This is a genomic window from Streptomyces sp. A3M-1-3 (genome assembly GCF_024213665.1).
Classification (GTDB): domain Bacteria; phylum Actinomycetota; class Actinomycetes; order Streptomycetales; family Streptomycetaceae; genus Streptomyces.
In genome coordinates this window covers 1-105,830 of record NZ_JANAVP010000015.1, presented here as the reverse complement: position 1 = coordinate 105,830, position 105,830 = coordinate 1, and the positions used below count along the sequence as shown (strand labels likewise).

Sequence of the window (105,830 nt, the reverse complement as noted above, 5' to 3'; positions counted from 1 at the left end):
CCCCGGTGTCTGCGCCTACGCCCGCATCGACGAAGCGAAGGTCGGCTCCACCGGCCAGGGCGCCGCATGGCTGGCCGAAGAGACCCAGTGGTTCCACCGCGCCGGGATGCTCACCGTCGTCGGCGAGTGCATCGTCGGGGGCACCGTCTACCTCCACTGCCACAAAGTCGAACGCGCGCAGGAACTGGTCGACCTTGCGGTACGGCACGGCGTCCCGGCGAACTGCGTCCGCGCGGTGACACGGCTCGACAAGTCCAAGGCAGGTGCCGCATGAGCGCCGCCGCCGCATGCGCGGCCTGGGTCGGCGGCATCTGGCTGGCCATCGCCATCGTCGCCTGGAACATCCACCGCCGCGGCCGCCGCCCCGCGCCCACCCGCCGCACCCCCGCCGACGTCGCACGCGACGCCGCAGCCCACCGCGCAGCCCGCACTGGCCACTGGCAGATCAACGACGCCGAACTCGCCGACCAGGTCGCCATCTGGGCCGACGACTTCAACCGCGGATGCGACCGACTCCGCGACGCCATCCGCAACACCGACGACCACGAGGGGGACCAGCTGTGAGCCGCGCCGCACTCGCCACCTGGGCCAAGCCGGCCCCCGCTCCGCTCCCGTTCCCCACCGACCGGACGTACACCGGCGACATCGACTGGATCGCCATCGAACGCGCAATCACCCACGACCACCCCCGCGTCCAGCTCACCCGCGACGAACAACTCACCGCCACCCTCCTCCTCATCCGAGCCGGCTGGACCGAGAAGGACACCGCCGAAGCCGTCGGCGTCGACAAGCGCCAGATCGCCCGCTGGAAGTACGAGAACGGCCTCGGCGCCGCACGCACCTGCACCCTCGACGACTGCGGCGACCAGATCAAAGCCCGCGGCCTCTGCTACCGGCACTACCGCCAACACGAACGCAAGCGGAAAGCCGCAGCCCGGCCGACCAAGGGAGCACGCCGCCGCGAACCCGCCGCATGCGGAACCCGCCCCGGATACAAGCGCCACCACCGCGAAGGCACCCCCGTCTGCGAACCCTGCCAAACCGCCAACGCCAACTACGGCACCGACCGCTACCACGCCACGAAGGAGGCGGCGTGATGGGCGTCATCCACCCCCGCCGCGACGAGATGCGCAAGCTCCTCGAGGCCGGCGGAATCTCCGACATCGACATCGCCCGCCAGGTCGGCGCCGACCGCAGGACCGTGTACCGGCTCCGCCGCAAGGTCGGCATCCCCGGATACCGGGAGCTCGCCGACACCTGCCTCCACGGCCACCCGTACCCCGAGAACCTCGGCCACCGGCCCAACGGCTGGCGCTACTGCAAGGGCTGCCACCGCGACCACAAGAAGCGCTACAAGGCCGCCGCAGCCTTCGACGAAGCCGCCGTCGAGCGCGCCGCGGCAGGTGACCCGCCGGAGCGGCTCAGCCCCCGCGAACGCGAAGCCGCCGTCCTCCGCCTGGGGTCGCACCTCAGCCCCGAGGACATTGCCGAACGCGTCCGCTGCACCACGCGGACCGTGTGGCGGATCCGCGCGCGCAACCGCGACCAGCTGGCCACCGCCGCCTGACCGCACGAGAACGCCCCGCGGTGATGCCGCGGGGCGTGAGGAGAGGAGGGGACGTGTCAGGACTCGGAGTCGGAGCGCAGCCGGCGCTTGTGCGCGGCGATCTCACGCTTGATGTAGACGCGCAGGTCGGCGGCGCGCGACAGGCCCTTGGCCTCGCACACCTCGCCGTACTCGGCCCACGTCTCGGCGTCCACACGGATCACGCGGCCGGGCGTTCCCTTCACAGTCATGCAACCAATGTAGCTGACCGTGCACGGGCGGGGCACCCCGACTACCTAAAGTGCCCATCAAAAGCCCCTCGGGTGCACGGGCACCCTGGGGTAGGATCGAAGTGCGCCAAAGGGGCGGCTGAGCAATTGAGGCAACCGCCGTAAGGGCCTGGTTCCGCATGCCTCCAGCCCCTATTCGCAACGCCAGGAAGAAGAACCCGTGAGCACCGAAGCCATGAACTGGGCCATGGACGACGCGCCCATGCTCCGCACCGAGAAGGGCAAGCCGGACACCACGGCGCGACACGTCCTTCAGGTGCTCGGTGAGCACGCACGACCGGACGGCACGAACGCCCACCCCTCGATCCTCCGCATCCAGTTCCGTACCGGCTACGACAGGACGACCGTGCAGCGGGCGCTCCGCCGGCTCGAGAAGGCGGAGCTGATCCGGAAGGACGGATCGGTCGACGGGCGGACTCGCTGGCAGCTGGCCATGAAGCTGATCCGACCCAAGACGGATTGGTCCGACCTGGAGCGCGAGGAGGACAGCTTCCGGGCAGCAGCGGCAGAGCGGAAGAGGCGATCCCGCTCGAAGGGTGTCACGCACTCAACGCCTGTGACCGTCACGGATTCAAAGGGCGTGACTGTCACGGACGCAAAGTCTGTGACAGGCGATGTCACGGACTCAACGCCTAGCCGTCACGCACTTAAAGTCCGTCCGTCACGGACGGAACGCCGCCCTAACCACCAACAACCGTCAGACAACCAACTACAAGAAGACTCTTCTCTCGCCGCCGCCGTTTCGGCAGTCAAGGGGAGCCAGCAGAAGGACCACCACCTCGAGTCCTTCGGCGCCTTCTGGGTGAGCTACCCGAAGAAGAAGGCCCGCGAGGAAGCGAAGAAAGCGTGGATCGCCGCAATGGACCGCGGCGCCGACCCCACACACGTCGTCAAGGCCGCCGAGGCCTACGCCCGCGAGCGCCACGGCGAAGACCCCAAGTACACGAAGTACCCCGCCACCTGGCTCAACAAGGGCTGCTACGACGACGAGCCCGACACCCCCGGCAAGTCCCAGCTGCGCGCCGTAGCAGGCGGCCACCAGCCGTGGCGCAACCCCGAAGACCAGTCCGCCTATTACGAGGAGCTGTAGACCATGCAGTGGACCCCGCCCTACGACCCGAAGCAGTACGACCTCGAGCCGCTGCTCACCCGCCAGGGCCTCACCGCCGACTGGTTCACCACCGACGACGGCGACCCCTACGGCCCGACCAACGTCGCCCGCTGGAGCAGCCACCAGGTCACCAAGCTCGTCCCGTTCCGCTACCGGACCGCCGTCGGCCAGCGACCCGAGCTCCACCAGTGGATCGCCGCCCTCGCCGCCGAAGCCCGCACCGAACAGGGACGCCGCGGCGCCCCCGTCGCCTCCGTCAACCGCGGCCCGTCGCTGCTGCTCCTCGGACCCACCGGCGTCGGCAAAACCTACGAGGCCTACGGTGCGCTGCGTGAGCTGGGCGTGACCGGGATCGTCGCCCGGTGGACCATCGTCACCGCCGCCGACCTGTACGCCCAGCTACGGCCCCGCCACGGCATCGACTCCGAGACCGAGTTCCAGCGGTACGCGAAGGCCAGCATCCTCCTCGTCGACGACCTCGGCGCCGGCGGAAAGATCAGCGAGTTCACTGAGGACATCAACTTCCGGCTGGTCAACCACCGGTACGAGAACGAGCTGCCGACGCTGATCACGTCGAACGTGGTGCCGCAGGAACTGTCCGCCCGGCTCGGCGACCGGGTCGCGTCGCGGCTGACGGAGATGTGCCAGCGGATCGTCATCACCGGCCAGGACCGCCGCCGGCAGGTCGCCGCGTGACCACCGACATCGACCCCGAGCTGTGGGTCGACGCCCCCGTCGACCCGATGCCCGCCTTCGACCGCAAGCTCCCCCAGGACACCGACGCAGAACAGTCCGTCCTCGGCGGCATGATGCTTCACCCCAACGCCATCCTCGAAGTCCTCGACATCCTCGACAGCGAAGCCTTCTACCAGCCCGCCCACGAACTCGTCTTCAACGCCATCACCGCCCTGTACGCCAAGGGCCTGCCCGTCGACCCGATCACCGTCACCAACCGGCTCCGGGAGACCGGCGACCTCGAGCGGGCCGGCGGCATCAACGCCGCGTTCAACCTCGTCAACGCCACCCCCACCGCGGCGAACGCCAGCTACTACGCCGACATCGTCCGGGAGAAGGCGCTCCTCCGCGGACTCGTCCGAGCCGGTACGAGCATCGCCCAGCTCGGCTACGCAGGCGGCGACGCCAACGAGTCCGCAGACGCCGCCCAAACCACACTCAACACCGCCGTGCAGGTTCGGGACGACTCCGACTCTGCGCTGATCGGCGACGACTTCGAAGACGTGGTCGGCGAGCTCGAGGAACTCCAGCGCAACGGCCAGGCCATGGGAGTCCCGACCGGGTTCACCGACATCGACTCGCTCACCCACGGACTCCACCCCGGCCAGGTGATCATCATCGCCGGGCGGCCCGCCATGGGAAAGTCGACCCTCGCCGTAGACATGATCCGCGCCTGCTCCATCAGGCACGGTCGGCCCAGCGTGCTGTTCAGCCTCGAAATGTCCCGCCGCGAAGTGCAGCACCGCATCATGTCCGCCGAAGCGCGCATCGGCCTGCACCACATCCGCGGCGGCACCATGACCGACTCGGACTGGACCCGCCTCGCCCAGAGGCTGCCCGACGTCACGGCCGCGCCGCTCACGATCGACGCCACGTCCGGCCAGACCGTCATGCAGATCAAATCCCGCTGCCGGAAGCTCAAGCAGCGCGGCGGCCTCGACCTCGTCGTCATCGACTACCTCCAGCTGATGACCTCCGGCTCCTCCCGCCGCCAAGAGAACCGGCAGCAAGAGGTCTCCGACATGAGCCGCAACGTCAAGTTGATGGCCAAGGAGCTCGAGGTTCCCGTTGTGATCCTCGCCCAGCTCAACCGCGGACCCGAGCAGCGGCAGGACAAGAAGCCGATGGTGTCCGACCTTCGCGAGTCCGGATCCCTCGAGCAGGACGCCGACCTTGTGATCCTCGTCCACCGCGAAGACGCCTACGACAAAGAGTCGCCCCGCGCCGGCGAGGTCGACCTGATCGTCGGCAAGCACCGCAACGGGCCCACCGCGACCATCACCGTCGCCAACCAGCTGCACTACAGCCGCTTCGTCGACATGGCGCTGACATGACCCGCCCCGCCTGGCCGTGCGGCACCGCCGCCACCGGCCCGACACCCCCGCCCTGCCCCGACTGCCAGCCGAACGGAGAAGCCATATGAGCCGCACCAAGCGAAACCGGAGCCGTGACGAGATCTTCCAGTCGATTCAGAGGAACACGGTCCGGTCGTACTCAATCACCGCCACCTGGCCCAACGGCCGAATCAACCAGATGCACCGCAAAGACAAAGCGCACGTGCGTGAGATGGCGGAAGACCTGGAAATGAAGGGCGTGCACGTCAAGGTCGTCGAGTGGACCGGCTCGCAGTTCAGGCAGCTGGCCGATCTGCACGCCTTCGCTAAGCGCACAGCACTCCCCGCGGCTGCGACCTACGCGGACAAGGTCGCAGCGGTCAAGGCGGACCTTGAAGTACTGGCTCGGCAGGCGGCCGGAAGGCGGGCTCTGCGATGACCACAAGCATCCGCCCCACCGACCTGCCTGAGCTGAGGGCCGAGCTCATGGAGCACTACCAGAAGCCGAACATTGTTGACTCGTGGGCCCGGCGCCGGGCTCCGGCAGCCCTGGAGTTCCGCGACGCCAACGGCATGCTGATGGCCAAGGTCAATCCGACCGGAGATACCCGGCGCCTGCTGGAGATCGGCCGCCTCGAGAAGGCCGAACTGTTCTTCGTTTCAGCAGCCATGACGGACGTGGCCGTCGCGGCGGCCGCCACCCTGCCCTCGTTCGCGGTAGAGGAATTCGACCTTCCCTCGAGTGCCGGGCTCATGATTTTCGAGAAGCCGATAGCCGCGGACGCGAACACGGAAGGCGGCTACGGCGAGACGGTCTACATCGCCGGCGCCTCCTGGAACATCATCCGCAACCAGAAGGCCGGAACGCTGCTCTGGCTCAGCTTCTACATCGACCTGCACCAAACCCTGGACGGGGAGGTAGCTGCCGGAGGGATTACCGAGGCCCAGGCCGCCCGTGAAAAGTCTTGCCAGCCCCGCTACAGCTACACGACCGACGGCGCCAAGCTCCTCAGCGTCAAATCCGAACTCAACGGCAACAGCGTCCTGAATCTGTGGGGTCGGACGATTGTTGCGGCGTGGCTCCTGTCCCAGCAGCCGCTCGCCGACGTTTCCGAGGTTGAGGCCGACCGAGCCGCCGCGAAGCGCCTCAAGAGGGCCCGGCATGAAGCGCGGCCCGTGCGTGTGGTGGAGCTCCGCCGGCCGAGCAGCGGCGGTGGACAGGGCGAGCCGGTCAGCAACTACCAGCACCAGTGGATCGTGCGCGGTCACTGGCGAAACCAGTGGCATCCCAAGCGTGAAGTCCATCGCCCCGTCTGGATCGCACCCCACGTCAAAGGCCCTGAAGGCGCACCGCTCTTGGGCGGCGAAAAGGTCTACGCGTGGAAGAGGTGAACGCGATGACCCCCGATTGCCCGACGCCTGGCAAGCACCGGTACGCGACCCGTGAGGCCGCGGCCCTGGTCGCCGAGCGGACCCAAGTCCCCTTCGGCCGCGTACTCAACCCCTACGCCTGCCGCTGCGGATGGGTGCACCTCACGAAGCTCGCGCCCGCCGAGCGGTACACCCTCCCCGCCGCCTAGCCCCTGCACCCCGAAGGAGACACCCGTGAGCTCTCGTAACGGCCGCCGTCGGGCGCCGGGCGACATGTTCCCCGGCATGCCGGACGCGCTCGCGAAGCGCCCGCCGAAGGCCGAGGACGGCGAGCACGAGATCCGCACCCTCGACGAGGCGATCGCCCGGTCGCTGGAGATCCTCGACGAGGCGCTCGCCACCTACCCGATCGTCGGCACCTACTGGCTGTCGTCCGGCGGCAACGACTCCGCGATCGTCGGCCATCTGCTGCGCAGCCGGTACGACGCGGTGCTGCACGTGAACACCGGCACCGGCATCCCGGAGACCACGCAGTACGTGCACGACGTCGCCATAGCGTGGGGCGACACCCTCCACGAGCTGCACCCACGCAACGCGTACCGGGACCTGGTGCTCGGCCAAGTGCTCGCCAGCCGCGGCCCGAACGCCGGGAAGCGCGCGGTCTGGCAGGGCTTCCCCGGGCCAGCTGGCCACAAGGTCATGTACCGGCACCTGAAGGACGAGCCGCTGATGCGGTTCCGCCGCGGCGTCGTCGGCGACGAGGGCCGCACCAGGAAGGTCATCTACCTGGGTGGCATGCGCTGGGCTGAGACCGAGCGCCGGTTCCGCAACGCTGAGGCGATCGACCAGGACGGCGCGATCGTCTGGGTGTCGCCGCTCGTCCACTGGACCGACGCGCACATGCGCGAGTACCGGGCCCGGTACCGCTGCCAGCAGGACCACGAACACGCCCAGCACCGGCTGTGCTTCGACGGGGCGCTGCCGCTGAACGAAGTCACCGAGCACATCCACATGTCCGGCGAGTGCCTGTGCGGCGCCTACGCCAAGCCCGGGGAGCTGGACGAGGTGGAGTTCTTCTACCCGGAGACCGCGGCCCGGCTGAAGGCGCTGGAGCGGGAAGCAGTGGCCGCCGGGATTCCTGCCTGCCGCTGGGGCCAGAAGCCGCCCGGCGATGAGGACGCCAGCCCGGCCGGGCGCCTGTGCTCCTCCTGCACCACCATCCCCGGCCAGGACGACCTGATCGACCAGTGGCGCGACATCGGCCTCATCACGCCCGAGCAGCACGCCGCGTTCACCACCCCCGCCGCCTAGTCCGCCCCGCCCACCCCGACCCGAGGAGACACCTGATGTTGGACCCCGACCAGTGGAAGACGATCACCGGCCTTGTCGGCTGGCTGGATCGTGAGAACGGCCGCGACAGGCAGGAGATCACCCTGCGCCTGTTGAAGTTGACCGAGGAATCCGGCGAGGTCGCCCAGGCGTGGATCGGAGCCGTCGGCCAGAACCCCCGCAAGGGCACCACCCACAGCCCGGACGATGTTGCCGCCGAACTGTGCGACGTGATCGTCACCGCCGCGGTGGCGCTCGTCAGCATCGTCGACGCCGACGCCGACGCCGAGCCCGTGTTCGCCGCGAAACTGCAGCGCATCGCCGATCGCGTGGCCGCGCTCGCCGCCACCCCTGCCCCGTGACGCAAGCCGGCCCGCCCTCCTCGTCCGAAGCGAGGAGGGCGGGCCTGGCCCCGACCCTACGCACCGAGGAGAACCCGATGACCCACACACCCGCAGAGCCCGTGCCCGTCGAGTTCCTGTACGGCGTCGATAGCAGCGTGAATGACGACGCCCGGTTCTACCAGCCGCCCCGCGTCGTCCGATTCCTGATCACGAAGAAGACCCCCAAGCGGATCTACTACGTCGCCAGCCAGGACTGGGAGCCGCGCGCCCGGATCGGGTTCGTCGACCGGCAGCGCATCGAGGCCGACGGCGAGGTCTACTCCCGCAACCGGCACTGGTCCGCCCCGGACTTCCACCTGTACCTGGCTCCGCCCGTCGTCGAGCAGGCGGCGAAGCCGGACCTCGCCGGGCTCAAGCAGGCGATGGCCGCCGCGCACCCCGACCGGGGCGGCAGCGACGCGGAGTTCATCGCGGCCCGCCAGCGGTACGAGCGGGCGCGCAGCGTGGGCGGAGCCCAGCAGTGACCGCCCCGAGCCCGGCGCCCCGCCCGCAGCGCCGCAGCATCGTCTTCTCGCCGGAGTCGCTCGCGTTCCTCGCCCGGTTCCGGCAGAACGGCGAGACCGCCGAACAGGCCATTGCTGCCGCGCTCAAGCTGCGTGCCATCGCCGACGGGCACTGCGACGCCCGCGGCCGGCTCAAGAACCAGGCCCAGCGGTGAGCCGGCCGGGAGCGGCGCCGACCGTGATGCAGATGCTCAACCTGACCGACCGGGCCGAGTTCAACGGCGGCCTCACCCCGGCCGAAGCCGCCCGGCTCCGTGCCGGGATCCGGGCCATGGACTCGTCCCGCCGGTCGACGCAGGCCCGGTTGAACGCGGCTGTCCGGGGCGGGGAGGCCGTCCAGTTGGCCGCGGTCCGCCGCCTCGTGTACCGGGCCCGGTACCGGGGCGCGTCGGCCGTGACCGTCCGCGCCCTCGACATCGCCCTTGCCGCCGCTGTCGACACCGCGAAGGAGTCCGCGTGATGGCGGGCCGCTGCGTTCCGGGCTGTCCGCTCAGGCCGCGGCAGCCCCGAGGAAGCCGCTGAAGGCCCCTAGGAGCGCCGAACTCCCGTCCGGCGGACTCCGCGACGCCGGGCCGCCAGAGCGCCAGCGAGGCGCACAAGCTTGCGACGCGACTCAACTAGACCGATAGGAACCGAAATGACCGATCCGCTACACGCTCTTCGCGATCAACTGGCCCGCGAGCACCGGCAGTCCACCCGGAACGCTGGTGCCGCGCACCGCGTCCCCGAAGCGCAATACGTCCACGACGGCATCACCACCGGCCTGAAGATCGCACTCGGCTGGGTCGACCACCAGATCGCAGCAGCAGACGAGACCACCCCCGCCCCCGCGCCGAGCCCGCTACGGGAGCAGGTCGCGGCGGCCATCCGCCCCAACATGCTCTTCGGACTGCAGGACGCCGAACTCGACGGACCCGGCGGTACCCAGCGGATCAACGAATGGGTCGACTGGATCGCCACCGCCGTGCTCGCCGTCCCCGCGATCCAGCACATGCAGGCGACCAGCAACCGGATGGTCGACGTCCAAGGCCGCTGCCCCGCCTGCGGATGGGAGTCGCTATTCCTCGGAGACGGCGGCTACGTCACCTGCTTCCGCCTCGAATGCCCCGAGCCCGACGCCGCCAGCACCGTCCTGGAACGCCGCCCCGCCCCAGTCCCGGCCGACGTCCGCGAGCAGATCGCGGCGGCCATCTGGGAGCGGCAGAACCCCGGCCGCCGCTACGCCGACTGCGAGCACCCGTGGATGGCCGACGCCGAAGAGGACGCCGACACGGTGTTGCGGGTGCCCGCCATCGCCGAAGCGCTCGCCGTCGAAGACCAGCTCGCCGAGACGCGGATCGCGCTCGCCATGCAGAAGGGCGTGAGCGCAGACCTCCGCGTCGAAAGCAAGGCACGCGGCGACAAGCTCACAGCGCTGAAGCGAGCCCACGTAGCCCTCGCCAGCCAGGCCGGAAAGGACCAAGCCGCCCTCGAGCGGGTGCGAGCCGAGTGCGACGCCATCGAGGCCGATCGCGCCAGGCTCGATGCCAACTGCGAATCGTTCGGCGACGGGTACGCCGACGCCGCAGCCCGCATCCGCCTCGCCCTCGACCCGCAGGAGCAGCCGTGACCGACACCGACGCCACCCACCTGAACGCCGACGTCGTCGTCGAACGCATCCGGTCCATCGCCGCCGGGTGGGAACGCGACGCACACCTCTACCCCGACGCTCGCATCGGCCTCGCCGAGATCGCCTTCATCCTCCGTACCGCCCTTGAACCGGTCGACGGCCCGCCGTCCGCCCAGCCGCCGTCCGCCTGACCGCACCCGCACCGCCCGAACGGAGACCGCCGTGACCGAGACGCCCGCCTGCGTAATCTGCCGCCGCACCCTGTGGGACGACGAACTCGACCGCTACACCTGCCGGATCTGCACCAGCCGCATCGACCGCGACCTCGCCGCCATCGCCGGAACCGACGGCCTGTACGCACAGCTCGACGACGTCCTCGCCTCCGGCAGCGGCAACGGCGGGCTGGCCGTCTCCGGATCCCGCACCGCCCCCCTCCCGCTCCGCCTCGACATCCTCAACGCCATGACCGAAGCCGGGCCCATCCTCGCGCCCCTCGAAACGTGGGTGCGCGACTGGGAGTCCTACGGGCACGCCGACCTGTGCGAAGCCGGCACCCTGCAGAAGCGTGCCGACCATGCTGTCGGCACGCTCCGGTTCAACCTCGAATGGGCTGTTCGGCAGCATGCTGCCATCGACGAATTCGCCCGCGAGATAAGCCACATCGTCCGCACCTGCCGTGCTCAGATCGGCGGCGAGAAGGGGCCCCGCCGCATCCCCGTCACCTGCGCCTGCGGCAGCGTCATCCTCACCACCATCGACACTCGCGGCGAGACCTGCCCCGGCTGCTCCGCCCAGTACGGGCACACCGAAGCACTGTCGCTGCCGCTCGCGGAGAGGCGGATAGCGGCATGACGAAGCCCCCGCCTTCGGGCGGGGGCTTTCGCTGTACGAGCTAGACCGAAGTCCTGGACCGTCGCGTTTTGCGCCTCGTCGGCTCATCCTTCAGCAGTTGTGAGACACGCTGGAAGGAGAGTCCCAGAATGCGGCCGGCATCCCGCTGGCTGAGGTTCCGTGTCAGGGTTGAGGCCGCATGCTGCATCACACGTCGTTCCCTCTCCTCCACCTCCGCTCGCGCCTTCCTAACCTCGGCCGCTTCTCGAAGGACGGCGCGTTCCTCTTCGGTCAGCACCGGTTCGACGGAAACGCTGACCGCATCGGGCTCTACGTCGAGCATGACCGCGATCGATTCGCGAGCAGCCTCGTCGGCCTGCTCCAGGCGCTTGGCCTGACTGAAGACGCCCGGCAGGTCGGGAACCTCGAGGGCCCACCAGTCGCCGGTTCGCCGCGCAATAACGCGGTAGGCGCTCATCGCCACCACCCCTCTCCAAGTTCAGGTTCGAGCGTTTTGTAGATGTTTTCAGCGGTGATCTCGTTGACCTCGCTGTGCTTAGGGATGACCACGCGGATCGAGCCGCAGACCCACATCTGGTGGCTGCCCTTCTGGCGCAGCATTTCGAAGGGGATGCCCTTGGCTTTGGCCGCGTCTCTGATCTTCTTGATCAGGTCCCTGTGCTTCATGAGTGTAAGTCTAGTGCCGCTAGAGCAGTCAAGTCAAGTGGCGCTAGACTTACGCACCCCCATGGCCGGGGCCTCTTCGTCGCGACGGGCTACTCGGGGCTTGAGTCCCTCTTCGGTCGCTTCGACCCGCGCAGCCCCTTCGCGATCTGCTGGGCGCGGGTGAAGTGGATGCCCAGTAGGTCTCCGATCTCCTGCCAGGTCTTGCCTTGTTCGCGGAGCTTGAGGACCCTCTCTTGCCTGATCTCGCGTAGTCGGGCGTGACTGTCGGGCCAGTCCTTCAGGACATCAGTGATCGCCTTTGCGCAGGCTGCGTCGTCCTCGATCTGTTCCAGCGCGCTGACGGCGTCCAAGAACCTCTGCACCTCCTTGGGGTGGTCCGACATCCCCGCCCTCCCTTCCGTTGCGAGAGAGCGCCTGCACTGATGTTAGACCCAGGGTCTTGCATCGCCTAGACCCAGGGTCTAACTTGGTCGTGCGAGGCCGCTCCCGGTCTCGTGTTGCAACAGCAAGAACCCCGGCCCGGCGCTGCGAACGCCATATGGGCCGGGGCCAGACCAACCCGCAACCGCTAAGCCCACGGGAGATCCGCATGAAGAGTACCGCCGTACCCCCGGCCACGTCCGACCGTGCCGCACTGGCCGCCTGGCACGCCCAGCAGGCCGCCGCCCTCTACGACCAGGCCGCCGACGACGCCCGCAAGAACGGCGACGAGACCGAGGCCAACACCTGCGAGGCATACGCCACCGGGGCCCGCGCCCAGTCGCGCCGCATGGTCGCTTCTGGCACCATCCGCGCCGGCCACCGCCGCACCCTTGTCGCACCCGAGCTCGTCGACCTGCCGCCGCTCCCCACCCAGGCCGCCGCCCGCCGCCGCATCATCCGCCAGCGGGGGTGGTGACCGTCATGGACGCCGCCGTCGCCGAGCTGGGCCGCGCCGCCGCGCAGCTCGCCGAGCAGACCCGCCAGCACATGGAAGCCGCCAAGGCCGCCGCAGCCGCCGCTGCTGAGGCCGCACGCCGGGCCGCAGCACAAGCCCGCTAGACCGCCGCGCCCCGGTACCACCCCCAGCCGGGGCGCGGCCCCACCCCCGGATTGACCACCCGAAGGAGCACAGCCATGGGTCTCTTCACCCCCAAGTACCCCGAGGGCGCCGAGCCCCCGAAGAAGCAGTCCCGCGCCGAACGGAAGAGCGAGCAGCGGCGGATTGCCCGCGACGTCGACCTTCAGAACCGGTTCGACGAGCTGGACACCCAGTCCCGCCAGCGGTCCCAGGCATTCATGGACGACTTCTACCGCCGCAACCCCGGCACCCGCCCCAAGTAGCCCCCCCACCCGGATTGACCACCCGAAAGGCCATCCCATGTCCGAGCAGACCCGCATCGCCTACCTCGCCGAGTACCGCGCGGCCCGCGCCGACGGTGACTACGACGCGGCGATCACGATCGTGTTCGCCGCCCTGGACCACGACGCCCAGCACCCCGACCAGCCGCGGCTCATGGACGAACTCCGCGGCCTCCACCAGCCCGCCGCCGCCTGACCGCCCGGAAGGACACGCCATGAAGAAGATGACCTCCCCGCTGATCTACCCGGCGGTCGCCCTGTCCGTGGCGTCCCTGGCGTGGACGACATGGAGCCTCGTCGACCTCCTCGGCACCGGCCTGATCGGCATCACCGTCGCCGCCGGAGCCGACGTCATCTGGGGCTCCGTGATCCTCGCCGAAGCCCGGCGGCTGCGCGTCGCCGGCAAAGCGTGGGTCGTGCCCCTGGTCGGCTGGGCCGCTCTCCTCGCCGTGGCCGGGCTGCTCGTCTGGCACGGCCTCGACAAGGACGTCCTCGCGATGGCTGCCGCAGGGCCGCTGCTGCCCCTTGGCGCCAAGGCCGTCTGGGCCCTCGCTCTGGCGGACATGCGCGACCCCGCGGCGCTGACCGACGACGAGCTGCACCAGCTCGCCCGAATGGAGCGCGGCATGGCCTTCGAGGAGGCGAAGCACCGCATCGAGATGCGGCGCCGCGAGATGGGCGCCGAACTCCAGATGGGCGAAGTCTCCATGGACTTCGACATCGAGCTGATGCGCCAGGACAAGGCCCGCGAACTCAACCGCCGCCGGCCGCTGGAGCTGCCCGCGTCCCAGGCCGGTACCGAACCGGGCGCAACGGTCGAGCGGGTACCGGTACCGCCCCCCTCCGGCCAGCCGGTACCGGAGGCGGTACCGGCACGCCCGGAACTCACAGCCGTACCGGAACCAGAGAGCACCCCGGTACCGGTACGGCAGGCACGTCTCAGTACCGCCAAACGCCAGACCAAGCCCGGTACCGCGAAGAAGGCGAGTACCGCCTCGTTCGACGACCACGTCCGCACCGCCACCGGGTGGCTCACGGCCGAACCCGACCTGTCCGGTACCGCCATCGGGACCCGGCTCGGTACCGGCGACTCATACGGACGGCGCGTCCGCCGCGCCGCCCTCAGTACCACCCAGCCTGGCCCCGCGCCCCGACCCGGTACCGACACCGTCGGCAAAGGCGGAGAGGGATACAACTGATGACCACCACCGACCCCGCCGTCGACGACCGCCTGCACGTCGCGAAGGACATCGACGCCGGCATCCCTGTCACGTTCCTGTCCCGCCTCGCACTGCGCCGCCGCGTCACCGACGCCAACACCCAGTTCCGCCGCGCGTTCCCCGCCATCGCCGGCACCGCCCGCTACACCTGGTGGGGCCTGGTCGGATCCGCGAAGTGCGTGCGCGGTGTGTGGCGGTGGCTCACCGCAGCCGAGTACGAGATCCACCGCGAAGCCAAGCCCGAGCTGGTCGAACGCACCCGAGCCCGACGCCGGAAGACCATTGCCTGGACGCTCACCCCCACCAGCCTCGCCTACGGAACCGTCGCCTGGATCTACCACCCCTGGCCCCTCGCCGGCCTTGCCGCACTCGGCCTCAGCGGATTCGCCGCAGCCGCCATTTCGGAGAAACGAGCACGTCAGGCCACCCTCGACGTCGCCCGGAAGAAGACAGGAAAGCTCCCCGGCAGCAAGGTCGTGCGTCAGGCGTTCGCCGACTCCAAGCTCGGAGAAGTCCGCATCGTCGGCGTCATCGCCCGCACCGACACCGACGACGCCTGGGTCGCGCTCATAGAACTCGCCGCCGGCATGCCCGCATCCAAGGTCATGACCAAGCGGGAAGAGCTCGCCTCAGCTCTTGGCGTCGGCGTTGAGCTCCTCGACTGCACTCCAGTCGTCGGCCACGCTGGCCGGATCAAGGTCACCTGCTTCGACAAGGACCCCATGCAGGGCCCGCCCATCCCCACCCCGCTCCTGCAGAAGCCGCAGGTCAACCTGTGGACCGACCGCATCCCCGTCGGTATCAACCTGCGCGGCCGCATCGTCGACGTGGCGCTGCCGGAGCGGTCCGTCCTCATCGGCGGCGAGCCCGGCGCGGGCAAGTCCGTCGCCGCCATGAACCTGCTGCTCGCCGTCGCCCTCGACCCCGAAGCGCAACTGTGGCTCGGGGACGGCAAGGGCGTCGACACGCTCGACCTGGAGCCCCTCGCCAAGAAGGTCGCCCCCTCGGCGTCGCCCGCGGGCCTCCTCGACATGCTGCAGGAGCTGCGCGTCCACATGGACGAGCGATTCAAAGTCCTGCGGAAGCTCGGCAAGAAGAAGGTCGAAGAGGGCCTTGACCTGCCGCTTATCGTCCTGTGGATCGACGAGCTCGCCCGCTACACCACCGACCCCAAGTTCAAGAAGGAGATCATCGAGGCACTGCGGGACGTCATCCAGCGCGGCCGGGCCTCCGGCATCGTCACCGTCTGCGCCACCCAGCGCCCCTCCGGGGACGTGGTGCCGACCTCAATCCGCGACCTGCTGTCCATCCGCCTCGCCCTGCGGTCCACCACCAACGCCGCATCCGACACCATCCTCGGCCAGGGCCGGGCCGCCGCCGGCTACTCCGCTGCCGCCATCACCGCAGCTCAGCGCGGTGTCGGCTACCTCCTGGACGAGGGCACCGACCCGGTCATCCTGCGGAACTTCTTCGTCAACCCCGCCCAGGAGCGGCAGATCATCGAGCGCGGCTACAGCCTGCGTGAGACCGCCGGCACGCTGGCGCTTGCGGCGGACCATCCGCGGCGGAAGATGCTCACCCTCGTGGTGGAGGCGTTCGGCGAGCAGGACAGGCTGTCCACCGAAGTGCTGTTGGAGCGGCTCGGTGGCGACTGGGACCCGGCCAGCCTCGCCCGCGGCCTGGCGCTCGACGGCTACCCGAAAGCGCTGTGGATCGACGGGGCGACGAAGCAGGGCTACGCCCGTTCCGCGGTCGTCGAGGCTCTCGACGGCCTCTGAACCGGCCCAATATCCCGCCCAAGCCAGACCCAAGAACTTGGACATTTCCCCCAAGATTCTTGGGACTTCACCCCCCAATGCTTGACCCCGCCTGACCTGCACTCTTGCGGCTCTTGGCCCCCTTGTGGCGGCCCTTGGGCCCATCCAGCCCCCCCTCTGAGACCACCAGGAGACCCGTCATGCCCCGCTCCTACACGCCGGCCGAGCGCCGGACCCGCGCCTGGCTCGTGGTCTGCGGCGCCAAGCAGGCGTTCGCCGACTGCGTTGACCCGCTCATCGAGCAGCGGATCGACCGCATCGACGAGCGCGCCGAAGACCGCGGCTACCGCGAGGCCGCCGCGCTCCACCGGCTGCACGAGCAGGCGAAGGACGAGGTAGCCGCCGCCAAAGCCGCGGAGCGGGCCGCCAGCCGCGAGGACCGCCGAGCAGCCCGCACCGCGCGGGAGAAAGCCGAACGGCGCCTCCGTGACACCGAACGCGCGGTGCGCCGCCACGGCTGACAGCTGCCTGTGGCCCCGGACATGCGCCGGGGCCGCGGGGAGCTGGACAGTCCAGCCCCACTACGGAAGGAGCCCGCTATGGGCCTGTTCAGCCGCAAGACCGCCGACAGCAGCCCGGAGGCGCAGGAGTACCGCGCCGCGAAGAAGGCGCTCGCCGACGACCCGCTCAACTCCGGCCGCCTCGGCTACCAGTCCGCCGACAGTCCCGCCGGACGCGTCAACGCCGCCGCCCAGCAGCGAGTGAACGACGCCGAGAAGAACCTCCGCCGCCGCGGCTGACCGGCTAACCCACCACCCTGAGAGGACGCCATGACCACGCCGCTGCCCGAGCCGCTGCCCGAGGTCCACCCGGCCGGGCAGTGGCCCGTACCCGCCCACCACCGGCCGCCCGCCGTCGAATACCGCGACGGGATCCCCTACCACTACACGATCGGCCAGCCCCCCGCCCCGCAGCAGATCGTCGTACAACTCCCCGAAGCGCAGGGCATGAGCCCGCAGCAGCGCGAATTCATGATGTACGTCGTCATGTGGCTCGCCGTCGCCGTCGTCCTCGTCGGCTGCATCTGCGCCGTCACTGTCATCATGGGCGGCACCCTGATGGGCATCATCGGCGTGGTGGGCGCCAACGCGATCCCTATCGGCATGACCGCCGTCGGCGTCATCATCGCCCTCGGCTGGGCCGCCAACAGGATCAAGGGACTCGTCAAGAACGAGAAGGGATGATGAAAGGATGAAGCTGCCGCACCTATTCCACCGCGACCCAAACTGGCAGATCAGCGGGATCTTCGCCTACCACCAGTGCCGTTGCGGGGCCCGCCGCACCGTCCACGTCGCCCGGAACTACTACGGGCCCACAGAGCCCGGCTGGCCAGAGCCGAAGGACAAGCACGGCCGCCTCCTCGTCAAGTCCGGCTGGCGGTCGTAGCCCCGTCTCACCCCTCGCGGCCCCGGTCCTCCCGGACCGGGGCCGCAGGCGTAGGTACCGCGCGGGCGATCCAGCGCTCACCCGCCAGCTGCGCAGGCTGCTGCACCACCCGCGCGCCCAGCGTCGCGCACAGCAACGCCAGCGCCTCCGCGCACTCCTGCTCCGTCGCGGCCATGACTCCGAAGCGAACCGCCATGAGCGCAGTGTGGCGGACCGAGGCCAGCCGAAGAGGCCGAATCCTGACCTTGCTTGACCAGATCATCCGGCATATGTCACAGTGCGTTCGTCGGAGCACACGTGTGTCCGCAGACCTCAAAGCCCCCAGCTTCCGCAGGGGGCTTTCTGCATTCCTGGGGAGGCGCGATGCACCCGGCCGAGCTGTACCCCGACGACCTCGTCTTCGAGCACGAAGCGACCGAGGCGACCGGCGTCCCCGGCCCGACCATCCGCAAGTGGGCCTCGCGCGGGAAGATCCGCCGCTACGAAGGCGACCCCCGGCAGTACTCCGGGCAAGGGCACGAGTACAAGACCATGTACGCCCTACCCGAAGTCCGCGAGCAAGCCCGGCAGTACAAGCCGACACCGCAGCGCGCGCCCAAGGCCGCCTGACAACGCCGGGGCAGAGGCCGAACACTGAGTCACAGAACGGCCACTTCCGCTTCACGCCAGCCGTACAGCGGCGCATCATGGCCCCTCACGTCACGCAACGTCCTGGGGGGACGGCAATGGCCACCAGTAACTACAGCGACATCCAGAAGGCTGTGCGAGTCGAGAAGTTCAGGATCTGGTTCGCATGGGTGTCCGGCGGGATCATCATGCTGATCATCGCCAACGCGACCAGGAACGTTGCGATCGTCAGCGTCATCACGCAGACGCTGCTCGTCGTCCTCGGCACCCTGTCCACCATCGCCGCAGTGACCATGACGAACAGGCTCAACCGCAAGGCTACGGAAGCCCGCAAGGAGATCCTGGGCGACCGATAGCCGGGAGGTAGCGCCCGTGGCTGGTAACCCGCGCAACGGGCGCCCCTACCGCAGGCTGTGCGCTCAGCAGCGTGCCCAGCGGTATCCGTGCTGGATCTGCGGCAAGGACATCGCCTACGAGATCACAGGGCCTGAGGCGAGCAAGCATCCATGGGCGTTCACCCTCGACCACCTGCTGCCCATATCCAAGCGGCCTGACCTTCTCCTCGACCCGGCCAACGCCCGGTCAGCACACAGGCGGTGCAACAGTGCCCGCGGTAACCGCATGAGCATCAAGCAGGAGCGTGCATCACGGAGGTGGTGATCGTGAAGGAGGTTGATATGCCAGCAGAGCGGAGCCAACCGGACGCAATCATTGAGGTGGACCGGCGCCTCAGCGACGAAGAAGCCGACGCGCTGCGAGAGCACGTGGAACTGCATGGACTCGTCGATCTCCCCTTTGGCGCGCAGGTTCGGGCAATCCCGGAGTAGCACCGTGCTGATCGTCGTCACAGGACCACCCGCGGCCGGGAAGAGCAGCTACATCAAGGCCCGCGCCAAGGCGAACGACATCGTCATCGACCTGGACCTCATGGCCCTCGCCATGGCCGGCCCCGGAGCCGACCACCACAAGCACAGCGAGACGCTGCTACGCATCGTGCACCGCGCCAGGCAGGCAGCCATCCATGAGGCGGAGAGGCACCTCGATACCACCGACGTGTACCTGATCCACACTCAGCCCAGCCCGAAGGCGCGCGCCCGGTACAAGCGGCTCGGCGCGCGCATCGTGGTTGTGGACCCCGGTGAGCAGGTGGTCCGGCAGCGGGTCAGGGACATGCGGCAAGGGGAGATGGAAGGCGTGGTCACGCGCTGGTATCGGGACCACCGCAAGGGCGGCTCACGCCCCGTCACTGCCCAGGCTTCCCGGCTCTGGTGAACGCGACGAACGATTTCGATCAACACGAAGAGCAGTCGCGGCAAGGGCATCGGCCCTGGTCGGGGGAGAGAGTGGATCAAAAGTTCAGGGCAGGAGCGGGCGACCCAAACGCCCTTCGCTCCCTGTTTTTTGCGCGGCCTAATTCAAAGATCGCAAGGCCAGCGAATTAGTGACTCTCCGTAGTCACTCGCTAATCACCCTGATCTTGGTTTGAGTGAATTAGTGAGTGTCACAGTCCGTGACGGGGGTGCTGATCATGGGCGCGGTCGAGGAAGCCACCCGCACTGAGCTGGACAATCTTCGAGTCGAGCCAGTCAGCCCCGGCCTTGCCGCGGTCGCGGTCCGCCTCGCCAAAGCTCTCGACGCGATCCCCGCCGACGATGCCCCGACGTCACAGGCCGTCGTCGCGGACAAGCTGACCGCCGTCATGACCAAGCTTCGCGCCCTGGCCCCCATCGGGGAGGAAGGGGATGCGGTCGATGAGCTCACTGCTCAGCGAGCCAAGCGCCGTGCCGAAGCGCAGCAACGCCAAGGCTGACGATCCGATCTACGGGGCGCAGCGCCCCCGCATCCTCACGGTGCCCGACACTGGGCTGTCCAGTGCTGGGCAGGAAGCCGTCGACCTGGCGAGGCGGGCAGGGCTGCACCTCGATCCGTGGCAGCAGTTTGTCCTGGACCAGGGCATGCGAGAGGACGAGGCCGGTAACTGGGCTGCGTTCGAGGTGTGCGTCAACGTCCCGAGGCAGAACGGCAAGGGCGGGATCATTGAGGCCCGCGAGTTGTGGGGCCTGTTCCTCGGCGGCGAGCAGCTGATCCTGCACAGCGCCCACGAGTTCAAGACGGCGAAGCAGGCGTTCAAGCGCATCGAGCGCCTGATTCGTGGGTGCCCTGACCTGCACAAACGCGTCAAGGCTTACCGGTACACGGTCGGTGAGGAAGCGATCGAGCTGCACACGGGGCAGACGCTGCGGTTCATCGCGCGCTCCGGCAGCTCCGGTCGGGGCTTCACTGGCGACTGCAACATGCTGGACGAGGACATGATCCTCGGCGACGACGCGATGAGTGCGCTCATGCCCACGATGGCCGCCGTCGCCAACCCGCAGATCTGGTATCTCGGCAGCGCCGGAATCGGTTCCCCTTCGGTCCACCTGGCCCGGCTCCGCCGACGCGCTTTGGCGGCACGGGAGACGGGCGTGCCCGATCCGTCGCTCGCCTACTTCGAGTGGTCGATCAACGCCCATGCCACAGAGTGCGGGCCTGGCTGCACGGACCATGACGCCGCCGATGCCACGGAGTCCGTGCTCAAGGCGAACCCCGCAGTCGGCTACCGGCTGACGCTGGAGAAGACGGAGCGGGAGAGGCTGTCGATGAGCGCGGACGGGTATGCCCGGGAGAGGCTCGGCGTGGGCAACTACCCGAGTGATGCGGCGGACACGTGGTCGGTCATCGGTGAGGACGCTTGGCGGGCGCTGGGCGACGGAACGTCATCGATGGCGGATCCGGTCGCCTTTGCTGTCGACACCACACCGGAGCGAAGCCACACGGCGATCTGCGCGGCGGGAGCGAACGGCACCGCGACGCATGTCGAGGTAATTGACCACCGGCCCGGTACGGGCTGGGCGGTAGACCGGCTGATCGAGCTGGTGGAGAAGTGGAAGCCGTGCGCCGTCGTCATAGACACCGGCGGGCCGGCCGCCTCACTGATCCCCGCGGCGAAGAAGGCGCTGGAGAAGATCGGCAAGGGAGATGTGCTGATCGAGATGAAGACCCGTGAAGCCGCTGCCGCCTGCGGCCAGTTCTACGACGGGGTCAGCGAGCAGCGCATCGTGCACCTCGACCAGGCGCCGCTGGCCACGGCGCTGGCGGGCGCGGACAAACGGCCGGTGGGCGACGGCTGGGCATGGGCCCGGCGCGGCGTGAGCGTCGACATCAGCCCGCTGGTGGGCGTGACGCACGCGGCATGGGGTCATGCGGAGCGGGCGGACGTGGAGCCGGAAGGGGCACCGAATCTGTGGTGAAGCTCCTGGTCCTGGAGGTGCTGTTCACGGCCGCGCTGCTGGCCGGTGTGGCTCTGGTGCATGTGCCTGCGGCGCTGGTGCTGGGCGGGGTTTTGGGTGTGGTGGCGTGCGAGCGCGCGTCATCGAGGCGTGCCGTCGAGGGCCGGCGCGGTGGGGAGGGGGGTGAGCGGTGAGTCTGTTCGGGCTGTTCGGGCAGCGTGCTGTGGAGAACCCGGCGGTGCCGCTCACCTCCTCGAGCCTGCTCCAGTACCTGGGTGGCGCGGAGTTGGATGCGGGGATCTCGGTTTCGGAGCGTTCCAGCTTGCACATGCCTGCTGTGTGGCGGGCTGTGAGCATCATTGCTGGGGTGTCGTCGGCGTTGCCGCTGCATACGTACAAGGCGGGTACGAAGGAGCGGGTGCCGTCGCAGTTGTTGGCGGATCCGCATCCGGAGCTGACGCCGGTTGAGCTGTGGCGGTTGTGCTACGCGCATCGGGTGCTGTGGGGGAATGGCTACCTGCAGAAGGTGCGCAATGGCGCTGGTGTGGTGAAGGAGTTGTGGCCGGTCACCCCGGACCGGGTTCGTGTCGACCGGGAGAAGCCGACGGCGGAGGAGCCGACGGGTAAAGTTTTCTGGATCACGGACGACTGGGGGGCCGTTCACCGGAAGACGCCGCGGGAGATCCTGCACATCCCTGGCTTGGGCTATGACGGGGTGACGGGCTGCTCGCCGGTGAGGCTGGCGGCGCAGGGCATTGGGCTGGCGCAGGCGGCGGAGAAGTCTGCGGCCCGTCTGTTCGGGTCGGGCAACATGCTCGGCGGGATCCTGCAGACCGAGCAGCGCCTGGACGCGGAGCAGGCCGACGCGCTGAAGGCCCGGTGGCGGGCGAAGATGTCGGGTGTTCAGAACTCTCACGAGGTCGCGGTTCTGGACTCTGGTGCGTCCTTTGAGCCGGTGACGATGCCGAACAGGGACGCCCAGTTCCTGGAGTCGCGGGAGTTCCAGGTTGTTGAGATTGCCCGCATGTTCGGGGTGCCGCTGTTCCTGCTGATGGAGACGGCGAAGTCGACGTCGTGGGGTACGGGGCTTGAGCAGCAGGCGCAGGGCTGGGTGACGTTCGATCTGGCACCGACGTGGCTGACGCCGACGGAGCAGCGGGTCACGAAGGAACTGCTGCCGCCCGGCAAGGAGTACGCGAAGTACGCCCTGGCTGGCTTGCTGCGCGGCGACTCTGCGGGCAGGGCGACGTTCTATCGGGCGATGCGCGACGTTGGCGCCTTCTCTGCGAACGACATTCGCGCCTTGGAGGACCTGACGCCGATCGGCGCGGAGGGTGACTTGTATCTGCAGCCGATGTACATGGCGCCGCTCGGATCGGATCCGCTCGCGGACAAGGCTGCGCCCCCCGAGGAGTCCAATGCGGCGCGGGCCGCGGCGTTGATGGCCGAGGCGCACAGGCTGCTCTTGGCCCCCGAGGAGAGCGAGGAAGGCAGCACATGAGGACCCTGACGAGGACGACGACTGAGGAGCGCCGCCGTCTGCCGTTGTCCACGGCAGAGGTCGCCATCCGGGCGGGCGAGGGCGAGGAGGGCGCTGAGCGTTTCTTCGGCTACGCCGCGATGTTCAACTCCCGCACGAGCATTGGTAACCCGCTGCGGTGGGGCTTCTATGAGGAAGTCGCGCCGGGTGCGTTCACGAAGACAGTCAGCGAGGGCGATGCCCGCATGCTGATTGACCATGACAGCTACTACGTGGTGTCACGGGTGTCGGCCGGGACCCTGTCTCTGGCGCAGGATGCGAAGGGCCTGTCGGCCGACTCGGCCCTCGACTCGGGTCTGTCGTATGTGTCGGACCTGAAGTCCAACATCCGGAACAAGAACATCACCGGCATGTCGTTCGGTTTCCAGGTCGTCAAGGACGACTGGGAAATGGTCGACGTGGAGACCACCGACGGGCAGATCGTGCAGGCGGAGCTGCGCATCCTGCGCGAGGTGAAGCTGTTCGAGGTGTCCGCGGTGACGTTCCCCGCGTACACCGACACTGAGGCGTCGCTGCGGAATGTCGTAGCGGCTCTCGCCCACCGGGGCGACATGGACGCGATCGAGAAGCGCGCCCAGTACCGCCCCGAACTGCTGGATCTGCTGACGATCGACCGCGAGCCGGGTGAGTCCACTCGCGGCACCGAAGCTGCCCCCGAGCCGGCTGAGGCCACTCGACGGGAGCGCGATTCGGTCGACCGCAAGATGCGGGCGCTGGCCGCACGCTACCGGCTTCCCGCGAACTGACACTCACCCCTTGCCGACCCGGCCGCGTGCCGGGCGTTCGGCATGCCCTGAAGGAGGGGCCCACTTATGAGCGCACAGCTCACCCGGCTCGTCGATGAGCAGAACACGACGTGGAAGCGGATGCAGGACATCCAGTCCGCGGCCGACGCGGAGAACCGTGACCTGACCGCCGAGGAGCGCAGCAACTGGGACGCCGCCGAGGCGCGCCTGACTGTGGTGTCCGGCGACATTGAGCGTCTGAACCGCATGGCCGCACTCGAATCCATCGACCGCTCCCAGATCGTCACCACGAGCGGCGGCGAAGAGGCGCGCGAGATCGGCGAGGACCGGGCCAAGCAGTACCGGGACGCGTTCGGCATGTACCTGCGTGGCGGCATGGAGAAGTTGTCTACCGAGCAGCGGATGCTGCTCATGGACCACCAGGTCGACGTGCGCGCGCAGAGCACCGGCGTCGACACCGCGGGCGGCTTCCTGGTTCCGGAGGGATTCCGGGACAGCATCACCGAGACGATGAAGGCATACGGCGGCATTCTCAGCCTGGCCACCGTCATCAACACGTCGACCGGTAACGACCTGCCGTGGCCGACGAACGACGACACCAGCAACGAGGGCGAGATCCTCGGCGAGAACACCGCGGCCGGCGAGCAGGACGTCACGCTCGGCCAGCGGAAGCTGAAGGCGTACACGTTCAGCTCGAAGCAGGTGAAGGTCGCGCTGCAGCTGCTTCAGGACTCGGCGTTCAACCTGGACCAGTGGCTTCCGGGGAAGCTCGGCGAGCGCATCGGCCGCCGTGTGGCCGGCGCCCTGGCGACCGGTACTGGCGTGGACCAGCCGGAGGGCATCACCACGAACACCACGGTCGGCAAGCAGGGCACCACGGGTCAGACGACCAGCATCATCTACGACGACCTGGTTGACCTGGAGCACTCGGTCGACATGGCGTACCGGGCCAACGCCAGGTACGTGATGAACGACGCGATGCTGAAGGTGATTCGGAAGCTGAAGGACACCCAGGGCCGTCCGCTGTGGGTGCCGATTCCGGCGCCCGGGTTCCCGGCGACGATCAACGGTTTCCAGTACACGATCGACAACAAGATGCCGGTTCCGGCCGCGTCGGCGAAGACGATCGTGTTCGGCGATATCGCCAAGGGCTACCTGGTCCGGCAGGTCCAGGACGTGCAGATGATGCGGCTGACCGAGCGGTACGCCGAGTACCTGCAGGTTGCCTTCCTCGGCTTCTCCCGTCTGGACGGGATGGTCGACGACTCCGCCGCAATCCGGCTGTACCAGCACTCGGCTTCCTGACCCTGATCTCCTTCCCGGGCGGCGCGCTGCTGCCGCCCGGGGCCAGTCCCGGAAGGACTCGCCTGCCATGTCCAACCCGTACAACAACCTGCTGACCAAGCACTCTCTGACGCCGGCGGCGCGTACCGCGTCGGCGAACGGGACGGGCGTGGACCGCGCTGTCTCCGGCAGCCTGTTCCAGGACGCCCTGATCGTCATCTCGACGGGCACCGTGACCGACGGCACCCACACCTTCGAGGTGCAGGACTCGGCCGACAACTCGACGTTCGCAGCGGTCGCTGACGCGTACCTGCAGGGTGCCGAGCCTGCTGTCACCTCGTCCAATGACGAGACCGTGTACGAGATCGGCTACCTCGGCGACAAGCGGTACGTGCGGGTCATCACTACCGTCGCGTCCGCCACGACTGGGGGGCTGTACAGCGCGGCGGTCGTTCTGGCCAACCCGCGCGTGGCTCCGGTGGTGCGTAGCTGATGGCCCGCATCCGCATCCTGGAGGCTGTGGCAGGCTCCGACTTCTCCTGGGCTCCGGGCGATGTCGTCGACCTTGGAGACGAGGAGGCGGCGAAGTGGGCCGACGGCTATCGCGCCGAATACGTGACGCCGCCGGCCGAGGAGTCTGCACCGGAGCCGGAAGCCCCAGCGCACGAGCCGGTCGAGGAAGCCGCGGAGGACGAAGGCCCGAAGGCCGCAGAGAAGGCCGCCGTGCGTTCGCGTGGCGGTGGCCGAGGCCGTCGTACTACGACCCGCGGAGAGTAGGGCGGTGACCTGTGCCCGGCTTCGCGACGCTCACGGACAACTTCGACGACAACAGCCGTGACCTGGTGAAGTGGTCCGGCTCCTATGGGGATGTCGTGGAGTCCGGGGGTCGGGCGCGGGTCCCGTGTACGACGGCGTTCTCGGCGTACCAGTCGGCGTCCGCCTACACGTTGGATGAGTCGCAGGTCGGGTGCCAGGTGTTCGCGCCCGCTATGGGCGGGGCGACCGTTGAGGCGCTCGCCGAGGTGCTGGTCATCACCAGCGTCGGCGGGACGGACGGCGGGTTCAGCATCAACACGGTGACCGGCCAGATCTCGTGTGTGTCGCGCACCGGGTACTTCGACGGTTCCGCGGTGGTACTGGCCTACTCGGCGACGACGCACGCCTGGCTGCGGTTGCGCGAGTCGGCGGGGGTCCTGCACTGGGACACGTCGCCGGACGGGGCGGCGTGGACGACGCGCCGCTCCAGCGTCTCACCGGCGTGGGTGAACCACGTGAATCTGAGCGTCGTCATGGCGGGTCACCGCAATAACGGCACGGCCGACTTCGCGGAGTTCGACAACTTCAACATCGCCCGCGCCGGTGGCCTCTCGGTGTCCGTTCGGTCTGCGGCCGGCCTGAGTCCCTATGCCCGCACGGGCCCGACCCTGAGCGGGGGTTGATATGGCGTTCGATCTCGGGGCGGTTGTGCCGCTCGGAACGACCGTGAAGGACTCTGCCGGGGTACTCGCGAACGCGGGCTCGATGGCGTTGACCATCACTCTGCCGGATGCGACGACCGTCGCCGTCTCGCCGGTCACGCCGACGTCGACAGGCGTGTACGCCTACGACTACGCGACGGTGCAGGCTGGGCGTCACACTGTCCGCTGGGTGGCGACCGGCATCAACGCCGGCGCCTACACCGACAGCTTCGACGTCTCGCCGGCCGCGACCTCCGCCCTGCTGTCGCTGGCGGATGCCAAGAAGCACCTGAACATCCCGGCCTCCTCGACGAGCGACGATGATGATGAGATCAGGGGCTGGCTCGAGGCGACAACCCGCGTTGTCGAGCATTTCGTGGGGCCGATTGCCCGCCGCACGGTTGTCGAGACGCATCGGGTGGGCTGGGTGCGTGCGCTGGTGCTGCGGCAGACGCCGGTCATTGCGCTGACAGCGGTGGCGCCTGTGCTGACCGGCGGCACTACCTATGCGGTCGCCGATCTCGACCTTGACGGGGAGACCGGCGTCATCGTCCGCAAGGACGGTGGGGCGCTCCGTGGCCCGCTGCGCGTCACCTACACCGCAGGCCGCTTGGTCGTCGCGGCGAACATCAGCCACGCGGCGCGGATCATCCTTCAGCATCTGTGGCGCACGCAGCGCGGAAGCGCCCGTGGGCCGGCGCTCGCGGGCGGCGATGACTATGCGGTCACCGAGCCGATTCCCGGCCTGGGCTATGCGGTGCCTAACCGTGCGCTGGAGCTGCTTCAGCCGGACCGACTTCCTCCGGGGGTGGCGTAGATGTCCCGCGTACCCGACCTGATCGATGCCCTGGTGGCGCGCTTCCGTACCGAAGAGGGCCTGGCTGCGGCACGCGTCACCGACGGCCCGGAGGTCACAGCGCAGGACGCGGATGACTGGGTGCTGGTCGGCTACGACGGCGACCCGGGCGGCGAGTTCCAGGCCGCGGTGACCGAGGAGGAGTGGGCGGGACTGGGCGCCTCCCGCGAGGAGACGGTTCAGCTTCCGGTCACGCTGCTGGCCCGCCGCGGGGACACGGACGTGAAGGCGGCCCGCGCCCGTGTCTACGAGTTGGGCGCCGCCGTGAAGGCGGTGCTGCGTGCCGATCCTGCTGTGGGCCTGCCCGGCGTCCAGTTCGCCGTCGGTGCTACTGCCCTGTTTCAGGCGCAGACCGATCAGGGCATCCAGGCCCGCCTGGTGCTCACCCTCGCCTGCCGGACCATCTAAGGAGAGAAATGGCCGCGCTCACTACGAACGTGGTCCCGCTTACGGGGCTGCGCTTCGACGATCTGCTCGCCGCCTCACCCGCCAACGCGGGCGGCGACGACTGTGCGACCGGCGCCGGTGTGCTGCTGGTCGTCAAGAACACCGACACCACCGCGAAGACCGTCACGCTGGTCACCCCGGAGACCGTCGATGGCGATCTCGCCGTGGCCGACCGGGCTGTGACGGTGGTGGCTACGACGGGCCTGTCGCTGATCCCGGTCACCGACCGGTACCGCAACCCGTCCACCGGCCGCTGCTCGATCACCTACAGCGCGGTGACCGGCGTGACCGTGTGCGTCGTCAGGACGGCCACGTCATGACCGTGCACATGCGGCACCCGGACCTGCCGGAGACGCAGCAGATCGAGGTGGGCGAGGCGGCCGTGCCGCTTCACCGGGCTGCGGGCTGGGTGGCTGTCGAGCAGCCTCGCCCCGTCGAGCCCGCACCCGCTTCCGAGCCGTCGGCCGACGCCGAGACCGCGCCATCCGAGCCCGCCCGCAAGAGCCGGCGCGGCATCGCTGATAAGGAGAATGACTGATGCCCGCAACTCCGATCGCGTCGGCGGTGCGCTACTACCGGCGTGGCCTGACCAAGGTGTCCTGGGTGCCGACGATCGCCAACAAGGCCGCGCCGTCACGTGCCGAGCTGAACGCCGGCACGGAACTGTCGGTGGAGGTGGGTGCGGTCGAGGGCTGGCAGATCGTGTCTGCTGTCGTCGAGACCCCCGCCCTGGGCTCCAAGTTCAACTCGAAGATCGACGGCGCGATCAGCGCCGACGACTCGTCTCTGACGCTGTACGCGTCGCAGACCGGCACCGACGTCCGGGATCTGCTGGCCCGCGGCGCCAACGGCTTCGTCGTGTGGATGGACGAGGGCGACACCGCGGGCCGGAAGATGGACGTCTTCCCGGTGCGCGTGCTGTCTCAGGGCAAGCTGCGGCAGATGGAGGAAGCGGCCCAGGTGCAGGTCCAGTTCGCGGTCACTTCTGAGCCTGCCGAGAACGTCACCATCCCGGCCTGATGAGCAGCGTCCGCATCCTCAACACGGGCCAGTTGCTGGAGTTGTCCCGGAGGCTGAAGGCTGCGGGCGGTCCGCGGCTCAAGGCCAACATGACGCGCCGGATCCGGCGTACCGCGGAGCCGCTGAAGAGCGACCTGCAGCAGACCATCCGCGGCCTGCCGATCAGGGCCGAGCCTCGCAAGGCTGGCAGTCGGGGCGGTCCGTCTCCGACGTCCCGGCCGCTGCGGGCCACGATCGCCGGGGCGGTTCGGATCTCTGTCCGCACGACCGGGAACCCAGGGGCCCGGGTCTGGGTGGACCGGTCTGCTCTCCCGCCGGATCTGCGGAAGATGCCTTCGGTCATGAACTCGGCGAACGGCCGGATCCGGCATCCGGTGTTCGGCAACAAGCGTCGCTGGGTGAACCAGTGGACCACCCCGCTGTGGTGGGAGAAGACCACCCGCAGGCATATCCCGCGCATGACGGCTGACGTCGCGCGGGTCCTGGATGACGTCCGTAACCAGATCACCTAGGAGACCCGTTGATCATCGTGTATGCGCCCAGGGACGGGGAGCGGGAGCACTTCGATGCCCGGTCGCTGCGGGTCTCCGAGGCGTCGATCGTGTCGCGGACCACCGACATGAAGTGGGCCGAAGTCCAGCAGAGTCTGCAGGCGGATGACCTCGAGGCGATGCGCGGCGTGGCATGGGTCATCAAGAAGCGCGGCAACCCGTCTCTCCGCTGGGATGACTTCGATCCGGGCGTTGAGGAGCTGTATACGCGCCTCGACAAGGACGAGGTCGTGGGGTGGGTGAATGCGGGGATCGCCGTCGCCACCCAGAATCCGGATGCCATGCCGGCTGACATCCGGGCGGCCCTGTCGGATCTGCCGAGTCTCGCCTTCGACCGCGAGCACGCCGAGCGGGTTATCGAGGAAATGGTCGCGGACCCAAAAGACGAGACCGACCCAGGCCCGACGACGGAGAAGTTGAGCGAGCCCCCGAGCGGGACCCCGACATCGACGTTGTCCGAGTCCAGTACCTCGCCCTCTTCGCCCACGTCCTCCACATCCCACCCCGAGACGTCGACGACCTGACAGTGGAGGACTTCGACGTCCTCACCTACTGGATCGACAGGCATCTCGCCGACACTGCAGCCGCTGGGGGTGAGTGATGGCCGAGCGCCTGACATTCGTCCTCGACGGCCGCGACGATCTCTCGCGCGTGCTTGGTCACGCCGGGGACTCCGCCATCCGTCTCCGCGACACGATGACGGACGCGGCCGACGGGTCGAACCAGGCGCTGCTGACGCTGACGCGGGACGCGGACGGCAGGCTCCGCGACCTCCGCGGCCAATTCGTGTCGACGGCGGACGCGGCCCGGCTCATGGGGTCGCAGCTCACCAGGACTAGCGCGCCGATCGCGGACTGGTCCTCGGCCGCCGACCAGGGCCGGAAGGTCGGCGAGCGCCTGAAGGCGATGCTGATCTCGCTCGCCCCTGCCGCGCTTCCGGTGGCTGCGGCGATGGCTCCGCTTGTCGCTTCGACGGCGGCCGCTGGTGTGGCCGTAGGCGTGTACGCGGCCGCGCTCGGCCCGCAGATTGCGGCCATGACGGAGGCGGCGGAGGCGGAGAAGAAGTACCGAGACGCTGTCGAGAAGTCTGGGAAGACTTCGAAGGAAGCGGTCGCGGCGCAGCAGGAGTATGTGCGGGCGATGGAGAAGCTGCCGCCCGCGACTCGCACCGCTGCTGCGGCCCTGTCGGTCTTGAAGGACGAGTACAAGGACTGGTCCGACAGTCTCGCCAAAGACACGATGGGGCCCTTCACTAAGGGCCTTGCGGTCGTCGGCGGGCTGCTGCCGAAGCTGACGCCGCTGGTGCGTGGCACCTCGGTCGAACTCGACCGGATGATGACGATCCTGGCCGGTGGCATGGAGTCGCCCGGCTTCGACCGGACGATTGAGAGGTTCACCGACTTCTCGACTGGTGTCCTGCAGCGGATGAACGACGGCATTGTGAGCCTGACCCGCAATTTGGACACCGGCAAGGTCGGCGGCGGGATCAGCGAATTCATGGACTATGCCCGCGCTCAGGGCCCGGTCGTCGGGGACACCCTGAAGAATATCGGGGAGGCGTTGGTCAACGTCCTGAAGGCTGGCGGGGATGTGGGCGTCGGCATGCTTCAGGTGGTGAACGTGCTGAGCAAGCTGGTTGCGGCTGTCCCCGCCGGCGCTCTCACAACGCTGTTCCAGCTGGTCATCGCCTTGAAGCTGACGAAGCTTGCCGCCGTAGGGCTGGGCGCGGCCCGTGCCGCTGTGGCTGCGTTCGGTGTGTCGCTGGCGGCGATGCAAACGGCGGCGGCGGGTGCGACCGGCCGCATGGCGGCTCTCACGGCCGCGTTCGGCACCCTGTCCCGCGGGGCCAGGCTTGCGGTCGCGGCAACCGGCATAGGCCTGCTGGTGATCGCCATCAGCGAGCTGATGAGCATCGGCCAGAAGGCGCCGGCCGACCTCGACAAAATGACTTCGTCGATCGCCCAGTTCGCGCGGTCGGGGAAGGTCAGCGGCGAGGCGGCACGGGTACTCGGCGCAGATCTCGGTGAGCTGGAGAAGAGTCTCCGGACCCTGGCTCGGCCGTCGAACAGCCAGGGTGTCCAGCAGTGGATGACTCAGCTGATCGGCATGGACTCCACCCCGGTGAAGGAAGCCAAGGAGAACCTGGGTGCTTTCGATGGAGCCTTGGCCAACCTCGTCAAGAACGGCAACCCGCAGCTGGCCGAGGCGGCGTTCCGACGCGCCGCAGCCGGAATGGGCGAGCTCGGCAAGAGCGAATTGCGCGGCCAGCTGACCCAGTACAGGGAGGCGCTGGCGGACGCTAAGTTCGAAGCGCAGCTCGCCGCTGAGGGCATGGGCCTGTTCGGTCAGCAGGCGCTGGCAGTATCAGGGAAGCTGGCTGCACAGAAGGCCAGCGCTGACGGACTGCGCCAGTCGATCAACGCCCTCGCTCAGGCCCAGCTCATCGCCCGTGGCGGCATCCGCGGCATGGAAGCAGCGATCGATGCTGCGGACGCGGCGTTCAAGGAGAACGGCAAGACCCTCGACGAGAACACGGCGAAGGGCCGCGCGAACAACCAGGCCCTCGATGATCTGGCTGGTGCCACAATGAGGGCCGCGGAGGGCGCCCGTGAGAACGGTGCGTCGTGGGAGACCGTCAACGGTATCTACGATCGTGGCCGAGGGAAGCTTGTCTCGGTGGCCCGGCAGATGGGCCTGAACGAGGGCCAGGCGAAGCGGCTGGCGGATCAGATCCTGAAGACCCCGGACAAGACTGCCCGGCTCAAGGGCAACATGGAGGATTTGCAGCGGAAGCTGGACAACGCGAAAGCCCAACTGAAGAGGGTGCCGGACTCCCGCAAGGCGAAGGTTCGGGCGACGATCGCCGACCTCGAAGCGAAGATCCGCAGTGCACGCCGTCAGCTGGATGCGCTGGACGGGAAGACGGCTAAGACGCACATCGTCACGTACTTCTCCAGCGTGGGCCAGCCCGGTTCGAAGGTGCCGGTAGCGCGACGGCCCGACCTGGCGTCGGGCGGCATGGTCGGGTTCCCTGGCGGCGGCCCGGTCCGCGGCCCCGGTACGGGAACGTCGGACAGCATCCTTGCCAACCTCAGCAACGGCGAGTTCGTCATCAAGGCCGCGGCCGTAAATAGGTACGGCGTGAAGGTCTTCGACGACCTCAACGCGATGCGGGTACAGATGGCGACCTCAACCCGGGCCACGGCCATCGCTGCGCCAGTCGTATCACGGCGCGTACCAGCGACGCAGGCCGCTGACGTCGGCGGATTCGCCGCCGGGGCCGCGATGTCCGAGGCCCAGATGGTGGCCATGGTGCGGTCTGTCGTTGCCGAGCTCACCGCCGCGCAAGCGCCTTGCGAGGTGCGGGTGTTCGTCGGCGACCGCGAGATCACCGACATTGTGCGGACCGAAGTCGACCGGTCGAACGGCGAAATCGTGACCGCTCTCTACGCCGGTCGGAGGGGGTGACCTGTGGCGATCCCCGGAAACATGCTGTCGGCCACGACCGAGTCGGTGGACCCGAACACCAGCGGCTGGGTCAGCAAGCTCAACTGCACGATCTCGAAGGGCACGGGCGGCCGGAACGGCGATGGTCTGCTCAAGCTCACCAGCGTCGCGTCGGGTGAGATGCAGGCCCGCACCGTGTCCTCGTACACGGTCACCCAGTGGCAGGAGTATCAGACCTTCGCCGATGCCTCCGGGGCTACGGTGCCCGAGCGGATCGGTATCCGGTGGCTGAACTCGGCCAACGCTGAGATCTCCATCTCCTGGTCGTTGACGACCGCGACAGCGTCGGCAACCCTGCACCGGATCTCTGTGGCCGACTGGGCGCCAGCCGGAGCCGTGAAGGCCCAGGTTGTGGTGTCGTCGACGCCCGCAGCCGCCGGAGTGATCTCCAACTTCGAGAACGTGTACCTCGGCGTCCCGCAGCGCACGACCGGCAACCTGCTGGCGGCGAACACCGAGAACCAGGAGCGCGCGGCGTTCTGGGAGTGGACCAACGAGAACAACTGCACCATCGCCAGGGCTGTGCCGATGTTCCAGTGGCCGGTGGACTACTACCTCGCCGGCGGTCACATGCTGGCGATGACGGTGACCGCGAACGGCGACGCGTGGACCCGCAGCACGGACTGGCCTGAGGCGACACCCGGTGTCGAGTACATGGGCTACTGCTACCTCAACCCGCCCACCAGCGGGTCGACGGTGTGGGTGGAGCTGCGGTTCCACGATGCGGGCGGGGCGCAGCTGGCGGCCACTCGGTCGATTCTGGCGGCGCCGGGTACGGGTGTGTACCGGCAGGTCGTCAGCGCTGTGGCCCCGGCCGGTACGGCGACGACGACGCTGGCTGCGGGCATCACGGGCGGTACGGCCGGTCAGGTCCTGCGGATCGACGGCGCGGTCATCACGGTAGCCCCGGTGCTGCGCGCCGGTTCGGTGGTGCCGTATGCGGACGCGAGCTTCGAGCAGGGAATTGCCGGGTGGACGGTCGTATCCGGTGTCGCGACGCTGGCACGGTCGTCGCCGTGGGGCGCCTACGCGGTTGAGAGGCACTATGCGCTGACGATCACCTCGGCAACCGCCACCACCTCGGTGATCCGGTCGGCGAAGTTTCCCGTCGGCGCCGCTGCCGCGGGCAAGACGTTCAGATCCGAACTGTCCGCCAACCAGACGGCGGGCGGCTGGACGCTGACCCGCGCGATCCGCTGGTACGACGCGGCCAACACCGACCTCGGCACCACCGCATCGTCGGCGGCCGCCGTGCCGACGCCGAACTGGTGGATCCTCAGCAACGATTTCGTCGCCCCGGCGGGCGCGACGCAGGGCGCCTTCGAGTGGACGCTGACCGCGACCGCCGCATCGTCGGTGCTGCGCGTCGACCGGCCAGCCCTGTTCGAGTCCCTGCCACTGACGCAGGTCGTGGCCCACAACGACACCGCCAACATCACCGTCACGTACCGGGAACTCGACCTCGGCGAACTGCTCACCGTTTGGCGGGTGGCTCCGGACGGAACCCGCACCCTGGTCCGCGGCACCAGCGGCCTGATCAGCGGGCAGGTCATCACCTCCGACCTCATGGTCATCGAGGACTACGAGGCCCCTCTCGGCGTCGTCGTCTCCTACTACATGGAGTCGGTGGTCGTCGGCAGCCAGACCCCCGAGTTCCGCGCCACGAATACGGTCACCATCGCCTCGGGGGACTCGAACTACTGCTGGCTGAAGGACCCAGGCCGACCCCAGCGCAACATGCGTGTGCAGGCGGTCGTCGCGCCCGACTGGCGCAGGCCCGTCCAGCAGGCCGAGCATCAGGTGCGCGGGCGCCGGAACGCTGTCGTGCTGTCCGACGTGCGCGGCGGTCTGGCAGGCGACCTGACGGTGCGCACGCAGGACGATAACGAACGCGTCCTCCTGCACAGTCTTCTCGACAGTGGCAGCGTCCTCCTGGTTCAGTTCGTGCCCGGACTCGGTCTCGAGGACCGGTACGCCGCTGTCGGGGAAACGGTGGAGGCCCGCATCACCGCTTACGGCCTTGAGCCGCGCCGCCTGTGGACGTTGCCGCTGCGGCAGTCCGACATGCCCTCCACGGTCGGTGTCGCCGGATCCGCGGGCCGCACCTGGCAGGACATCTCGGCGGAGAACACGACGTGGAACGACCTGCTCGCGAAGTACGCGACGTGGGAGGGCGTGTTCCTCGACAAGCGGATCGGGGGCTGAGGTGTATCCCGTCTCTGCGCGGTTCCTCGCGGCGCTCGCCGAATCGCACACGGTGGTGACCGAGGTGGTGCTGTTCAAGACCGATGGCGGAGTCGAGCGGCTGGACCACACGGGCGGCAGCGTGACCGTGGACCGCGGGTCGGCCGTGCGGCGGACCTGCACGGTGACGCTGCCCGACCCAGCACTGATCCCCAGGACGCCGACGGACAAGCTCGCCACCTACGGCGCGAAGCTGCGGATCAGCCGCGGCATCCAGTTCAACGACGGCGCCATCGAACTGGTCCCGCTCGGAGTGTTCCGGCTGGACGACGCGGGCGGGGACGTCGACGAAGGCCCAGTCACCCTGTCCGGCAAGAGCCTCGAAATCATCGTGGCCGACGACAAGTTCACCACCCCCTACCGTGTGTCGGGCACGGCCGTCACCGCGATCACGGCGCTCATCCTGCGGTCGATACCCGACGCCGAGATCGTCAGCACCGCCACTGACGCGGCGATCGGAGCCAAGACCTACGACGTCGAAGCTGACCCATGGGTGGCCGTCCTTGAGCTCGCCGCGACGATCGGAGCCGAGGTGTACGCCGACCCGGACGGGGTCTTCGTCATCGAAGAGCTGCCCGACCCGCTGACCGCCCCGGTCGCCTGGACCGTTGCAGCAGGCGAGGGCGGTGTGCTCATAAAGGCCGACCGCCGCATGAGCAGCGACGGAGTGTTCAACGGGGTCTTGGCCAGAGGCGAGAACACCGAGTCCAACACAGCGCCCGTCAGCTCCCTGGTCGTCGACACTGATCCGAACTCCCCGACCTACTGGTCCGGTCCGTTCGGGCGCCGGCCCGCGTTCTACAACTCATCGACGCTGATCACGACTGGGCAGTGCACCGCGGCGGCCTCGCTGAAGCTGCGGTCCGCGAAGGCGCCCAACGCGTCGGCGGACATCACGTCGCTGCCGAACCCCGCTCTTGCCCCGGGCGACGTGCTGCGCGCCGTCTACGACGACGGCACCAAGGAGCTGCACCAAGCGCACTCCTTCACCGTGCCGCTCGAGGTGGGCGGCGACTTCCCGATCCGCACGATCTCGGCGAAGGAGGACGCATGACGCCCCCATCGCGGCGGCGCACCGCGGACATTGCCGACGCGATCCGAGCCCAGGCGGTGGCGGCGGGCATGGACACTCCGGCGGTGCGGGGCGCGGACTGGCGGCAGGCCATCGTCCAGACCGTCGGCTCCGACGGCACGGTGACGACAACCGACGGCGTCATCGCCCGCCGCCTGGAGACCTACCAGAACGCCGCTGTCAACGACCGGATCGTCATCACCCTGTCCGGGTCGGGGAACTGGCTGGCCGTCGGCCGGATGCTCACCACGGGGGATCCTGCGTGGGCGACGTACACGCCGTCGTGGTTGGGATCGACGACAAACCCGTCGATCGGCAACGGCACCTTGACGGGGCGCTACACGCTGATCGGCAAAACATGTCATGCAGCCGTGATCGTCATTCCTGGTTCTACGACTGCGTTCGGGTCGGGCACGTACACGTTCGGAGTGCCATTCATGTCGGCTGATGATGCCGTCGCATATCTGGGCGTCGCCCGCCTGACGTCGGGCTCGACGTACATCGGGCAGGTGAACCTGGGCGCGGGCGGCACGGTGGCGAACGCCACGTTCCCCGCTTCGACGACGGACACCCGCGGCGCCAACATGTCGCAGATCGCCCCCGCGACGTTCGCCAACGGCAACATCCTGCGGATGAGCCTCACCTACCAGATCGCCTAGGAGGGGCCGTATGGCCACCACTGATGACTACGGGCAGGGCGTCTCTGTCGCCACCCTGACCGACCCGCCCAACGCCGAGACGTTGGCGAAGAACTTGGCGTCGGGGATTGTGCCGCGCACCGTGATGCGGTTCGCCTCGGCGTCGTCCCGCTCCGCCACCGTCACCAGCCCCGTCGAGGGGATGGTGACCTGGCTACAGGACCTCAACCGGCTCTACGTGTACGACGGATCGGCGTGGGTGCCCGTGGGCCCGATCATCCAGTCGGGCACTGTGGCGATGTCGTGGACGAACGTTGACCAGGCGACGGCCAGCGTGACGTTCCCGGTCGCGTTCCCTGCGACCCCGCGCGTCTTCATCAACATCAACAACGGTACTGGCGTGGTCGCCCGCTGGATCTCCCGCGCGACCAACGTCAGCACGAGCGGTTTCACGGCGTTTCTGTTCGCCGCCGAAGCCGGGGGAACCACAACCGGCTCAAACGTCGACGTCCACTGGTTCGCGACCAGCCCCTGACGAAAGCGGAGAAGATGACGATCCTGACCACCACCGAACTCGCCCCGACCGGCCTCTACTCGACCGACGAGGTGGTGGCCACAACCCTGCCGGTTGACCTGCCGGTCGACACGTGGCGGACGATGCTGCGGGTCGTCGTCCCCGCCGCGGCCGGGGATCTCCTGGACGTGGACGCGCGCGCCCGCGTGACGAACGACGTCGGCTACAACGTCGGCGTGGGCTGGCATCTGTGGGCCTACGACACCGACTCAGGGCAGGGAACCGCCGGACCGTGGTGGAAGCTCGCGCCGTCGTCCGGCGACAACGTCGACCCGGCGCGGCATCACATGCCGCTCCACATCACCGCCGTGCATCAGGTGCCCGCGGACTGGCCTGCCGGGCATCGCATCACCGTCGTCCTCCGGGCGGATGCGCACTCGACCGCGTGGCAGTCGGGCGACACGCTGACCGTCGACCCGCTCGGCGTCCTGACCGTCCGCCGCTGGACCACCTCGCCGCCCGCGCCGGGCGTCTGCTGCCCGCCCGCCGCCTGACCCTGTTCGTTCACTGACGCCCCGAGCCAGCCGGCCGGGGCGTTTCTCATGCCCTCAACGAGGAGCGCGGAGAGGACCATGCACGCGAAGGATGCCCAGAGGTTCTGGGCCAAGGTCAGAGTTCCGACCGAGCCCAACGGCTGTATGGAATGGACTGCTTACCAGGACCGGCACGGCTACGGAAAGATCAACATGGGCGGCCGTCAGGGGACTGTGGCGTTCGCTCATCGGGTTGCCTACATGGAACTCGTGGGCGAGATACCCACTCACCTCGTGCTCGACCACCTCTGCAGGAACCCGAGCTGTGTCCGACCTGACCACCTTGAGCCGGTGACACAGGCCGAGAACGTGTCTCGCGGTAACGCCGGTTCCCATCACTCCGACAAGACACACTGCCCCGCTGGCCACCCGTATGCAGGCGCCAACCTCTACAGCCGGACCCATCCCGATGGCCACAAGAACCGGATCTGTCGGACCTGCAAGAACGCCAGGGCGCGAGCGGCGCGAGCGACAAGGAGAGAGGGTTCGACATGAAGACCGGCCCGCAGAAGATCCCGGGCGCATCGCAGACCTACTTCTACGGCACGGGCCGGTACAGCGGCTCCGACATGGAAGTGAACTGCGGCGCCGTCCACACCACCGAAGGCCGAACCCTGGTCACCTACAGCAACGGGGCATCCGCCCCGAACGTGACCGGCGTCCCCGACTTCGCCGCCAAGAAGATCCGCTGGTATCAGCACTTCGACGTTGACGAGTCCGCCCGCGCCCTCGTCAACAAGCCTGGCGGCGTCCAGACCAACACGGCAAACGCCTTCCAGATCGAACTCGTCGGCACCTGCGACGACAAGAAGAAGACCAGCTGGGGCGACAAGAAGGCGGGCGTCGACTACATCTACTGGCCGGCCGCCCCCGAGTGGGCGCTCGCGGAGGTGGCGTGGCTGGTGCGCTGGCTGCACGACTATCACGGTGTGCCGCTCACCTGCGTCACGGACTGGATCGCCTACGGCCTGGACTCGCGCCGGCCGGGCGTGACTCCGGCCTCGTATGGTGCGAACCCGGCGCGCATGTCGTTCGCCGAGTGGGCGAAGTTCACTGGCTGGTGCGGTCACCAGCACGTGCCCGAGAACGACCATGGCGACCCGGGGGCGATGGACTTTCCGCGCGTCATCGCCCTCGCCAAGGGACTCGGGGCTGGCAGCGGCACGACTTCACCTGCCCCGGCCCCCGCCCCCGCGAAGCCGACGGTCGACCTGTCCCGCCTCGTTGCCGCGGCCCGCACCGACCCGCCGAAGTCCGGCACCCCGGTCTCGTACCCCGGGGTGAAGGTCGTCGAGCAGGCGCTCGTGAAGGAAGGCCTCCTCAACGCATCTCTCACCGACGGGCACTACGGCACTGCGACAAAGACGGCCTACGCAAAGTGGCAGCAGCGGTGCGGCTACTCCGGTGCGGACGCCGACGGTATCCCCGGCCGGACCACTCTCGTCGCGCTCGGCAAGAAGCGCGGCTTCAACGTGGTCGCCTGACCACCTCGAGAAACGGAACTCCCGTGAAGTCCATCTTCGGGCGCGAGCCCGCGCTCGTCATCGCGGCCATCTCCGCCGCCCTGTCTCTGCTCGTCACGTTCAACGTCGGCCTGTCCGGTGAGCAGGCCGGCGCGATCGTCGCCGTCATATCCGCCGTACTCGCTGCGGCAACTGCGGCCGTGACCCGGCCAATCGCCCCGTCGGCGTTCACCGGCCTCGTCGCCGCATCCGTCGCCCTGCTCGCGGCCTACGGCTTCAACGTCGCACCGGAAACGGTCGGCGCCCTGAACGCGGTCGTCCTCGCGGTCCTCGGTCTCCTGACCCGCGGGCAGGTGTCACCGGCCCCGGCTGTTCCCACCAAGCCGACGGCTGTCTGATCGGAGTAGCACAGTGCCCGAAGAGCTGAGCGTCGGCGAACTCGGGCGCACGGTGAACGCCCTCCGCGCTGAGGTCCAGGCCCTCGGCCGTGGCATCAACGAGCGCCTGGACCGTGTGGTGTCGACCGAGGTGTATTCGCTCCAGTCGGCGTATACGGACCAGCGGATCACAGCCCTGTCGCAGGACGTGCAGAAGGTCCGTGATGAGCGGGACGCGTTGGAGACAGCGTTCGAGCAGTACCAGTTGTCGGAGCGGGACAAGCGGGAGCGTGACCGGCAGGCCCGGCTGTATCAGCTGATCGTGCCGGTGCTGCTGGGTCTGCTGTCTGTGGCGGTCGCGATCTGGGCGGTGGTGTCGAAATGAGCGACGCCCGCAGGAAGCGCAGTCCGTTGCGGATGCCGCGGGCTGAGTGGCTCGGTGCGTTCACGGTCGTGCTGGTGGTGCTGTTCCTTGGCTGGCTGGCGATTCAGGTAGTGGGCCTGACGCATGACCTGCGTACTGCGAATGAGGCGCGCGACGCGTTGTCGGCGCAGGTGCAGCGTCTGGGCGAGAAGCCCATCGCCGGCCCGCCTGGGTCGCGTGGTGAGCCTGGCCGAGGCGAGCCCGGCCCGCAGGGTCCCCGAGGCTACCTCGGTCCGATCGGCCCGACGGGTCCTGTCGGCCCGTCGGGTTCGCCGGGCGGTGACGGTGAGGACGGTGTCGGCGAACCGGGTTCGCCGGGCCCGTCGGGTGTGCCGGGCGCGGACGGCGATACGGTCGTCGGCCCGCGCGGTCCGCAGGGTGAGCCCGGCGCGGCTGGTCCTGCCGGGGAGCCGGGGCCGCGCGGCGAGCAGGGTCCGCCGGGGGAGCGCGGGCCGGCTGGCGCTTCTTGCCCGGAGGGCTACAGCTGGCAGGCGCCACGGGATGATCCGGACGCGCTGGTGTGCCGCCGCGATGGCGCGCCGCCGCCGGAGGGCGGTCTGCTGGGTGTCGGGTTGATGGCGATGTCCGCCGCGTACAGGAGGTTGTGATGGTCGGCGTCCTGCTTGCTCACCTGGTGGGCGACTACCTGTTGCAATCGGACTGGATGGCGAACGAGAAGACGAAGCGCTGGTGGCCCGCCTGGGCACACGCGTTGACGTATGGGTTGCCGTTCCTGTTCGTCACCCAGTCCCCGGCGGCGCTGGCCGTCATCGTCGTCACGCATGCGGTCATCGACCACTACCGGCTTGCGAGGCATGTGGTGTGGGCGAAGAACTTCCTGGCCCCGCGCTCCTACTGGCATCCATGGTCGGAGTGTTCGGCGACTGGCTACCACCAGGACCGGCCCACCTGGCTCACCGTCTGGCTCATGATCATCGCGGACAACACGATGCACCTCATCATCAACGTGGCAGCTGTCCGCTACCTGTAAGGAGGCGAGATGCCTGAGCAGCATCCGCCGCGTCCGGTGGCCCGCAGGATCGATCCGGCGGCCGGGGACACGGCGTCGATGGTGGAACTCGGCCTGATCGAAGCCGAGTACGAGGGCCTGTTCGTCGAACCTGACTGGCCGCCGGACGAACCCGAGTAGCCCCCGCGCTTGCCCCGCTGTTCGCCCTCACGGGCGGGCGGCGGGGCTTTCTGCTGTGCTGGTGCTGCCATCAGGGGAGTCTCATGGGAGTCACAGGAGAGCCTGACGCCCCTGACCGCCTGCCACACTGGAGCCATCCCTAAGGAGGGGACGCCGTGAGCAAGTACCAACTTCCGGACCGCACAGGCCTCGTGGGCAAAGAGGTCAAGGTCAAGCTGCACCGGTGGGCGCTGAGGGGACCACGCCGGGGTGTCTTCCTCGGCCAGGGTGAGCGCGGCCTGTCGATCCGAGTCTCTGGCGGCGGCCGCCACATCTACTACCACAGCGAGGTCAGGTCGGTTCGCCCCGCCTGACCGCCTGCCCGCTGTCAGCCCTCCGTGCCACACTGGCGGCCCACCCTCCCCGTCGCCTTGCGCCCGCCCCTCACCGGGGGCGGGCGTTCGTGCGTGCAGGTCCTGCGCACGCCCTTGACGCCCGCGCTACGGCGCCTCGGGCTGCTCCTGCTCGGCGGCTTCCCTCTTGGCGGGCGTGGCGGCGTAGCGGTGGAGTGCGGTGACGACGACGTCGGTGATGGTCCGGCCTTCCGTCGCGGCTTTGGCTTTGACGGCGTTCCATACGCCGTCGGGTACGCGGACGTTGCGGATCGGCGTCTCGCCGGTCTTCGGTCTGGCCACTTGCGGCCACCCCCTTCAGTCTGTGGGTACAGAAACTAGCATCCATCTGCCGCGACCGCTTGACAAGGGACTACCTTAGGCGCATTCTGTAGGTACAGAAACGGCGAGTGAGCGGGAGTGATCGAAATGACCAAGGGACAGCAGTTCGCCCAGGAGATGCGCCACTTCCTCTCCATCGGCACCCGCACCCGCCGCGACCGCAAAGGCCTCGACCTCCACCGCGAGATCGCCGAATGGGTCGTCACCGCCGCCATGCAGCGCGGCACTCTCCACCCCGACCAGGAAGCAGCCTTCATCCCCGCCTTCGACGCCGCCTGCGCCTGGGTCAAGGACATCAAGAACGGGCGCGGATCCTGGATGGTCATCGAGTACATCGACCAGCTCAGCCCCTGGCAGTTCTGCAAGCTCCTCGGCGACATGATCGACGCCGGAGTCAACACCAGCAGCGCAGGCGCCCAGTACTTCGCCCAGATGCGCACCCAACTCCTCGCCCAGGCCGCCTGAACGGAGAGCACGTGACCGACCTCATCCCGCGCCAGCCGACCTCTGACGCCCCCCGCTGTCAGCGCCCGCCCGTAGACTGCTGGCATCCCATCCGCGCTGGCATGGCTGCCTGGCGCTACCCGCCCCGCCCCGCCCGGTCAGCACCCGGCGGGGCGGTCGCACGTCTACGCCGCGAGTCGCTGCTCGCCCTGCACGGCCGCGGCCCACTCCACCACCAGCCGCTGATACCGGCCGCCATCGATCGGCCGACGGGTACGCACAGCCTCATCCACCAGAGCACGAAGGCTACGGGGCGCCACTGTCAGCCGGCCGGGATGTTGCCTGCTCGCGGCGCTTCTTCCTGACCCAGTCGTGCACGGCCTCGATGAGCACGTCGGACCGGTCGCGCCCCTCCGCCGTGGCGAGCTCGTCGAGCTCCTCCCGTAGCGGCGTCGGCGGCCGGAACGAGATCACCGGCGTCCGTCCTGTTGCGGGTCGTCCTGCCATCACCCCTCCTAGGTTTCTGTATTACAGAAACTACCATCCATCTGGCGCGACGGGTTGACAAGGCTGCCCGGCGGGCGCATTCTTGTAATACAGAAACGAGCGGCGAACAGGGGAGACGGAAATGAACACCACACAGTCCATCACCAACGAGGCCATCGACGCGATTGAGAACCTCACCAACGCCGCCGACGCGTTCGTCGCAGCCCTCCAGGCCGCAGCCGTACAGGACACCAACAACCGCGGCTACTGGGCCGGGTACATCGCCCAGATCAAGCACGTCACCGAACAGGGATCGGAAGCCCTCCTGGCCCCCTGGGCCCTACTGGTACCCGCCCCTGACGGAAGCGCAGCACGGGTACGACTGGACGCCCTATTCGACGCGAGGCAAGCCCTGGAGGAGGCCTACAAGGTCACCTTCCGGGCCTCCGTGCTGTTCGGCAGGAACGACGACCGCGTGACCGCCTGAAGCTAGACCGCCCCGCCCAACCGGCGGGGCGCTGGCATGTCAACCCTGGGGCCGGTACGACAAGAGGCAGCCCCCAACGAGAACGCCCCCCGGCCGTCAGGTCGAGGGGCGCCTTCGTCATCTCCCCATCACCTCAGGGGAGTAGCGTTCTGAATGACTAGGTCAGAACGGAGTCCAGTATGCCCCAGCAGCCCGACCCCGCACCCCTCACCTTCAGCCAGCGCGCCCGAATCGCACGCGACCGCGCCGGCCTCACCCGGCCCGTCGTCGCCGGCCTGATGGGCCGCTCCAGCGACTGGGTCAAAGCCCTCGAGAACGGCACGATCGGAATGCCCCGACTCCCCATGCTGCTCCACCTCGCACACGTCCTCGGCTGCGACGTCACCGACCTGACCGGGGACGAGCGCATCGCTGCAGCCACGTACACGAAGGCCCTGCACGGCGACCTGCCCGTCATCAAACGGGCGCTGACCACGTACCGGCTTCAGCCCGCCGACGCCGAGCCTGAACCGGCGCAGGTACTGGCTGCCCGCGTTCGGCAGGCGTGGCAGCTGTGGCATGGCCGCGGCGACCACCGGTCCCGTATCGCCGCACTCGTGCCCGACCTGCTCGCCGACACCCAGCACGCAGCCCGCACCCTCGAGGGCGCCGACCGCAGGCGGGCCCTCGTCGCACAAGCGGAGACGTACCACCTCGCCCAACTCTTCCTGTCCTTCCAGCCCGCACCCGAGCTGGTCATGCTCACGGGCGACCGGTCGATGACCGCAGCCCAGGACGCCGACAGTCCGCGCGCGATCGCCGCCGCAGCCTGGTACATGAACCACGTCTACCGCGACGCCAACGAGGCGGCAGAGGCCCGCGTCGACCTCGCCGAACAGGCTGCCGGGCTGCTGCGCGAGGACGACCCCGAGGACCTCGCCCGCTGGGGGCTGTTGCAGCTCGCCGTCGCCCTGTCGTTCGCCAAAGTGGGGCGGGCCGGTGACGCGTGGCGGTACTGGGACAGGGCCGACGACGCGGCCCGCCGCCTCGGTGACGGATACGCCCACCCGTGGCTCATCTTCGGACAGGGAGTCGTCGACGCCTACGCCCTCACCATGCACAACGATCTGCTCCAGCCCGGCAAGGCCCTCGAGGTCGCTGCCGCTTTGGACTTGGACCGCGTGCCGTCGGCAACCCGCCGCTCCTACCACCTGATCGAAACCGCCCGCGCCTACGGCATGCAGGACGAAGGCGTCGCCGCGGTGTCACTGCTGCAGAAGGCGTTCCGCGAGTCGCCGGAAACGATCCAGTACAACCTGCACACGCGCAGCGTGCTGCCCGGCCTGGTGAAGTCCGGGCCGCGGATGGTGCAGGACGATGCGCGTCGCCTCGCGCTGGACCTCGGCGTGCCGGTGTAGGGCAGGGGGAGGAACCCTCCCCCTCGGCATGGGGGGAGGAACCCTCCCCCTCGCCACCGCCCCACCGCCTTACCGTCAGTGACACAGTGATCACCGACGATCCGGGGAGCGGAGCCGTGCCCGACCTGCAGCAACTCCCAGCCGTAGCAGAATTATCCGAACGCCAAATCCGCGGCACCGCCTGCGTCTACTGCGCGGTCGCCCTCGACAACGCCACCGCGGTAGACCTCACCCCGCGCTGGTTCCGCCGCGCCGGCCAGCGCGTCCGCTGGTTCCCCCGCGCCTGCCCCGCACACAAGGACGGCCAGTCATGATCTGCGGGAAGTGCGACCAGCCGATCAAGCAGGGCGAGGCGTACCGGTCGTATGACGTCGACCGGGCATCCGGCCCCGGCAGCACCGTGCACCAGCACACCGCATGCCCGAAGCGGGAGCCGCGGCCGTGAACTGCGGGCACTGCGGCGGCCCTGTCCACCAGGACAACCTCGGCCGCTGGTTCTGCTCCAACCAATGCGGCTGGTCCACCGGCTTCATCCTTCGACTGATCGGGAGGCAGTAGTGAACTGTCCGATTTGCGGCGCCCAGACGGCGCAGAACCCGACCGGCGGCTGGTACTGCCTGAGCTGCGGCTGGCAGTCCGGGGTTGCCCCGCAGCCCTCGCCGGTAGCCTGCGGGCATGAGCCGAACCGAGCCCGAACCGCTGCCGGCCCCGCAGTCCACACCGTCGCTTGAGATCACGCGTACCGACTGCCGCAAGTGCCAGGCCGAAGTGCGCGGGATCGAGGGCCGGTACTCGTGCCCTACGTGCGGCTGGGTGAACCACTGGTCCGAGGGACACCGGCCACTGCCGACCGCGGCAGACGACGTAGACGCCCCTCGCTGACCGCGGCGGTGCGGCAGCGGGCGGGATCCTGACCAGGGTGGCAATAAGTAGTTAGCCTTCGAAAATGTTCACCTGCGACACCCTTTCGCCAGGGGCGTTCATGGGTCAGACTCATGCCCCCTGGCCAGCCGTGATCAACGGTCGGCTACGGCATGAGGTCACGTACCGGCAGGCGGAGGGCTCGCGCGATGAGAAGTAGATGGCTGAACTTAGCCTCTCCGCCCCACTCGATGCGCTGGATCGTGGACCGGTCGATCTCGGTCAGGTGGGCCAGCTCTTCCTGGGTGAGGTCGGCGTATATGCGGGCGTCGCGGATGCGTAGGCCGAGCTGCCGGCGGGCGTCGAGGATCCACTGAGGCTGTTCGGCTGGCATCCGAAAACGCTGCGCCGATCAAGATCATAAGTCAGCAGCAATAATGAGGCATTAATTGATCATGGATTGCCGCGACGGACGGGCCACTCCTCCCCGTAGAGCAGGTGTGGGAGTCGTTTCCTCCGCCCGCCGCCAGCCCTGCGGCCTACTGGCATATGCCGCAAGGTCCGGTGTACCTTGCAGAAAATCGAACGTCTGTTCACTCGAACGGGTGAACTGCTGTTCGTGACTGCGCTCGTTAGGCAAGGAGAGCAGTAGCAGCTACACCCCTCATGCGTGCCGGGGCTCCAGTTGAGTGGCCCGCTCGTCGGGACCCCCGGCACTGAACGAGCCCCCCTCCGATAGCTGGAGGGGGGCTCGTGCTCATTGTGCTCCCTGGGCCCGCGAAGTGTGGGCAACACTGCGGGAGATCTCTGGGAGATGATCACCCCCATGGAACCCAGAGCAACGCAGTAGAACCCGGAGCAACACCCAGGGAATGTGGCTGCCGGGCAGGTGGTGGAGACATTGCCGCAGGGTGATCGGCGAGCGGGCAAGGCACATCTGCGATCTACACCATCTTCGAGGGCACCAGCGAGGTCCAGCGCCTGGTCATCGCCCGGACGCTGTCCGGCATGCCGATCCGCTGACGGCCATCCCGTCAGCGGTGCTCTGCCCCTTGCCCGCCCGGGCGAGGGGCAGAGCACTCACTCGGGCAGTTCGAAGGTGCCATACGTCGGCCGTCCCTTCGGCCGGTAGGTGTGGATGGCGACTCCGCTCCCGGTCGTCCGGGAGTCCACGAGTTCAAGGGCCGTGGGCAGCGCCCCGTCCGCGAACAGCCGCTTCCCGTCGCCCAGCACCACCGGGTAGACCAGCAGGCGGTACTCGTCGATCAGGTCGTGCGCCATCAGACTCTGCGCCAAGGTGCCGCTGCCATGGATCTGCAGCTCCCGGCCGAACTCCTTCTTCAGGGCGGCCACCTGCTCGGGGACATTGCCGGAGAGCACGGTCGAGTTGTGCCACTCCGCCTTGTCGAGGGTCGTCGAGGCCACGTACTTGGGCAGCGTGTTGAGCCGGGAGGCGATCGGGTCGTTCTCGTCCGTCACCTTCGGCCAGAATGCGGCGAAGATCTCGTACGTCCGGCGGCCCAGCAGGAAGCCGTCGGCGGCGTCGAACACGCCGGCCATGAAGCTCTCCATGTCGTCATCGGCGTACGGCACCAGCCAGCCGCCCTGCTCGAACCCGTTGCTGCGGTCCTCGTCCGGGCCGCCGGGCGCCTGCATGACGCCGTCCAGCGACAGGAACGTGGTCAGAGTGATCGTTGCCATGGCGTGACTTCCTTCTCGGGTCGGCTTTCCTGTCTTCACCGGTTCAGACTCCACGCCGCGCCGGAACTCATCGGTGCGCGCCACGCGGGTTCTCCCCGAGCAGCCCGGTGAGCGCCCGTCCGAAGAGCAGCCTGCCCGCCGACACCGTCAGCGGATCGAGGATCCGGGGCAGCCCCCGGACCCGGAGGTCCTCCAGCCACAGGATCCGGGTTCCCGCTCCGGCGGGCCGCACCTCGATCTCCACCCAGCCCAGCACCACCCGGCCGCGCTTCTCCAGCCTGCACCGGCCGGGACGTGCAGAGGTGGGGGGCTCCCACCGGACGACTTCCATCGGGTCGTCGACACCGGCCCGGCCGAGTCCGGTGCGGGCGGTGAACCGCGTGCCCACGTGCGTGGGCGGCGGCGTCAGGACGACGGTCCGGGTCAGCGGCACATGGCCGGCGTGCCGCTCCCAGTCGGTGAGCCGCCGCCAGACTTCGTCTGGGGACATCCGGGTGTGGCGGACGATCCGGATGACAGACATGGGGGTCATCGGTGCTCGGGGTTGGGGAAGTCGAAGCGGCAGCCCGCGTCCCACTCCGAGCGCTGGTTGCCGTGCGCGGGGATGCCCCCGGCGCGCTTGAGCATCGCCGCCAGGTGCATCAGATTCCAGCTCATGAACGTGGTGTTCCGGTTGGTGAAGTCGTTCTCCGGCCCTCCCGAGCCCGGATCGAGGTAGGACGGCCCCGGACCCGCCTCCCCGATCCAGCCGGCGTCCGCCTGCGGGGGCACGGTGTAGCCCAAGTGCTGGAGGCTGTAGAGGAGGTTCATGGCGCAGTGCTTGACGCCGTCCTCGTTCCCGGTGATCAGAGCGCCGCCGACCCGGCCGTAATAGGCGTACTGGCCCCGGTCGTTGAGCAGGCTGGAGCATGCGTAGAGCCGCTCGACGACCTGCTTCATGACCGAGCTGTTGTCGCCCAGCCAGATCGGTCCGCCGAGCACGAGGATGTCGGCGGCCATGACCTTCTCGTACAGCGCGGGCCAGGCGTCGGACCGCCAGCCGTGCTCCGTCATGTCCGGCCACACACCGGTCGCGATGTCGTGGTCGACGGCCCGGACCACCTCGGTCGTCACGCCGTTCGCCTCCATCACGGCACGGCTCTTGTCCATCAGCCCCGCGGTGTTGCTGGTCTCCGGGGAGCGCTTCAGCGTGCAGTTGATGAAGAGGGCCCGCAGGTCCTCGTAGCGGTAGGGATCGGCGGTTCGGTCCGGCGCGGTCATCGGGCGCCTCCTCTGGTCGGCGGGAGTGCGTCAGGCCAGGGTGCGCGCCCCGGGCCCGGCGGTCCACCGGGCGCGCCGCAGCGCCCACCCGACGAGCACCGCGGCCGCCGCGATGGCGTACGCCGTGGTCCCCACGGTGTTCGCCTCGTACACGTCGTCGAAGGCGCGGCCGGTGACGTACTTGGCCGCTCCGGCGACGGCGACGCCCAGCCACTCCCAGCGGCCGTCCAGCGCGACCAGCGCCACCAGCAGCAGGGCGTACCAGGAGTAGCCCGGCGTCAGCAGCAGGAAGGCCGTCCCGGTGACCAGCAGGGCGCCGCTCCACGGCCGTTCGGGGTCACCGCGGCGCAGGACGTGGACGACGACGAGCAGCAGGACGACGGCCGCGGCCGCGTAGGCCCACGCGTCCGGCAGCAGTAGGCGCAGCAGGGCGAAACGGTTCTTGGCGGTGGACGTGTCGTCGTAGCCCTCCTCCGCCACATAGCCGCCGAGGTACCCGAGGACCGAGCCGTCCGAGACGAGCACATACGGCAGATACGTGACGGCGAGCACCGCGGCGGCGGGCAGCAGCACGGCCGCCGCGTCCCTGAACCGCCGCACGCCCGACAGCGCTCCCGGCAGCACCACGGCGGGCAGCAGCTTGGTCCCGATCGCCGCACCCAGCACGGCCCCGCCGGCCACCCGGTGGATGCTCACCACGCCCAGCGCGACCACGGCGAGCAGCACACCGAGCACATCGGCGTGCGCGTTGTTGACCGCCTCCACCGGGACGGCCGGGCACCAGGCCCAGTACGCGGCGTACCGCACCTCGCCGCGGCGGCGCAGCACCACGAGCAGGGCGACGGTGGTGCCGAGGGCGAGCAGGGCGCCGCCGGTCTGCAGCGGCTTGTGGCGTGCGCCGTCCGGCGAGAGGGAGTGGACCAGCAGGAAGTACCCCTCGGCGACGGGCGGGTAAATGGTGTGCACGTGCGGCCGGTTCAGACGGGTGCAAGCCACCACCTCCCCGCCGTCGGCGGGGATACGGGCCCGGTCGGGCCCCGCGCACGCCGCCCCGGTGGGGAAGAGCCAGCTGTCACGCAGCCGGGCCAGCTCCTGGTCGGCCGGCACATGGTCGTACGGCGAGATCCCGGCCGCCTGCACCCGGCCGTCCCACGCGTAGCGGTACGCATCGGTGCTGGTGCGCGGCGGAGCGGCCAGGCCAGTGGCGGCCACCGCGATACCGCCGGCCAGTACCAGGGCCACGATGTGCCCCGCGGGCGCCTTCCGCAGGGACCACACCGCGGCGCCGAAGAGCAGCCAGCTCGCCGCGTACCACCAGGACAGGCCCGCAGGATCGGCGTGGAAGCCGTCCTTGCGGACGGTCAGCGTGAGGACGACGGCCAGTGCGGCCAGCAGGACGCCGGTGCGGACGGTACGCGGGTTGATCACGTGACTCAGCGTCGCAGCCGGGATGCCCGGCGGGCGGTGTCCCGCACCCGGCGTCCGCGTTTCGTAAGGTGTCGGGCGCCCCGGCTGGGCCCTGTGCGGGGGTGTGATGGAGACATGAAGCTGCGACTGGCCCCACCGTCCTTCTCCGGCCGGCTGCACGACGCCCGGACGGCCACGGCGATCGGCCGCCGGCTGGCCGTGGCGGTCGCGGTGTGCTTCCTGACGGGTGTGCTCAGCCACTATCTGCAGCGGCCCCCCGGCTGGCTCGCGGGGGAGCTGCCCAGCCGCCCGGTGTGGGGTTACCGGCTGACCCAGGGCATCCACGTGGCGAGCGGAATCGCGGCGATCCCGCTGCTGCTGGCGAAGCTGTGGACGGTGTACCCGCGGCTGTTCGTATGGCCTCCCGTGCGCTCGGTGCGGCACGCTCTCGAACGGCTGTCGGTGGCGGTCCTGGTCGCGGCGGCCCTCTTCCAGCTGTTCTCCGGACTCCTGAACACTGTCCAGTGGTACCCGTGGCCGTTCTCCTTCGTGCCGGTGCACTTCGCCGTGGCCTGGCTACTGGTCGGTGCGCTGCTCCTGCACATCGCCGTCAAGGCCCCGCAGATCAGGGCGCATTGGACCAGGAAGTCGCCGGGGACCCTGGAACTGCCCGCCGAGGACGGCCCCGACCGGCGCTCCCTGCTGCTCGCCGTCACGGCGGCGGTCGGGGCGGTCACGGTCACCACGGTCGGCCAGTCCTTCACCCCGCTGAAGCGGTTCGACCTGCTCGCGCCCCGGCATCCGGACCACGGCCCGCAGGGCCTGCCGGTCAACCGCACGGCGGCCGCCGCGGGCGTCACCGCAGAGTCCGTACCCGGCTGGCGGCTGAACGTGTACGGCCCCACGCCGTACGCACTGACGCTCGACGAACTGCGGGCACTGCCCCAGCACGAGGTGACCCTGCCGATCGCCTGCGTGGAGGGCTGGAGCAAGTCCGCGCAGTGGACCGGCGTACGCGTCCGGGACCTGCTGGACCGCGCGGGCGCCCGCCCGGGCGCCGGACTGCGCGTGGTCTCGCTCGAACGGCGGGGCGCCTACCGGGTCATGGACATGGGCCGCACCTACGCCCGCGATCCCCTCACCCTGCTCGCCCTGAGACTCAACGGCGAGGTCCTCTCACTCGACCACGGCTTCCCCGCCCGCATCATCGCGCCGAACCGGCCGGGCGTACTGCAGACCAAATGGGTCACCCGGATGGAGGTCCTGTGATGCGGGTGTTCATGGGCGCCACGGGCGTTCTCCTGATGGGCGTCGGTGCCGCGCTGCTCGCCGGCGGCGGCCAGTTGGCCGACGTGGCCGTCTGGCTGGCGGGTGCGGTCGTCCTGCACGACGGCGTGATCGCCCCACTTGTGCTGGCCGCCGGACTGCTGCTCGCCGGCGTTCCGGCGCGCGGCGCGGTGCGTGCGGCGCTGGTCGTCGCCGGCTGCCTGACCGTTGTCGCACTGCCGGTCCTGCTCCGGCCGGGCGCCCCCACCAACCCTTCCGCCCTGCCGCTCGACTACGTACAGAACTGGCTGCTCGTACTCGGCGCGGTGGCCGTGGTCACCGCCGCGCTGCCCCTGGCCCGACGGTTGCGGTCCCGCCCGCGCCGGCAGAAGTAGCCTTTGGACCCTGCCCGGTCGACCCCGCGGGCCCGCGGCCTCAGCCGCTCCGTGACGGACAGGACCTACCCCGAGCCCGCCGGCCGGCGTAGCGCGACGAAGCTGCGGCCCGCGACGGACCACTGCTCCGTCCGCGCCCAGCCTGCCGCCTCGGCGTGCCGCCGCAGCGCCGGAGCGCCGACGCGCGCCCAGGGGAAGACCGAGCCGAGCGCGCCCCGGCCGTCGTCGACGCGGACCAGGACGCGTTCGTCCAGGTCGAGCGGGGCCGCTTCGGCCAGCACGGTGCCGTCCCGTCGGACGAGGCGGCCGAGCCGGGCGAGCAGCGCCGGGGGATCGCCGCCGATCCCGATGTTGCCGTCGATGAGCAGCGCGGTGTCCCAACTGCCCTCACGGGGGAGGGGATCGAAGACCGAGCGGCACAGCGCACTGCCGCCCGACCGCACGGTGCGGGCCACCGCGACCGGGCTCACGTCTATCCCCAGGACCGGCCTGGCCAGCTCCGCGAGCGCTGTGACGAGCCGCCCCGGACCGCAGCCGATGTCGAGCACGGCACCCCGGCACCGCTTCAGCACGGTCAGGTCGGCGGAGTCGGCCGCCGCACACCACCGCTCGACCTCCAGGGGCAGCAGCCGGCCGTCGTGGCGGCGCAGGAACAGCGGGCCCCGGCCGGTGCGCAGCGCGTACGTGTACGGATCGGCCTGCCACGCCGCGGCTCCGCCCGCGCGCAGCGCCCCGTCGGCGGTCACCTGCCCCCCGCCCGCTCCAGCGCGGCCAGCGTCGCGGCGAACCGGCTGTGCGGCGCCTCGGCCGCCACCAGCCGCGCGTCGGCCGCCGTGTCGACATCGCGCAGCACCCGCAGGTCGCGCACGGCCAGCCCGGCGCCGGTGAGCCGCTGCCGCTGTACCTCACCGGTCTCCGGTACGGACATCGGCACCCCGCGCAGCAGTTCCGGGTCCGGCTCCGCGAGGCCGAGAGCCCAGAACCCGCCGTCGGCGGCAGGTCCGAACCACGCGTCGCAGCCCCACCACGCGTCCGCGGCCAGCGCGGGAGCAAGGATCTCCGGAGTGACCTGCGGAGTATCCATGCCGATCAGCAGGGCCGGCCCGGAACACAGCCCGAAGGCCGCGGCCAGCCGCTCGTCCAGCGTGCCGGAGCCCTGCGCCACCACCTCGATACCGGGCGGCAGCCAGCTGCCCGGCTCGCCCTCCAGGACCAGCACGCGCCGCTGGACCGGCGCCGCCGCGACCGCCGCGAGGCTGTCAGCGAGCGCGGCCTCGGCCAGCCGGGCCGCCTCCACGGGCGAGTACGGCGGGGTGAGCCGGGTCTTCACCCGGCCGGGCACCGGCTCCTTGGCGATGACGAGCAGCGTGGTCACCGGGCGCCCGCCCCACCGCGCGCCGGGACGGCCACCGGCGGCTGCGCCAGCACCGCGCGCATGTCGTGCACGGCCTGCCAGGTGCCCCGCCACGTCCCGGTGACCTTCGACCGCCCGGTTCTGGGCCGGTACGGGACATCCGCTTCGCGGACCCGCCAGCCCGCATCGGCGGCGCGTACGACCATCTGCAGCGGATAGCCGCTGCGCCGGTCGGTGAGCGCGAGAGCCAGCAGCGGCTCCCGCCGCGCGACGCGCATCGGACCCAGATCGCGCAGCCGAAGCCCGGTACGCCGGCGCACCATCGCGGACAGCGCCAGATTCCCCGCCCGGGCATGCAGCGGCCAGGAGCCGCGCCCCTGCGGACGCCGCCTCCCCAGCATCAGGTCGGCGCGGCCGCCCGCCACTTCGCGTACGAGCAGGGGCAACAGGCCGGGGTCCAGCGAGGCGTCGCAGTCGCAGAAGCAGACGAACTCCGCCCGGGCCGCCAGCAGTCCGGCATGGCAGGCGGCGCCGAAGCCGCGCCGCGGCTCGTGCACCACGGTGGCGCCGAGCCCGCGGGCGACGTCGGCGGACCCGTCGGACGAGCCGTTGTCGACCACGATGGGCCGCCAGCCCTCCGGGATGCGCTTCAGGACCCAGGGCAGGGCCGCGGCTTCGTCCAGGCACGGGAGCACCACGTCCACCGTCGGTTCGGTCCGTTCGGCCGGCTCGCTCACGTCTTCACCGTACGAATCCCGGCCGCTCGTCCGGGGCGAGGAGTTCTTACGGAACTCGGACATCGGCGCTCCCAGCCCCGCGCAGCCCGCTCCGCGCGAACTCCGCCATCCCCGCGGCGAAACCGGTCTCGGCCCGCCAGCCCAGCTCGGCCGCCAGCCGCCGCGAGGAGGCCGTGATGTGCCGCACGTCCCCGAGCCGGTACTCGCCGGTCACCACGGGGTCGGGGCCGCCGTGCGCCCGGGCCAGCGCCCACGCCATCTCCCCGACCGTGTGCGGCTCGCCACTGCCGGTGTTGAGTGGGGTGAGCGCGCCCGGCTCCCGGCCCGCGACGGCCTCCAGAGCGACCGCGTTGGCGGCGGCGACGTCCCGTACGTGCACGAAGTCCCGCCGCTGGCCGCCGTCCTCGAACACCCTTGGCGCCTCGCCGCGGGCGAGCGCCGAACGGAAGAAGGAAGCCACCCCCGCGTACGGCGTGTCGCGCGGCATCCCCGGCCCGTACACATTGTGGTAGCGCAGCGACACGGCCCGCCCGCCCGTCGCCCGCGCCCACGCCGCGCTCAGATGCTCCTGGGCGACCTTGGTGGCGGCGTACACGTTCCGCGGATCGGCCGGGGCGTCCTCGCCCACCTCTCCGGGCGTCAGCTCCGCGCCGCAGCGCGGGCACCGCGGTTCGAAGCGCCCGGCGTCGAGATCCTCCGCGGCCCGCGGTCCCGGCCTGACCGTGCCGTCCCGAGGGCAGTCGTACCGTCCTTCCCCGTACACGACCATCGACCCGGCCAGCACCAGATCACGCACGCCGGCTTCCGCCATGGCCGTGAGCAGCACAGCCGTCCCGAGGTCGTTGCACTCCACATAGGCCGGCGCGTCGGCGAAGTCCTTGCCGAGGCCGACCATCGCAGCCTGATGGCAGACCGCGTCCACGCCGAGCAGCGCGCGGGACAGGGCCGGCCGGTCCCGTACATCCGCCTGGATCCACTCGGCGGCGGGCGGCGGTGGGGCCGACGGGTGGGCCGAGGGCAGCAGGGCGTCGAGTACGACCGGCTCGTGGCCGCGGGCGGCGAGAGCCGTCACGATGTGCGAGCCGATGAAGCCGGCGCCTCCGGTGACAAGTACACGCATGACGGGGACGCTAGGCGCTGCAGTGCCGCATTCCCCGTGTGCGCGCCGGGACGTCATGGGTCCGTAAGATCGTGCGGCCCCGGCGGGAATCCCAGGATCGGCCGGGAACGCCTCATGGCCGCCTCGACGCACGCCCGAGGAGTGAGTCCCGTTTGCGTACGCCGTGTCGGCTCCGAGCCGGTGACCTTCCGATGAACCGGGCAGTCCCGCAGGACGCCGCATCCCTCAAACGGCTCATCGAGCGTGAGATCAGCGGGCTGCGGGCCGAGGCCCGCCGCTGGGCGGGGGTGTGGCACGCCGACGCGAGGCCCACCGTCGAGGCCGCGCCGGAGGCTCCTGCCCCGGCCTGCCCCTGCGGCCAGAGCGAGGGGCCGGGCCACAGCTGTTCCGACCCCGGCCCGGAGCACGACCCGTGGGCGTGCCTGTGCGCGACCCTGCCGGCCATCCCGGTGTCCGCCGCGCTACTGGCGCCGGTGCGCGGCGAGGACGGCGAGACGGTCGACTTCCTCATCCGGGCCGGCAACCACGTCCGCTCGGCGCAATGGCTCGACGCACCCGACCGGCAGGTGGGCCGAAGGCTGCCGGCCGTGCGGCCGGGAGCCGAGGCCAGCGGCCTCCTCGACGCCTTCAAAGGAGTGCTGCGGACGGGCCGGGCCCTGAAGTCGCTCACCGTGGACAACACCGAGCAGTGGGAAGGCCGGCTGCACCGCGCCCAGCTGCTGTACGACGCCGCGTCGTGCGGGGACCGAGGCGACCCGGCCGGAGACCGAGCGGCTGGCCGAGGAGCACGCGGCGGTCGGCGGGGACTGGTACAAGTGCCGGCTGCTGCCGGACGGCCGGATTCTGGTCGCCATCGGTGACGCCAGCGGTCATGGCCTGGGCGCCGTCGCCCGGAAGGCTCAGCAGCGCCACGCGCTGGCGGGTCTCGCGCACACTCCGGGAACCCACGCGGGCGAACTGACCATGTGGCTGAACGAGTTGCTGTGCGGAGACCCGGCCGCCTGTCGGCGACCGGGATCATCGGACACATCGACCACCGGCGGACCTTCCGGTGGGCCTGCGCCGGCCACCCGCCGCCGATGCTGCTGCGCCGCGGGACGGTGTCCCTGCTGGACTCAGAGCACCGGAGCCCGCTGTTCGGGGTGCTGCCAGGCCACCAGCACACCACCGCCACGGACTCCTTGCGGGACGGGGATCTGCTGCTCTTCTACACCGACGGCATGGTCGAGCGCCGGGGAGAGGACATCACCGAAGGCATCGGCGTGCTGCGGGAGACGCTGCTCTCCTGCGACGGCCTCACCCCCCAGCGGGCACAGGACACCATCGTGGCCGGCTACGCGGGGGAGGCGCTGGAGGACGGCACCTGCCTGCTGGCCCTCCAGGTGGGCTCATGACCGGCAGTCCAGGAGTCACCCTTCCTTCAGCACCGACAGGATGTTGCCGGCAGGGTCCTTGAACCATGCGATGTCCGGGCCCTCGCCGCGCCATATGCCCTTCTCGTCGGCCTCCATCTGCGGATAGCGCTCGAAGGTCACCCCGCTCGCGGTCAGCTGGTCGACGGCCTGGTCGATGTCGTCCACGGGGAAGTTGAGGACCGTGTACGTCGCCGGGGTGTAGTCGTCCTTGGGGTAGACCAGGATGTCGCGGCCGCCCGCGATGTGCAGGAACAGCAGCCCGTTCTCCTCGGAGACGCGCAGGCCCAGCGTCTCGCCGTAGAACTGCTTCGCTTTCTGCAGGTCGTCCACGGCGAATCCGCTGAACGCCTCGGTGTTGCGGAACATGGCGCTTCCCTTCTGTGGTGTGCACGTCGGGGTGTGCACGGAGGGCTCCACCGGCCATAACACCCCGAGGAAGACATTCCGGCAAGATATGAAGAATCATGTGCCGCCGTCGTCCAGGACCACCGTCCGCTGCGCCGAGAAGGCGCCCCAGTTCCCGTCGGGGAGCCTGGCGCGGATCTTCACCCGGTAGGTGGCGCCTGGCCCGTCGCCGGCGTCGAAGCGGTACGTCGCCCTCCCGGCCGGAGGCGCGGCGCCCCACCGGATCGTTGTGGTGAGTGTGCCGTCGAGGAACATCTGGTACTCCTCGACGGCTTCGTCGGTCCGCGGGGGCACCCACGAGAGCTCGATGGCCCGCGCGCCCGCCTCGGTGACGGATACGGCCCGGAACTCGGCGGGCGCCGTGCTCGTGCCGCCTCCCTTCGCCGGAGCGGTGGTGATGTCCACGGCCCCGCTCGCGGATGAGGAGTTGTCGCCCGCGTCGCGGGCCCTGACGGTGAAGGTGTAGACGGTGTCGGGGCGCAGACCGGTGACGCGAGCGGCGGTCGCGCTGCCGCTCACGCTGTGGATCCGCGTACCGCTCTGATAGATGTCGTACGAGGTCACTCCCACGCTGTCCGTGGACCCGGCCCAGGCGAGGGTGGCGGCGCGGGCACCGTCGGCGCGGCCCGTGAGCTTCGTCGGCGGGGTGGGCGCCACACCGTCGTCAACAGCCGGTGCGGGCATGGTGACGGGCACGGCCGAGCTGTGCGGGGAGACGTTGCCCGCAGCGTCCCGCGCCCGGACCGTGAAGGTGTAGGCGGTCGAGGGCGTCAGTCCTTCGATGTCGGTCATGTGCTTCTCGCCGGGGACGGCCTTGACCCTCTCGCCGCCCCGGAAGACCTCGTAGCCGGTGACTCCGGCCGTGCCGGCCGCCTGGTCCCACATCACGTGGACCGAAGTGGCGCTGCCGGCCCGGGCGGTGACCCCGGCCGGTGCGGGTGGGCTCTGCGAGTCCCGCTCCTCCGGCCCGCAGACGGCCAGAATCAGGCAGGCGGCGCCGGTCAGGGAGGCGGCGCGCAACAGAGCCGCGAGCCGGGGGATCCGAAGCACGGGAATGCCTCCGTCCGACGAAATGGTCTAGACATATATGGCACAGCCGTGGTCCGGCAGCAAGAGCGCGGGCCCCGCTACGGGTGAAACGGACCGGCCTCCCGCCGCAGAGCTGCGACGGGAGGCCGTAGGGCGAGCGAGTGGGGGGCGGCTGCCTTTGCTGCCGTCCCCCAGCCGTGGATCAGTGTCCGTAGCCGCCGTGTCCGTAGCCGCCGTGGTCGTCGGAACCGTTCTCGCACTCGTTCCCGAACGCCGGGTTGAGCAGTGCGATGACGTTGACGGTGTTACCGCACAGGTTGATCGGGACGTGAATCGGAACCTGAACGGCGTTGCCGGACGCGACACCGGGGGAACCGATGGCGGCGGCGCCGGCTCCGGCATCGGCGGTGGCCACGCCGGCACCGGCGGCCAGGACAGCACCGGCGGCAGCGGTGACGGCTGCTGCCTTCGCGATACGCGACATCGAGATCTCCTTGCAAAATGAGGACCTGCCGCAGGACCTGCGGCATTGACGCCCCGTTCAACGCGGAGAACGCCGCGGGGTCACGCGCGTTCGGCCTACTTGATGAACGACGTGGCGTGGCGGCCCGCTTCCGGCTCGTCAACAGGACGACGCTCTGGGAACACAACGTCAGAGCATCGACGGACGGAGAGAGACGAGATGGCAAGGATCCTGTTCGTGATGACCGGCGCCGACCACTGGACGCTGGCCGACGGAACCAAACACCCCACCGGCTTCTGGGCCGAGGAGGCCGTCGCCCCGTACCGCGCCTTCACCGAGGCCGGTCACGAGGTCGTCGTCGCCACACCCGGCGGCGTGGTCCCGACCGTGGACAGGGCGAGCCTGCCGCCCGAGGCGAACGGCGGGCAGGCGGGTGCGGACGCCGTTGCCGCCGGCCTCGAGGCGTTCACCGCCCTGCGGCACCCGGTCAGGCTTGAGGAGGTCGAGCCTTCCGACTACGCCGCCGTGTTCTGCCCCGGCGGCCACGGACCGATGGAGGACCTGGCCGTCAGCGCCGTCGCCGGCCGGCTGCTCACCGGTGCGCTGGACTCGGGCAGGCCGCTCGGTGTCGTCTGCCACGCCCCGGCGGCGCTGCTCGCGGCCGAACGCCCGGACGGCACGTGGCCGTTCGCGGGCTACCGGCTGACCGGCTTCACCAACGCCGAAGAAACGCAGGCCGGCCTGGCCGGCAGGGCGAAGTGGCTGCTTCAGGACCGTCTCGTCGCGCTTGGCGCGGACTTCCGGGAGCGCGAGCCGTGGACCCCGCACGTGGTCGCCGACCGGAACCTGTACACCGGTCAGAACCCGGCCTCGTCCGCCCCGCTCGCCGCCGAGATGCTCAAAGTGCTGGACTGACAGTCCGGACCGGCAGCAAGGCGCTCAGTCGGGGAGCACGAAGTGCCGGCCGCCCGTGCTGTCGACGTGCACGACATGCCTGCCGACCCGGACGGTCTGCGCGTCGCCCACGCGCCAGAAGCCGAGGGGGCCGTCGCTGTCCGGCAGCGGCATCCAGACCTCGAGAAAGGTGCTCCCGTCGGGGTTGGTGCCGGTCTCGACGAGGTTGTCACCATCGGACCGCAAGGTGCCGACGTCCTGGCCGGGCGTACCGACGTCGTGGTGGAAGTGGACCTGTTCGCCGTCGTACGTGGTCCTTCCGGCGAAGCCGCGGCTGTCGGCGTAGTGGTCGCCGGACTGGAGCCATACGACGTGTTCGGTTTCCGCCAGGGGGCCGCCGTCACGGCTGATTCCGGCGCGCAGCCATGAGCCGCGGGTGGGTGCGTTCATGGAGGCCAGGGTGTCAGGGCGGCATGCCGAGGTGGGCGTGGCAGGGCCGCGTACGGCCTCCGCCACACCCACCGACAGGAACGTTCACCCCGACACGAACGCTCCGGGACGCCGGGGCCCTATCCCTGGGGAATGACGTTCTCCGCCTGCGGGCCCTTGGGGCCCTGGGTGACGTCGTACTCGACCCTGGCGCCCTCGTCGAGAGCCTTGAACCCCTGGGCCACGATGGCGGAGAAGTGGACGAACACGTCCGGGCCTCCGTCGTCCTGCTGGATGAAGCCGAAACCCTTGTCGGCGTTGAACCACTTCACTGTGCCAGTTGCCATCTCAATCCTTCGGTCCGTGCCGCGGGGCGGCGCCTCACCTCCAGTTTTCCCGCCCCGCGCCAGGTGAACGCGCCGCCGGACGGGTGAGGCCGCCGCCGCGGGCGCGGCCGGGCGGCGCTGTCAGTGGTGGGAGGCAGGATGACAGTCATGAAGACCACTTCCGCCGCCCTTGCCGACACCGCCGCCTACGCCGAGGCGGTCGAGACCGCCACGAAGGCCGCGGCCGCGTACTACGCGACGGGCGAGAGCCCGCTGGACGACGACGCGTACGACCGTCTGGTGCGCGCCCTCGCGGCCTACGAGGACGAGCACCCGGACGAGGTGCTGCCCGACTCGCCGACCGGGAAGGTCGCCGGCGGGGCCGCGGTGGGCGATGTGCCGCACACAGTGCCGATGCTGAGCCTGGACAACGTCTTCTCCGCCGAGCAGTTCGCGACGTGGGCGGCCTCCCTGGAGCGGCGGATCGGCCGGCCGCTCGAACAGTGGAGCGTGGAGCCGAAGCTGGACGGCCTGGCCGTCGCCGCCCGCTACCACGACGGAAAGCTGGTCCAGCTGATCACCCGCGGCGACGGGAGCGCCGGGGAGGATGTATCGCACGCGATCGGAACCATCGTCGGCCTGCCCGGCCGGCTGGACCGGCCGGTCACGCTGGAGGTCCGCGGCGAAGTCCTGATGACGACCGCGCAGTTCGAACGGGCCAACGCGACCCGCACCGGACACGGCGCGGCGCCGTTTGCCAACCCGCGCAACGGCGCGGCCGGCACACTGCGCGCCAAGGACCGCCCGTACACGGTGGAGATGACATTTTCCTGTTACGACGCGCTGCCGCTGCCGCTGCCGCTGCCCGGCTCCGGCGACCTCACGGGCCGGCTCCAGGACGAGCCGCACAGCGAGGTCCTGGCGTACGTAGCCGGGCTCGGCGTGCACACCGCGGCGGGCACGGCGGTACCGCCGCGAACCGTGGCCGCGGCCGACCAGGTGCAGGCGCGGGTGGAGGAGATCGCCGCGCTGCGCGCCGAGCTGCCGTTCGGGATCGACGGAATAGTCATCAAGGCCGACCTGGCAGCCGACCGGCGTGCGGCGGGATCCGGCACCAGGGCACCCCGATGGGCGATCGCGTACAAGCTGCCGGCGGTGGAGAAGGTCACCCAGCTTCTCGCGGTGGAGTGGAACGTCGGCCGCACAGGCATCATCGCCCCCCGCGCGGTCCTGGAACCGGTGGAGATCGACGGCTCGACCGTCACCTACGCCACCCTCCACAACCCGGCCGACATAACCCGCCGCGATCTGCGCATCGGTGACCAGGTGATGGTCTACAAGGCCGGCGACATCATCCCCCGCATCGAAGCGCCCGTCGCCCACCTGCGCACCGGCTCCGAGACGGCGATCGCGTTCCCCGAGGTCTGTCCGCAGTGCGGCTCCGGCATCGACACCTCCGAGCAGCGGTGGAGATGCAGCCGTGGCCGCAACTGCCATGCGGTCGCCTCCCTTTCGTACGCGGTCGGGCGCGACCAGCTCGACATCGAAGGGCTCGGCGGCACCCGGGCCGTCCAGCTGGTCGAGGCCGGTCTCGTCAGGGACTTCGCCGACCTGTTCTCCCTCACCCGCGAACAGCTCCTGTCCCTGGACAGGATGGGGGAGACCAGCACCGACAATCTGCTGGCCGCGATCGAGCAGGCCAGGACCCGGCCGCTGGCCCGCGTCCTGGCGGCCCTCGGCGTGCGCGGTACGGGCAGGTCCATGTCCCGCCGTATCGCGCGGCACTTCGCGACGATGGAGCAGCTGCGCGCCGCCGACGCCGAAGCCGTCCAGCAGGTGGAGGGCATCGGAGTGGAGAAGGCCCCGGTGATCGTGGCGGAACTCGCCGAACTCGCACCGCTCATCGACAAGCTCGTCGCCGTCGGCGTGAACATGACTGAGCCGGGAGCGACGCCGCCCGTCGCCGGCGAGGCGAGCGACCCGGCGGCAGATGCCGGCAGCGGGCCGCTGGACGGCATGACCGTGGTGGTCACGGGGGCGATGACCGGGCCGCTGGAGAAGCTCAGCCGCAACGAGATGAACGAGCTGATAGAACGCGCCGGGGGCAAGGCATCCTCCAGCGTCTCCAAGCGCACGTCGCTGCTCGTCGCCGGGGAGAACGCCGGCTCCAAGCGGGCCAAGGCCGAGGACCTCGGTATCCGCACAGCGACTCCGGACGAGTTCGCGGATCTCGTCGCGGCAGCCCTGCCCGGAGACTGAAAGCCCGGCCGCCGTTCCCCCGAAAGCCCGTGGTTGTTCATGCTCCAGTTGATGCTGGACGAGTCCTACTGGCAGGTCCTCGCCGTGGTCGTCCTCTCCTGAGGCCAGGCCCCGACCTCGTGGGAGGCCAGGGCCCTGGTGGAATGCGGGTGCGGGTCAGCGCATCGGGTCGATGTTCTCGCCCGCTCCGCCCTGCCGGCCGCGGCCGACGCGACTGCCGGCGCCCGGGGTCTTGCGTTCGGCCATGGCGGCCATCGCCAGACCGAGCAGCAGTGCCACGCAGCCGACGATGACATTGCTGACCACGCTGCGGGTCGTGGCGACATTACCGGCCACGACCCAGGGGGAAATGATCGTCCACGCGCCGATGGCGGTGGCGGCCCAGGCCATGGCATGGGTGCGCTCGTACGCAGAGCCGAACCCGCCCATGCACAGGGCGTAGCAGATGCCGGTGATCAGGTTGGAGACGGCCAGTGTGGTCAGGCCGTTGAAGCCGGCGATCCACGGCGAGGCCGCCAGGTACAGACCTGTGAGGAGGGCCAGTGTTTCGATGGCCTGCGCACGGGGGGTGGTGGTTGCCCGTTCGAACCGAGAACGCATCTCGGCGAGGTCGGGGTGTTGCTCGATGCTTGGGTGGGTGGTCATTGCGGGCCGCCTCCTGGTAGAAGCCTTTATCTGCCCTTTACGTCCTATGTAACGCTTGTGCGCCCATCCCGGTCAACTCGGGGAACGGGCGAAAAGCCGCGCCTGTGCGCGCGGGCGCTCCCGGCGGCGCGGGGCAGCCGCTGGCCAGAGCCGGGGCGCCTCCTCGGGCGCGCCGATGGAATCCGGCCTCCGGCTTGATCCTTCTGCTGGCCGAGACGCACGGCGCCGTGTAGCGTCACATGCAGCTGTCGTGGTTCCGAAGCACCGGTCGCTCGTGAGCGTGTGTGGCACGGGCGTTTTTGCTGTTCAGCGTCTCTGGACCAGGGCGATCACCTCCGGTTCCCGCATGGTGCGGGAACCGCTACGAGTCCCCTTTGGAGGAGACACATGGCCAGCGGAACTGTGAAGTGGTTCAACTCGGAAAAGGGCTTCGGCTTCATCGAGCAGGACGGCGGCGGCCCCGACGTCTTCGCCCACTACTCGAACATCGCCACCCAGGGCTTCCGTGAGCTCCAGGAGGGCCAGAAGGTCACCTTCGACGTGACCCAGGGCCAGAAGGGCCCCCAGGCGGAGAACATCGTCCCCGCCTGAGGACTCGAAAGCGCAGGGCCCGCACCCCGATCCGGGGTGCGGGCCCTGCGCCTTTCCCGCGGCACGGCGGCGGGCGGGTATCTCCGGCCTGCCGCTGCTCGCCGGCCTGACTGAGAGCGGAGGCAGCGACGGCGGCTGCCGCTACGCCGGCTGGAACGCGGGCTTGGCCGGCGCGGTGAAGCGATAGGTCAGGTCGCCGCCGGCAGGGGTGATCCGGCTGATCTCCAGGGTGCGGTGGTACTGGTCGCGTACGTGCCGCTGAATCCGGACGCGTGGCGCCGCCGGTCCGGCGCCCTGTGGAGCGGCGAGCGTAAGGGCTTCGCTGTGTTCCAGGGCCATCCCGGCGTCGGCCATCCACTGGTAGAGACGCCGGAGATCGCTATGGGAGTGGTGGGGCAGATGGCGCCGGTAGCGGGACAGCAGCGGTATCTCGGTGACCGCGGTGGGGGACAGGTAGCTGACGGCGTGCAGGGTGACGTCGCCGGTGGACGAGACGGCGCGGTAGTGGTGGACCAGGGTGCGGGCTGCCGGTGTGCTGCCCAACTGGGCCGCGTAGGCGGCGGGAACGGGCTCCCAGCTCAGCCGGGTGGTGATCCGGTTGTGGGAGCCGGCCGTGAGGGCGCCGAGGGGGAAGAGTACCTCCGAGGGTGCCTGCAGCAGCTCGGCGCGGGAGCCGGGGCGTCGCACCACGGTTCCCCTCCGGTCCGTACTCACCAGGCCTTCTTCCCGCAGGAGTTGCAACGCCTGACGCACTGTCTGGCGGTGGACGGCGTGCTGCCGCGCCAGCTCGCGTTCGGCGGGCAGGCGCGTTCCGGGGGTCATGCTGCCGCTGTTGACGGCCGTACGGATCGCGTCGGCGACGCCCGCGTAGCGAAGGGCCTGCGTGCGGGAGTCGTCCTGGTGACCGGGCGCATCTTCCATCGCTGTCACTTTCGGTGTCCCTCCGGTTGTGTAGCGCGACCACCCCTGTCTAGCAGTGGTCTATACCTCTAGTGAAGGGGGGTCGCCATCATTGGCGTGAACCCGGCGACGGAGACAGACGGGGATCACTGCTCGGCGGCGTCCATCAGGCTCTGAATGTTGATCTTCTTCATCCCGAACAGAGCCTCCATCACCCGCTGGGACTTGACCGGGTCGGGATCGCCCAACAGCTCGGTCAGCTTTCTCGGGACGATCTGCCAGGACAGGCCGAACTTGTCCTTCAGCCATCCGCACGGCCCTTCTTCGCCGCCGTCGGTGAGCCTCATCCAGAACCGGTCCACCTCTTCCTGCGAGGCGCAGTCCACGGAGAGCGAGACGGCCTCGGTGAACGGGAACTGCGGCCCGCCGTTCAGTGCGATGAACTCCTGTCCCGCGAGTTCGAAGGTGATGGTCATGACCGATCCCGGCTCCCCGGGTCCCGCGTCGCTGTAGCGATGCACATCCAGCACGCGTGCGTCGTCGAAGATGGCGGTGTAGTGGTTCACCGCCGAGCCGTCCCCAGGCGGCACGGCGGCCGACTCGCGTGCGCAGCAGCGACTCGACCTGGTCCACGCCGCAGCGGCCCGCATCGGCGGCTCGCTGGACATCACGCGCATCGCCCAGGAACTGGTCGACGTGCTTGTCCCCGCCTTCGCCGACCTGGCCGCGGCCGACGTCAACGAGTCCGTGCTCCTGGGAGACGAGTCGGCCGACTACTTCTTCACCGGGGCACCGCTGCGCCGCGTCGCCGTCGCCTCCGCCGACGGTCCGTGGCCCACCGAAGTCCACGAACTCGGCGTCACGATCCGTACCAAGAGCGTGGAGAGCGAGCACCTGCGCGCCGGATCGGCTGCCTTCCTCGAGGACCTGACCCACCTCCGTGTGCTGCTCGCCGACGACAAGGAGTGCCGTACGACGGAGGCGCTGCAGCGCGGCCTGCTGCCCCGGCCCGCGGTCGACGCCAGCGCCGCCGAGACCTCCGGAATCTATGTGCCGGCCAGCACCACGGCGGGGATCGGCGGAAGCTGGTTCGACGTCATCGGGCTGTCTTCCACGCGGGTCGCCTTCGTGATGGGCAAGGTCGCCGGACGGGCTGAACGCCACCGCCACGATGGGGCGGCTCAGAGCGGCCGTGGAGACGCTGGCCGACCTGGACCCGGCCCCCGACGAGCTGCTCAGTCATCTGGACGACCTGGTCGTGCGCTTCGCCGAGAGCGAGCAGCGGCGCGGCAACGGCCCTGCCCCGGACAGCGCCCTCGTCGGTGCCACCTGCCTGTACGCCACCTACGACCCGGTCAGCCGCCAGTGCCTGATCGCCTCCGCGGGGCACCCCGCTCCCCTGTTCGCCGCCAAGGGGCGGGGCCGGGCAGCGGACCTGGAGCTCGTCCTCGGCCCGGCCCTGGGCACGGGCGGAGTCCCGTCCGAGCCGGTGGAGTTGTACCTGGAGCCCGATGACCTGCCGGCCTTCTGCAGCGGGGCACTGATCGGCGAAGAGGCGCCCGGATGCTCCGAGAAGGGGCTGCGGCGGGTGCGCGAGTCCGTGGGGCAGGGGAGCGCGAGCGGGCAGCCGGTCACCGAAATCGGACAGCGCATCCTGGCGGGCATGCCGGAGCGCAGAACGGACGACCTGGCCATCCTCCTGGCCCGGGTACGCGCCCTGCCCGCGGGGAGCACCGCCGCCTGGGAGCTGCCACCCGACCCCAGCCACGTGGCCCGCGCGCGTTTCCTGGTCGCCGAGCAGCTGGCCGCGTGGGACCTCCAGGACCTGGTCTTCAGTACCGAACTCATCGTCAGCGAGCTGGTCACCAACGCCATTCGCTACGCGGGAGGTCCGGTCGGTCTACGGCTGATCAAGGACCAGCGGCTCATCTGCGAGGTGTCCGACCCCGGGCGGACCCAGCCCCATCTGCGCCGGGCGCGACTCACCGACGAGGGCGGCCGGGGCCTGTTCCTGGTCGCTCAGGTCACGCACCGCTGGGGCAGCAGGTACACCGCCTCGGGCAAGACCATCTGGACCGAACAGCTCCTCGAGGGTCCCGGAGCGCCGCGGTGGGTGCCGTGCTCAGATGCCGGCCGGGACGGAGTGCACAGTCGGCTGGGCGGGATCCTGGCCCTTGACGTGAAGGTGGTACACCGCGAAGGCCCGGTCGATCACCGGCTGGGCGACGTTGCGTACGCGTACCCCACCGACGGTCATGCCGTGCTCGGTGCCCAGGTGGGCGTGACCGTGCACGGCCAGGTCCGCGCCGGCCGTGTCCATGGCCTCGGCGAGCAGATAGCTGCCGAGGAACGGGTAGATCTCCAGCGGCTCCCCGGCCAGTGTGTCCGGCACCGGCGAGAAGTGCGTCAGGGCGATGCGTACGTCGCAGCCGCCCGCCGCCAGCTCCTCCAGGGAGCGGCGGAGGCTGTCCGCGCAGCGGCGGGTGTAGCGGACGAACGCCTTCATCTCCGGCTCACCGAACTCGCCCGCGCTGCGCCCGGCGAAGCCGCCGCCGAATCCCTTGGTGCCGGCGACGCCGAGCATGGTGCCGCCGATGTCGAACTGGGCGCCCTCGCCTTCGAGTACGGTCACGCCGACATCGGTGAGCACGGCCGTGACCGCCTCCTCCTGATCGCTCTGGTAGTCGTGGTTGCCCAGGACGCCGACCACCGGCACCGGCAGGCCCGCCACTTCCCCGGCGACCACTCTCGCTTCCTCCACCGTGCCATGGCGTGTGAGGTCGCCCGCGAGCAGGAGTACGTCGGCATGGTTCGCCAGGGTGTCGAAGGCGGGCCGGAGCAGGCCCTTGCTGTCCTTGCCCAGATGAATGTCGCCTACAGCTGCCACACGGATCACGCCAGCTCCTCGGGGCCGTCGGGGGCATTGGAGTGGGCCACCGTCAAGTCGTCCAGGACGGGCAGCCCGGTCAGTTCGGCTTCAGCGATGCGGAGGATCTCATCCCGGCAGGCCATTGTGGACACGCTGCCGGAGAGCAGGACCGATCCGCCGCGCATCTCGATGCGTACCCCGAGTTCGGCGATGTCCTCGCTCGCCAGCTTCTCCAGCAGGTGGGCGATGCGGTACTCGGTGTTCTCCCCCTGTGTCATGAGCGTTCCTCCTGCCGGTCGATCACGCCGAGACGTTCAAGCAGATAGAGGAAGGCGTCGGGCATCGGTGAATCCCGGTGCTCCCGGCGCAGGTGGTCCCAGTCGATGCGCTCCCGCAGGGTCCGGGCGATGGGGAGCAGGGCTCCGAAGTCGCAGTGGTGCTCGGACAGGGCGTACAGGAGGCTCCCCAGCAGGTCGTCCGGTGCCAGCACCGGCATGTGCACCGAGTCCACCGGAAGCATCCGCGCCCGTCCGAGCAGCTCGGAGGTGACCGGCCGGTGAGCCAGCTCGAAGATCAGGTCGATCTCCTCGCCGCCCCACCTGGCCTTGATCAGCCAGTCCTCCGGCGGATGCCGGATCTCGACACCGGCCTGCTCGAGGGTCCGCACGACCTCTACCGCGTCCTCGCGTCTGACGGCGAAATCGGTGTCGTGCTGGAGGTTCGCCGGCACGCCGTGCGCGTACGCGGCGACGCTGCCGGCGAGCGCGAAGGGGCACCCCGACGTCTTGAGCAGGCTCGCCACCCGTTTGGTCGTCTCGAGGATGGCCTGAGTGTGATCCGCGGGCAGGGGGCCCTCGCCGTGTGGGGTGGTGCCTTCGGAGTAGGTCTTCACATGGTCTCCGTTGCTCTGCGTCCCGACCGCCGGGCCGAGCGGGACCGGCAGCAATCCGCGTACCCTTTTCGCACTAAATGATCCCCCATCGAGTCACGCCCGGCTCGTACGCGCCCGCCCCATGGTTTGTCCGTCGGCTTCCGGGAACGCGAGGGTTGTCGCAGTGGCACCAGCCGCCCGACCACGGCGAGGAGTCCTACCGCGGCAGTGGACTCCTGGAGGGCATCGGCCGGGGGATGTCCCTGGCCTTCGCCCGCGAGGGCGCGGACGTGCTGTTTCATGTATCTGGCGCCGGAAGAGGGCGACGCCCGCAGGACAGCGCGGCTGGTCGATGAAGCGGGCCGGAAAGCCGTCGCCGTGCCCTGCGACATCCCGCAGCCGGACGGCATCGGCGCGTTCACCACGTAGCAGTTCGACCGGGTCACGCGCACGAACCTCTACGGCATGTTCTGGCTGTCGAAGAAGGTGCTGCCGCACATCCCGATGGGCGGCAGCATCATCAACTCCACGTCCGTACAGGCGTACAAGCCCGAGCCCCCACCTGCTCGACCACGCGATGACGAAGGGCGCCATCGTCACCTGCACGCAGGGGCTGGCGCAGATGGCGGCGCGCGACGGTATCCGCGTCAACGCGGTCGCGCCAGGCCCGGTCTGGACGCCGCTGATCCCCGCGACGATGCCGGACACAGTCGAGTTCGGAAAGCAGTCTCCCCTGGGGCGCCCCGCCCAGCCGGCCGAGATGACGCCCGCCTACGTCTGCCTCGCCTCACCGCAGGCGGGCTACATCACCGCGGAGATCGTCAACGCCACCGGCTGGACGCCCCTGCGGCGAGCCCTGACGAGCGCCGGCCCCGAGCGCGACCTGACCACGCAGTCCCCCAAGGCCGCCGGGGACCGCCCTGCCCGCCTGGGCGGTGACGGGGTGGCGGTGGGACGCGCCCGATGGCCCTGATGGCCCCGTGGGCGGCGGTCGTCCTGGTGCAGAGCACGGTCTACGGCTCCCTGCGGTCGGGGCTCCAGCAGATGGCCGTTTTCGCGCACATCGCTCGGCGGCCTGCCGGCCGAGGCACAGCAGCTGCTGTGCGAACTGGTGGTCGAATGATCGCGGCACGGATCGAGGCGTGGAAGGTTCCCTGGTGAGGCATGGGGTAGATGCGCCGCATGACCGCTGTCGAGCCGTACACGCGCGAAGGCCTCCGGCCCGAGCCGGAGCCGCAGCCCGGGCCCGGATCGGTGCCGACCACGGTCGCCGGTGGCGAGATTCTCGTACCGACGATGGGAGTGGAGGAGGAGTTCCTGCTCGTCGACAGCCGCAGTCGGGCCCCGGTGGCCCGTGCGGCGCAGGTGATCGAGGCCGCCTCGCGGGTACTGGGTGACCAGGTCCAGGCCGAGTTCTACCGCGCCCAGGTGGAGGTCTGTACGCTCCCGACCACCTCGTGTGCCGATCTGCGCGGCCAGCTGGCCGGGCTGCGGGCCATCGCGGCACAGGCGGCCCGGGAGGCGGACAGCCTGCTGATCGCTTCCGGCACGGCCGTGGTGCCCCCGCCGGAGCCGCTCCCGGTCACGGACACCTCGCGCTACCGGCGGATGGCGGCTCTGTGCGGCGCCCTCGTGGACGGCAGCGGCGGGGTGACCTGCGGCTGCCACGTGCACATCGGCACCGCCGACCGCGCCCAGGCGCTGTTGCTGGCGAACCATCTGCGCCCGTGGCTTCCGGTGCTCCAGGCGCTCGTGGTCAACTCGCCCTTTTCCGGCGGGCACGACACGGGGTACGGCAGCTGGCGCTCGGTGGAGTTCGGCCGCTGGCCGACGGCGGAGCCCCCGCCGCTCCTGGACGCGGCCGGGTACGAGGAGACCGCCGAAGCGCTCGTGTCCTCCGGGATTCTGCTCGACCGCCGGATGATCTACTGGTTCGCACGCCCGTCCGAGCACGTACCGACGCTCGAAGTGCGCGTCGCGGACGTCAACGCGGATTTGGACACCACCGTGCTCTACGCCGCGCTGGTCCGTGGCCTGGCCGCGACGCTGCTGGCCGAAGCGCGCGGCGGCGGCGGACCTCCGCCGGACATCCCGGTCACCCGTCTGCACGCGGCGCACTGGCACGCGGCCCGGTACGGCACCGAGGGGCCGTGCCTCGACGCGCTCACCGGACGGCACGTGCCCGTCCACGAGCTGGTGAACGCCCTGGTCGAGCGCGCTACGCCGGGGCTGGTGGCGGCCGGTGACCTGGAGCTCGTACGCGAACTCCTCGCCCGTCGGCGCCGCATCGGCAGCGGCGCCGACCGGCAGCGGGCCGTCTACCGCCGCAGGGGCGGCCTGCGGGACGTGGTCGACCACCTGGCAGCCGCCACCAGCGCGGCCTGACCCGGGGACGGCGCCGGCCGTGTGTGCGTCAGCGCCACAGGGGTGCCGGCGGGGTATGCCCCATGTGACGGACAGCACCGCGGCCCTGCTCGTCAACGGCTACGCCTGGCTGCCCGACCGGCGGCGTCGCAGTGACGGCGCACCGGTCCGCACCCGGCTGATGGGGCGGCGTGCGATCGCGGTGCACGGCCCGGAGGCGGTCGAGTTCTTCTACGACGAGCATCATGTGCGGCGCCGCTCGGCGCTGCCCGGCCCGGCCCGGTACTGGACACCCTCTTCGGCCGCGGTGCGGTACACACCCTCGACGGCGAGGTGCACCGGGTGCGCAAGGCCATGTTCATGTCGCTGCTCACGGATTCGGGCGGTGCCGCCGCGCTCGTGGAACGGACCAGGAAGGAGTGGCAGCACGCCCTCGGCGAGTGGCACGGCCGGGAGGTGGTCCTGTTCGACGAGAGCGCCCTGGTGCTACGCGCGCCGTCTGCGGGCGGGCGGGCATCCCTCTCTCCGACGAAGGAGCGCGGCAGATGGCCCAGGACACCCTCGCCATGGTCGACGGTTTCGCCACGCCGGGGCCCGGCACTGGCGGGCCCGCCGGACCCGTGCCCGGCAGGAAGAAGCGCTTGCGGGCCTGGTCGTACGGACCCGCGGCGGTGCGGCCCAGGAGGCCGGCCCGGCGAGCACGACCGGCCCGGCGGGCGCCGACCGTCCCGCCGGCTCGGCGCTGGAGACGGTGGCGTGGCACCGCGACACCGACGGGCGCTCGACGCCCACACGGCCGCCGTCGAAATCCTCAACATCGTCCGCCCCACCGTGGGGATCGCCTGGTTCGTCACCTTCGCCGCGCACGCGCTGCACCGGTGGCCCGATCACCGCGAGCAGCTCCGCAAGGACGAATCCGGGTACGCGGACGCGTTCGCCCACGAGGTCCGCCGCTTCTATCCGTTCGCCCCGTTCGTGGTCGGCCTGGCGGCCGACGACCTGTACTGGCACGGCGAACGGATTCCCCGCGGCACGATGGTGCTGCTGGACGGGCACAACCACGACCCCGAACTGTGGAGCGCGCCCTACAGTTTCGACCCCCGTCGCTTCGCCGGCCGGCCGCCGTACCGCGACGAGCTCATCCCCCAGGGCGGTGGCGACGCGTACGACGGACACCGGTGCCCCGGCGAGGATCTCACCGTCGCACTGCTCTCCACCCTTTCCACGGAACTTGCCCGGCTGGACTACACCGTTCCCGAGCAGGATCTGACGATCCCCCTGCGCCGGATGCCCACCCGCCCGAGCAGCGGATTCGTGCTGTCCCGGCGGCCCTGAACCGTACGCACCCGGCGCCCCGTTTGCGCGGGTATGTCGTGCGGCGCAGGGTAGACGGGAAGCGCCCCCGCCACATACGACCTCAGAAACGGAGTCATCATGCCTCGCGGTTCAGGCCCCAAGCGGGAACGTCAGTACGAACACATCAAGGAAAGCGCGGAGGAGCGCGGGGAGAGCAAGAAGCGCGCCGAGGAGATCGCCGCCCGCACGGTGAACAAGGAACGCGCCCGCTCCGGCGAGTCCCGCACGGCGAGCAAGAGTTCCACGCAGGACCCCAAGTCCTCGTCCCAGCGCGGCGGTGAGCGCTCCCACAAGGGCTCGCAGGGGCCGACCTACGACCAGCTGTACGCCGAGGCCCAGCGCCGCAATGTCCACGGCCGCTCCTCGATGAACAAGGCCGAACTGAAGCGCTCCCTGGAACGCTGAAGGAAACGAAGGGCAAAGTGACGGCCGGGTCGGCGGCCGGCCCGCGGCCTCAGTGCAGAGCGTCCGCGGCCACGCGCAGGTCGGCGACGAGGCCCGCGTACGCCGCTTCGTGATCGTCGGACCTCAGGACCGCCGAGGGGTGCAGGGTGGCCACGACGTGTCCCTTCGCCTCCTCGGCGTGGCCGTCCCCCCTCTCCCGTAGCGGCAGGGGGATCAGCGCGCCACGGTCCTTGGCTACCCGGAACGACCGTCCGAGCAGCGCCTTGCCGGCCGTGGCGCCGAGCGCTACCACCACGTCCGGGTCGACCAGCTCCAACTCGGCGTCGAGCCAGGGCTTGCACCCGGTCATCTCCTTCGGGCTCGGGGCCTTGTGGATCCGGCGTTCGCCCCGCTCCGCCACGGTGAACCTGAAGTGCTTCACCGCGTTGGTGACGTACACCCGCTCCTGGTCGAGGCCCGCCTCCTTCAGCGCATCCCTGAGCAGGCGGCCGGCGGGGCCCACGAACGGCTCGCCCTGCCGGTCCTCCTGATCGCCGGGCTGCTCGCCGACCAGGACGATCCGCGCCGCCGGATCGCCCGCGCCGAACACGGTCCGGGTAGCGTTCTCGAACAGCGGGCAGCCCTTGCAGCTCGCTGCGGCGCGTCGGTGTGCCTGGAGCCCGCCACGGCGGGGAACGTACGGGGTGGCGTCATACGCCTCTCCGCCAGCATGCGCATCGTCACCGCTCATCGACGTCGCCTCCCGGGTCATCCGCCCCCGTTCCACCCACCGGGGTACCCGCAGGCGGTGGGTTCATCCCCGGGAAAGGACTGGTGTGCCCGTACCGCTCGCACCGAAAGATCCTCTGCGCGACCTCGTGCGCCGGCACCGGGAACCCGCCGTCGTCCAGACCGTGCGTTCCACCGCGGCTGCCGTCATCTCGTACGTCGTCGCCCTCCAGCTTGTCAGCAGTGAGGCCCCACCGCTGACTGCTCCGCTGACCGCTCTGCTTGTCGTCCAGGTCACCCTGTACTCGACCCTGACCACCGGTATCCGCAGAGTGAACTCCGTGGTGGCGGGTGTGGTGATCGCCATCGGGTTCAGCGCGCTGGTCGGACTGACGTGGTGGAGCCTGGGGCTGGTGATCCTGGCGTCGCTGGTCATCGGCCGGTTCGTCCGGGTCGGCGAGTTCGTGCCCGAAGTCGCGATCAGCGCCATGCTCGTCCTCGGCGTGGCGCAAGTGACATCGACAGCCTGGGACCGGGTGCTCGAAACACTCATCGGCGCCGTGGTGGGACTGGCGTTCAACGTCCTCCTTGTACCCCCCGTGTGGGTGAGCTCCGCGAGCGAAGCGATCGTCGATCTGGCCGGCCGGATGCGCAAGCTGCTGGGGCACATCGGGGACGAACTCGCCGAGCACACACCGGTGGAACAGGCCGCGGCCCGGCTGCATGAGGCCCGGCGCCTCGACCACGACATCGTCCAGGTCGACGCGGCGCTCCGGCAGGCGGAGGACAGCCTGCGGTTCAACCCCCGGGTCAAGGAGGGGCTGCTCTCCCGCCTCGTCCTGCGTACCGGCCTGGACGCGCTGGAGATCTGCGCGGTGGTCCTGCGTGTGTCGTGCCGGACGCTGACCGACCTCGCCAAGACACGCACGGACGAGCCGCTCTTCCCACCGGAGATCACCTCCGCTCTGCAAGAGCTGTTCGGCCATCTGGCCGGCGCGATCGAGAGCTTCGCCGTACTGATCACCACCCAGGTCAGCGCGAACGCCGAGCACGCGGAGGCGCGTCTCACCGCGGAGCTGGCTGCCGGACGCGAGAGCCGCGACCGCGTGGCCCACCTCCTGCTCGACCGGCTCCGCCAGGACCCTGGCCAATGGCAGCTCCACGGGGCGCTGCTGGCCGAGGCCGACCGGGTCCTGGACGAGCTGGATGTCGAGAAGCGCTCCGAGCGGCTGGTCGAGGAGCTCGACCGGCACTCGCGCGAGCAGCAGGCTCGGTATCCGTGGTTGGAACGGCTCAAGCGGCGGGTGCGGAACAGTGTGATCCGCGGGGACGAGCCCGAAGACTGACGCGTCTGACGGGTCAGCCCTCGACGCCCGTGGAGCTGTGGGCAGCGCCGACGGGCTTGGACTCCGGTGAACCGCGCCGGCGCAGACAGACGGCGAGAATCGCCGTCGACGCGACGGCCAGCAGTTCGGACTGCCAGTTCTGCAGCGTACGGTTCCAGACCGACCTTCCATCCTTCCGGGAACGAGGCGAGGACAGGGTGTCGGCGTCGAGGACGACGCGGGCCCGGCCGCCGTCGACGTCGACCCGCCGTACCTCTCCCGCGGGCGGCAGCCGCAGTTCCGGCAGAGCCTGCGCGCAGGTGGTCCCGGCCGAACCCTCCAGTTCCTCACGGGTCCCGGGGGCCAGAGACGCACACCCGAGCAACGCGTCGGACTGCTGAAGGCTCTGCTCGAAGCGCGTGGCCGCCGTCGACGCGGCATCCTCCCGTGCGCTGACGGAGGAGCAGCCCGCGAGCGCGAGGCCTGACAGGCAGGCGAGCAGTCTCACTACGGGAGCACGCATCGCGGCGGCCGCCTTCCCGCCCTCAATGCCGGGCACCGGGCTCAGTGAGAGGGCAGGCCCAGGATCGCGTCCAACGTCGGCTGCCTCACGCTTCCCGCAGGACCCGGCTTCAACCGGACAGGTCGCCGGGCCCCGTACTCACAGCCTTCTGACGGGCCATCAGAGCCGAAACGGCGAGGAGCGCGCTCGCCGCGGCGAGCAACACCGCCACCACGCTCGCCCAGGCGAACGTCTCGCCGAGACTGCTCTGCGGCAGACTGACGGCGCCGATGCCGGACAGTCCCTGCACGACGACGATCCCGACGGCCGTCGCCGCGGTCGCCGCCCACACTCCCGTGGTGTCCTGGATGGCCAGCCACACGCCGAGCACCAGACAGCAGACAGTGATGGCCAGCGACAGCGCATCGGCGTAGCCGCCCGCGCGCAGGTGGCTGAGGTCCACCGGCAGGTGGATCACCCCGCAGGAGAACAGCGCCGCCGCCGCGGGCCGGCGCAGTACGGAACGCAGGGGCGGAGCGCCGTGGCGAAGAGCCACGGCGCTGTGCGCGTGGACCGGGCGCGGCGGGATGCCGGGCCTGTGGCTGGGTCGGGGCGGGGCACCGGTCCGGCTGCCGGCGCCGACGGCGCCGTTCGATGACTCCCGCTGCCCGGCAGCTGCGCCGACCGGGGCGGGGGAGTGGTTCTGGTCGGCGCCCAGGACGGCGACGAGCTGGGCGACCTCCTCGATCGGCCGGCCGACGGCCGCGGCGCGCAACGCCGTGACGGCGTCGTCGCCTTCGTGCGGGGAGGTGTTGAGCAGGGCGACCAGCTGCATGACCTCGTCCACAGGGCGAGCCACGGCGGCCGCGCGCAGCGCTTCGTCGCCCGGGCTGGGGATCTCGCCGGTCTGCCGCAGCAGGGTCACCAGCGCGGCGACCTCCTCTATCGGGCGGTGGGTGGCCGCCGTCCACAGGAGCGTACGTATCGGCTCGCGGGCTGCCGCGGCGGCACCCTTGGGGCCGGTCGTGGGGAAGCGCTTCTCGCAGGTGGACTGCGCCGGTTGGGAAGTCATTGGCACGGCTCCATTCGCCGAACTTCACGGGCGTGGACACACACCGTGCTGGTCACCGTGGGCCATGAATGACGCACGTTTTGTCACATTCAACGGCTGTTCGGATCATTGCGCCATCCGGCTGCGGCAGACGAGGCAACCGGGGCCGGCGTCGCGTGGGCAGCCGGCGCGGCGGGGGACAGATACGCCCGGAGGGCGGGCCGGCCGGGCAGACCGGGCATTGGGTGGATCCGCCAGCCGCGGGCGAAGTCCGGCGGTGCCGCGCTTCCGGCCACCAGGAAGGCCACCGGCCGGCCACGGGCGGCGGAGGTCATTTCCGCAGGCGTGATACTGCCGTCGTGGCCGCCGGTCTGTCGCGAGGCGCACCCGGCACGGAAGGCGACCAGGATGGCCTGCTCCCCGCTCACGATGCAGGGTGGACGGACTCCCTGGCGGTTCAGCTCGGCGGCCACCGCCCCGAAGGCGACCCGAGCGACGCGGACGCGGGCGGTCACGGTTTCCAGCACCAGGTACTGGACCGTCAGATGAGCGGCCATCGCAGCCGCGAGCACGCCGACCACGAGCGGGCGCGGCTTCGCGGTGCCGGCCAGCCAGGTCAGGCACACGGCGGCCGGCAACGCGAGCAGCGCGTAGGCGGGCATCAGGAAGCGCGGCGCGGCGTAGCCGATCAGCAGCAGATACGGTACGGCCAGTGACAGGCCCGCCAGGGCCGGCACCAGCAGCACAGCCGTGCGGCGGGCACGGGCGGCGACCAGGACCCCGACCGCGACGAGCAGCGGCAGCACGAACCACCACACCGCGGTGAGCGGCTGCCGCCAGGGCACGTCGCAGGGGCGGCACAGCGTACGTCCCTCGAGACCGCGCAGCTGGTCGTCGAAGGCCAGGTTCCAGCCCAGGTGCCCCTGGATCTCGCTGGCCCGCCGTAGCCGGGCGAAGAGGCCGTCGTAGCGGAGGTACGCCTCGACGACCCACTCCGCACTGCCGAGGGCAGCACCCGCGGCGAGCGTGAGGAGCAGGGCCGGGCGCCGCCACGCCCTGACCCACAGCGTGGCGACGGCGAGCGGCGCGACCAGCCAGAACGCGTCGGTGGGCCGCATCAGCGCGGCGAGTGCCACACCGGCGCCGAGACCGACGAGTGCCACGCGGTCGGACGGGTCCCGGGCGGCCCTGAGGAAGCAGCCGACCGCGATCAGTGCCCCGTAGGCGACCCACAGGTTGGGCATCGCCGCCGGACCGTAGAACACGCTGAACCACAGCCCGGCGAACAGGGCACCGGCGAGAGCGATCACCCGGCCGGGAAGCAGGCCCCGCCACACCCCCAGCGACAGCAGGAGACCGGCGCCCGACAGGACGGCCAGATAGACGCGGAGCGCGGCGACGGACGAGGTCAGGGCGGTCACGGGCGCGACGAGATAGGTGATTCCGCGGGCACGCGGCGCGCTGAAGAACGCTGCGGGGGCGTCCGGGCTGACCTGGCTGACGTACACGGTCTCGTCCCAGCCGAGGCCCGAGCCGGGCAGGACGAGCGCCAGTTGCAGGAGCGTGTACGCGACGGCGACGCCGGCCGGCCACGCGAGATCGCGCACGGCCGCCCGGTTCCGGCCCGGGCGGGCTTCCTCTTCGCGCGGGCTCGGTGCCACGGCTGAGGTCTGCGTCATGGCCGGACCTCGCGAACGGTCGGGGACGGCGGGCGGCTCTGCGCACCACGCTGCACCCGCCCGGCCGGCCCGGCCACCGGACCCTGCCACTCGGGCGAACGGCTCCCGGCCGGAGGGCCGCCGCCCGACGAAGCCGCACAGGCCGCTGGACCTGGCCGGGCGGGGCTTACTCGGCGATGGACCGGTCGGCCCACACGAGATGGCCGGCGTCGGCGGTATGCGCCCCCCAGTCGTCGGCCAGCGCGTCGACCAGCACCAGGCCCCTGCCGTGCTCGCCGAAAGAGGCTCCCGCCCGCTGCCATGAGGCGGTGACCGCCGCGGCGTTGAAGCCCGTGCCGGTGTCGGACACCTCGAGGCGTACGAACCCGGCCGTCCGGTGCGCGGTCAGCAGGTGCAGGCTGAGCGCGAGGGTGACGGGCGCGGCCCCGTGCCGTACGGCATTGGTGACCAGTTCACTGGCGATCAGCAGCAGGTCGTCGACGAGGTGGAGCAGCCGCCATGAGGTCAGCTGCTCGGAAACGACCCGGCGGGCGACGACGGGAGCGTCGTCGCCGCCGGGAAGAAAGCATGACGCGGAGGACTGCGGACCCGGCCTGTGGTGAACGGCGAGCGTTGCGGTCATCACCTTCACCTCCTACGAGTGGTTCGTCGCCGCGCCGCCCGCGGATTGGGGCTGCTGCTTCAAGTCCTCCGCAGCGGGCAAACGAGTGACACCGCGACGATGGACGCCATCACGCGGCCGAGCCGGATCCGCGGAGAGGCAGTATCTGTGCGCAGCGTCGGAGTGGAGGAGGAGCTCCTCCTGGTGGATGCGGAGACGGGCGAACCGCGGGCGCTGTCGACTGCCGTCCTGGCCGCCGCCTCCCAGGGCAGTGGCGGCCAGGACCATGCCTTCCAGAAGGAGCTGCACCGGCAGCAGCTGGAGTTTGCCACGCACCCGCAGACGGGGATGGGCGAGCTGGCCGCGGAGATCGCCCGCTGGCGGGCGGAGGCCGCCGGTCACGCGGGGGAGCTGGGCGCCGCGGTGGCCGCCCTGGCGACGTCACCGCTCCCGGCCGGGCCGGCCATCAGTTCCGGCGAGCGCTACCGGTGGCTGGAAGAGCAGTTCGGACTGACCGCTCAGGAGCAGATCACCTGCGGATGCCATGTCCATGTGTCGGTCGAGTCCGACGAGGAGGGGGTGGCGGTCCTCGACCGGATCCGTCCCTGGCTGTCCGTCCTGCTCGCGATGAGCGCGAACTCCCTCTTCTGGCAGGGCGAGGACAGCGGCTACAGCAGTTACCGCAGCCGTGTCTGGGGCCGCTGGCCGTCGTCCGGCCCGGTGGAGACCTTCGGTTCCGCCGACCGGTACCACGAGCAGGTCCGGGCCATGGTGGGAACCGGGACGCTGCGCGACGAGGGCATGATCTACTTCGACGCACGCCTCTCGCACCACTACCCCACCGTCGAGATCCGGGTCGCGGATGTGTGCCTGGACGCCTCCACCACGGTTCTCCTGGCCACGCTGGTGCGCGCACTGGTGGAGACGGCCGCGCGGGAGTGGCGGGCCGGCGAGCCGCCCGCCCGCCACGGAGTCGGCCTGCTGCGCCTCGCCGCATGGCGGGCCGGCCGGTCGGGACTGGACGAACAGCTGATCCATCCCGGCACCATGGGCCCCGCGCCGGCCGAAGCGGTCGTGCGGGCCCTGTTCGACCATGTACGGGACGCACTGGACGACTGCGGAGACCTGATCCCCGCCCAGGAGGGGCTCGCCGGACTACTCAAGGACGGCAACGGCGCACGCGTACAGCGCGATCTGCTGCGCCGGACCGGCAGTCTGCGCGCGGTGGTCGCCGAGTGCGCGCGCCGGACCTGCTCCTGACGCTCTGCGCCCGCATCGAAATCCGTAACTGAACGTGTTCGACGCGTTTGGCGCAGTATGAACCGGTCACCCGAGAGGTGCGGGAGGGGCTGGAGGTGGCGCCATGAGACAGCGTGATGTGGTGAAAGCGCTGCTGGACTCGTACGGCCGCACCTTCACGCAGGAAGCGGACATCCGGCTGCGCGACACTCCGCAGCCGCTGTACCAACTCCTCGTACTCTCCCTCCTGTTGAGCGCCCGAATCCGCAGCGGTACGGCGATCGACGCCGCCCGCACGCTCATTGACGCCGGGATGCGCGACCCGCGGCGCATGGCGGCGGCGACATGGCAGGAGCGGGTCGACGCTCTGGGCCGCGGCGGCTACCGACGCTACGACGAGCGCACCGCGACCCAACTCGGAGACGGGGCCGAGCTGGTGACGCGGGAGTGGCGCGGAGACCTGCGGCGGCTGCGGGCCGAGGCGGACGGTGACGTCCAGGCCCTGCGCCGGCTCCTGCGGAGGGTTCCCGGGATCGGACCCACGGGCGCGGACATCTTTCTGCGCGAGGCGCAGGACCTCTGGCCCGAGGCGGCGCCCTATCTGGACGAGAAGGCCCTCCAGGGCGCCCGGCGCCTGGGCCTGCCGGCCGCGCCCGACGCGCTCGCGCGGCTCGCGGGAGACTCCGGGACCGCCGTCTTCGCGGCGGCCCTCGTCCGGGCGGCCCTGGACAAGAAGGTCGCCGACGAGGTCGTCCGGACAGCCGACGCGGAGGCAGAGTAGAGGATCACCGCTGCCGCGTCCGCCGCTGGTGTTGCGGATACGCCCGTCTGAGGTCACTCTGTTGGTAACCCAGAAGCGACCACTGCTCACTCTTCGCACTCCGGGCTCGGACGTTGAAGGGATGGAGCTGGCGCGGTGAGGAGCACGGCCATGACTGTTCCGGTCGCCTGCCGCTACACGGTGGAAGTGCAGGCAACGCCAGAGCGAGTTCCCCAGATTCGGCGCATCATCGCGGCGCATCTTCGGTACTGGGACCTCGAAGCCCACATCAGACCCGTGTGCGGCGCCGTTGCTGAGCTTGTCGGCAATGTCGCCCAGCACGTCACCGAAGACAAGACCTGTGTCGTCGAGTTGCGCTTCACCGGGCGACATCTGATCGCGTCCGTCGCCGACAAGGGCCGTCGTCTGCCCCGACTGCTCAGCTCTTCGCCCTCCAGGGGCGGCCTGGCCAGGGTGGCGGCGCTCAGCGACAGCTGGGGCACGTGCGGCACCGCGACGGGCAAAGTGATCTGGTTCAGCCGAAGGGTCAAGACGGCGCAGCGCGTGCCGTCGGTCCCGGTGGCCCCGATCCCGCAGGTACCGGCGTTCGCGCCGTCGGCGGAGACCGCCCGGGAGCGTGAGCCGGCCGTCCCGGTCGCGGCCGGCTTCCCTGTTCTCACGGCCCAAGGTGCGCCAACACCTTGTCGGGCGTGAGGGGAAGATCCCGGAACCGGACGCCGGTGGCATGGTGGACCGCGTTGGCCACGGCGGCGGCCGTGCCGACGATTCCGAAATCGCCGGGGTCACCCGCCGATGAACTGGGAGCGTGCGGTACGGGGATTGAGGATGCGGCCTGCCGCGTAGACGCCGAGAAGCCGGCGCACCGGGCCTCTCCCGAAACGGTGTCGACCTCGACCTCGGCGAAGTGCGCTCCGAACGCGTGCCGGCCGCGGGCACCGGCCAGGCGTACGCGCAGCCGGGCGGGGTGTGCTCGGCCGCGTGGTGGGCGGCGCCGGTGACCTTGTCACGGCCTTCCCGGCGGACGGTCACCATCTTGCCGTACAGCCTGAGGGCGGAGCGATGGGCGCTCTGAAGCGGCCCGGCTCCGCCCTCCCGCTCTGCGGTTGGCTCCACTGACCACTGTCACGTGCTGAGCAGCCGGTTGAAGAACGACCGGTAGCGCTGGAGAGCCAGGCGCAGATCTTCCGTCGGGACTTCCTCGCCGCGGTCCCACTGACCCTCGAGCCCCTGCTTGTGGGACGAGAACGACTGGGCGAGCGTCTGCATCACTTCGGCGACCAGCGCATCGGCCGAGCGCACCGCGTCCCGTGGGTCGTCGACGAACCGGCCCTGGATCTCACCCCAGGCGTTCCGGTAGCCGGTCGCGTCCTCGGCACTCAGGAGTGACTCGTCCTGGTCTCCCTGTTCGGCCTGCGCCGCGGCCGCCTCCTGCTGGTCGGCCTGCTGGTCGGCCTGCTCGTCGGCCTGCGCTTCGGCTGCCCGCTCCTGTCCGGCGGTGTCGAGAGCGCCCGCCTGCTCGTCCCGCTCCCCCAAGTCGGCCGTGGCCTCTCCCGGATAGACGGCCGACTCGCCCTCGGCGGTAGCCGGTTCGGGTTCGCCCGGGAGTGCCGCGTCCTCGTCGCGTATGTCGCGGTCTTCCTCCACGCCCTCCTGCGGATGGGCGAGGTTCTCCGTGGTCAGACCTCCGTCGCCGGGCAGTCCGCCGGTGTCGCCCGGCTCTCGCATGTCATCTCGTCGCATGTCGTCTCACCTCGTCCGGGTCATGAGCCGTCGGCCCGTGACCCGCCGCCTTGGTTACTGAGAAGTTCCTCGAACAGGGCGCGGTAGTGCACCATCGCCCCGCACAGTTCTTCGGTGGTCGCCTGGCCGTCGCTGCTGCGCACATTGACGTCGTGGGCGGCGCGGTAGTGCTCCAGCGTGCGCCCGTGCTCCACCGAGAGATCCTGCAGCTGCTGCTGGTATCCGTCGGTCGGGTAGCCGCGCTCCCGCATGAGCCGGGTCACCAGCTGGTCCGCGTCGGCGACCGCCGCACCGGGCCGGTCCACGAAGCGTTCCTGGACGCCGCTCCATTCGTCGGCGTACCGGTGGCGGACGTCGCTCGGCAGTTCCCTGATCTCCAGCTTGTCGTGGCGTTCCTCGTGGGCGCGCGGCTCGCGCTCGGCGGCCCGCCGGCTGCCCTCGTCCTCGAGCGTGCGGTCGTACTCAGGTCCGAAGTGGTCCTGCAGCCGCCGTCGGCGCGACTGCATCGAGAGCGCCACGGCGATGATGATCAACACAACCGCGACGGACGATGATGGCGATGAGTGTGCTGGTAGACGTCGAATCCTCCACGGGGCGTCGCGCGTGTCCCCGTAACCAGCCCCTGCCCAGGGCGTTCACCAGCAAGCCAGCACATAACGACCAGCGGTCGTGGAGGGCGAGGGCCTTACGCGGTCTTCGGCTTCCGGGTGGCCGTCTTCTTCGCCGCGGTCTTCCGGGCGGCGGTCTTCTTCGCCTCGACCTGTTGTGCGGGAGCCTTCCTGGCCGTCGTCTTGCCGGTCGCCTTGGCCGTCGTCTTGGACGTTGCCTTCTTCGTGGCCCGCTTCCGGGCCGGCATGTCGTGCACGGTGGCGTCCTCACCCCGCGACTCGCGCGCCGACCGTACGGACTGCTGCAGGGCGGCCATGAGGTCGACGACCTGCCCGGCGGGTTCGGCCGCGGTCTCGGGCTGCGGAGGCTGCTTCCCGGCGGCCTTGGCTTCGATGACCCTCTCCAGGGCGGCCCGGTACTCGTCGTGCAGGTCGTCCATCCTGACCTTGCCGTACGCGTCCATCAGATCTTCGGCGGCGTCCAGTTCCTCGTCCGGGACGTCCATCGGTTCGGGGGTGGCGATGGCGGACGGATCGCGGATCTCGTCCGGCCAGTGCATGGCGTGCAGGACCAGCGCCTTCTCCTTGATCCGCAACAGCCCGAGACGCTCACGGTTGTGCCAGGCGAACTTGGCGACCGCGACCTTGCTGGACCGCTCCAGCGCCTTACGCAGCAGCGTGTACGGCTTGGCCGCCACAGCCCCGTCGGCGGCGAGGTAGTAGCTCTCCCCGATGCGGACCGGGTCGATCGACTCGGCCGGTACGAACCCGACGATCTCGATGGCCTTCGCCGTCGGCAGCGGCATGGAGTCCAGCTCTTCGTCCGTGATCTGGATCGTGTCGCCGGTCGACAGCTCGTACCCGCGGCCGATCTCCTCGTTCGGGACGGCCTTGCCCTCGGTCTCGCACACCTTCCGGGTACGGATCCGGCCCATGTCCTCCAGGTGGTACTGCCGGAACGCGATCGACTTGTTCTCGGTGGCCGGCTGTACGGAGATGGGGATGGTCACCAGCCCGAAGCTGATGGCCCCCTTCCACACGGGGCGTGGCATCACAGACCTCCAGCCCCCCTGGCAGGGCACCAGCGTAAGCAGGCTGTGGCCCGGACGCGACAGGGGGACCGGTGTACCTCGAGCGGTGGTCAGCGTGCGGAGCAGCCGGCCGGAGGGGTGTGCTTGATGTCGAGGACGAGGCGTTCCGGTGAGTGGAGCTTGTAGGACTTGTAGACAGGCTTGGTGTGGAATGCCGCCCCGAACGTGACCACTCCTTCGAAGTCGCCGGTCAGGGCGATGCCCTTGAGCTTGGGCAGATAGATCTTCAGCAGCCGGGGTCCCTTGTAGACCGACTTGCCGGCTTCGTTGTGTGCCGCGGCGGGGGAGAGCTTGATCTCCAGGAAGTACTTCCCGGCGAGCGGGACCTTCTTCCCGGACCCGTCGTAGCGCAGTTCCTTGACAGGCTTCACGCTGACCGGGGGCATCGTGCCCCGGACATCGATGACGAGCCGGTCGAAGGTGGAGTGGCCGCCCCATCGGGCGTTGACCACGAGAGCGGTTGCGGGGGCCTGCTGCGGCGCCCGGGACTGTGTTGAAGCGGAGGCGGGAAGCGTGGCGCCCACCCCGGCGGTGAGGAGGATGCCGGCGGCGACGGCCGCGAGGCGCTGACGATGAAGCATGACGTCCCCCATTTCTCCTGGTACGGGGACACTGGTGTCACCAGGGGAGACATCTGCGGACCACATACGGTTGCACGCGGTATGCATCGATTCGCCACTATTCTCGGAGAACTCCGGGTGACCTCATGTGCTGGAGCGCTACGGCCGACCTCGTGGCGGGCGCGGGCATCTCCGCGATCGGTCTGGCCTGCGTAGCCCGAGTGCGCCGGGCCCGTGATCTGCCGCTCGCCGCGCTGCCGCTGCTTCTGGGCGCCCACCAGATCATCGAGTCGTCCGTCTGGCGTTCCGGCGGCGGTACGGGTCCGGCCACCGTGGCCTGGGCCGTCATCGCCCTGCCCGTGCTGGCGCTGTGGGTGCCGCTCGGCGTGCTGCTCGCCGCACCGCCGCGCGCCCGGCTCCGGCCGGCGGGCACCTCGGCCGCGGGCCTCGCCACCGCCGCAGCCCTCTCGTACAGCCTCGCCACCCGGCCCGTGACGGCCGAGGTGCGCGGACACACGCTCGGCTATGTCCTCGACCTGCCCGCCTCGCCGCTGCTGATTGCCGGCTATCTGCTCGCCACCGTCGGCTCACTGCTGCTCGGCGGAGATCCGCTGCTACGGCTGCTCGGCGCCCTGGTCGGGGCCGGCGCGGTGATCTGCGCGCTGCTGTGGCGGCTGGAGTTCGTCTCCACCTGGTGCGCCTTCGCCGCGGTGGCCTCCGTCGTCATGCTCGCCTGGGTACACCGCCGCCCGGCCGGCGGCGGGCCGCCGGGGCCGGTTCAGCCGGCGGCCGGAACCGCGTCCCGGTAGGGGATCGCCGGCTGCGGGATCCGCTGAAGGGCAGTCACGTCGAGGGCGACGGCCGCGGAGGCGGTGCCCAGGGTGCCGCCCGGGTGCCAAGTGCCAGTCACCCGTACCCAGGTGTCGGCGTCCGGCGCCCGGACTCCGTACATCCTGATCGTCAGGGACTGCGAGTCGGCGGCGCAGCAGGACACCAGCAGCCGGGTCAGATTCCAGGTGCCGTTCTTGCCGGGGGTGACGAACCCCTCCGTGATCACGGTGCGGCCCTTGAGGCTCTGCTCCTCGTCCTGCTGGGCCCGGGCGGTGAACTCCGACAGCGACAGCGGGACCGGGCCCTGGGCGGGCAGCGGCTCGAAGCGTGCGTACTTCTCGACGATCTTGGGGCTGTCACGTGCGGCGGTGTACGAGCCCAGAGCCGGCGGCGCGAAGAACAGCAGCGCGAGCGCCGGCGGGAGCAACAGCCAGGCGACGCGGGGGCCGTGGGTGTGGTCGTGGCCGTGCGGGTGCGACGAGCCGCCGTCACGCTGGTGGTCGTCGTGGTCGTCGTGGTCGTCTTGCTCGTCGTCGAGGTGGTCCATGCGGGCGAACGGGACGCCGTCGCGCCACGCGGCGACCAGTCCCAGGCCGACCAGGACGGAACCGGCGACGATGAGGAAGGGCTGCAGTCCTTCCTTCACATAACGCAGGCTGATGTCGCTGAACAGCGAGACCCGCAGGACTCCGGCCCCGGTCAGCAGTAGCAGCACGGACTGCAGGTGGCGTTTCACAGCAGCCACCACCCGGCCAGGGCGCTGCACGCGACGGCCACCACGGCGGTCGCCGTCGAGAAGCGCAGGGCGAACGACCGGCCGAAGGTGCCGGCCTGCAGGGCGATCAGCTTGAGGTCGACCATCGGCCCGACCACCATGAACGCCAGCCGGGCCGTGGGTGAGAAGCCGGTCAGCGATGCGGCGACGAACGCGTCCGCCTCCGAGCAGATCGCAAGCACGACGGCGAGGACGGCGAGGAAGAGCACGGACATCCAGGGCGAGCCGGAGAAGGTGTCCAGCACCGAGCGTGGCACGGTGACATTGAAGGTGGCCGCCGCCATGGCGCCGACCACCAGGAACCCGCCCGCGTGCAGGAAGTCGTGCTGAAAGCCCAGCCGGAACTCCTCCCACCGGCTACGGCCGGCCTGGTGGCCGGTGTGCCGCGCCGGCATCCGGAGCCACTCCGCACGCCCGAGCTTCAGCCAGAGCCAGCCCATGGCGGCGGAGGTGGCGAGCGACGCGAGGAGCCGGGCGGCGACCATCTCCGGGCTGCCGGGGAAGGCCACGGCGGTGGAGGCGAGCACGATCGGGTTGACGGCGGGCGCGGAGAGAAGGAACGCGAACGCGGCAGCGGGTGTGACACCACGCCTGATCAGACTCCCGGCGACCGGGACCGAGGCGCACTCGCAGCCCGGCAGTACGATCCCCGCCGCGCTCGCCACCGGCACGGCGAGCGCGGGGTTGCGCGGCAGGGCCTTGCTGAACACATGCGCCGGTACGAACGCGTTGACGGCCCCCGAGATGAGCGTGCCCAGCAGAAGGAACGGCAGCGCCTGAACGGTGATCGCCACACAGATCGTCTGCCACGCCAGGAAACCGGGGTGCCATAGCCAGGTCACGGCTCCGGTGACCCAGCCGAGCGTACCGAGCAGGAGAACCGTGAACGCGCCCGCGACGACAAGCCGCGCGGGGGCAGGGCGACGGGTGGCGTCGCTCGTCGGCGGCCGAGCGGTGTCAACCCTTGGGGCTTCCACCAGTCCTTCCGGGTTGTTCACTTCAGCTCCGGTCGTCAGTGAGAGGTCCTCACGATAGCCTGGGGCATTGGCCGGTCGGACGTGTAGTAGGCCACGGCGGAGGCCATCACCTCGGCGATGGTCAGGGTGGGGCCGGTCGCATGGGCGGGCACTCCGTGTGCGTTCATGGCGCGGAGCATCCGCCGCCACTCGGCCGGGGTCAGCTCGCCGTCACCATCGGTGTCGGCGATGGTGATGGACGCCTCGACCCAGGGCAGGACGATGTAGGCGAAGCCTTCCGGGTTGTCGAGCAGACTGGCGGTCGCGGCCCGGACGAACTCCTCCTCGGTGAGGCGCCCGTCCCGGTCGACATCCGCGGCATCGGCCAGCCCCTGCCAGAAGCGCTCCGCCCCGTCGACGAGGGCCCTGCCGCTTGCCGTGTGCTCCGATTCGCCGAATTCGGCGAGGATGACGCCGGCCATCTCCCGGAAGTCGTGCACGCTCACCGCTCCGTCGCGGTCGCGGTCGAACGCGGCGAACCGGGATGCGATCCTCTCCTGATACTCCCTCAAGCCCATGTGAGTTGCGTCCCTTCGTTGATGAGGCCGGTCAGGTGTGCACGATGCTGTTGCGGCCGTCGTGGCCGTCGGCCTGTTCCTCGTCGAACCAGTAGTCGCCGTGGGCGAGATAGCGGAACCCGTACCGCCGCTCGCTGGGGAGGGCGATCGTCACTGCGCGGGTGCCGTCACCGCGTACGACGAACGGGTGGGTGCCGGGCTGCCAGTCGTTGAAGTCGCCGACGACGCTGACGTGACCGCAGGGCTGTTCGGCGGGGAGGATGAAGGTGATCTCAGTGCGCTTCCGGCGCCGGGCGCGCTCCAGCATGGCGGAACCTTTCGTGGGGTCGTCGGGGACGATCGGATCAGCATCCTCATCTCCCCGCCGCCGCAGCCGCGTTCCGGGCGACGACGCCGCCGTCCGTCGCTCGTTCGGCCCACCGGCGAGGTACACCGCAGTGCGAGAGTGAGCGAGGAGATCAGCGCACCCGGCGGTCTTCGAGCGGGGCCGCGTACAGGGCCGGGCCGGTGGCGCCGGGGCTCGGCAGGCGCGGCGTGTGGTTGACGAGCCTCGCCGAGTTGCCGACGACCGCGATGCTGCTCGTGTTGTGCAGGAGAGCTGCGAACACCGGGTTGAGGGAGCCGCCGGCGCTGGCGAGCAGGCCGAGGAGGTTGACACCGATGGCCAGGCCGTAGTTCTGCCGTACGACCCGCAGGGTGTGGCGGCTGAGTTCGACGACGGCGGCGACCTGCTGGAGGTCGTTGCCCGCCAGCGCGATGTCGGCCGTCTCCAGTGCGACGTGCGAGGAGTGGGCGCCCATCGCGATGCCGACGTCCGCCAGCGCGAGAGCGGGCGCGTCATTGGTGCCGTCGCCGACCATGGCGACGAGATGGCCCTCTGCCCGCAGGTCGCGGATCAGCTGGAGCTTCGCCTCCGGCAGGGCGTGGGCGTGGACTTCGCTGATGCCGAGGGTGTCGGCGACGGTCTGCGCGGTCTCCGGCGAGTCGCCGGTGAGCAGGATGATCCGCGTGACGCCGAGGTTCCGCAGCTGTCGCACGACCGTGTCGGCTCCGCCGCGGATCGCGTCCGACAGGCCGAGCATGCCGATCAGATCGTCGTCGTGGGCCAGGCAGATGACGGTCTCGCCCTGGTCGCGCAGGTGCTGCGTCCACTGCTGGGCATGGTCGGGCAGCTCCATGCCGTGCCGGCGCAGCAGCGCCGGGCTGCCGACCAGCAGGCGGGTGCCGTCCAGTTCGGCGCGCATGCCCATGCCGAGCACGACCTCGCAGGCCTGGTGGATGGGGATGTGCAGGTGCTGTTCCTCCGTACGGCGGACAATCGCCTCGGCCAGCGGATGGCGGGCGTGCAGCTCACCGGACGCGGCCAGGCTGAGGACCTGGTCCGCGGTGAAGTCGCCGTGGAAGGTGACCACACTGGTGACCAGGGGCCGGCCGAGGGTGAGGGTGCCGGTCTTGTCGAACACGACCGCGGTGACCCGGCCGACGCCTTCCAGGTGGGTGCCCCCCTTGATGAGGGTGCCGCGGCGGGCGCCGTTGCCGATGGCCGCGCTGATGGCGGTCGGAGTGGCGAGTCCGGCGGCGCACGGGCAGGCGATCAGCAGCATGGTCATGGCCCGGCGCGCGTCCCGGGTGAGCAGGTAGGTGCCCGCAGCCAGGGCGAAGGAGATGGGGACGAACCGGCTGGTGAAGCGGGTCGCGACGGTCTGGATCGGAGCCCGGTCGCCCTGTGCCTCCTCGACCCGGCTGATGATCCGGCCGACGGTGGTGTCCCGTCCGACCGAGGTGGCGCGGATGATCACCGAGCCGTTGGTGACGATCGTGCCGGCGAAGACCTCGGAGCCCTCACGTACGTACACCGGGAGCGCTTCGCCGGTGATCGCCGCCTGGTCCACGAGGCCCTCGCTGCCCACCACCACACCGTCGACGGGGATCCGGTGGTGCTCGTACACGGCGACCTCGTCCGAGGGCTCGACCTCGTCGAGCGCGACCTCGGTCTCGACGCCGTCGCGCACCAGCCAGGCCCGCTCCTCGCCGATGGTGAGCAGTTCCTCGATGGCACGGCGGGTCCGGCGCAGGGTGAGCGTCTGGAGGAACTCGCCGATGTTGAGCAGCCACAGGACGGTCAGCGCCACCACGTTCTCGCGCAGCAGCAGGGAGATGACGGTCGCAGCGGTGACCAGGGTGTCCGTGCCCGGGCGCCTTCGGCCGACGAGGGTGTGGAAGGCGCCGCGGAAGAAGGGCAGGCCACTGAAGACGGTCGCGGCGCCCAGGAAGCCGGACGGCCCGGCCGCGACCCACGGCTTACGGCGCAGAACCAGCCGCCGCAGCGCCACAACGGCGAGCACCGCGCCACCGACGACGAGCCGGGCGATCTCGCCGGTGGAGGAGTCGGGCGTCGACCGGCTGGGCCTGGCCGGGAGGGAGGGCGGTGGTGCCTCGTCCAGCGCGGCAACCAGCCGGTCCGCGTCCAGGTGGTCCGGCGCGACCCAGATGATCACGCTCCCGGTGCGCGGGAAGATCCGCAGGGCACGGAAGCCGGGGACGTCCATCAGCCGTTCGTCGACCAGGCCGGCGCAGCCGGGCCGGGCCTGGAGCCAGGGCACCCTCAGCCGTACCCGCCCCGCGGCGACGGAACGGACCACCACACCGGACATGAGTCAGTGCTCGTGATCGTGCGCGTGGCCCTCGACATCGACCACGGACGGCGGCGGCGCCTCTTCGCCCAGGGAGCCGCGGGCCTCGGCGACCACATCGCCCGCCTTGAGCCGGGCCTCCTCGGCCGCAGAAGCGACCCACCGCCCGGCTACGATCCCGCCTGCCACGCCGCCGACGAGAGCCTTACGGGCGGCCGGCTTCATCGCCGGCAGCTTCTTGGCGGCCCCCTGGACGATCAGGCCGCCCACGACGCCCGAGACGGCGTAGTGCACGAGGCGGCCGGCCGCGGCACCAACAAGTGCAAGCGGATGCATAAGCTCTCCTTCCGCCCGCTCCTGGCGGATCGTGCGGAACTCTTCCTCCATTGTGCGCTCGCGGCCGCCCACTTTCGCCTCCGGCCCGTATCGGCAGGTCAGCGCCCCGGCATGGTTCCGATGACGACCGTGGCGCCCAGCTCGTCGGAACCGGCCACCCGGGGGGCCAGTCCGCTGCGGGCGACGTGTTCGAGGGTCCCCGGCGCCTGGCGCTCGCTCGTCTCGATCAACAGGTGACCGCCCGGCGCCAGCCACCGTGGCGCCGCCGCGGTCACTCGCCGCTGTACGTCAAGGCCGTCCGCGCCGCCGTCGAGCGCCACCCGAGGCTCGTGCACGCGGGCCTCCGGCGGCAGCAGCCCGATCGCCCCGGTGGGTACGTAGGGCGCGTTGGCGACCAGGACATCGACGCGGCCCCGCAGTGTGGCGGGCAGCGGCCGGTAGAGGTCGCCCTCGTACACCAGGGCGCCGGTGGCGGCGACGTTGCGGCGGGCGCACCGCACCGCGGCGGGGTCGATGTCGACGGCGTGCAACTCGGCCCGGCCCAGGGCCGCGACCAGCGCGGCGCCCACCGCTCCCGAGCCGCAGCACAGGTCGACGACGACCGCGTCGGGACGGGCCAGGGCGGCGGCCTGGCGGACGAGGAACCCGGTGCGGCGGCGGGGGACGAAGACGCCGGGCTCCACGGCTATCCGCAGCCCGCAGAACTCGGCCCAGCCGACGACGTGTTCGAGGGGCAGGCCGACCACTCGCCGGTCCACCATGGTGGCGAGGTCGGCCGGTGTGCGTGCCGTGGAGATGAGCAACCGCGCCTCGTCCTCGGCGAAGACACAGCCGGCGGCCCGAAGCCTGGTGACGATGACGGAGTGAGGGAGCGGTGACGGGGAAAGCGACATGGGAACCTTTCGGGATGCCGAAGGGCGCCCTCCCGGTCACCTACGTCGAGGGGACCGCACGGCCGTGAGATGAGAGCACCCAGCCTGACACAGCGGTAATGGGTCTCACCTCCTCGGTCGTTCAGTGCTGAAGACGGCAACACTACCCCCTCGCCCTGGAACCGCGCCTTGCCTTTCTTGCCTCGGCCGGTAGCGTCGGGAGACGACAGCACGCACGCCGAACGAGAGCACCGATGACCGCGCAGTTCCCCGAACGCGAAGCGCCCGGCGCCGGCTGCCTCCCCGACCTGGACGAGCGGGTGACGCACTGCCGGGCCTGCCCTCGCCTGGTGGCCTGGCGGGAGCTGACGGGCCGGGAGGGGCGGCACGCGTACAGGGGCTGGGACTACTGGGCCCGGCCGGTGCCAGGGTTCGGTCCCGCGGACGCCGCCATGCTCGTGGTCGGCCTTGCACCGGCCGCTCACGGCGGCAACCGCACCGGGCGGATGTTCACCGGCGACCGGTCCGGCGATGTGCTCTTCGCGGCCCTGTACGAGGCCGGCCTGGCCAGCCGGCCCGACGCTACGGACCGGGACGACGGCCTGCGGCTGCTCGGCGTACGCGTCACCGCGCCCGTTCATTGCGCCCCGCCCGCCAACAGGCCGACGCCGGGCGAGCGGGACACCTGCCGGCCCTGGCTGGTCCGGGAACTGCAGTTGCTGCGCCCCACAGTACGGTCACTCGTCGTGCTGGGGGCGTTCGGCTGGCAGGCCGTGCTGCCCGCTCTGGCCGCGGCCGGCTGGACCGTGCCGCGGCCCCGGCCGGCCTTCGCCCACGGGGCGCACGTCATCCTGCAGGCCACCGACGGCGGCCCGGATCTGCACGTGTTCGGGTGCTATCACGTCAGTCAGCGCAACACGTTCACCGGACGGCTGACCCCTGCGATGCTGACCGAGGTCCTCACCGCGGCGGCCCGCGCCGCCGGGCTGTGACGGATGATCCGCTCCGGGAACTTCGGCTGTACGGGCGACAGAGCACACCGTCGGCCCAACACGACGCGCCGGGACGGCGAAGGGTGGCCATCCTGGGCCAAACCCTTCGAAGAAAGGTTCAGCCATGCTGGAGCGTAGTCGGGGCAAGAAGCACACCGAGATCACCTTCGTCATCCCCGCTGACAGGGCCTGCGGCCATGTCAGCGTCGTGGGCGATTTCAACGACTGGCAGCCGGGCGCCCACCCCTTCGTCGAACAGGCCGACGGCAGGCGCTCCGTCACCCTCGCGCTCCCCAGCGAACAGCGTTACGGCTTTCGCTACCTCGCCCATGGCGACTACTGGTTCAACGACGACCACGCCGACGAGCAGGACGGTCACAACAGCGTCGTCCACACCTGACCGAGGGCGCCGGGACCGCCCCGGTGGCCTCCCGCACTCCCACACTCCCGGTGCCGGAGGCCACCCACCGACGACATGGTTTCGGCACCGCCTCTCGGGTACCCGGGCGCGGAGTCCGCCGGCAGCCGATGCCGTCCAGCGAGAGTGAGGATCGTCCGATGGATCGAACGGGTAGCCGGCCGGGCATCACTCTCGACCCACCCGCGGCAGTCGGTTCGTCCGAAGCACACGGACACGCGGAGCCCATGAGCCGGAGGCTGTGGCGCCACATCCTGCGCCTGGGAACGAGAGGGGGCCGTCAGGCGTACGCCGTCGGCCTCACCGGTATCGCGGCGGTGGCCGAGCGCCTGACCCCGGCGACCCGCCGGTGCACCCGACGCTCACGGCGCTCACGAGCCGGCGCTTGTCCCTGCGCGTCCCAGCACCGGGACCGGGCGTAAGAGGACCGGGCGTAAGGGGAAAGGAAGTTCACGTGTCGATCAAGGTGTCCGACTTGATCCTTCAGCGGCCGCGGGAGTGAGAGGTCGACCAAGTGTTCGCGTACGCCGGCGACGGCATCAACGGGCTGCTCACCGCGTGGGGGCGTGTGGAGAACAAGCCCAAGTTCGTCCAGTCCCGCCACGAGGAGATGTCCGCGTTCCAGGCGGTCGGCTACGCGAAGTTCTCCGGCCGGGTCGGCGTGTGCGCCGCGACCTCCGGGCCGGGCTCCATCCACCTGCTCAACGGGCTGTACGACGCGAAGCGGCGATGCAGATGAACGGCCTCGCGGAGATGATCAACGCGGCCAAGTGCTGGCGGGGAATGGCAGGATCCGCGACTGGTAGTCGCGGTCCTCAACAAACAGGACCTGAACCAGGTCACCTGGGAGAAGCGGGCGATGTCGGGCGCACCCCAGTTCCTGCCCTCGCAGGAGATCCCGGACGTGCCCGCCCTACGCGGACTTCGCCCGCTCCATCGGTCTCGACGGGGTACGGGTGGAGCAGCCCGGCGATGTCGAGACGGCCTGGCACCGCGCGCTGGGTTCCGACCGCCCGTTCGTCATCGACTTCCGTAGCGACCCGGCCGTGCCGCCCATTCCTCCGCACGTCGACCTCGACCAGATCGAAGCCGCCGCCGCCTCGATCCTCAAGGGCGACAGCGACCGGGGAGGCATACTCCGCCAAGGCCTGAAGGCCGAAGTGCAGGAAATGCTCCCCGGGGCCGTCACCGCAACGACGGATGAGGCGGCGGCGCGGAACCCCCTGGGGGAGCCGCGCCCTCAGCCCGCCCCGCGCGGGCATGTCGCTGTTGCCTGACGTATTTCTCCGCCTCCAGGGCCGCCTCGCGTGCGGTTCGTTGTCCCAGGAGGACACACAGCGTGTAGGCCGCGTCTTCGAAAAGGCTGCGATTCTCGCCGTGCGTCGGATCGGCGAGCATACGGCGCTCCAGATCGCGATACCGGATGAGGAGACTGCCTATCAGGTCGTGGTCCGGCAACAGCATGTAACTCCTCCTCGCATGAGGGGGCTCCTGCCTGCTTTCAGCTGCCCATTCTCCGCCCCCGAGCGGAAGTTCTCCACCCGGAGCCCGGACCACGGCCCGGGCCCCCTGGGGCGGGCCGGTGGCCGTCGTTTCGGCGCATGACTCCTGGGCACCCGCAGCAGGGCGCGGAACGCGCTCCGACCCCGATGCGCAGTCCCGATGCGTTACGGAGGCACATCATGCGCGCACTGACATGGCACGGCCGGCGGGACGTCCGGGTGGACACGGTGCCCGACCCGCAGTTGAAGGAACCCACGGATGTCGTCGTCGGTATCACGTCAACCGGCATCTGCGGATCGGACCTGCATCTGTACGAGGTCCTGGGCCCGTTTCTGGACGCCGGGGACATCCTGGGCCACGAGCCCATGGGCGTCGTCCAGGAGGTGGGCGAGGGCGTGACCTCGCTGACTCCCGGCGACCGGGTCGTCATCCCGTTCAGTGTCTCGTGCGGAGACTGTTTCATGTGCAACCAGGGTCTGCACTCCCAGTGCGAGACCACCCAGGTACGCGAACGGGGCATGGGCGCTTCCCTGTTCGGCTACACCAAGCTGTACGGCCACGTGCCGGGCGGTCAGGCGGAGTATCTGCGTGTCCCGTTCGGCGACAGCCTGCCGATCAAGGTGCCGGACGGCCCGCCCGACGAACGCTTCGTCTACCTGTCCGACGTACTGCCGACCGCCTGGCAGGCCGTCGAGTACGCGGACATTCCTCCCGGCGGCTCGGTGACCGTCATCGGACTCGGACCGATCGGCGAAATGGCGGCCCGGATCGCCCTGTACCGCGGCGCGAGCCTGGTCGTCGGCGTGGACCTGGTGCCGGCCCGGCTGGCGCGGGCGAAGGCCCACGGGGTGAAGGCGATGGACCTGCGCGACCACGGCAAGCAACTCGGCGACGCCATCCGCGATCTGACCGACGGACGCGGCACGGACGCCGTGATCGACGCGGTGGGTATGGAAGCCCATGGCGCGCCCATCGCGAAGACAGCGCAGTGGATCACCGGCCACCTGCCTGACGCCGTCGGCGAAAAGCTGATGGAGCACGCCGGCGTCGACCGCCTGCAGGCCTTCTACACCGCGATCGACGTGGTCCGGCGAGGCGGCACCATCTCGGTCGTGGGCGTGTACGGCGGGATGGCCGACCCGCTGCCGATGCTGACCCTGTTCGACAAGCAGATCCAACTGCGCATGGGCCAGGCGAACGTCAAGCGCTGGGTGGACGACATCTTGCCGCTGCTGAGTGACGGCGACCCGTTGGGTGTGGAGGGATTCGCGACCCACACCATGCCGTTGGAGGACGGCCCGCAGGCCTACGCCATGTTCCAGGGCAAGGAGGACGGCATGATCAAGACGCTGCTCAAGCCGTGAGGCGTCCGACCGCTATGAGGCGCGTCCAAGGGGGTACTCGATACCCATGCGCACCGACAGTACGCATACAACCAGAGGAGGTGTCAGCCGTGGATACGCGGACCGACACTGAACCGGCGAGCAGACGTACCGCACCCGAACCTCGCATACGTACGTGCCGCGCCGCCATCGCCGAAACCGGGCGGGAGGCCAAGGAGACGCAGGAGAGCAACCCGGAGTGGAACATCGTCCGGGGCGAGGACTGAGAAACCTCGCCCGGAAGCGCATCGGACGGCACTTTTCTGGACACCCGCCCTGCATGACGACCCTTCCCGGTGTGTACGAGTCGCATTGGATGGAAACGGCGCAGGCACCCCCGCGCGCCCCGCTCTCCGAGGACATCGAGGTCGACGTCGCCGTGGTCGGCGCCGGAATCGCCGGCCTCAGCACCGCCTGGGAACTGTCCCGTACCGGGCGCAGCGTCGCGGTGCTGGAAGCGGGCCGGGTCGCGGCGGGCGTCTCGGGGTACACGACCGCCAAGGTCTGCGCACTGCACACGCTGATTTACGACCGGCTGCGCCGGACCCGGGGCCCGGAGGGCGCACGGCTGTACGCGCGGTCCCAGAGCGAGGCGGTCGAGCACGTCGCAAACGTCGCGGACGAAGTCGGCATCGACTGCGAGCTGGAGCGGGCGCCCGCCTTCACCTACTGCGAGGATCCGGCCGGCACCGACGGCCTGCGGGCGGAGGCGGAAGCGGCGGCCGAAGCGGGGCTGAACGCCTCGTATGTCACCGAGACAGGGCTGCCCTTCGCCGTCGCGGGCGCGGTCCGCCTCGAGAACCAGGCACAGTTCCATCCTCGCAAGTACCTTCTCGCGCTCGCCGAGGACCTGCAGGGGCGCGGCGGCCTCATCTACGAACGGACGCGGGTCACCCATCTCAAGGAGGGCGAGCCCTGCCGTATCCGGACAGCCGCCGGAATGACGGTCACGGCGCGGAGCGTCGTCAGCGCCACGCACTATCCGCTCTTCGACCGGGCGATGCTCTTCACCAGGCTCTCCCCGCACCGCGAACTCGTGGTCGCCGGCGCCATCGAGGCTCACCACGACCCCGGCGGCCTGTACATCACAGAGGAGCAGAACAAGCGCTCGGTGCGTACCGCCCCGTACGGCGAAGGGCGACGGCTGCTGATCGTCACGGGCGAGTCGTTCACCCCCGGCACCGGTGACACCGCCGAACGCTTCGCGCGACTCGCGGCCTGGGCCCAGGACCGCTTCTCCGGCGTCGAAATCACCCGTCGCTGGGCGGCGCAGGACAACGACCCCACCGACACCGTGCCGCTGGTCGGCCGGATGCATCCGGGCGGCGACCATGCCTATGTCGCAACCGGCTTCGGCGGCTGGGGCATGAGCGGCGGGGTGATGGCGGGGCGGCTGCTGGCCGCTCTCATCGAGGGCGAGGCACCGCCGTGGGCGGGGCTCTACGACCCGAGGCGGCTGATGAGCGCGCTGCGCGAGGCGCCGGGATTCCTCAAGCACCAGGCCGCCGTGGGCAAGCACTTCGTCGGGGACCGGCTGCGGACGCCCACTCCCGTGTCGGCCGCCGACATCGCGCCCGGCACGGGCGCCGTGGTGCGGGTCGCCGGCGAGCGTTGCGCGGTCTACCGCGACGAGGCCGGCACCGCGCACGCGGTGACCGCGCGATGCACCCATCTCGGCTGCATCGTCGCCTTCAACAACGCCGAGCTGACGTGGGAGTGCCCGTGCCACGGCTCGCGCTTCACTCTCGACGGCGATGTTGTCCAGGGCCCGGCGAACCGTCCGCTGGACAAGCGTGACGTCGAGGATTCCCGCGAGGGGCCGGGGCTGACGGCCGAGGAGCCGGGCTGACGGACGGCAGGTGGCGCGCCCTGCGCAGGACGCGCAGGACGCGCAGGACGCGCAGGGCGGGGCAGGGCTGCGGGTTGGGCCAGGCGCTGGTCGAGGGATTCGCCCTCGCGCTGTTCCTCGCCGGTGGTTCCGTATTTCGTCACGCCGAGGGGCCGCTCCGGCGGGGATTACCCCTCGTCCAGCATCTCGTCCAGCCCGCGTTTCGCCGATCGTGTTCTCCAGGTCGAGATCGTCGGTCGGCGGTTGTCCACGTCTGAGTGCTCGGGCTGGTAGAAGTCGTCGCCTCGTGCCTGGTCGGACATGGTCACTCCACTCGTGAGCCCCGCTCCACTCGTTTACGCGTGCCCGACGGGGTAGCTGCCACGCATGAACGGAATCAAGCCTCTGGCAGTCGTCACCGGTGCCTCCAGTGGCATCGGTTTCGAACTCGCCAAGCAATTCGCCGAGAACGGATTCGATCTCGTGGTCAGCGCGGAGGACTCTGGCGTGGACGCGGCGGCCGAGCAGCTCCAGGCCGCCGGTGCCGATGTTCAGGTCGTACGGGCGGACCTGGCCACCTACGACGGCGTGGAACGGCTCTACGCCGCCATCGCGACGACCCGCCGGCCGGTCAGCGCTGCCGCCCTCAACGCCGGCGTGGGCCAGGGCGGGGCATTCCTCGACACCGACCTGGCGGACGAGGCCAGGGTCATCGACCTGAACATCACCTCGACCGTGCACCTGGCCAAACGTCTGCTCCCGGTCATGGTCGCCGAGGGCGACGGAAAGTTGCTCATCACGTCCTCCATCGCTTCGACGATGCCTGGCTCGTTCCAGGCGGTGTACAACGCGTCGAAGTCCTTCCTGCAGTCCTTCGCCGAGGCGCTGCGGAACGAGCTCAAAGACACCGGGGTGACGGTCACCTCGCTCATGCCCGGCCCCACCGAGACGAACTTCTTCCATCGGGCCGGCATGGACGACACCAAGGTCGGCCGGCAGCCGAAGGACGATCCGGCCAAGGTCGCCAAGGACGGCTTCGACGCTCTCATGAGCGAACGGGGCAAGGTCGTCGCCGGATCGCTCAGGACCAAGGCGCAAGGCGTCGCCAACAAGGTGCTGCCCGACAAGCTGAAGGCCGCCGCGCACCGGCGTATGGCGGAACCCGGATCCGGTAGGAATAGGAAGTAGGGCAGCACCTGCCCGGGAGAGCCGGGGCGAGCGGATTGTCAGTGGCGTGCGTCACAGTTGGTGGAAGTGGATTGCACCCCAGCATCCGCGGACCCGAGGTGATCCCATGAGTTACGCGATCCAGGCGGAAGGTCTGGCGAAACAGTTCAAGCAGACCCAGGCACTGGCCGGCGTGGATCTCGCCGTCCCCGCCGGCACCGTTCTCGGCTTGCTCGGGCCCAACGGCGCGGGCAAGACGACGGCGGTCCGCATCTTCGCGACACTCCTCGCGCCGGACGGCGGGCGAGCGGAGGTCGGAGGGTACGACGTCGTACGGGAGGCGGGCCTGGTCCGGTCCTTGATCGGGCTGACCGGGCAGTACGCCGCTGTCGACGAGAACCTGACCGGCACGGAGAACCTCCTGATGATCGGCCGGCTGCTCGGCATGCCGCGTACGGAGGCCCGCGCCCGCGCGGCAGAACTGCTGGACCGCTTCCAGCTCAGTGACGCGGCGGGGCGGGCCACGAAGACGTACTCGGGCGGCATGCGACGACGTCTGGACCTGGCGGCGAGCCTGGTCGGGCGGCCGCAGATCCTGTTCCTCGACGAGCCGACGTTCCCGCGCAGACAAGGTGACCCCCCGATTTGTGCGACCGCTTCTCGCCGGAATCGGCACCCGGCCGGCGGGGACGTCGCCCCGCCGCCCGGGCCGGGCCGACGGTGATCAGGCCGAACTCTGGGCGGTGCCGTGGTCGGTGCCGGACGTCCGGTTGATCTTCTCTATCGCCTGGCGGGCATGCTCCCCCGGTGAGCGGGCGGTGAGGGTGGACACGGTGGAGGGCGCGATGAGGGGCTGGCTCCGCTCCGGCGCGGGTTTCGCGTGGGCGGCCGATCGTGTGCGCAGGCGGTGGCTGGCCGCTTCGTCGAGGGTGACCGGGCGCTGCATCTGGGTGGCGAGCCGGCCGGCTTCCTGGCCGAGCGCGGCGACGTCCTCCCATGCGAGCCGGAGCACCAGACGCAGTTCGGCCTCCCCGTCGGGGAGGGCTTGGAGGGGAAGGCTGACGGGGTCGTTCATGGGCTGATCCTCAAGGTCTCGGGACAGGGCCATGGCGAAAGCGCTGCGCACTGCGCACCACGGGTTCGCTCGTGCGCCCAGTGATACGCATATCCGACCCGGCGTGTTCAGGCCGTCCGCGAGCCGTGCGGGGGACGGACCGGCGGTCACCCGCCCGGACCACCGCTGCCGAAGGCTCCTCCGCTCTTGTCCTGGCCGCCCTCATCCTCCGGCTCGGCCTGGGTGCCCAAGTTCCCGTAGCCCTTCATCTCGTGCGGGGGGAGCCGTCGGCCGTCCGGCGGGAACTCGTCCTGTTCCAGTTGCTGCTGACCCTGCTGCTGGGCCTGCCGCTGCCCCGCTCCGCCGAGCTCGACAGCGGGCTGCGCCTTCGCCGACGATCACGAGCCCGACGAGGAAGGGGACCGATTCCCCAGCGGCTCAGCGGCGCAGGCCGTCCGAGCGCCTCGGCACACCGCCGCAGGGGCACACTGGGAACGCTGCTGTCCCGGACGCCGAGGAGCGCTGTGCCTGTTCCGATCATCATCGACTGCGATCCCGGGCACGACGACGCCATCGCGATCATGCTCGCTGCGGGGGATCCATCGATCGACCTGCTCGCGATCACCACGGTCGCCGGCAACCAGACGGTCGAGAAGACCACATTGAACGCGCGCCGCGTCTGCACCGTCGCCGGAATCACCGGGGTGCCCCTCGCAGCCGGATGCACACAGCCGCTCGTCCAGCCGCAGCTCGTGGCGGACGACGTGCACGGGAAGTCCGGCCTGGACGGGCCGCAGTTCGCGGAACCCGCGGTGGACGTGGTCCCCGAGCACGCGGTGGACCTCATGTACCGGATCCTGACCAGACATCCGGAACCCGTCACCCTCGTCCCGACCGCGCCGCTGACGAACGTCGCCCTGCTGCTGACCCGGTATCCCGACAGTGCCGCACGCATCCGGGAGATCGTGCTCATGGGCGGCTCCACCGAACGGGGCAACCGGACTCCGGCGGCCGAGTTCAACATCTACGCCGACCCCGAAGCCGCCGACATCGTCTTCCGCAGCGGCGTGCCGATCACCATGTGCGGGCTCAACGTCACCCACCAGGCGCTCGCCACACCCGAGGTAGTGGCCCGCCTCGAAGGTCTCGGCACCGAACTCGGGCGTACGTGCGCCCAGCTGATGACCTTCTACGGCTCCACCTACCGGCGATTGTGGGGTTTCGCATCACCGCCGCTGCACGACCCGGTCGCGGTGGCCCGCGTCATCGACCCCGCGATCGTCCACTGCGTCGATGCGAGTGTGGCCGTCGAACTTCACGGCCACCACACGCGCGGGGCGACGGTGGTGGATCTGCACGGCTACCTCGGCCGGCCCGTCAACGCGCGCGTCGCGGTGACCCTGGAGCGCGAACTGTTCTGGGACCGGGTGATCGGCGCGGTCGATGCGCTCGGGAAGCGTACGACGTAACCGTGCGTGAGCTGATCAGGTGCCAGAAAGTACGGGCCCGCCGGATCCTTTGACGCAGTCGCGAGGCAGCTCACATACTGACGGCCAAATCGATTTGGCCAAATCGATTTGGCCCTTGGTTTCAAGGGCCCCACACACCCCGTAGCCGGTGACCCGTCCGAAGCCGGAAGTGAGCCGAACGGAGCTCGAAGGTGACCAGCCCCAGCACCGCGCCACACTCCGCAGACGCACCAGACCCGGCCGCCGAGCCGGACCTCGCAGCCTCGCCGGGCCCCGCCGCCACACCCCACCCGGTGGACGAGTCCCGCCCCTACGGCAGGATGATCCTCTTCGGCATCCAGCACGTCCTGGTCATGGCCGCGACGCCCATCTCGGCCATCTTCCTGATGAGCGCCACCCTCGGGCTCAACCCGGATCTGACCGTCAACCTGCTCTCGGCGGCGTTCCTGCTCTCCGGGGCCGGCTCCCTGATCCAGTCGCTCGGACCCTGGAAGTTCGGGCCCAAGCTGCCGTTCGTCATGCTGCCCGGCGGGTCCCGCTCATCCTCTTCCTGGCGATCGCCGAGCAGCACGGCGTACGCACCGCGACCGGCGCCGTGCTGCTCACCGCAGCCTTCTACTTCGTCGTCCTGCCGGTCTTCTCCCGGCTGCTGAAGTTCTTCCCGGCACTCGTCATCGGCACGATGATCGTGATCGTCGGCGTCAATCTCGTGAAGGTCGGCGCGGTGCTCGTCACCGGACGGCCGGGCACGCCCGGATTCGGCGACACCACCAACCTGCTCCTCGGCATGGCGACCATCGCCTTCACCGTGGACTTCTACTGGCTGTTCAGCGGCGTACTGCGCCAACTCGCCGTCATGCTGGGCCTGATCGCGGGCACCGTACTGGCCTTCCTCATCGGCAGCACGGACTTCGGCGCGGTCACCGGGGGAGGGCTGCTGAACGTACCGCAGCTGCTGCCCTTCGGCTCGCCCCAGTTCAACCTGCCGGCCGCGCTCCCGCTGATGCTGTACAGCCTCGCCTCGATGGCGGAGGCCACCGGCCAGACCGTCATCAACGCCGAGGCCGTCGGCAAGGAGATCGATCAGCGCACCGACGTCCCCAAGACCATCCGCGGAGACGCGTTCACGTCCCTCCTCGGTGGCTTCCTCGGCATGCCGCTGATGGTCACCAGCGGCGAGAACATCGGCATCGTCCGCGTCACGGGCGTACGCAGCCGGTACGTGACCGCCGCGGCCGGAGTCGTGCTCATCCTCATCGGCTTCCTCGCGCCCGTCACCCGGGCGATCAGCGTCATCCCGTCGGCCGTCGTCGGCGGCACCGCGATGGTGGTGTTCGCCGTCATCACCGTCCTCGGCGTGCAGATGCTGGGCCGCCGGGGCAACCTCGACGATCACTCCAACACGTTCATCTGCGCTGTCGCGATCGCCCTCGGCCTGCTGCCGATCCTCATTCCTGGCGTCTACAGCGGTTTTCCGCCCAACGTCCACATCCTCATGGAGAGCGGGGTGGCGGTCGGGGCGTTCGTCGCCGCGGTCCCCGACCCGGCTTCGTGGACGCCACCACCACCTCACCCAGAGCTTCGGTTCGTCCCTCGCCTTCGGTGAGCCGTCGGAGATCTTCCGCCGGGTCTGGGTGCCGTTGGAGAACGCGCTCGACGAGGAATCCGCCTACGTAGCGGCGAAGTTGGCGGCGCTGGAGTCGCTGCGCGGCGGCTTCACCACCGTCGCCGAGGCGGGCACCCGCGCATCCGTGGACGTCGATGTGCCGGCGACGGCCACCCGCGAGGTGGGCATCCGCTGCGTCCTGGGGCTGGTCTGCAACGACGCGGCCGACGCCGACGGTACGGGTGGGCCCGCCGACGCCGCACAGACACTGGCGAGCGCCGAGAAGCACCTCGCCCGCTACGCAGGCGACCCGCTGGTCCACGCCTCGCTCGCGGTCCCGGTCCCCGAGGCCGCGACCGCCCGTACCCTGCGCGACACCGCCCTGCTGGCCGCCGAGGCCGGCGCAGTCGTACAAATCCACGTCAACGAGCATCTCGCCGCCGTGGAACGGTCCCACCGCGCGGAGAGCGGGGCCCTGTGACCGTCGAGGCCGCGGCGCTGCTCGGCCTCGCCGTGACCCTGGCCGCGTTCGTCCGCCAGCGGCCTGGGCTTCGCGCTGATCGTCGCCCCCGTGGCCGGCTTCGTGTCGCCCGACCTGCTGCCGGTGGTCGTGCTCGCCGCGATGATCCCGCTCAACGCGCACGTCGCGTGGCAGGAACGGGCCTCGCTGGACCTGCGCGGCGCCGGCTGGGTATCGGCAGCGCGGCTCGCGGCGACACCGGGCGGGCTGCTGCTGTGGGCGATCCCGGACCGCAGTCTCGGCCTGTTCGTCGGCGGGGCGACGCTGCTCGCGGCACTGGTGAGCCTGGCCGCGCCGAAGTTCACACCGGGGCGCGCGGCCTACCTCGCCGCCGGAGTCGTCACGGGCCTCACCGAGACGGCGACCGGCGTCGGGGGACCGCCGCTGGCGCTGGTCTACCAGCACCGCCCGCCCGCCGAGCTGCGGTCCACGGTCGCTCTGTGCTTCCTGGTCGGCGAGGTCGCCTCGCTCGGGCTGCTCTTCGCCACCGGCCAGGGGGAGCCCGGGCAACTGGGGTGGGCAGCCATGCTGTTGCCCGCTCTGGCGCTGGGCGCGTGGCTGAGCCGTCTGGTGCACCACCGGATCGACGCCGGCCGGATGCGGTTCTTCGTCCTGGCCTTCGCCGTCGTCTCCGGAGTGATCCTGATCATCGGCACGTGAGCCCCGGAGGTTCAAGGCCGCAGGCCCGGCGATTCAGCCCGTACGGCTATCGAGGACGGGAAGCCTGCGGGACGACGCCCTGGGGACGAGGCGCGGTTCGGGCGCGGGGACCACGGCAGCGGTGTCCTCCCCGCGCAGTCGCCCGAGCAGCAGTTCCACCGCGTCGGCCGCGGCCTGGTCCAGGCGCAGGTCGACGGCCGTCAGCGGCGGCTCGCAGGTTCTGGCGCGCAGACCGTCGTACCGCGTGACGACCATGATGTCGGCGGGGATCGTCCGGCTGCTGTCGGTGATCGCGCGAACCGCGCCGACGGCGAAGGCGTCGACCAGCGCGCAGACGGCGTCGATGTCCGGATGCGCGGCGAGCAGCGCGGCGCACGCCTCGTAGCCGGCCTGCTCGCCACCTTCTTCGGGCGCGGTGGCGGTGAGCGGGTCCCAGCCGTGTGCGGCGGCGGCCGCCTCGTATGCGGCGCGCGCGTCCACGGCGGAGTGCCGGGTCCCGGAACCGGTGATGAGCGCCGGGCGGCGGGCGCCCTGGTCGCGCAGATGTTCCAGCAGTAGTTCAGCGACCAGGTCCCCGCGCAGGTCCACGTACGGCGCCGCTTCCGGCCCGGCCACCTGCCGCCCCAGAGTGACGTACGGCAGTCCGCGCGCCAGCAGTTGGGCCACGGCCGGGTCGTTCTCGTCGGGCTCGACCACGATCGCCCCGTCGATGTCGACCGACTCCAGCCCCGAGCCGGACTTCACCGGCGGTACCAGCACGAGCGCGAACTCGTGGACGAGAGCCCGCTCCGCGGCGGCGGCGGCAACCTCCATGTAGAAGCCGAGCCGGGACGGCCCGCCGGCCACGGCGAACGGCATCGACGAGGCCAGCGCGATCGCCTTGGCCTGCCCCCGGCGCAGCCGCTGCGCGCGGAGGTTCGGCCGGTAACCCAGCTCGGCCGCGATCCTCTTGATCCGCTCACGGGTCCGTGGATCGACCTTTCCCACCCCGTTGAGGGCGTGCGAGACGGTCGTCCTCGACACCGCCGCGGCCTGGGCGACATCGGAGATCGTCGGAGGCCGGGTCCCGGGACGGCCGGTGCTGGACATCTGCGCGCAGGCTCCTCGCTCGCACTCACATCGTCGCGCGGACTGGATTGACTGCCGTCACCGCGCTTGCCCACAGTTTCCCTCACACGCCCCCGGGAACGGACGCCGGATCACCAAACCCGCCGAAGCGGCGGACGTAGCGCTTCTGCCAGGGGGTTTCGACGGCACGTCGGTCGTAGTGCCGACGTACGAAGTCCACCGCCTCGCCGGCCGGCACTCCGTCGAGTACCGCGAGACAGGCCAGGGCCGTGCCGGTGCGGCCACGGCCTCCGCCGCAGGCGATCTCGACGCGTTCGGTGCCGGCGCGCGCCCATGCCTCGCCCAGGATCTCCTGCGCCTCCGCGTCGCTGCTCGGCAGCCGGAAGTCCGGCCAGCGCAGCCATCGGGCTTCCCAGGGCAGCTCGGGCGGAGGTTTCCCGAGCAGGTACACGGCGTAGTCGGGCGTGGGACCGGCCGGCAGCGGCCGGCGGAGCGCCCGGCCGCGGACCAGGCGTCCCGACGGAAGGCGCAGTACTCCGGCGGCGGTGGGCTCCCAGGGCTCGGCAACGCGTTCACGGCCGGTCCGGCGCGAGGTCACCGTGCCGCGTCCAGCCGGGCGCGCTGCTCCGCCGTCAGCTCCAGGTCCACCGCGGCCAGGCTCTCGTCGAGCTGCGTCACGGAGGAAGCGCCGACCAGCGGGATCGCCGGGATCTCGCCGCCGGTCAGCCAGGCGAGCACCACCTGGTTGACGGTCGCCCCGGCTTCCTTGGCCACCTCTCGCAGTACCGCCAGGCGGGCGGGGGTGCCCGCGTGGTCGAAGGCGGTGCCCAGGGGCTTGTCCTCGCGTACGTAACCGCCGGACAGCAGCGGCGAGTAGGCGACCAGCGCGAGACCGGGCTCGGAGCGCAGGTAGCCGAGCAGGTCGCCGCTGAGTACGCCCGGGTTGCCGTCCGGGGAGCGCAGGGTCGGCAGGTCGGTGCGCTGTCGCAGGTACGTGTGGTGGTACTGCAGGACTTCGTAGCCCGGCAGACCGGCCGCCTCGGCCATGGTCCGGGCCCGTTCCACCCCCCAGGCCCAGTGAGCGGTGTGCATCGTGAAGTTGCAGGTCATGGGTCTGGTGTGCGCGAGGTTCGGGATACTCGCACTGGTCGTGGG

General features: G+C 70.2%; 138 protein-coding genes and 12 pseudogenes (1 of these 150 running past the window's edge). 99 read left to right on the top strand and 51 right to left on the bottom strand.

Annotation, left to right across the window (positions count from 1 at the left end):
• The 4 genes in view from NLX86_RS19035 to NLX86_RS19020 are tightly spaced (each overlapping or abutting the next) and all read left to right on the top strand, a layout consistent with a single transcriptional unit that may run on beyond the window.
• A protein-coding gene (locus NLX86_RS19035) for a hypothetical protein (RefSeq protein ID WP_254372916.1) crosses the window boundary here: on the top strand, positions 1-274 show its 3' portion. Its footprint begins 32 nt before the window's first position; 274 of the gene's 306 nt are visible here — the last part of the coding sequence; its start codon lies off the left edge, out of view; it ends in the stop codon at positions 272-274.
• A complete protein-coding gene (locus tag NLX86_RS19030) occupies positions 271-564 on the top strand; it encodes a hypothetical protein (protein ID WP_254372915.1) in 294 nt (97 codons plus the stop codon). The genes NLX86_RS19035 and NLX86_RS19030 overlap by 4 nt, the downstream gene beginning before the upstream one ends.
• The gene (locus NLX86_RS19025; protein WP_254372914.1) at positions 561-1,097 is read left to right on the top strand and encodes a hypothetical protein; all 537 of its coding nucleotides are present in this window, start codon (positions 561-563) and stop codon (positions 1,095-1,097) included. Before NLX86_RS19030 ends, NLX86_RS19025 begins: the two co-directional genes overlap by 4 nt.
• Positions 1,094-1,567: a helix-turn-helix domain-containing protein gene (locus NLX86_RS19020; RefSeq protein ID WP_254372913.1), complete on the top strand. Its 474-nt coding sequence runs from the start codon at positions 1,094-1,096 to the stop codon at positions 1,565-1,567. Before NLX86_RS19025 ends, NLX86_RS19020 begins: the two co-directional genes overlap by 4 nt.
• Positions 1,568-1,623: 56 nt before the next feature.
• Here the strand turns inward: NLX86_RS19020 and NLX86_RS19015 are convergent, their stop codons facing one another.
• Positions 1,624-1,797, bottom strand: coding sequence for a hypothetical protein (locus NLX86_RS19015; protein ID WP_254372912.1), 174 nt, complete (start codon positions 1,795-1,797; stop codon positions 1,624-1,626).
• Positions 1,798-1,996: 199 nt separating this feature from the next.
• Between NLX86_RS19015 and NLX86_RS19010 the strand changes: the two genes are divergently transcribed.
• From NLX86_RS19010 to NLX86_RS18945, 14 genes are all read left to right on the top strand, one after another.
• Complete coding sequence (locus tag NLX86_RS19010) at positions 1,997-2,926, top strand: helix-turn-helix domain-containing protein (RefSeq protein ID WP_254372911.1); 930 nt, start codon at positions 1,997-1,999, stop codon at positions 2,924-2,926.
• A gap of 3 nt (positions 2,927-2,929) precedes the next feature.
• Complete coding sequence (locus tag NLX86_RS19005) at positions 2,930-3,643, top strand: ATP-binding protein (RefSeq protein WP_254372910.1); 714 nt, start codon at positions 2,930-2,932, stop codon at positions 3,641-3,643.
• Positions 3,589-5,016 (top strand): replicative DNA helicase, encoded by a 1,428-nt coding sequence (dnaB, locus tag NLX86_RS19000; RefSeq protein ID WP_374213911.1) that lies wholly within the window; start codon positions 3,589-3,591, stop codon positions 5,014-5,016. Before NLX86_RS19005 ends, dnaB begins: the two co-directional genes overlap by 55 nt.
• A gap of 85 nt (positions 5,017-5,101) precedes the next feature.
• Positions 5,102-5,455, top strand: a complete 354-nt coding sequence (locus NLX86_RS18995; protein ID WP_254372909.1) for a hypothetical protein — start codon at positions 5,102-5,104, stop codon at positions 5,453-5,455.
• On the top strand, positions 5,452-6,408 hold the full coding sequence (locus NLX86_RS18990; RefSeq protein WP_254372908.1) for a hypothetical protein: 957 nt from the start codon (positions 5,452-5,454) through the stop codon (positions 6,406-6,408). Before NLX86_RS18995 ends, NLX86_RS18990 begins: the two co-directional genes overlap by 4 nt.
• Before the next feature lie 5 nt (positions 6,409-6,413).
• Positions 6,414-6,596 carry a hypothetical protein gene (locus NLX86_RS18985; RefSeq protein ID WP_254372907.1) on the top strand — a complete coding sequence of 61 codons (183 nt, stop codon included), beginning with the start codon at positions 6,414-6,416 and terminating at the stop codon, positions 6,594-6,596.
• Between the two features lie 25 nt (positions 6,597-6,621).
• The gene (locus tag NLX86_RS18980) at positions 6,622-7,698 is read left to right on the top strand and encodes a hypothetical protein (protein ID WP_254372906.1); all 1,077 of its coding nucleotides are present in this window, start codon (positions 6,622-6,624) and stop codon (positions 7,696-7,698) included.
• 35 nt (positions 7,699-7,733) lie between these two features.
• A complete protein-coding gene (locus NLX86_RS18975) occupies positions 7,734-8,078 on the top strand; it encodes a MazG-like family protein (RefSeq protein WP_308409610.1) in 345 nt (114 codons plus the stop codon).
• 77 nt (positions 8,079-8,155) lie between these two features.
• The gene (locus tag NLX86_RS18970; RefSeq protein ID WP_254372905.1) at positions 8,156-8,584 is read left to right on the top strand and encodes a hypothetical protein; all 429 of its coding nucleotides are present in this window, start codon (positions 8,156-8,158) and stop codon (positions 8,582-8,584) included.
• Positions 8,581-8,778: a hypothetical protein gene (locus NLX86_RS18965; protein ID WP_254372904.1), complete on the top strand. Its 198-nt coding sequence runs from the start codon at positions 8,581-8,583 to the stop codon at positions 8,776-8,778. Before NLX86_RS18970 ends, NLX86_RS18965 begins: the two co-directional genes overlap by 4 nt.
• Before the next feature lie 32 nt (positions 8,779-8,810).
• The gene (locus tag NLX86_RS18960; protein WP_254372903.1) at positions 8,811-9,083 is read left to right on the top strand and encodes a hypothetical protein; all 273 of its coding nucleotides are present in this window, start codon (positions 8,811-8,813) and stop codon (positions 9,081-9,083) included.
• Between the two features lie 177 nt (positions 9,084-9,260).
• Positions 9,261-10,232 carry a DUF6085 family protein gene (locus NLX86_RS18955; protein WP_254372902.1) on the top strand — a complete coding sequence of 324 codons (972 nt, stop codon included), beginning with the start codon at positions 9,261-9,263 and terminating at the stop codon, positions 10,230-10,232.
• Positions 10,229-10,423, top strand: coding sequence for a hypothetical protein (locus tag NLX86_RS18950; RefSeq protein WP_254372901.1), 195 nt, complete (start codon positions 10,229-10,231; stop codon positions 10,421-10,423). Before NLX86_RS18955 ends, NLX86_RS18950 begins: the two co-directional genes overlap by 4 nt.
• Positions 10,424-10,454: 31 nt before the next feature.
• A complete protein-coding gene (locus tag NLX86_RS18945) occupies positions 10,455-11,084 on the top strand; it encodes a hypothetical protein (protein ID WP_254372900.1) in 630 nt (209 codons plus the stop codon).
• Between the two features lie 40 nt (positions 11,085-11,124).
• Here NLX86_RS18945 and NLX86_RS18940 read toward each other — a convergent pair whose 3' ends face one another.
• The 3 genes from NLX86_RS18940 to NLX86_RS18930 form a co-directional block, all read right to left on the bottom strand.
• Positions 11,125-11,541: a type II toxin-antitoxin system HicB family antitoxin gene (locus tag NLX86_RS18940; RefSeq protein ID WP_254372899.1), complete on the bottom strand. Its 417-nt coding sequence runs from the start codon at positions 11,539-11,541 to the stop codon at positions 11,125-11,127.
• Positions 11,538-11,750 carry a type II toxin-antitoxin system HicA family toxin gene (locus NLX86_RS18935; protein ID WP_254372898.1) on the bottom strand — a complete coding sequence of 71 codons (213 nt, stop codon included), beginning with the start codon at positions 11,748-11,750 and terminating at the stop codon, positions 11,538-11,540. Before NLX86_RS18935 ends, NLX86_RS18940 begins: the two co-directional genes overlap by 4 nt.
• A gap of 89 nt (positions 11,751-11,839) precedes the next feature.
• A complete protein-coding gene (locus NLX86_RS18930) occupies positions 11,840-12,133 on the bottom strand; it encodes a hypothetical protein (RefSeq protein ID WP_254372897.1) in 294 nt (97 codons plus the stop codon).
• A 206-nt stretch (positions 12,134-12,339) separates the two neighbouring features.
• Here NLX86_RS18930 and NLX86_RS18925 point away from each other — a divergent pair, with 206 nt between their 5' ends.
• From NLX86_RS18925 to NLX86_RS18880, 10 genes are all read left to right on the top strand, one after another.
• A complete protein-coding gene (locus NLX86_RS18925) occupies positions 12,340-12,648 on the top strand; it encodes a hypothetical protein (RefSeq protein WP_254372896.1) in 309 nt (102 codons plus the stop codon).
• A gap of 5 nt (positions 12,649-12,653) precedes the next feature.
• Positions 12,654-12,791, top strand: coding sequence for a hypothetical protein (locus NLX86_RS18920; protein WP_254372895.1), 138 nt, complete (start codon positions 12,654-12,656; stop codon positions 12,789-12,791).
• A 75-nt stretch (positions 12,792-12,866) separates the two neighbouring features.
• Complete coding sequence (locus NLX86_RS18915; protein ID WP_254372894.1) at positions 12,867-13,073, top strand: hypothetical protein; 207 nt, start codon at positions 12,867-12,869, stop codon at positions 13,071-13,073.
• Positions 13,074-13,110: 37 nt separating this feature from the next.
• The gene (locus NLX86_RS18910; RefSeq protein ID WP_254372893.1) at positions 13,111-13,287 is read left to right on the top strand and encodes a hypothetical protein; all 177 of its coding nucleotides are present in this window, start codon (positions 13,111-13,113) and stop codon (positions 13,285-13,287) included.
• Positions 13,288-13,306: 19 nt separating this feature from the next.
• Positions 13,307-14,290: a hypothetical protein gene (locus tag NLX86_RS18905; protein ID WP_254372892.1), complete on the top strand. Its 984-nt coding sequence runs from the start codon at positions 13,307-13,309 to the stop codon at positions 14,288-14,290.
• Positions 14,290-16,089 (top strand): FtsK/SpoIIIE domain-containing protein, encoded by a 1,800-nt coding sequence (locus NLX86_RS18900; protein ID WP_254372891.1) that lies wholly within the window; start codon positions 14,290-14,292, stop codon positions 16,087-16,089. Before NLX86_RS18905 ends, NLX86_RS18900 begins: the two co-directional genes overlap by 1 nt.
• A gap of 179 nt (positions 16,090-16,268) precedes the next feature.
• Positions 16,269-16,589, top strand: coding sequence for a hypothetical protein (locus NLX86_RS18895; RefSeq protein WP_254372890.1), 321 nt, complete (start codon positions 16,269-16,271; stop codon positions 16,587-16,589).
• Positions 16,590-16,667: 78 nt separating this feature from the next.
• Positions 16,668-16,868: a hypothetical protein gene (locus NLX86_RS18890; protein WP_254372889.1), complete on the top strand. Its 201-nt coding sequence runs from the start codon at positions 16,668-16,670 to the stop codon at positions 16,866-16,868.
• Between the two features lie 30 nt (positions 16,869-16,898).
• The gene (locus tag NLX86_RS18885; RefSeq protein ID WP_254372888.1) at positions 16,899-17,312 is read left to right on the top strand and encodes a hypothetical protein; all 414 of its coding nucleotides are present in this window, start codon (positions 16,899-16,901) and stop codon (positions 17,310-17,312) included.
• Positions 17,313-17,319: 7 nt separating this feature from the next.
• The gene (locus NLX86_RS18880; RefSeq protein ID WP_254372887.1) at positions 17,320-17,514 is read left to right on the top strand and encodes a hypothetical protein; all 195 of its coding nucleotides are present in this window, start codon (positions 17,320-17,322) and stop codon (positions 17,512-17,514) included.
• A gap of 7 nt (positions 17,515-17,521) precedes the next feature.
• Here NLX86_RS18880 and NLX86_RS18875 read toward each other — a convergent pair whose 3' ends face one another.
• Positions 17,522-17,710: a hypothetical protein gene (locus tag NLX86_RS18875; RefSeq protein WP_254372886.1), complete on the bottom strand. Its 189-nt coding sequence runs from the start codon at positions 17,708-17,710 to the stop codon at positions 17,522-17,524.
• A 167-nt stretch (positions 17,711-17,877) separates the two neighbouring features.
• Here NLX86_RS18875 and NLX86_RS18870 point away from each other — a divergent pair, with 167 nt between their 5' ends.
• The 35 genes from NLX86_RS18870 (at position 17,878) to NLX86_RS18705 (ending at position 41,646) form a co-directional block, all read left to right on the top strand.
• Entirely contained in the window at positions 17,878-18,123 is a 246-nt protein-coding gene (locus NLX86_RS18870) for a hypothetical protein (protein ID WP_254372885.1), read from the top strand.
• Between the two features lie 116 nt (positions 18,124-18,239).
• Positions 18,240-18,497 carry a hypothetical protein gene (locus tag NLX86_RS18865; protein WP_254372884.1) on the top strand — a complete coding sequence of 86 codons (258 nt, stop codon included), beginning with the start codon at positions 18,240-18,242 and terminating at the stop codon, positions 18,495-18,497.
• Between the two features lie 16 nt (positions 18,498-18,513).
• Positions 18,514-18,801, top strand: a complete 288-nt coding sequence (locus NLX86_RS18860; protein ID WP_254372883.1) for an HNH endonuclease — start codon at positions 18,514-18,516, stop codon at positions 18,799-18,801.
• Between the two features lie 2 nt (positions 18,802-18,803).
• Positions 18,804-18,968 carry a hypothetical protein gene (locus NLX86_RS18855; protein WP_254372882.1) on the top strand — a complete coding sequence of 55 codons (165 nt, stop codon included), beginning with the start codon at positions 18,804-18,806 and terminating at the stop codon, positions 18,966-18,968.
• A gap of 4 nt (positions 18,969-18,972) precedes the next feature.
• Positions 18,973-19,413: an ATP-binding protein gene (locus NLX86_RS18850; RefSeq protein ID WP_254372881.1), complete on the top strand. Its 441-nt coding sequence runs from the start codon at positions 18,973-18,975 to the stop codon at positions 19,411-19,413.
• Positions 19,414-19,669: 256 nt separating this feature from the next.
• Positions 19,670-19,951 carry a hypothetical protein gene (locus tag NLX86_RS18845; RefSeq protein ID WP_254372994.1) on the top strand — a complete coding sequence of 94 codons (282 nt, stop codon included), beginning with the start codon at positions 19,670-19,672 and terminating at the stop codon, positions 19,949-19,951.
• Positions 19,893-21,431 (top strand): terminase, encoded by a 1,539-nt coding sequence (locus NLX86_RS18840; protein ID WP_254372880.1) that lies wholly within the window; start codon positions 19,893-19,895, stop codon positions 21,429-21,431. Before NLX86_RS18845 ends, NLX86_RS18840 begins: the two co-directional genes overlap by 59 nt.
• The gene (locus NLX86_RS18835) at positions 21,428-21,604 is read left to right on the top strand and encodes a hypothetical protein (protein WP_254372879.1); all 177 of its coding nucleotides are present in this window, start codon (positions 21,428-21,430) and stop codon (positions 21,602-21,604) included. The genes NLX86_RS18840 and NLX86_RS18835 overlap by 4 nt, the downstream gene beginning before the upstream one ends.
• On the top strand, positions 21,601-22,911 hold the full coding sequence (locus NLX86_RS18830; RefSeq protein WP_254372878.1) for a phage portal protein: 1,311 nt from the start codon (positions 21,601-21,603) through the stop codon (positions 22,909-22,911). The genes NLX86_RS18835 and NLX86_RS18830 overlap by 4 nt, the downstream gene beginning before the upstream one ends.
• Positions 22,908-23,696, top strand: a complete 789-nt coding sequence (locus NLX86_RS18825) for an HK97 family phage prohead protease (protein WP_254372877.1) — start codon at positions 22,908-22,910, stop codon at positions 23,694-23,696. The genes NLX86_RS18830 and NLX86_RS18825 overlap by 4 nt, the downstream gene beginning before the upstream one ends.
• A gap of 66 nt (positions 23,697-23,762) precedes the next feature.
• Positions 23,763-25,001, top strand: coding sequence for a phage major capsid protein (locus NLX86_RS18820; RefSeq protein ID WP_254372876.1), 1,239 nt, complete (start codon positions 23,763-23,765; stop codon positions 24,999-25,001).
• 67 nt (positions 25,002-25,068) lie between these two features.
• Positions 25,069-25,473, top strand: a complete 405-nt coding sequence (locus NLX86_RS18815) for a hypothetical protein (protein WP_254372875.1) — start codon at positions 25,069-25,071, stop codon at positions 25,471-25,473.
• Positions 25,473-25,757, top strand: a complete 285-nt coding sequence (locus tag NLX86_RS18810; RefSeq protein ID WP_254372874.1) for a hypothetical protein — start codon at positions 25,473-25,475, stop codon at positions 25,755-25,757. Before NLX86_RS18815 ends, NLX86_RS18810 begins: the two co-directional genes overlap by 1 nt.
• Before the next feature lie 11 nt (positions 25,758-25,768).
• Complete coding sequence (locus NLX86_RS18805) at positions 25,769-26,419, top strand: hypothetical protein (protein WP_254372873.1); 651 nt, start codon at positions 25,769-25,771, stop codon at positions 26,417-26,419.
• 1 nt (position 26,420) lies between these two features.
• Positions 26,421-27,254, top strand: coding sequence for a hypothetical protein (locus NLX86_RS18800; RefSeq protein WP_254372872.1), 834 nt, complete (start codon positions 26,421-26,423; stop codon positions 27,252-27,254).
• Complete coding sequence (locus tag NLX86_RS18795) at positions 27,255-27,701, top strand: hypothetical protein (protein WP_254372871.1); 447 nt, start codon at positions 27,255-27,257, stop codon at positions 27,699-27,701.
• Positions 27,702-27,709: 8 nt separating this feature from the next.
• The gene (locus NLX86_RS18790) at positions 27,710-28,060 is read left to right on the top strand and encodes a hypothetical protein (RefSeq protein ID WP_254372870.1); all 351 of its coding nucleotides are present in this window, start codon (positions 27,710-27,712) and stop codon (positions 28,058-28,060) included.
• On the top strand, positions 28,057-28,278 hold the full coding sequence (locus tag NLX86_RS18785; RefSeq protein ID WP_254372869.1) for a hypothetical protein: 222 nt from the start codon (positions 28,057-28,059) through the stop codon (positions 28,276-28,278). Before NLX86_RS18790 ends, NLX86_RS18785 begins: the two co-directional genes overlap by 4 nt.
• Positions 28,278-28,760, top strand: coding sequence for a hypothetical protein (locus NLX86_RS18780; RefSeq protein WP_254372868.1), 483 nt, complete (start codon positions 28,278-28,280; stop codon positions 28,758-28,760). The genes NLX86_RS18785 and NLX86_RS18780 overlap by 1 nt, the downstream gene beginning before the upstream one ends.
• Positions 28,760-29,272, top strand: coding sequence for a hypothetical protein (locus NLX86_RS18775; RefSeq protein WP_254372867.1), 513 nt, complete (start codon positions 28,760-28,762; stop codon positions 29,270-29,272). Before NLX86_RS18780 ends, NLX86_RS18775 begins: the two co-directional genes overlap by 1 nt.
• An 8-nt stretch (positions 29,273-29,280) precedes the next feature.
• A complete protein-coding gene (locus NLX86_RS18770) occupies positions 29,281-29,835 on the top strand; it encodes a hypothetical protein (RefSeq protein ID WP_254372866.1) in 555 nt (184 codons plus the stop codon).
• 76 nt (positions 29,836-29,911) lie between these two features.
• On the top strand, positions 29,912-32,779 hold the full coding sequence (locus NLX86_RS18765; RefSeq protein WP_254372865.1) for a hypothetical protein: 2,868 nt from the start codon (positions 29,912-29,914) through the stop codon (positions 32,777-32,779).
• 3 nt (positions 32,780-32,782) lie between these two features.
• The gene (locus tag NLX86_RS18760) at positions 32,783-35,023 is read left to right on the top strand and encodes a hypothetical protein (protein ID WP_254372864.1); all 2,241 of its coding nucleotides are present in this window, start codon (positions 32,783-32,785) and stop codon (positions 35,021-35,023) included.
• 1 nt (position 35,024) lies between these two features.
• A complete protein-coding gene (locus NLX86_RS18755) occupies positions 35,025-36,116 on the top strand; it encodes a DUF5047 domain-containing protein (RefSeq protein WP_254372863.1) in 1,092 nt (363 codons plus the stop codon).
• A complete protein-coding gene (locus NLX86_RS18750) occupies positions 36,113-36,793 on the top strand; it encodes a hypothetical protein (protein WP_254372862.1) in 681 nt (226 codons plus the stop codon). The genes NLX86_RS18755 and NLX86_RS18750 overlap by 4 nt, the downstream gene beginning before the upstream one ends.
• A 10-nt stretch (positions 36,794-36,803) precedes the next feature.
• Positions 36,804-37,307, top strand: a complete 504-nt coding sequence (locus NLX86_RS18745) for an H-type lectin domain-containing protein (RefSeq protein ID WP_254372861.1) — start codon at positions 36,804-36,806, stop codon at positions 37,305-37,307.
• A gap of 14 nt (positions 37,308-37,321) precedes the next feature.
• Entirely contained in the window at positions 37,322-37,840 is a 519-nt protein-coding gene (locus NLX86_RS18740) for a hypothetical protein (RefSeq protein ID WP_254372860.1), read from the top strand.
• Between the two features lie 48 nt (positions 37,841-37,888).
• Positions 37,889-38,374, top strand: coding sequence for an HNH endonuclease signature motif containing protein (locus tag NLX86_RS35100; RefSeq protein WP_374213910.1), 486 nt, complete (start codon positions 37,889-37,891; stop codon positions 38,372-38,374).
• A complete protein-coding gene (locus tag NLX86_RS18735) occupies positions 38,371-39,363 on the top strand; it encodes a peptidoglycan-binding protein (protein WP_254372859.1) in 993 nt (330 codons plus the stop codon). Before NLX86_RS35100 ends, NLX86_RS18735 begins: the two co-directional genes overlap by 4 nt.
• A 23-nt stretch (positions 39,364-39,386) precedes the next feature.
• Positions 39,387-39,740 (top strand): hypothetical protein, encoded by a 354-nt coding sequence (locus NLX86_RS18730; protein WP_254372858.1) that lies wholly within the window; start codon positions 39,387-39,389, stop codon positions 39,738-39,740.
• Between the two features lie 13 nt (positions 39,741-39,753).
• Positions 39,754-40,104 (top strand): hypothetical protein, encoded by a 351-nt coding sequence (locus NLX86_RS18725; protein ID WP_254372857.1) that lies wholly within the window; start codon positions 39,754-39,756, stop codon positions 40,102-40,104.
• Complete coding sequence (locus NLX86_RS18720; RefSeq protein ID WP_254372856.1) at positions 40,101-40,751, top strand: collagen-like protein; 651 nt, start codon at positions 40,101-40,103, stop codon at positions 40,749-40,751. Before NLX86_RS18725 ends, NLX86_RS18720 begins: the two co-directional genes overlap by 4 nt.
• Positions 40,751-41,134 carry a DUF3307 domain-containing protein gene (locus NLX86_RS18715; RefSeq protein WP_254372855.1) on the top strand — a complete coding sequence of 128 codons (384 nt, stop codon included), beginning with the start codon at positions 40,751-40,753 and terminating at the stop codon, positions 41,132-41,134. The genes NLX86_RS18720 and NLX86_RS18715 overlap by 1 nt, the downstream gene beginning before the upstream one ends.
• 9 nt (positions 41,135-41,143) lie before the next feature.
• Complete coding sequence (locus NLX86_RS18710; RefSeq protein ID WP_254372854.1) at positions 41,144-41,293, top strand: hypothetical protein; 150 nt, start codon at positions 41,144-41,146, stop codon at positions 41,291-41,293.
• 155 nt (positions 41,294-41,448) lie between these two features.
• Positions 41,449-41,646: a hypothetical protein gene (locus NLX86_RS18705; protein ID WP_254372853.1), complete on the top strand. Its 198-nt coding sequence runs from the start codon at positions 41,449-41,451 to the stop codon at positions 41,644-41,646.
• Between the two features lie 126 nt (positions 41,647-41,772).
• Here NLX86_RS18705 and NLX86_RS18700 read toward each other — a convergent pair whose 3' ends face one another.
• Positions 41,773-41,967 (bottom strand): hypothetical protein, encoded by a 195-nt coding sequence (locus NLX86_RS18700; protein ID WP_254372852.1) that lies wholly within the window; start codon positions 41,965-41,967, stop codon positions 41,773-41,775.
• 126 nt (positions 41,968-42,093) lie between these two features.
• On the opposite strand from NLX86_RS18700, the gene NLX86_RS18695 reads away from it, so the two are divergent.
• Entirely contained in the window at positions 42,094-42,471 is a 378-nt protein-coding gene (locus NLX86_RS18695; protein WP_254372851.1) for a hypothetical protein, read from the top strand.
• A 285-nt stretch (positions 42,472-42,756) separates the two neighbouring features.
• Here NLX86_RS18695 and NLX86_RS18690 read toward each other — a convergent pair whose 3' ends face one another.
• Complete coding sequence (locus NLX86_RS18690; protein ID WP_254372850.1) at positions 42,757-42,957, bottom strand: ribbon-helix-helix domain-containing protein; 201 nt, start codon at positions 42,955-42,957, stop codon at positions 42,757-42,759.
• Between the two features lie 121 nt (positions 42,958-43,078).
• Here NLX86_RS18690 and NLX86_RS18685 point away from each other — a divergent pair, with 121 nt between their 5' ends.
• From NLX86_RS18685 to NLX86_RS34480, 4 genes are all read left to right on the top strand, one after another.
• Positions 43,079-43,423, top strand: coding sequence for a hypothetical protein (locus NLX86_RS18685; RefSeq protein ID WP_254372849.1), 345 nt, complete (start codon positions 43,079-43,081; stop codon positions 43,421-43,423).
• Positions 43,424-43,602: 179 nt separating this feature from the next.
• Positions 43,603-44,820, top strand: a complete 1,218-nt coding sequence (locus NLX86_RS18680) for a helix-turn-helix transcriptional regulator (RefSeq protein ID WP_254372848.1) — start codon at positions 43,603-43,605, stop codon at positions 44,818-44,820.
• 116 nt (positions 44,821-44,936) lie between these two features.
• Positions 44,937-45,134 (top strand): hypothetical protein, encoded by a 198-nt coding sequence (locus tag NLX86_RS18675; RefSeq protein ID WP_254372847.1) that lies wholly within the window; start codon positions 44,937-44,939, stop codon positions 45,132-45,134.
• Complete coding sequence (locus NLX86_RS34480; protein WP_302061491.1) at positions 45,131-45,265, top strand: hypothetical protein; 135 nt, start codon at positions 45,131-45,133, stop codon at positions 45,263-45,265. The genes NLX86_RS18675 and NLX86_RS34480 overlap by 4 nt, the downstream gene beginning before the upstream one ends.
• 582 nt (positions 45,266-45,847) lie before the next feature.
• Here NLX86_RS34480 and NLX86_RS18670 read toward each other — a convergent pair.
• The 5 genes from NLX86_RS18670 to NLX86_RS18650 form a co-directional block, all read right to left on the bottom strand.
• Complete coding sequence (locus tag NLX86_RS18670) at positions 45,848-46,075, bottom strand: helix-turn-helix transcriptional regulator (RefSeq protein WP_254372846.1); 228 nt, start codon at positions 46,073-46,075, stop codon at positions 45,848-45,850.
• A 686-nt stretch (positions 46,076-46,761) separates the two neighbouring features.
• Complete coding sequence (locus NLX86_RS18665) at positions 46,762-47,382, bottom strand: dihydrofolate reductase family protein (RefSeq protein ID WP_254372845.1); 621 nt, start codon at positions 47,380-47,382, stop codon at positions 46,762-46,764.
• 67 nt (positions 47,383-47,449) lie between these two features.
• Positions 47,450-47,905, bottom strand: coding sequence for an SRPBCC family protein (locus tag NLX86_RS18660; RefSeq protein WP_254372844.1), 456 nt, complete (start codon positions 47,903-47,905; stop codon positions 47,450-47,452).
• Positions 47,906-47,910: 5 nt separating this feature from the next.
• On the bottom strand, positions 47,911-48,642 hold the full coding sequence (locus tag NLX86_RS18655; RefSeq protein WP_254372843.1) for a flavodoxin family protein: 732 nt from the start codon (positions 48,640-48,642) through the stop codon (positions 47,911-47,913).
• Positions 48,643-48,672: 30 nt separating this feature from the next.
• Positions 48,673-50,079 (bottom strand): glycosyltransferase 87 family protein, encoded by a 1,407-nt coding sequence (locus tag NLX86_RS18650; RefSeq protein ID WP_254372993.1) that lies wholly within the window; start codon positions 50,077-50,079, stop codon positions 48,673-48,675.
• A gap of 105 nt (positions 50,080-50,184) precedes the next feature.
• Between NLX86_RS18650 and NLX86_RS18645 the strand changes: the two genes are divergently transcribed.
• Positions 50,185-51,318, top strand: a complete 1,134-nt coding sequence (locus NLX86_RS18645; protein ID WP_254372842.1) for a molybdopterin-dependent oxidoreductase — start codon at positions 50,185-50,187, stop codon at positions 51,316-51,318.
• Entirely contained in the window at positions 51,318-51,710 is a 393-nt protein-coding gene (locus NLX86_RS18640) for a hypothetical protein (protein WP_254372841.1), read from the top strand. Before NLX86_RS18645 ends, NLX86_RS18640 begins: the two co-directional genes overlap by 1 nt.
• A 65-nt stretch (positions 51,711-51,775) precedes the next feature.
• Here the strand turns inward: NLX86_RS18640 and NLX86_RS18635 are convergent, their stop codons facing one another.
• The 4 genes from NLX86_RS18635 to NLX86_RS18620 form a co-directional block, all read right to left on the bottom strand.
• Positions 51,776-52,456: a class I SAM-dependent methyltransferase gene (locus tag NLX86_RS18635; RefSeq protein ID WP_254372840.1), complete on the bottom strand. Its 681-nt coding sequence runs from the start codon at positions 52,454-52,456 to the stop codon at positions 51,776-51,778.
• Positions 52,453-53,085 (bottom strand): DUF2064 domain-containing protein, encoded by a 633-nt coding sequence (locus NLX86_RS18630; RefSeq protein WP_254372839.1) that lies wholly within the window; start codon positions 53,083-53,085, stop codon positions 52,453-52,455. The genes NLX86_RS18635 and NLX86_RS18630 overlap by 4 nt, the downstream gene beginning before the upstream one ends.
• Positions 53,082-53,768, bottom strand: coding sequence for a glycosyltransferase family 2 protein (locus NLX86_RS18625; protein ID WP_254372992.1), 687 nt, complete (start codon positions 53,766-53,768; stop codon positions 53,082-53,084). Before NLX86_RS18625 ends, NLX86_RS18630 begins: the two co-directional genes overlap by 4 nt.
• 79 nt (positions 53,769-53,847) lie before the next feature.
• The gene (locus NLX86_RS18620) at positions 53,848-54,921 is read right to left on the bottom strand and encodes an NAD(P)-dependent oxidoreductase (protein WP_254372838.1); all 1,074 of its coding nucleotides are present in this window, start codon (positions 54,919-54,921) and stop codon (positions 53,848-53,850) included.
• A 191-nt stretch (positions 54,922-55,112) separates the two neighbouring features.
• Between NLX86_RS18620 and NLX86_RS18615 the strand changes: the two genes are divergently transcribed.
• Together NLX86_RS18615 and NLX86_RS18605 are read left to right on the top strand one after the other, a co-directional pair.
• A complete protein-coding gene (locus tag NLX86_RS18615) occupies positions 55,113-55,781 on the top strand; it encodes a hypothetical protein (protein ID WP_254372837.1) in 669 nt (222 codons plus the stop codon).
• Positions 55,782-55,886: 105 nt separating this feature from the next.
• Complete coding sequence (locus tag NLX86_RS18605) at positions 55,887-56,315, top strand: PP2C family protein-serine/threonine phosphatase (protein ID WP_308409609.1); 429 nt, start codon at positions 55,887-55,889, stop codon at positions 56,313-56,315.
• Between the two features lie 15 nt (positions 56,316-56,330).
• Here the strand turns inward: NLX86_RS18605 and NLX86_RS18600 are convergent, their stop codons facing one another.
• From NLX86_RS18600 to NLX86_RS18590, 3 genes are all read right to left on the bottom strand, one after another.
• Positions 56,331-56,702 carry a VOC family protein gene (locus NLX86_RS18600; protein ID WP_254372835.1) on the bottom strand — a complete coding sequence of 124 codons (372 nt, stop codon included), beginning with the start codon at positions 56,700-56,702 and terminating at the stop codon, positions 56,331-56,333.
• Between the two features lie 96 nt (positions 56,703-56,798).
• Positions 56,799-57,782: a fibronectin type III domain-containing protein gene (locus NLX86_RS18595; protein WP_374213913.1), complete on the bottom strand. Its 984-nt coding sequence runs from the start codon at positions 57,780-57,782 to the stop codon at positions 56,799-56,801.
• Positions 57,783-57,972: 190 nt separating this feature from the next.
• Positions 57,973-58,254, bottom strand: a complete 282-nt coding sequence (locus tag NLX86_RS18590; RefSeq protein WP_254372833.1) for a chaplin — start codon at positions 58,252-58,254, stop codon at positions 57,973-57,975.
• A 198-nt stretch (positions 58,255-58,452) separates the two neighbouring features.
• On the opposite strand from NLX86_RS18590, the gene NLX86_RS18585 reads away from it, so the two are divergent.
• Positions 58,453-59,148: a type 1 glutamine amidotransferase domain-containing protein gene (locus NLX86_RS18585; RefSeq protein ID WP_254372832.1), complete on the top strand. Its 696-nt coding sequence runs from the start codon at positions 58,453-58,455 to the stop codon at positions 59,146-59,148.
• Positions 59,149-59,172: 24 nt separating this feature from the next.
• Here NLX86_RS18585 and NLX86_RS18580 read toward each other — a convergent pair whose 3' ends face one another.
• A complete protein-coding gene (locus NLX86_RS18580) occupies positions 59,173-59,577 on the bottom strand; it encodes a hypothetical protein (protein WP_254372831.1) in 405 nt (134 codons plus the stop codon).
• Positions 59,578-59,696: 119 nt separating this feature from the next.
• Positions 59,697-59,903: a cold-shock protein gene (locus NLX86_RS18575; RefSeq protein WP_254372830.1), complete on the bottom strand. Its 207-nt coding sequence runs from the start codon at positions 59,901-59,903 to the stop codon at positions 59,697-59,699.
• Between the two features lie 147 nt (positions 59,904-60,050).
• Between NLX86_RS18575 and ligA the strand changes: the two genes are divergently transcribed.
• On the top strand, positions 60,051-62,141 hold the full coding sequence (gene ligA / locus NLX86_RS18570; protein ID WP_254372829.1) for an NAD-dependent DNA ligase LigA: 2,091 nt from the start codon (positions 60,051-60,053) through the stop codon (positions 62,139-62,141).
• Between the two features lie 156 nt (positions 62,142-62,297).
• Here the strand turns inward: ligA and NLX86_RS18565 are convergent, their stop codons facing one another.
• Entirely contained in the window at positions 62,298-62,786 is a 489-nt protein-coding gene (locus NLX86_RS18565) for an SPW repeat protein (RefSeq protein WP_254372828.1), read from the bottom strand.
• 387 nt (positions 62,787-63,173) lie between these two features.
• Between NLX86_RS18565 and NLX86_RS18560 the strand changes: the two genes are divergently transcribed.
• Positions 63,174-63,377 carry a cold-shock protein gene (locus tag NLX86_RS18560; protein WP_107014974.1) on the top strand — a complete coding sequence of 68 codons (204 nt, stop codon included), beginning with the start codon at positions 63,174-63,176 and terminating at the stop codon, positions 63,375-63,377.
• Positions 63,378-63,518: 141 nt separating this feature from the next.
• Here NLX86_RS18560 and NLX86_RS18555 read toward each other — a convergent pair whose 3' ends face one another.
• Together NLX86_RS18555 and NLX86_RS18550 are read right to left on the bottom strand one after the other, a co-directional pair.
• Positions 63,519-64,298 (bottom strand): GntR family transcriptional regulator, encoded by a 780-nt coding sequence (locus NLX86_RS18555; protein WP_254372827.1) that lies wholly within the window; start codon positions 64,296-64,298, stop codon positions 63,519-63,521.
• Between the two features lie 125 nt (positions 64,299-64,423).
• A complete protein-coding gene (locus NLX86_RS18550; protein ID WP_254372826.1) occupies positions 64,424-64,945 on the bottom strand; it encodes a VOC family protein in 522 nt (173 codons plus the stop codon).
• 485 nt (positions 64,946-65,430) lie between these two features.
• On the opposite strand from NLX86_RS18550, the pseudogene NLX86_RS35095 reads away from it, so the two are divergent.
• Positions 65,431-66,336: pseudogene (locus NLX86_RS35095) on the top strand (SpoIIE family protein phosphatase); the annotation flags it as partial.
• Between the two features lie 63 nt (positions 66,337-66,399).
• Here NLX86_RS35095 and NLX86_RS18545 read toward each other — a convergent pair.
• Genes NLX86_RS18545 through NLX86_RS18535 form a run of 3 tightly spaced genes read right to left on the bottom strand, consistent with a single transcriptional unit; the run spans position 66,400 to position 68,038 of the window.
• On the bottom strand, positions 66,400-67,173 hold the full coding sequence (locus tag NLX86_RS18545; RefSeq protein WP_254372825.1) for a metallophosphoesterase: 774 nt from the start codon (positions 67,171-67,173) through the stop codon (positions 66,400-66,402).
• On the bottom strand, positions 67,170-67,424 hold the full coding sequence (locus NLX86_RS18540) for a hypothetical protein (protein WP_254372824.1): 255 nt from the start codon (positions 67,422-67,424) through the stop codon (positions 67,170-67,172). The genes NLX86_RS18545 and NLX86_RS18540 overlap by 4 nt, the downstream gene beginning before the upstream one ends.
• Complete coding sequence (locus NLX86_RS18535) at positions 67,421-68,038, bottom strand: nucleotidyltransferase family protein (RefSeq protein ID WP_254372823.1); 618 nt, start codon at positions 68,036-68,038, stop codon at positions 67,421-67,423. The genes NLX86_RS18540 and NLX86_RS18535 overlap by 4 nt, the downstream gene beginning before the upstream one ends.
• Positions 68,039-68,115: 77 nt before the next feature.
• Between NLX86_RS18535 and NLX86_RS18530 the strand changes: the two are divergent.
• From NLX86_RS18530 to NLX86_RS18515, 4 genes and pseudogenes are all read left to right on the top strand, one after another.
• Positions 68,116-68,864, top strand: a pseudogene (locus NLX86_RS18530) (SDR family oxidoreductase); the annotation flags it as partial.
• 335 nt (positions 68,865-69,199) lie between these two features.
• On the top strand, positions 69,200-70,402 hold the full coding sequence (locus tag NLX86_RS18525) for a glutamate--cysteine ligase (RefSeq protein WP_254372822.1): 1,203 nt from the start codon (positions 69,200-69,202) through the stop codon (positions 70,400-70,402).
• A gap of 64 nt (positions 70,403-70,466) precedes the next feature.
• Positions 70,467-71,716, top strand: a pseudogene (locus NLX86_RS18520) (cytochrome P450).
• Positions 71,717-71,815: 99 nt separating this feature from the next.
• Positions 71,816-72,142 (top strand): plasmid stabilization protein, encoded by a 327-nt coding sequence (locus NLX86_RS18515; RefSeq protein ID WP_254372821.1) that lies wholly within the window; start codon positions 71,816-71,818, stop codon positions 72,140-72,142.
• A gap of 49 nt (positions 72,143-72,191) precedes the next feature.
• Here the strand turns inward: NLX86_RS18515 and NLX86_RS18510 are convergent, their stop codons facing one another.
• Complete coding sequence (locus NLX86_RS18510; RefSeq protein WP_254372820.1) at positions 72,192-72,872, bottom strand: UdgX family uracil-DNA binding protein; 681 nt, start codon at positions 72,870-72,872, stop codon at positions 72,192-72,194.
• 85 nt (positions 72,873-72,957) lie between these two features.
• Here NLX86_RS18510 and NLX86_RS18505 point away from each other — a divergent pair, with 85 nt between their 5' ends.
• Positions 72,958-74,196, top strand: coding sequence for an FUSC family protein (locus NLX86_RS18505; RefSeq protein WP_254372819.1), 1,239 nt, complete (start codon positions 72,958-72,960; stop codon positions 74,194-74,196).
• 13 nt (positions 74,197-74,209) lie between these two features.
• Here NLX86_RS18505 and NLX86_RS34760 read toward each other — a convergent pair.
• The 4 genes and pseudogenes from NLX86_RS34760 to NLX86_RS18485 all read right to left on the bottom strand — a co-directional run.
• A pseudogene (locus tag NLX86_RS34760) lies at positions 74,210-74,353 on the bottom strand (DUF6766 family protein); the annotation flags it as partial.
• A 454-nt stretch (positions 74,354-74,807) separates the two neighbouring features.
• On the bottom strand, positions 74,808-75,749 hold the full coding sequence (locus NLX86_RS18495) for a hypothetical protein (protein ID WP_254372818.1): 942 nt from the start codon (positions 75,747-75,749) through the stop codon (positions 74,808-74,810).
• An 89-nt stretch (positions 75,750-75,838) separates the two neighbouring features.
• Complete coding sequence (locus NLX86_RS18490) at positions 75,839-77,407, bottom strand: hypothetical protein (protein WP_254372817.1); 1,569 nt, start codon at positions 77,405-77,407, stop codon at positions 75,839-75,841.
• 166 nt (positions 77,408-77,573) lie between these two features.
• On the bottom strand, positions 77,574-78,029 hold the full coding sequence (locus tag NLX86_RS18485; RefSeq protein WP_254372816.1) for an ATP-binding protein: 456 nt from the start codon (positions 78,027-78,029) through the stop codon (positions 77,574-77,576).
• 147 nt (positions 78,030-78,176) lie between these two features.
• On the opposite strand from NLX86_RS18485, the gene NLX86_RS18480 reads away from it, so the two are divergent.
• From NLX86_RS18480 to NLX86_RS18470, 3 genes are all read left to right on the top strand, one after another.
• A complete protein-coding gene (locus NLX86_RS18480; protein WP_254372815.1) occupies positions 78,177-79,268 on the top strand; it encodes a glutamate--cysteine ligase in 1,092 nt (363 codons plus the stop codon).
• A gap of 103 nt (positions 79,269-79,371) precedes the next feature.
• Positions 79,372-80,028 (top strand): endonuclease, encoded by a 657-nt coding sequence (locus NLX86_RS18475; RefSeq protein WP_254372814.1) that lies wholly within the window; start codon positions 79,372-79,374, stop codon positions 80,026-80,028.
• 150 nt (positions 80,029-80,178) lie between these two features.
• The gene (locus NLX86_RS18470; RefSeq protein WP_254372813.1) at positions 80,179-80,721 is read left to right on the top strand and encodes an ATP-binding protein; all 543 of its coding nucleotides are present in this window, start codon (positions 80,179-80,181) and stop codon (positions 80,719-80,721) included.
• On the opposite strand, the pseudogene NLX86_RS18465 reads toward NLX86_RS18470, so the two are convergent.
• From NLX86_RS18465 to NLX86_RS18445, 5 genes and pseudogenes are all read right to left on the bottom strand, one after another.
• A pseudogene (locus tag NLX86_RS18465) lies at positions 80,684-80,953 on the bottom strand (molybdopterin cofactor-binding domain-containing protein); the annotation flags it as partial. The gene NLX86_RS18470 and the pseudogene NLX86_RS18465 sit on opposite strands and share 38 nt — an antisense overlap.
• A 197-nt stretch (positions 80,954-81,150) precedes the next feature.
• Positions 81,151-81,768 (bottom strand): hypothetical protein, encoded by a 618-nt coding sequence (locus NLX86_RS18460; protein WP_254372812.1) that lies wholly within the window; start codon positions 81,766-81,768, stop codon positions 81,151-81,153.
• A 20-nt stretch (positions 81,769-81,788) separates the two neighbouring features.
• Positions 81,789-82,359, bottom strand: a pseudogene (locus NLX86_RS18455) (hypothetical protein).
• Between the two features lie 94 nt (positions 82,360-82,453).
• Entirely contained in the window at positions 82,454-83,428 is a 975-nt protein-coding gene (locus NLX86_RS18450; protein WP_254372811.1) for a Ku protein, read from the bottom strand.
• A gap of 89 nt (positions 83,429-83,517) precedes the next feature.
• Positions 83,518-84,048 (bottom strand): hypothetical protein, encoded by a 531-nt coding sequence (locus NLX86_RS18445; protein WP_254372810.1) that lies wholly within the window; start codon positions 84,046-84,048, stop codon positions 83,518-83,520.
• Positions 84,049-84,173: 125 nt separating this feature from the next.
• Between NLX86_RS18445 and NLX86_RS18440 the strand changes: the two genes are divergently transcribed.
• The gene (locus NLX86_RS18440) at positions 84,174-84,836 is read left to right on the top strand and encodes a DUF6629 family protein (RefSeq protein ID WP_254372809.1); all 663 of its coding nucleotides are present in this window, start codon (positions 84,174-84,176) and stop codon (positions 84,834-84,836) included.
• Here the strand turns inward: NLX86_RS18440 and NLX86_RS18435 are convergent.
• The 7 genes from NLX86_RS18435 to NLX86_RS18405 form a co-directional block, all read right to left on the bottom strand.
• Positions 84,806-85,594 (bottom strand): TIGR03943 family protein, encoded by a 789-nt coding sequence (locus NLX86_RS18435; protein WP_254372808.1) that lies wholly within the window; start codon positions 85,592-85,594, stop codon positions 84,806-84,808. The genes NLX86_RS18440 and NLX86_RS18435 overlap by 31 nt on opposite strands.
• Positions 85,591-86,631, bottom strand: a complete 1,041-nt coding sequence (locus NLX86_RS18430) for a permease (protein WP_374213909.1) — start codon at positions 86,629-86,631, stop codon at positions 85,591-85,593. The genes NLX86_RS18435 and NLX86_RS18430 overlap by 4 nt, the downstream gene beginning before the upstream one ends.
• Positions 86,632-86,645: 14 nt before the next feature.
• Positions 86,646-87,167, bottom strand: a complete 522-nt coding sequence (locus tag NLX86_RS18425; RefSeq protein WP_254372807.1) for an EF-hand domain-containing protein — start codon at positions 87,165-87,167, stop codon at positions 86,646-86,648.
• A gap of 31 nt (positions 87,168-87,198) precedes the next feature.
• Positions 87,199-87,474, bottom strand: coding sequence for an isoamylase early set domain-containing protein (locus NLX86_RS18420; protein ID WP_254372806.1), 276 nt, complete (start codon positions 87,472-87,474; stop codon positions 87,199-87,201).
• Between the two features lie 151 nt (positions 87,475-87,625).
• Positions 87,626-89,821: a cation-translocating P-type ATPase gene (locus NLX86_RS18415; protein WP_254372805.1), complete on the bottom strand. Its 2,196-nt coding sequence runs from the start codon at positions 89,819-89,821 to the stop codon at positions 87,626-87,628.
• 3 nt (positions 89,822-89,824) lie between these two features.
• A complete protein-coding gene (locus NLX86_RS18410) occupies positions 89,825-90,136 on the bottom strand; it encodes a DUF1490 family protein (protein WP_254372804.1) in 312 nt (103 codons plus the stop codon).
• Between the two features lie 98 nt (positions 90,137-90,234).
• Positions 90,235-91,029 carry a putative protein N(5)-glutamine methyltransferase gene (locus NLX86_RS18405; RefSeq protein ID WP_254372803.1) on the bottom strand — a complete coding sequence of 265 codons (795 nt, stop codon included), beginning with the start codon at positions 91,027-91,029 and terminating at the stop codon, positions 90,235-90,237.
• Between the two features lie 233 nt (positions 91,030-91,262).
• On the opposite strand from NLX86_RS18405, the gene NLX86_RS18400 reads away from it, so the two are divergent.
• The 4 genes and pseudogenes from NLX86_RS18400 to NLX86_RS18390 all read left to right on the top strand — a co-directional run.
• Positions 91,263-92,000, top strand: coding sequence for a uracil-DNA glycosylase (locus tag NLX86_RS18400; protein WP_254372802.1), 738 nt, complete (start codon positions 91,263-91,265; stop codon positions 91,998-92,000).
• Positions 92,001-92,124: 124 nt separating this feature from the next.
• Complete coding sequence (locus tag NLX86_RS18395) at positions 92,125-92,400, top strand: isoamylase early set domain-containing protein (protein WP_254372801.1); 276 nt, start codon at positions 92,125-92,127, stop codon at positions 92,398-92,400.
• A 532-nt stretch (positions 92,401-92,932) separates the two neighbouring features.
• A complete protein-coding gene (locus tag NLX86_RS35090) occupies positions 92,933-93,157 on the top strand; it encodes a thiamine pyrophosphate-binding protein (protein WP_374213908.1) in 225 nt (74 codons plus the stop codon).
• Positions 93,139-93,695, top strand: a pseudogene (locus NLX86_RS18390) (thiamine pyrophosphate-dependent enzyme); the annotation flags it as partial. The gene NLX86_RS35090 and the pseudogene NLX86_RS18390, both read left to right, overlap by 19 nt.
• On the opposite strand, the gene NLX86_RS18385 reads toward NLX86_RS18390, so the two are convergent.
• Positions 93,604-93,882, bottom strand: a complete 279-nt coding sequence (locus NLX86_RS18385; RefSeq protein ID WP_254372800.1) for a DUF5133 domain-containing protein — start codon at positions 93,880-93,882, stop codon at positions 93,604-93,606. The pseudogene NLX86_RS18390 and the gene NLX86_RS18385 sit on opposite strands and share 92 nt — an antisense overlap.
• A gap of 218 nt (positions 93,883-94,100) precedes the next feature.
• Here NLX86_RS18385 and NLX86_RS18380 point away from each other — a divergent pair, with 218 nt between their 5' ends.
• The 3 genes from NLX86_RS18380 to NLX86_RS18370 all read left to right on the top strand — a co-directional run bounded on the left by NLX86_RS18380 (position 94,101) and on the right by NLX86_RS18370 (position 97,152).
• Positions 94,101-95,285: a zinc-dependent alcohol dehydrogenase gene (locus NLX86_RS18380; RefSeq protein ID WP_254372799.1), complete on the top strand. Its 1,185-nt coding sequence runs from the start codon at positions 94,101-94,103 to the stop codon at positions 95,283-95,285.
• Positions 95,286-95,374: 89 nt separating this feature from the next.
• Positions 95,375-95,530, top strand: coding sequence for a hypothetical protein (locus NLX86_RS18375; protein ID WP_254372798.1), 156 nt, complete (start codon positions 95,375-95,377; stop codon positions 95,528-95,530).
• 53 nt (positions 95,531-95,583) lie between these two features.
• Positions 95,584-97,152: an FAD-dependent oxidoreductase gene (locus NLX86_RS18370; RefSeq protein ID WP_254372797.1), complete on the top strand. Its 1,569-nt coding sequence runs from the start codon at positions 95,584-95,586 to the stop codon at positions 97,150-97,152.
• 73 nt (positions 97,153-97,225) lie between these two features.
• Here NLX86_RS18370 and NLX86_RS18365 read toward each other — a convergent pair.
• A pseudogene (locus tag NLX86_RS18365) lies at positions 97,226-97,454 on the bottom strand (hypothetical protein); the annotation flags it as partial.
• 64 nt (positions 97,455-97,518) lie between these two features.
• Here NLX86_RS18365 and NLX86_RS18360 point away from each other — a divergent pair.
• On the top strand, positions 97,519-98,319 hold the full coding sequence (locus tag NLX86_RS18360) for an SDR family oxidoreductase (protein ID WP_254372796.1): 801 nt from the start codon (positions 97,519-97,521) through the stop codon (positions 98,317-98,319).
• Positions 98,320-98,425: 106 nt separating this feature from the next.
• Positions 98,426-98,914: pseudogene (locus NLX86_RS18355) on the top strand (ATP-binding cassette domain-containing protein); the annotation flags it as partial.
• Between the two features lie 108 nt (positions 98,915-99,022).
• Here the strand turns inward: NLX86_RS18355 and NLX86_RS18350 are convergent.
• Positions 99,023-99,373 (bottom strand): hypothetical protein, encoded by a 351-nt coding sequence (locus NLX86_RS18350; protein WP_254372795.1) that lies wholly within the window; start codon positions 99,371-99,373, stop codon positions 99,023-99,025.
• A 146-nt stretch (positions 99,374-99,519) separates the two neighbouring features.
• Positions 99,520-99,678, bottom strand: a pseudogene (locus tag NLX86_RS35085) (DUF6479 family protein); the annotation flags it as partial.
• 198 nt (positions 99,679-99,876) lie between these two features.
• Between NLX86_RS35085 and NLX86_RS18345 the strand changes: the two are divergent.
• From NLX86_RS18345 to NLX86_RS18325, 5 genes and pseudogenes are all read left to right on the top strand, one after another.
• On the top strand, positions 99,877-100,821 hold the full coding sequence (locus NLX86_RS18345; RefSeq protein ID WP_254372794.1) for a nucleoside hydrolase: 945 nt from the start codon (positions 99,877-99,879) through the stop codon (positions 100,819-100,821).
• A 191-nt stretch (positions 100,822-101,012) separates the two neighbouring features.
• Complete coding sequence (locus NLX86_RS34755) at positions 101,013-101,474, top strand: solute carrier family 23 protein (RefSeq protein WP_254372793.1); 462 nt, start codon at positions 101,013-101,015, stop codon at positions 101,472-101,474.
• A pseudogene (locus tag NLX86_RS18335) lies at positions 101,417-102,298 on the top strand (uracil-xanthine permease family protein); the annotation flags it as partial. The gene NLX86_RS34755 and the pseudogene NLX86_RS18335, both read left to right, overlap by 58 nt.
• Positions 102,295-102,881: pseudogene (locus tag NLX86_RS18330) on the top strand (amidohydrolase family protein); the annotation flags it as partial. The pseudogenes NLX86_RS18335 and NLX86_RS18330, both read left to right, overlap by 4 nt.
• Positions 102,882-102,998: 117 nt before the next feature.
• Positions 102,999-103,607: a TSUP family transporter gene (locus tag NLX86_RS18325; RefSeq protein WP_254372792.1), complete on the top strand. Its 609-nt coding sequence runs from the start codon at positions 102,999-103,001 to the stop codon at positions 103,605-103,607.
• Positions 103,608-103,640: 33 nt separating this feature from the next.
• Here NLX86_RS18325 and NLX86_RS18320 read toward each other — a convergent pair whose 3' ends face one another.
• The 3 genes from NLX86_RS18320 to NLX86_RS18310 form a co-directional block, all read right to left on the bottom strand.
• Positions 103,641-104,696: a LacI family DNA-binding transcriptional regulator gene (locus NLX86_RS18320; protein ID WP_254372791.1), complete on the bottom strand. Its 1,056-nt coding sequence runs from the start codon at positions 104,694-104,696 to the stop codon at positions 103,641-103,643.
• An 82-nt stretch (positions 104,697-104,778) separates the two neighbouring features.
• The gene (locus NLX86_RS18315; protein WP_254372790.1) at positions 104,779-105,273 is read right to left on the bottom strand and encodes a protein phosphatase; all 495 of its coding nucleotides are present in this window, start codon (positions 105,271-105,273) and stop codon (positions 104,779-104,781) included.
• On the bottom strand, positions 105,270-105,830 hold a 561-nt coding region (locus NLX86_RS18310), incomplete at its 5' end, for an aldo/keto reductase (RefSeq protein ID WP_254372789.1). The genes NLX86_RS18310 and NLX86_RS18315, both read right to left, overlap by 4 nt.

Coding starts and splice junctions, on each gene's coding strand:
- NLX86_RS18775 (WP_254372867.1), top strand. CDS start 28,760: ATGAGCAGCGTCCGCATCCTCAACACGGGCCAGTTGCTGGAGTTGTCC.
- ligA (WP_254372829.1), top strand. CDS start 60,051: ATGAAGACCACTTCCGCCGCCCTTGCCGACACCGCCGCCTACGCCGAG.
- NLX86_RS18425 (WP_254372807.1), bottom strand. CDS start 87,167: ATGGGCTTGAGGGAGTATCAGGAGAGGATCGCATCCCGGTTCGCCGCG.
- NLX86_RS35100 (WP_374213910.1), top strand. CDS start 37,889: ATGCCCTCAACGAGGAGCGCGGAGAGGACCATGCACGCGAAGGATGCC.
- NLX86_RS18925 (WP_254372896.1), top strand. CDS start 12,340: ATGAAGAGTACCGCCGTACCCCCGGCCACGTCCGACCGTGCCGCACTG.
- NLX86_RS18510 (WP_254372820.1), bottom strand. CDS start 72,872: ATGAGCGGTGACGATGCGCATGCTGGCGGAGAGGCGTATGACGCCACC.
- NLX86_RS18580 (WP_254372831.1), bottom strand. CDS start 59,577: ATGAACGCACCCACCCGCGGCTCATGGCTGCGCGCCGGAATCAGCCGT.
- NLX86_RS18795 (WP_254372871.1), top strand. CDS start 27,255: ATGTCCCGCGTACCCGACCTGATCGATGCCCTGGTGGCGCGCTTCCGT.
- NLX86_RS18600 (WP_254372835.1), bottom strand. CDS start 56,702: ATGTTCCGCAACACCGAGGCGTTCAGCGGATTCGCCGTGGACGACCTG.
- NLX86_RS18615 (WP_254372837.1), top strand. CDS start 55,113: ATGAACCGGGCAGTCCCGCAGGACGCCGCATCCCTCAAACGGCTCATC.
- NLX86_RS18875 (WP_254372886.1), bottom strand. CDS start 17,710: ATGGCGGTTCGCTTCGGAGTCATGGCCGCGACGGAGCAGGAGTGCGCG.
- NLX86_RS19015 (WP_254372912.1), bottom strand. CDS start 1,797: ATGACTGTGAAGGGAACGCCCGGCCGCGTGATCCGTGTGGACGCCGAG.
- NLX86_RS34480 (WP_302061491.1), top strand. CDS start 45,131: ATGATCTGCGGGAAGTGCGACCAGCCGATCAAGCAGGGCGAGGCGTAC.
- NLX86_RS18930 (WP_254372897.1), bottom strand. CDS start 12,133: ATGTCGGACCACCCCAAGGAGGTGCAGAGGTTCTTGGACGCCGTCAGC.
- NLX86_RS18885 (WP_254372888.1), top strand. CDS start 16,899: ATGACCACGCCGCTGCCCGAGCCGCTGCCCGAGGTCCACCCGGCCGGG.
- NLX86_RS18780 (WP_254372868.1), top strand. CDS start 28,278: ATGCCCGCAACTCCGATCGCGTCGGCGGTGCGCTACTACCGGCGTGGC.
- NLX86_RS18865 (WP_254372884.1), top strand. CDS start 18,240: ATGGCCACCAGTAACTACAGCGACATCCAGAAGGCTGTGCGAGTCGAG.
- NLX86_RS18415 (WP_254372805.1), bottom strand. CDS start 89,821: ATGTCCGGTGTGGTGGTCCGTTCCGTCGCCGCGGGGCGGGTACGGCTG.
- NLX86_RS18655 (WP_254372843.1), bottom strand. CDS start 48,642: ATGACCGCGCCGGACCGAACCGCCGATCCCTACCGCTACGAGGACCTG.
- NLX86_RS18975 (WP_308409610.1), top strand. CDS start 7,734: ATGTTGGACCCCGACCAGTGGAAGACGATCACCGGCCTTGTCGGCTGG.
- NLX86_RS18350 (WP_254372795.1), bottom strand. CDS start 99,373: ATGAACGACCCCGTCAGCCTTCCCCTCCAAGCCCTCCCCGACGGGGAG.
- NLX86_RS18810 (WP_254372874.1), top strand. CDS start 25,473: ATGGCCCGCATCCGCATCCTGGAGGCTGTGGCAGGCTCCGACTTCTCC.
- NLX86_RS18540 (WP_254372824.1), bottom strand. CDS start 67,424: ATGACACAGGGGGAGAACACCGAGTACCGCATCGCCCACCTGCTGGAG.
- NLX86_RS18720 (WP_254372856.1), top strand. CDS start 40,101: ATGAGCGACGCCCGCAGGAAGCGCAGTCCGTTGCGGATGCCGCGGGCT.
- NLX86_RS18955 (WP_254372902.1), top strand. CDS start 9,261: ATGACCGATCCGCTACACGCTCTTCGCGATCAACTGGCCCGCGAGCAC.
- NLX86_RS18880 (WP_254372887.1), top strand. CDS start 17,320: ATGAAGCTGCCGCACCTATTCCACCGCGACCCAAACTGGCAGATCAGC.
- NLX86_RS18715 (WP_254372855.1), top strand. CDS start 40,751: ATGGTCGGCGTCCTGCTTGCTCACCTGGTGGGCGACTACCTGTTGCAA.
- NLX86_RS18385 (WP_254372800.1), bottom strand. CDS start 93,882: ATGCTGTTGCCGGACCACGACCTGATAGGCAGTCTCCTCATCCGGTAT.
- NLX86_RS18785 (WP_254372869.1), top strand. CDS start 28,057: ATGACCGTGCACATGCGGCACCCGGACCTGCCGGAGACGCAGCAGATC.
- NLX86_RS18575 (WP_254372830.1), bottom strand. CDS start 59,903: ATGGCAACTGGCACAGTGAAGTGGTTCAACGCCGACAAGGGTTTCGGC.
- NLX86_RS18450 (WP_254372811.1), bottom strand. CDS start 83,428: ATGCCACGCCCCGTGTGGAAGGGGGCCATCAGCTTCGGGCTGGTGACC.
- NLX86_RS18515 (WP_254372821.1), top strand. CDS start 71,816: ATGCCTCGCGGTTCAGGCCCCAAGCGGGAACGTCAGTACGAACACATC.
- NLX86_RS18915 (WP_254372894.1), top strand. CDS start 12,867: ATGGGTCTCTTCACCCCCAAGTACCCCGAGGGCGCCGAGCCCCCGAAG.
- NLX86_RS18380 (WP_254372799.1), top strand. CDS start 94,101: ATGCGCGCACTGACATGGCACGGCCGGCGGGACGTCCGGGTGGACACG.
- NLX86_RS18845 (WP_254372994.1), top strand. CDS start 19,670: ATGGGCGCGGTCGAGGAAGCCACCCGCACTGAGCTGGACAATCTTCGA.
- NLX86_RS18360 (WP_254372796.1), top strand. CDS start 97,519: ATGAACGGAATCAAGCCTCTGGCAGTCGTCACCGGTGCCTCCAGTGGC.
- NLX86_RS18745 (WP_254372861.1), top strand. CDS start 36,804: ATGGCCACCACTGATGACTACGGGCAGGGCGTCTCTGTCGCCACCCTG.
- NLX86_RS18490 (WP_254372817.1), bottom strand. CDS start 77,407: ATGACGCAGACCTCAGCCGTGGCACCGAGCCCGCGCGAAGAGGAAGCC.
- NLX86_RS18440 (WP_254372809.1), top strand. CDS start 84,174: ATGTGCTGGAGCGCTACGGCCGACCTCGTGGCGGGCGCGGGCATCTCC.
- NLX86_RS18825 (WP_254372877.1), top strand. CDS start 22,908: ATGAGGACCCTGACGAGGACGACGACTGAGGAGCGCCGCCGTCTGCCG.
- NLX86_RS18525 (WP_254372822.1), top strand. CDS start 69,200: ATGACCGCTGTCGAGCCGTACACGCGCGAAGGCCTCCGGCCCGAGCCG.
- NLX86_RS18460 (WP_254372812.1), bottom strand. CDS start 81,768: ATGCGACGAGATGACATGCGAGAGCCGGGCGACACCGGCGGACTGCCC.
- NLX86_RS18420 (WP_254372806.1), bottom strand. CDS start 87,474: ATGCTGGAGCGCGCCCGGCGCCGGAAGCGCACTGAGATCACCTTCATC.
- NLX86_RS18800 (WP_254372872.1), top strand. CDS start 26,421: ATGGCGTTCGATCTCGGGGCGGTTGTGCCGCTCGGAACGACCGTGAAG.
- NLX86_RS18560 (WP_107014974.1), top strand. CDS start 63,174: ATGGCCAGCGGAACTGTGAAGTGGTTCAACTCGGAAAAGGGCTTCGGC.
- NLX86_RS18815 (WP_254372875.1), top strand. CDS start 25,069: ATGTCCAACCCGTACAACAACCTGCTGACCAAGCACTCTCTGACGCCG.
- NLX86_RS18645 (WP_254372842.1), top strand. CDS start 50,185: ATGAAGCTGCGACTGGCCCCACCGTCCTTCTCCGGCCGGCTGCACGAC.
- NLX86_RS18900 (WP_254372891.1), top strand. CDS start 14,290: ATGACCACCACCGACCCCGCCGTCGACGACCGCCTGCACGTCGCGAAG.
- NLX86_RS18565 (WP_254372828.1), bottom strand. CDS start 62,786: ATGACCACCCACCCAAGCATCGAGCAACACCCCGACCTCGCCGAGATG.
- NLX86_RS18920 (WP_254372895.1), top strand. CDS start 12,654: ATGGACGCCGCCGTCGCCGAGCTGGGCCGCGCCGCCGCGCAGCTCGCC.
- NLX86_RS18685 (WP_254372849.1), top strand. CDS start 43,079: ATGAACACCACACAGTCCATCACCAACGAGGCCATCGACGCGATTGAG.
- NLX86_RS18750 (WP_254372862.1), top strand. CDS start 36,113: ATGACGCCCCCATCGCGGCGGCGCACCGCGGACATTGCCGACGCGATC.
- NLX86_RS18695 (WP_254372851.1), top strand. CDS start 42,094: ATGACCAAGGGACAGCAGTTCGCCCAGGAGATGCGCCACTTCCTCTCC.
- NLX86_RS18940 (WP_254372899.1), bottom strand. CDS start 11,541: ATGAGCGCCTACCGCGTTATTGCGCGGCGAACCGGCGACTGGTGGGCC.
- NLX86_RS18870 (WP_254372885.1), top strand. CDS start 17,878: ATGCACCCGGCCGAGCTGTACCCCGACGACCTCGTCTTCGAGCACGAA.
- NLX86_RS18445 (WP_254372810.1), bottom strand. CDS start 84,048: ATGCTTCATCGTCAGCGCCTCGCGGCCGTCGCCGCCGGCATCCTCCTC.
- NLX86_RS19005 (WP_254372910.1), top strand. CDS start 2,930: ATGCAGTGGACCCCGCCCTACGACCCGAAGCAGTACGACCTCGAGCCG.
- NLX86_RS18485 (WP_254372816.1), bottom strand. CDS start 78,029: ATGACCGCAACGCTCGCCGTTCACCACAGGCCGGGTCCGCAGTCCTCC.
- NLX86_RS18910 (WP_254372893.1), top strand. CDS start 13,111: ATGTCCGAGCAGACCCGCATCGCCTACCTCGCCGAGTACCGCGCGGCC.
- NLX86_RS18990 (WP_254372908.1), top strand. CDS start 5,452: ATGACCACAAGCATCCGCCCCACCGACCTGCCTGAGCTGAGGGCCGAG.
- NLX86_RS18935 (WP_254372898.1), bottom strand. CDS start 11,750: ATGAAGCACAGGGACCTGATCAAGAAGATCAGAGACGCGGCCAAAGCC.
- NLX86_RS18475 (WP_254372814.1), top strand. CDS start 79,372: ATGAGACAGCGTGATGTGGTGAAAGCGCTGCTGGACTCGTACGGCCGC.
- NLX86_RS18985 (WP_254372907.1), top strand. CDS start 6,414: ATGACCCCCGATTGCCCGACGCCTGGCAAGCACCGGTACGCGACCCGT.
- NLX86_RS18840 (WP_254372880.1), top strand. CDS start 19,893: ATGAGCTCACTGCTCAGCGAGCCAAGCGCCGTGCCGAAGCGCAGCAAC.
- NLX86_RS18905 (WP_254372892.1), top strand. CDS start 13,307: ATGAAGAAGATGACCTCCCCGCTGATCTACCCGGCGGTCGCCCTGTCC.
- NLX86_RS18660 (WP_254372844.1), bottom strand. CDS start 47,905: ATGTCTGTCATCCGGATCGTCCGCCACACCCGGATGTCCCCAGACGAA.
- NLX86_RS18710 (WP_254372854.1), top strand. CDS start 41,144: ATGCCTGAGCAGCATCCGCCGCGTCCGGTGGCCCGCAGGATCGATCCG.
- NLX86_RS18320 (WP_254372791.1), bottom strand. CDS start 104,696: ATGTCCAGCACCGGCCGTCCCGGGACCCGGCCTCCGACGATCTCCGAT.
- NLX86_RS18665 (WP_254372845.1), bottom strand. CDS start 47,382: ATGGCAACGATCACTCTGACCACGTTCCTGTCGCTGGACGGCGTCATG.
- NLX86_RS18590 (WP_254372833.1), bottom strand. CDS start 58,254: ATGTCGCGTATCGCGAAGGCAGCAGCCGTCACCGCTGCCGCCGGTGCT.
- NLX86_RS18495 (WP_254372818.1), bottom strand. CDS start 75,749: ATGACTTCCCAACCGGCGCAGTCCACCTGCGAGAAGCGCTTCCCCACG.
- NLX86_RS18995 (WP_254372909.1), top strand. CDS start 5,102: ATGAGCCGCACCAAGCGAAACCGGAGCCGTGACGAGATCTTCCAGTCG.
- NLX86_RS18820 (WP_254372876.1), top strand. CDS start 23,763: ATGAGCGCACAGCTCACCCGGCTCGTCGATGAGCAGAACACGACGTGG.
- NLX86_RS18790 (WP_254372870.1), top strand. CDS start 27,710: ATGGCCGCGCTCACTACGAACGTGGTCCCGCTTACGGGGCTGCGCTTC.
- NLX86_RS18970 (WP_254372905.1), top strand. CDS start 8,156: ATGACCCACACACCCGCAGAGCCCGTGCCCGTCGAGTTCCTGTACGGC.
- NLX86_RS18735 (WP_254372859.1), top strand. CDS start 38,371: ATGAAGACCGGCCCGCAGAAGATCCCGGGCGCATCGCAGACCTACTTC.
- NLX86_RS18765 (WP_254372865.1), top strand. CDS start 29,912: ATGGCCGAGCGCCTGACATTCGTCCTCGACGGCCGCGACGATCTCTCG.
- NLX86_RS18680 (WP_254372848.1), top strand. CDS start 43,603: ATGCCCCAGCAGCCCGACCCCGCACCCCTCACCTTCAGCCAGCGCGCC.
- NLX86_RS18890 (WP_254372889.1), top strand. CDS start 16,668: ATGGGCCTGTTCAGCCGCAAGACCGCCGACAGCAGCCCGGAGGCGCAG.
- NLX86_RS18405 (WP_254372803.1), bottom strand. CDS start 91,029: ATGTCGCTTTCCCCGTCACCGCTCCCTCACTCCGTCATCGTCACCAGG.
- NLX86_RS18670 (WP_254372846.1), bottom strand. CDS start 46,075: ATGCCAGCCGAACAGCCTCAGTGGATCCTCGACGCCCGCCGGCAGCTC.
- NLX86_RS18960 (WP_254372903.1), top strand. CDS start 8,811: ATGCTCAACCTGACCGACCGGGCCGAGTTCAACGGCGGCCTCACCCCG.
- NLX86_RS18640 (WP_254372841.1), top strand. CDS start 51,318: ATGCGGGTGTTCATGGGCGCCACGGGCGTTCTCCTGATGGGCGTCGGT.
- NLX86_RS18690 (WP_254372850.1), bottom strand. CDS start 42,957: ATGGCAGGACGACCCGCAACAGGACGGACGCCGGTGATCTCGTTCCGG.
- NLX86_RS18740 (WP_254372860.1), top strand. CDS start 37,322: ATGACGATCCTGACCACCACCGAACTCGCCCCGACCGGCCTCTACTCG.
- NLX86_RS19030 (WP_254372915.1), top strand. CDS start 271: ATGAGCGCCGCCGCCGCATGCGCGGCCTGGGTCGGCGGCATCTGGCTG.
- NLX86_RS18400 (WP_254372802.1), top strand. CDS start 91,263: ATGACCGCGCAGTTCCCCGAACGCGAAGCGCCCGGCGCCGGCTGCCTC.
- NLX86_RS18550 (WP_254372826.1), bottom strand. CDS start 64,945: ATGTCCAGCGAGCCGCCGATGCGGGCCGCTGCGGCGTGGACCAGGTCG.
- NLX86_RS18395 (WP_254372801.1), top strand. CDS start 92,125: ATGCTGGAGCGTAGTCGGGGCAAGAAGCACACCGAGATCACCTTCGTC.
- NLX86_RS18370 (WP_254372797.1), top strand. CDS start 95,584: ATGACGACCCTTCCCGGTGTGTACGAGTCGCATTGGATGGAAACGGCG.
- NLX86_RS18555 (WP_254372827.1), bottom strand. CDS start 64,298: ATGGAAGATGCGCCCGGTCACCAGGACGACTCCCGCACGCAGGCCCTT.
- NLX86_RS18585 (WP_254372832.1), top strand. CDS start 58,453: ATGGCAAGGATCCTGTTCGTGATGACCGGCGCCGACCACTGGACGCTG.
- NLX86_RS18620 (WP_254372838.1), bottom strand. CDS start 54,921: ATGCGTGTACTTGTCACCGGAGGCGCCGGCTTCATCGGCTCGCACATC.
- NLX86_RS18470 (WP_254372813.1), top strand. CDS start 80,179: ATGACTGTTCCGGTCGCCTGCCGCTACACGGTGGAAGTGCAGGCAACG.
- NLX86_RS18410 (WP_254372804.1), bottom strand. CDS start 90,136: ATGCATCCGCTTGCACTTGTTGGTGCCGCGGCCGGCCGCCTCGTGCAC.
- NLX86_RS18895 (WP_254372890.1), top strand. CDS start 16,269: ATGCCCCGCTCCTACACGCCGGCCGAGCGCCGGACCCGCGCCTGGCTC.